This is a genomic window from Mycobacterium sp. Soil_C_30, from assembly GCF_057656995.1.
Genome location: NZ_JBDGJH010000011.1, coordinates 1 through 115,343, shown reverse-complemented (window position 1 = coordinate 115,343; position 115,343 = coordinate 1). Strand labels below are relative to the sequence as shown.

107 protein-coding genes and 1 pseudogene (1 of these 108 running past the window's edge) are annotated in these 115,343 nt (G+C 68.0%); 38 read left to right on the top strand and 70 right to left on the bottom strand.

Annotated features, from left to right (window positions below; genetic code table 11):
* The 8 genes from whiA to AC3A6P_RS20795 form a co-directional block, all read right to left on the bottom strand.
* On the bottom strand, positions 1–308 hold the start of the coding sequence (gene whiA / locus AC3A6P_RS20830; protein WP_487693719.1) for a DNA-binding protein WhiA. 670 nt of this gene lie to the left of the window's left edge; the window shows 308 of its 978 coding nt (coding positions 1–308); the start codon lies at positions 306–308; its stop codon lies off the left edge, out of view.
* Positions 305–1,348, bottom strand: coding sequence for a gluconeogenesis factor YvcK family protein (locus AC3A6P_RS20825; RefSeq protein WP_487693620.1), 1,044 nt, complete (start codon positions 1,346–1,348; stop codon positions 305–307). Before AC3A6P_RS20825 ends, whiA begins: the two co-directional genes overlap by 4 nt.
* A gap of 19 nt (positions 1,349–1,367) precedes the next feature.
* Entirely contained in the window at positions 1,368–2,276 is a 909-nt protein-coding gene (gene rapZ / locus AC3A6P_RS20820) for an RNase adapter RapZ (RefSeq protein WP_487693619.1), read from the bottom strand.
* The gene (gene uvrC, locus AC3A6P_RS20815) at positions 2,273–4,306 is read right to left on the bottom strand and encodes an excinuclease ABC subunit UvrC (RefSeq protein ID WP_487693618.1); all 2,034 of its coding nucleotides are present in this window, start codon (positions 4,304–4,306) and stop codon (positions 2,273–2,275) included. Before uvrC ends, rapZ begins: the two co-directional genes overlap by 4 nt.
* 63 nt (positions 4,307–4,369) lie before the next feature.
* Positions 4,370–4,834: a PH domain-containing protein gene (locus AC3A6P_RS20810; protein WP_487693617.1), complete on the bottom strand. Its 465-nt coding sequence runs from the start codon at positions 4,832–4,834 to the stop codon at positions 4,370–4,372.
* A complete protein-coding gene (gene ribH, locus AC3A6P_RS20805; RefSeq protein ID WP_487693718.1) occupies positions 4,831–5,286 on the bottom strand; it encodes a 6,7-dimethyl-8-ribityllumazine synthase in 456 nt (151 codons plus the stop codon). The genes AC3A6P_RS20810 and ribH overlap by 4 nt, the downstream gene beginning before the upstream one ends.
* Before the next feature lie 20 nt (positions 5,287–5,306).
* Entirely contained in the window at positions 5,307–6,593 is a 1,287-nt protein-coding gene (locus AC3A6P_RS20800; RefSeq protein WP_487693616.1) for a bifunctional 3,4-dihydroxy-2-butanone-4-phosphate synthase/GTP cyclohydrolase II, read from the bottom strand.
* A gap of 89 nt (positions 6,594–6,682) precedes the next feature.
* Complete coding sequence (locus AC3A6P_RS20795) at positions 6,683–7,294, bottom strand: riboflavin synthase (RefSeq protein ID WP_487693614.1); 612 nt, start codon at positions 7,292–7,294, stop codon at positions 6,683–6,685.
* A gap of 134 nt (positions 7,295–7,428) precedes the next feature.
* On the opposite strand from AC3A6P_RS20795, the gene AC3A6P_RS20790 reads away from it, so the two are divergent.
* The 8 genes from AC3A6P_RS20790 to AC3A6P_RS20755 all read left to right on the top strand — a co-directional run bounded on the left by AC3A6P_RS20790 (position 7,429) and on the right by AC3A6P_RS20755 (position 17,161).
* Positions 7,429–8,133 (top strand): LppX_LprAFG lipoprotein, encoded by a 705-nt coding sequence (locus AC3A6P_RS20790; RefSeq protein ID WP_487693612.1) that lies wholly within the window; start codon positions 7,429–7,431, stop codon positions 8,131–8,133.
* Positions 8,133–9,779, top strand: coding sequence for an MFS transporter (locus tag AC3A6P_RS20785; RefSeq protein ID WP_487693611.1), 1,647 nt, complete (start codon positions 8,133–8,135; stop codon positions 9,777–9,779). Before AC3A6P_RS20790 ends, AC3A6P_RS20785 begins: the two co-directional genes overlap by 1 nt.
* Positions 9,780–9,897: 118 nt before the next feature.
* Complete coding sequence (locus AC3A6P_RS20780; RefSeq protein ID WP_487693610.1) at positions 9,898–11,148, top strand: hypothetical protein; 1,251 nt, start codon at positions 9,898–9,900, stop codon at positions 11,146–11,148.
* Positions 11,149–11,324: 176 nt separating this feature from the next.
* The gene (locus AC3A6P_RS20775) at positions 11,325–12,188 is read left to right on the top strand and encodes a glycosyltransferase family 2 protein (RefSeq protein WP_487693609.1); all 864 of its coding nucleotides are present in this window, start codon (positions 11,325–11,327) and stop codon (positions 12,186–12,188) included.
* The gene (locus AC3A6P_RS20770) at positions 12,188–12,859 is read left to right on the top strand and encodes a hypothetical protein (RefSeq protein ID WP_487693608.1); all 672 of its coding nucleotides are present in this window, start codon (positions 12,188–12,190) and stop codon (positions 12,857–12,859) included. Before AC3A6P_RS20775 ends, AC3A6P_RS20770 begins: the two co-directional genes overlap by 1 nt.
* Complete coding sequence (locus AC3A6P_RS20765) at positions 12,859–13,686, top strand: glycoside hydrolase family 16 protein (protein ID WP_487693607.1); 828 nt, start codon at positions 12,859–12,861, stop codon at positions 13,684–13,686. Before AC3A6P_RS20770 ends, AC3A6P_RS20765 begins: the two co-directional genes overlap by 1 nt.
* Positions 13,683–14,945, top strand: a complete 1,263-nt coding sequence (locus tag AC3A6P_RS20760) for a glycosyltransferase family 2 protein (RefSeq protein ID WP_487693606.1) — start codon at positions 13,683–13,685, stop codon at positions 14,943–14,945. Before AC3A6P_RS20765 ends, AC3A6P_RS20760 begins: the two co-directional genes overlap by 4 nt.
* Positions 14,945–17,161 (top strand): hypothetical protein, encoded by a 2,217-nt coding sequence (locus AC3A6P_RS20755; protein ID WP_487693605.1) that lies wholly within the window; start codon positions 14,945–14,947, stop codon positions 17,159–17,161. The genes AC3A6P_RS20760 and AC3A6P_RS20755 overlap by 1 nt, the downstream gene beginning before the upstream one ends.
* Here the strand turns inward: AC3A6P_RS20755 and AC3A6P_RS20750 are convergent.
* Complete coding sequence (locus tag AC3A6P_RS20750) at positions 17,158–17,961, bottom strand: glycosyltransferase family 2 protein (protein ID WP_487693717.1); 804 nt, start codon at positions 17,959–17,961, stop codon at positions 17,158–17,160. The two genes, AC3A6P_RS20755 and AC3A6P_RS20750, sit on opposite strands and share 4 nt — an antisense overlap.
* 374 nt (positions 17,962–18,335) lie before the next feature.
* On the opposite strand from AC3A6P_RS20750, the gene AC3A6P_RS20745 reads away from it, so the two are divergent.
* On the top strand, positions 18,336–22,199 hold the full coding sequence (locus tag AC3A6P_RS20745) for a lipopolysaccharide biosynthesis protein (protein ID WP_487693604.1): 3,864 nt from the start codon (positions 18,336–18,338) through the stop codon (positions 22,197–22,199).
* Here AC3A6P_RS20745 and AC3A6P_RS20740 read toward each other — a convergent pair.
* From AC3A6P_RS20740 to AC3A6P_RS20710, 7 genes are read right to left on the bottom strand one after another with little or no spacing between them, the layout of a single operon-like run.
* Entirely contained in the window at positions 22,166–23,134 is a 969-nt protein-coding gene (locus tag AC3A6P_RS20740) for an endonuclease/exonuclease/phosphatase family protein (RefSeq protein WP_487693603.1), read from the bottom strand. The genes AC3A6P_RS20745 and AC3A6P_RS20740 overlap by 34 nt on opposite strands.
* Positions 23,135–23,166: 32 nt before the next feature.
* Positions 23,167–24,171, bottom strand: coding sequence for a bifunctional diaminohydroxyphosphoribosylaminopyrimidine deaminase/5-amino-6-(5-phosphoribosylamino)uracil reductase RibD (gene ribD / locus AC3A6P_RS20735; RefSeq protein WP_487693602.1), 1,005 nt, complete (start codon positions 24,169–24,171; stop codon positions 23,167–23,169).
* Complete coding sequence (gene rpe, locus AC3A6P_RS20730) at positions 24,168–24,848, bottom strand: ribulose-phosphate 3-epimerase (protein WP_487693600.1); 681 nt, start codon at positions 24,846–24,848, stop codon at positions 24,168–24,170. Before rpe ends, ribD begins: the two co-directional genes overlap by 4 nt.
* A gap of 10 nt (positions 24,849–24,858) precedes the next feature.
* Positions 24,859–26,259 (bottom strand): RsmB/NOP family class I SAM-dependent RNA methyltransferase, encoded by a 1,401-nt coding sequence (locus AC3A6P_RS20725; protein ID WP_487693599.1) that lies wholly within the window; start codon positions 26,257–26,259, stop codon positions 24,859–24,861.
* Positions 26,256–27,185 (bottom strand): methionyl-tRNA formyltransferase, encoded by a 930-nt coding sequence (gene fmt, locus AC3A6P_RS20720; RefSeq protein WP_487693598.1) that lies wholly within the window; start codon positions 27,183–27,185, stop codon positions 26,256–26,258. The genes AC3A6P_RS20725 and fmt overlap by 4 nt, the downstream gene beginning before the upstream one ends.
* 32 nt (positions 27,186–27,217) lie before the next feature.
* Positions 27,218–27,754, bottom strand: a complete 537-nt coding sequence (locus AC3A6P_RS20715; RefSeq protein WP_487693596.1) for a LemA family protein — start codon at positions 27,752–27,754, stop codon at positions 27,218–27,220.
* A complete protein-coding gene (locus tag AC3A6P_RS20710; protein WP_487693595.1) occupies positions 27,748–29,559 on the bottom strand; it encodes a DUF2207 domain-containing protein in 1,812 nt (603 codons plus the stop codon). Before AC3A6P_RS20710 ends, AC3A6P_RS20715 begins: the two co-directional genes overlap by 7 nt.
* Positions 29,560–29,745: 186 nt before the next feature.
* Here AC3A6P_RS20710 and AC3A6P_RS20705 point away from each other — a divergent pair, with 186 nt between their 5' ends.
* Entirely contained in the window at positions 29,746–32,412 is a 2,667-nt protein-coding gene (locus tag AC3A6P_RS20705) for an alpha/beta fold hydrolase (RefSeq protein WP_487693593.1), read from the top strand.
* Between the two features lie 10 nt (positions 32,413–32,422).
* Here AC3A6P_RS20705 and AC3A6P_RS20700 read toward each other — a convergent pair whose 3' ends face one another.
* Genes AC3A6P_RS20700 through AC3A6P_RS20690 form a run of 3 tightly spaced genes read right to left on the bottom strand, consistent with a single transcriptional unit; the run spans position 32,423 to position 36,089 of the window.
* Entirely contained in the window at positions 32,423–34,429 is a 2,007-nt protein-coding gene (locus AC3A6P_RS20700) for a primosomal protein N' (RefSeq protein WP_487693591.1), read from the bottom strand.
* Positions 34,426–35,187 (bottom strand): lysoplasmalogenase, encoded by a 762-nt coding sequence (locus AC3A6P_RS20695; protein WP_487693590.1) that lies wholly within the window; start codon positions 35,185–35,187, stop codon positions 34,426–34,428. The genes AC3A6P_RS20700 and AC3A6P_RS20695 overlap by 4 nt, the downstream gene beginning before the upstream one ends.
* Positions 35,188–35,246: 59 nt before the next feature.
* A complete protein-coding gene (locus AC3A6P_RS20690; RefSeq protein WP_487693589.1) occupies positions 35,247–36,089 on the bottom strand; it encodes a sugar phosphate isomerase/epimerase family protein in 843 nt (280 codons plus the stop codon).
* A 502-nt stretch (positions 36,090–36,591) separates the two neighbouring features.
* On the opposite strand from AC3A6P_RS20690, the gene AC3A6P_RS20685 reads away from it, so the two are divergent.
* The gene (locus tag AC3A6P_RS20685; protein ID WP_487693588.1) at positions 36,592–37,527 is read left to right on the top strand and encodes an alpha/beta hydrolase; all 936 of its coding nucleotides are present in this window, start codon (positions 36,592–36,594) and stop codon (positions 37,525–37,527) included.
* 9 nt (positions 37,528–37,536) lie between these two features.
* Positions 37,537–39,033, top strand: a complete 1,497-nt coding sequence (locus tag AC3A6P_RS20680; protein WP_487693587.1) for a flavin-containing monooxygenase — start codon at positions 37,537–37,539, stop codon at positions 39,031–39,033.
* On the opposite strand, the gene AC3A6P_RS20675 is transcribed toward AC3A6P_RS20680, so the two are convergent.
* From AC3A6P_RS20675 to mihF, 8 genes are all read right to left on the bottom strand, one after another.
* Positions 39,019–39,855, bottom strand: a complete 837-nt coding sequence (locus AC3A6P_RS20675) for a MetQ/NlpA family ABC transporter substrate-binding protein (RefSeq protein ID WP_487693586.1) — start codon at positions 39,853–39,855, stop codon at positions 39,019–39,021. The genes AC3A6P_RS20680 and AC3A6P_RS20675 overlap by 15 nt on opposite strands.
* A gap of 42 nt (positions 39,856–39,897) precedes the next feature.
* A complete protein-coding gene (locus AC3A6P_RS20670) occupies positions 39,898–40,638 on the bottom strand; it encodes a methionine ABC transporter permease (RefSeq protein ID WP_487693585.1) in 741 nt (246 codons plus the stop codon).
* Positions 40,635–41,612, bottom strand: a complete 978-nt coding sequence (locus AC3A6P_RS20665) for a methionine ABC transporter ATP-binding protein (RefSeq protein ID WP_487693584.1) — start codon at positions 41,610–41,612, stop codon at positions 40,635–40,637. The genes AC3A6P_RS20670 and AC3A6P_RS20665 overlap by 4 nt, the downstream gene beginning before the upstream one ends.
* 200 nt (positions 41,613–41,812) lie before the next feature.
* On the bottom strand, positions 41,813–43,012 hold the full coding sequence (gene metK, locus AC3A6P_RS20660) for a methionine adenosyltransferase (RefSeq protein ID WP_487693583.1): 1,200 nt from the start codon (positions 43,010–43,012) through the stop codon (positions 41,813–41,815).
* 128 nt (positions 43,013–43,140) lie between these two features.
* A complete protein-coding gene (coaBC, locus tag AC3A6P_RS20655) occupies positions 43,141–44,394 on the bottom strand; it encodes a bifunctional phosphopantothenoylcysteine decarboxylase/phosphopantothenate--cysteine ligase CoaBC (RefSeq protein ID WP_487693716.1) in 1,254 nt (417 codons plus the stop codon).
* Positions 44,395–44,463: 69 nt separating this feature from the next.
* Complete coding sequence (rpoZ, locus tag AC3A6P_RS20650; protein ID WP_487693715.1) at positions 44,464–44,766, bottom strand: DNA-directed RNA polymerase subunit omega; 303 nt, start codon at positions 44,764–44,766, stop codon at positions 44,464–44,466.
* A 62-nt stretch (positions 44,767–44,828) separates the two neighbouring features.
* Complete coding sequence (gene gmk / locus AC3A6P_RS20645) at positions 44,829–45,467, bottom strand: guanylate kinase (RefSeq protein WP_487693714.1); 639 nt, start codon at positions 45,465–45,467, stop codon at positions 44,829–44,831.
* A gap of 9 nt (positions 45,468–45,476) precedes the next feature.
* Positions 45,477–45,794: an integration host factor, actinobacterial type gene (gene mihF, locus AC3A6P_RS20640; RefSeq protein WP_068916654.1), complete on the bottom strand. Its 318-nt coding sequence runs from the start codon at positions 45,792–45,794 to the stop codon at positions 45,477–45,479.
* Positions 45,795–46,397: 603 nt separating this feature from the next.
* Between mihF and AC3A6P_RS20635 the strand changes: the two genes are divergently transcribed.
* On the top strand, positions 46,398–46,703 hold the full coding sequence (locus tag AC3A6P_RS20635; RefSeq protein WP_487693582.1) for a hypothetical protein: 306 nt from the start codon (positions 46,398–46,400) through the stop codon (positions 46,701–46,703).
* 30 nt (positions 46,704–46,733) lie between these two features.
* On the opposite strand, the gene AC3A6P_RS20630 is transcribed toward AC3A6P_RS20635, so the two are convergent.
* The 9 genes from AC3A6P_RS20630 to pyrR all read right to left on the bottom strand — a co-directional run bounded on the left by AC3A6P_RS20630 (position 46,734) and on the right by pyrR (position 56,496).
* Positions 46,734–47,222: a hypothetical protein gene (locus tag AC3A6P_RS20630; RefSeq protein WP_487693581.1), complete on the bottom strand. Its 489-nt coding sequence runs from the start codon at positions 47,220–47,222 to the stop codon at positions 46,734–46,736.
* Between the two features lie 60 nt (positions 47,223–47,282).
* The gene (locus AC3A6P_RS20625; RefSeq protein WP_487693580.1) at positions 47,283–47,612 is read right to left on the bottom strand and encodes a hypothetical protein; all 330 of its coding nucleotides are present in this window, start codon (positions 47,610–47,612) and stop codon (positions 47,283–47,285) included.
* Between the two features lie 153 nt (positions 47,613–47,765).
* Positions 47,766–48,587 carry an orotidine-5'-phosphate decarboxylase gene (gene pyrF, locus AC3A6P_RS20620; RefSeq protein WP_487693579.1) on the bottom strand — a complete coding sequence of 274 codons (822 nt, stop codon included), beginning with the start codon at positions 48,585–48,587 and terminating at the stop codon, positions 47,766–47,768.
* Between the two features lie 4 nt (positions 48,588–48,591).
* A complete protein-coding gene (gene carB / locus AC3A6P_RS20615; protein ID WP_487693578.1) occupies positions 48,592–51,933 on the bottom strand; it encodes a carbamoyl-phosphate synthase large subunit in 3,342 nt (1,113 codons plus the stop codon).
* A gap of 88 nt (positions 51,934–52,021) precedes the next feature.
* A complete protein-coding gene (gene carA, locus AC3A6P_RS20610) occupies positions 52,022–53,146 on the bottom strand; it encodes a glutamine-hydrolyzing carbamoyl-phosphate synthase small subunit (protein ID WP_487693577.1) in 1,125 nt (374 codons plus the stop codon).
* The gene (locus AC3A6P_RS20605) at positions 53,143–53,685 is read right to left on the bottom strand and encodes a PH-like domain-containing protein (protein WP_487693576.1); all 543 of its coding nucleotides are present in this window, start codon (positions 53,683–53,685) and stop codon (positions 53,143–53,145) included. The genes carA and AC3A6P_RS20605 overlap by 4 nt, the downstream gene beginning before the upstream one ends.
* Entirely contained in the window at positions 53,682–54,965 is a 1,284-nt protein-coding gene (locus tag AC3A6P_RS20600; RefSeq protein WP_487693575.1) for a dihydroorotase, read from the bottom strand. Before AC3A6P_RS20600 ends, AC3A6P_RS20605 begins: the two co-directional genes overlap by 4 nt.
* Positions 54,962–55,912: an aspartate carbamoyltransferase catalytic subunit gene (locus AC3A6P_RS20595; protein WP_487693574.1), complete on the bottom strand. Its 951-nt coding sequence runs from the start codon at positions 55,910–55,912 to the stop codon at positions 54,962–54,964. The genes AC3A6P_RS20600 and AC3A6P_RS20595 overlap by 4 nt, the downstream gene beginning before the upstream one ends.
* Positions 55,909–56,496 (bottom strand): bifunctional pyr operon transcriptional regulator/uracil phosphoribosyltransferase PyrR, encoded by a 588-nt coding sequence (gene pyrR, locus AC3A6P_RS20590; protein WP_487693573.1) that lies wholly within the window; start codon positions 56,494–56,496, stop codon positions 55,909–55,911. The genes AC3A6P_RS20595 and pyrR overlap by 4 nt, the downstream gene beginning before the upstream one ends.
* Before the next feature lie 98 nt (positions 56,497–56,594).
* Here pyrR and AC3A6P_RS20585 point away from each other — a divergent pair, with 98 nt between their 5' ends.
* The gene (locus AC3A6P_RS20585) at positions 56,595–57,797 is read left to right on the top strand and encodes a serine hydrolase domain-containing protein (protein ID WP_487693572.1); all 1,203 of its coding nucleotides are present in this window, start codon (positions 56,595–56,597) and stop codon (positions 57,795–57,797) included.
* 22 nt (positions 57,798–57,819) lie between these two features.
* Positions 57,820–58,008, top strand: a complete 189-nt coding sequence (locus tag AC3A6P_RS20580; protein WP_487693571.1) for a hypothetical protein — start codon at positions 57,820–57,822, stop codon at positions 58,006–58,008.
* Positions 58,009–58,104: 96 nt separating this feature from the next.
* Here AC3A6P_RS20580 and AC3A6P_RS20575 read toward each other — a convergent pair whose 3' ends face one another.
* The 3 genes from AC3A6P_RS20575 to AC3A6P_RS20565 all read right to left on the bottom strand — a co-directional run bounded on the left by AC3A6P_RS20575 (position 58,105) and on the right by AC3A6P_RS20565 (position 60,599).
* Positions 58,105–58,731, bottom strand: a complete 627-nt coding sequence (locus tag AC3A6P_RS20575) for a DUF3887 domain-containing protein (protein WP_487693570.1) — start codon at positions 58,729–58,731, stop codon at positions 58,105–58,107.
* 375 nt (positions 58,732–59,106) lie between these two features.
* Positions 59,107–59,844: an SDR family oxidoreductase gene (locus tag AC3A6P_RS20570; protein WP_487693569.1), complete on the bottom strand. Its 738-nt coding sequence runs from the start codon at positions 59,842–59,844 to the stop codon at positions 59,107–59,109.
* 14 nt (positions 59,845–59,858) lie between these two features.
* Entirely contained in the window at positions 59,859–60,599 is a 741-nt protein-coding gene (locus tag AC3A6P_RS20565; protein WP_487693568.1) for an SDR family oxidoreductase, read from the bottom strand.
* A 102-nt stretch (positions 60,600–60,701) separates the two neighbouring features.
* Here AC3A6P_RS20565 and AC3A6P_RS20560 point away from each other — a divergent pair, with 102 nt between their 5' ends.
* Together AC3A6P_RS20560 and AC3A6P_RS20555 are read left to right on the top strand one after the other, a co-directional pair.
* Positions 60,702–61,592, top strand: a complete 891-nt coding sequence (locus AC3A6P_RS20560) for a LysR family transcriptional regulator (protein ID WP_487693567.1) — start codon at positions 60,702–60,704, stop codon at positions 61,590–61,592.
* Between the two features lie 167 nt (positions 61,593–61,759).
* Positions 61,760–62,653 carry a hypothetical protein gene (locus AC3A6P_RS20555; protein ID WP_487693566.1) on the top strand — a complete coding sequence of 298 codons (894 nt, stop codon included), beginning with the start codon at positions 61,760–61,762 and terminating at the stop codon, positions 62,651–62,653.
* A 58-nt stretch (positions 62,654–62,711) separates the two neighbouring features.
* Here AC3A6P_RS20555 and AC3A6P_RS20550 read toward each other — a convergent pair whose 3' ends face one another.
* A complete protein-coding gene (locus AC3A6P_RS20550) occupies positions 62,712–64,139 on the bottom strand; it encodes a phytoene desaturase family protein (RefSeq protein WP_487693565.1) in 1,428 nt (475 codons plus the stop codon).
* Positions 64,136–65,230 (bottom strand): FAD-dependent monooxygenase, encoded by a 1,095-nt coding sequence (locus tag AC3A6P_RS20545; protein ID WP_487693564.1) that lies wholly within the window; start codon positions 65,228–65,230, stop codon positions 64,136–64,138. Before AC3A6P_RS20545 ends, AC3A6P_RS20550 begins: the two co-directional genes overlap by 4 nt.
* A 182-nt stretch (positions 65,231–65,412) precedes the next feature.
* On the opposite strand from AC3A6P_RS20545, the gene AC3A6P_RS20540 reads away from it, so the two are divergent.
* Positions 65,413–65,676: a nucleoside/nucleotide kinase family protein gene (locus AC3A6P_RS20540; RefSeq protein ID WP_487693563.1), complete on the top strand. Its 264-nt coding sequence runs from the start codon at positions 65,413–65,415 to the stop codon at positions 65,674–65,676.
* 268 nt (positions 65,677–65,944) lie between these two features.
* Here AC3A6P_RS20540 and AC3A6P_RS20535 read toward each other — a convergent pair whose 3' ends face one another.
* From AC3A6P_RS20535 to AC3A6P_RS20525, 3 genes are all read right to left on the bottom strand, one after another.
* Positions 65,945–67,177: an acyl-CoA dehydrogenase family protein gene (locus AC3A6P_RS20535; protein WP_487693562.1), complete on the bottom strand. Its 1,233-nt coding sequence runs from the start codon at positions 67,175–67,177 to the stop codon at positions 65,945–65,947.
* A 66-nt stretch (positions 67,178–67,243) separates the two neighbouring features.
* The gene (locus AC3A6P_RS20530) at positions 67,244–68,197 is read right to left on the bottom strand and encodes a LysR family transcriptional regulator (RefSeq protein WP_487693561.1); all 954 of its coding nucleotides are present in this window, start codon (positions 68,195–68,197) and stop codon (positions 67,244–67,246) included.
* Positions 68,198–68,258: 61 nt separating this feature from the next.
* On the bottom strand, positions 68,259–69,227 hold the full coding sequence (locus AC3A6P_RS20525; RefSeq protein WP_487693560.1) for an isopenicillin N synthase family dioxygenase: 969 nt from the start codon (positions 69,225–69,227) through the stop codon (positions 68,259–68,261).
* Positions 69,228–69,447: 220 nt separating this feature from the next.
* On the opposite strand from AC3A6P_RS20525, the gene AC3A6P_RS20520 reads away from it, so the two are divergent.
* Complete coding sequence (locus AC3A6P_RS20520) at positions 69,448–70,248, top strand: LysR family transcriptional regulator (RefSeq protein WP_487693713.1); 801 nt, start codon at positions 69,448–69,450, stop codon at positions 70,246–70,248.
* Here AC3A6P_RS20520 and nusB read toward each other — a convergent pair.
* From nusB to AC3A6P_RS20505, 3 genes are read right to left on the bottom strand one after another with little or no spacing between them, the layout of a single operon-like run.
* On the bottom strand, positions 70,245–70,718 hold the full coding sequence (gene nusB, locus AC3A6P_RS20515) for a transcription antitermination factor NusB (protein ID WP_487693559.1): 474 nt from the start codon (positions 70,716–70,718) through the stop codon (positions 70,245–70,247). The two genes, AC3A6P_RS20520 and nusB, sit on opposite strands and share 4 nt — an antisense overlap.
* Positions 70,711–71,274, bottom strand: a complete 564-nt coding sequence (gene efp, locus AC3A6P_RS20510; RefSeq protein ID WP_487693558.1) for an elongation factor P — start codon at positions 71,272–71,274, stop codon at positions 70,711–70,713. The genes nusB and efp overlap by 8 nt, the downstream gene beginning before the upstream one ends.
* Positions 71,275–71,311: 37 nt before the next feature.
* Positions 71,312–72,424, bottom strand: coding sequence for a M24 family metallopeptidase (locus tag AC3A6P_RS20505; RefSeq protein ID WP_487693557.1), 1,113 nt, complete (start codon positions 72,422–72,424; stop codon positions 71,312–71,314).
* A gap of 33 nt (positions 72,425–72,457) precedes the next feature.
* On the opposite strand from AC3A6P_RS20505, the gene AC3A6P_RS20500 reads away from it, so the two are divergent.
* Positions 72,458–73,087 (top strand): B-4DMT family transporter, encoded by a 630-nt coding sequence (locus tag AC3A6P_RS20500; protein ID WP_487693556.1) that lies wholly within the window; start codon positions 72,458–72,460, stop codon positions 73,085–73,087.
* 30 nt (positions 73,088–73,117) lie between these two features.
* Positions 73,118–73,996, top strand: coding sequence for a hypothetical protein (locus AC3A6P_RS20495; RefSeq protein ID WP_487693555.1), 879 nt, complete (start codon positions 73,118–73,120; stop codon positions 73,994–73,996).
* Here the strand turns inward: AC3A6P_RS20495 and aroB are convergent.
* Genes aroB through aroC form a run of 3 tightly spaced genes read right to left on the bottom strand, consistent with a single transcriptional unit; the run spans position 73,972 to position 76,952 of the window.
* Entirely contained in the window at positions 73,972–75,060 is a 1,089-nt protein-coding gene (gene aroB, locus AC3A6P_RS20490) for a 3-dehydroquinate synthase (protein WP_487693554.1), read from the bottom strand. The two genes, AC3A6P_RS20495 and aroB, sit on opposite strands and share 25 nt — an antisense overlap.
* Complete coding sequence (locus tag AC3A6P_RS20485; protein WP_487693552.1) at positions 75,053–75,736, bottom strand: shikimate kinase; 684 nt, start codon at positions 75,734–75,736, stop codon at positions 75,053–75,055. The genes aroB and AC3A6P_RS20485 overlap by 8 nt, the downstream gene beginning before the upstream one ends.
* A 19-nt stretch (positions 75,737–75,755) precedes the next feature.
* On the bottom strand, positions 75,756–76,952 hold the full coding sequence (aroC, locus tag AC3A6P_RS20480; RefSeq protein ID WP_487693551.1) for a chorismate synthase: 1,197 nt from the start codon (positions 76,950–76,952) through the stop codon (positions 75,756–75,758).
* Positions 76,953–77,035: 83 nt separating this feature from the next.
* Between aroC and AC3A6P_RS20475 the strand changes: the two genes are divergently transcribed.
* Positions 77,036–78,436 (top strand): MFS transporter, encoded by a 1,401-nt coding sequence (locus AC3A6P_RS20475; protein ID WP_487693550.1) that lies wholly within the window; start codon positions 77,036–77,038, stop codon positions 78,434–78,436.
* A gap of 11 nt (positions 78,437–78,447) precedes the next feature.
* Here AC3A6P_RS20475 and AC3A6P_RS20470 read toward each other — a convergent pair whose 3' ends face one another.
* The 6 genes from AC3A6P_RS20470 to AC3A6P_RS20445 all read right to left on the bottom strand — a co-directional run bounded on the left by AC3A6P_RS20470 (position 78,448) and on the right by AC3A6P_RS20445 (position 84,621).
* On the bottom strand, positions 78,448–78,849 hold the full coding sequence (locus AC3A6P_RS20470) for a prepilin peptidase (RefSeq protein WP_487693549.1): 402 nt from the start codon (positions 78,847–78,849) through the stop codon (positions 78,448–78,450).
* Positions 78,850–78,858: 9 nt separating this feature from the next.
* Positions 78,859–79,668, bottom strand: a complete 810-nt coding sequence (locus AC3A6P_RS20465; protein WP_487693548.1) for a shikimate dehydrogenase — start codon at positions 79,666–79,668, stop codon at positions 78,859–78,861.
* Positions 79,658–80,899 carry an endolytic transglycosylase MltG gene (locus tag AC3A6P_RS20460; RefSeq protein ID WP_487693547.1) on the bottom strand — a complete coding sequence of 414 codons (1,242 nt, stop codon included), beginning with the start codon at positions 80,897–80,899 and terminating at the stop codon, positions 79,658–79,660. Before AC3A6P_RS20460 ends, AC3A6P_RS20465 begins: the two co-directional genes overlap by 11 nt.
* Positions 80,892–81,413 carry a Holliday junction resolvase RuvX gene (ruvX, locus tag AC3A6P_RS20455; RefSeq protein WP_487693546.1) on the bottom strand — a complete coding sequence of 174 codons (522 nt, stop codon included), beginning with the start codon at positions 81,411–81,413 and terminating at the stop codon, positions 80,892–80,894. Before ruvX ends, AC3A6P_RS20460 begins: the two co-directional genes overlap by 8 nt.
* A 6-nt stretch (positions 81,414–81,419) precedes the next feature.
* Positions 81,420–84,110, bottom strand: a complete 2,691-nt coding sequence (gene alaS, locus AC3A6P_RS20450; RefSeq protein ID WP_487693544.1) for an alanine--tRNA ligase — start codon at positions 84,108–84,110, stop codon at positions 81,420–81,422.
* A 121-nt stretch (positions 84,111–84,231) separates the two neighbouring features.
* On the bottom strand, positions 84,232–84,621 hold the full coding sequence (locus AC3A6P_RS20445; RefSeq protein ID WP_487693711.1) for a secondary thiamine-phosphate synthase enzyme YjbQ: 390 nt from the start codon (positions 84,619–84,621) through the stop codon (positions 84,232–84,234).
* Positions 84,622–84,744: 123 nt separating this feature from the next.
* On the opposite strand from AC3A6P_RS20445, the gene AC3A6P_RS20440 reads away from it, so the two are divergent.
* Positions 84,745–85,032, top strand: coding sequence for a GlsB/YeaQ/YmgE family stress response membrane protein (locus AC3A6P_RS20440; protein ID WP_487693542.1), 288 nt, complete (start codon positions 84,745–84,747; stop codon positions 85,030–85,032).
* Between the two features lie 75 nt (positions 85,033–85,107).
* Here AC3A6P_RS20440 and AC3A6P_RS20435 read toward each other — a convergent pair whose 3' ends face one another.
* The 4 genes from AC3A6P_RS20435 to AC3A6P_RS20420 form a co-directional block, all read right to left on the bottom strand.
* Complete coding sequence (locus AC3A6P_RS20435; protein ID WP_487693541.1) at positions 85,108–85,581, bottom strand: SRPBCC family protein; 474 nt, start codon at positions 85,579–85,581, stop codon at positions 85,108–85,110.
* On the bottom strand, positions 85,578–85,883 hold the full coding sequence (locus AC3A6P_RS20430) for an ArsR/SmtB family transcription factor (RefSeq protein WP_487693710.1): 306 nt from the start codon (positions 85,881–85,883) through the stop codon (positions 85,578–85,580). The genes AC3A6P_RS20435 and AC3A6P_RS20430 overlap by 4 nt, the downstream gene beginning before the upstream one ends.
* Before the next feature lie 125 nt (positions 85,884–86,008).
* Positions 86,009–86,344: a hypothetical protein gene (locus tag AC3A6P_RS20425; RefSeq protein WP_487693540.1), complete on the bottom strand. Its 336-nt coding sequence runs from the start codon at positions 86,342–86,344 to the stop codon at positions 86,009–86,011.
* A gap of 2 nt (positions 86,345–86,346) precedes the next feature.
* Positions 86,347–87,687 (bottom strand): replication-associated recombination protein A, encoded by a 1,341-nt coding sequence (locus AC3A6P_RS20420; RefSeq protein WP_487693539.1) that lies wholly within the window; start codon positions 87,685–87,687, stop codon positions 86,347–86,349.
* A 60-nt stretch (positions 87,688–87,747) separates the two neighbouring features.
* Between AC3A6P_RS20420 and AC3A6P_RS20415 the strand changes: the two genes are divergently transcribed.
* Positions 87,748–88,344: a hypothetical protein gene (locus tag AC3A6P_RS20415; RefSeq protein ID WP_487693538.1), complete on the top strand. Its 597-nt coding sequence runs from the start codon at positions 87,748–87,750 to the stop codon at positions 88,342–88,344.
* Positions 88,344–88,949: a hypothetical protein gene (locus AC3A6P_RS20410; RefSeq protein ID WP_487693537.1), complete on the top strand. Its 606-nt coding sequence runs from the start codon at positions 88,344–88,346 to the stop codon at positions 88,947–88,949. The genes AC3A6P_RS20415 and AC3A6P_RS20410 overlap by 1 nt, the downstream gene beginning before the upstream one ends.
* Positions 88,950–88,959: 10 nt before the next feature.
* Here the strand turns inward: AC3A6P_RS20410 and AC3A6P_RS20405 are convergent, their stop codons facing one another.
* Positions 88,960–89,805 (bottom strand): DUF3097 domain-containing protein, encoded by an 846-nt coding sequence (locus tag AC3A6P_RS20405; protein ID WP_487693536.1) that lies wholly within the window; start codon positions 89,803–89,805, stop codon positions 88,960–88,962.
* Positions 89,806–89,925: 120 nt separating this feature from the next.
* Between AC3A6P_RS20405 and AC3A6P_RS20400 the strand changes: the two genes are divergently transcribed.
* From AC3A6P_RS20400 to AC3A6P_RS20380, 5 genes and pseudogenes are all read left to right on the top strand, one after another.
* Positions 89,926–90,390: a MerR family transcriptional regulator gene (locus AC3A6P_RS20400; RefSeq protein WP_487693535.1), complete on the top strand. Its 465-nt coding sequence runs from the start codon at positions 89,926–89,928 to the stop codon at positions 90,388–90,390.
* Positions 90,380–91,390, top strand: a complete 1,011-nt coding sequence (locus AC3A6P_RS20395; RefSeq protein WP_487693534.1) for an SDR family oxidoreductase — start codon at positions 90,380–90,382, stop codon at positions 91,388–91,390. Before AC3A6P_RS20400 ends, AC3A6P_RS20395 begins: the two co-directional genes overlap by 11 nt.
* Positions 91,391–91,403: 13 nt before the next feature.
* A pseudogene (locus AC3A6P_RS20390) lies at positions 91,404–91,791 on the top strand (hypothetical protein).
* Positions 91,775–93,184: a CYTH and CHAD domain-containing protein gene (locus tag AC3A6P_RS20385; protein ID WP_487693532.1), complete on the top strand. Its 1,410-nt coding sequence runs from the start codon at positions 91,775–91,777 to the stop codon at positions 93,182–93,184. Before AC3A6P_RS20390 ends, AC3A6P_RS20385 begins: the two are co-directional and overlap by 17 nt.
* 37 nt (positions 93,185–93,221) lie before the next feature.
* On the top strand, positions 93,222–94,403 hold the full coding sequence (locus tag AC3A6P_RS20380) for a zinc-dependent alcohol dehydrogenase (protein WP_487693531.1): 1,182 nt from the start codon (positions 93,222–93,224) through the stop codon (positions 94,401–94,403).
* Positions 94,404–94,462: 59 nt separating this feature from the next.
* On the opposite strand, the gene AC3A6P_RS20375 is transcribed toward AC3A6P_RS20380, so the two are convergent.
* From AC3A6P_RS20375 to AC3A6P_RS20355, 5 genes are all read right to left on the bottom strand, one after another.
* Positions 94,463–95,536, bottom strand: a complete 1,074-nt coding sequence (locus AC3A6P_RS20375) for a zinc-binding metallopeptidase family protein (RefSeq protein ID WP_487693530.1) — start codon at positions 95,534–95,536, stop codon at positions 94,463–94,465.
* On the bottom strand, positions 95,529–96,482 hold the full coding sequence (locus AC3A6P_RS20370; RefSeq protein WP_487693529.1) for a transglutaminase family protein: 954 nt from the start codon (positions 96,480–96,482) through the stop codon (positions 95,529–95,531). The genes AC3A6P_RS20375 and AC3A6P_RS20370 overlap by 8 nt, the downstream gene beginning before the upstream one ends.
* Complete coding sequence (locus tag AC3A6P_RS20365) at positions 96,479–99,151, bottom strand: circularly permuted type 2 ATP-grasp protein (protein WP_487693527.1); 2,673 nt, start codon at positions 99,149–99,151, stop codon at positions 96,479–96,481. Before AC3A6P_RS20365 ends, AC3A6P_RS20370 begins: the two co-directional genes overlap by 4 nt.
* A 25-nt stretch (positions 99,152–99,176) precedes the next feature.
* On the bottom strand, positions 99,177–102,509 hold the full coding sequence (locus AC3A6P_RS20360) for a transglutaminase family protein (RefSeq protein WP_487693526.1): 3,333 nt from the start codon (positions 102,507–102,509) through the stop codon (positions 99,177–99,179).
* Positions 102,510–102,600: 91 nt separating this feature from the next.
* Positions 102,601–103,530 (bottom strand): DUF389 domain-containing protein, encoded by a 930-nt coding sequence (locus tag AC3A6P_RS20355; RefSeq protein WP_487693525.1) that lies wholly within the window; start codon positions 103,528–103,530, stop codon positions 102,601–102,603.
* A 178-nt stretch (positions 103,531–103,708) separates the two neighbouring features.
* On the opposite strand from AC3A6P_RS20355, the gene AC3A6P_RS20350 reads away from it, so the two are divergent.
* The 8 genes from AC3A6P_RS20350 (at position 103,709) to AC3A6P_RS20315 (ending at position 111,856) form a co-directional block, all read left to right on the top strand.
* Positions 103,709–104,527: a DeoR/GlpR family DNA-binding transcription regulator gene (locus AC3A6P_RS20350; RefSeq protein WP_487693524.1), complete on the top strand. Its 819-nt coding sequence runs from the start codon at positions 103,709–103,711 to the stop codon at positions 104,525–104,527.
* Positions 104,524–106,023, top strand: coding sequence for an FGGY-family carbohydrate kinase (locus tag AC3A6P_RS20345; RefSeq protein ID WP_487693523.1), 1,500 nt, complete (start codon positions 104,524–104,526; stop codon positions 106,021–106,023). The genes AC3A6P_RS20350 and AC3A6P_RS20345 overlap by 4 nt, the downstream gene beginning before the upstream one ends.
* Before the next feature lie 26 nt (positions 106,024–106,049).
* Positions 106,050–107,384, top strand: a complete 1,335-nt coding sequence (locus AC3A6P_RS20340) for an ABC transporter substrate-binding protein (protein ID WP_487693522.1) — start codon at positions 106,050–106,052, stop codon at positions 107,382–107,384.
* A 62-nt stretch (positions 107,385–107,446) separates the two neighbouring features.
* Positions 107,447–108,298, top strand: a complete 852-nt coding sequence (locus tag AC3A6P_RS20335) for a carbohydrate ABC transporter permease (protein WP_487693708.1) — start codon at positions 107,447–107,449, stop codon at positions 108,296–108,298.
* On the top strand, positions 108,295–109,110 hold the full coding sequence (locus AC3A6P_RS20330; protein ID WP_487693521.1) for a carbohydrate ABC transporter permease: 816 nt from the start codon (positions 108,295–108,297) through the stop codon (positions 109,108–109,110). Before AC3A6P_RS20335 ends, AC3A6P_RS20330 begins: the two co-directional genes overlap by 4 nt.
* Positions 109,111–109,132: 22 nt before the next feature.
* The gene (locus AC3A6P_RS20325) at positions 109,133–110,194 is read left to right on the top strand and encodes an ABC transporter ATP-binding protein (RefSeq protein ID WP_487693520.1); all 1,062 of its coding nucleotides are present in this window, start codon (positions 109,133–109,135) and stop codon (positions 110,192–110,194) included.
* Positions 110,195–110,220: 26 nt separating this feature from the next.
* The gene (locus AC3A6P_RS20320; protein WP_487693518.1) at positions 110,221–110,991 is read left to right on the top strand and encodes an SDR family NAD(P)-dependent oxidoreductase; all 771 of its coding nucleotides are present in this window, start codon (positions 110,221–110,223) and stop codon (positions 110,989–110,991) included.
* A gap of 46 nt (positions 110,992–111,037) precedes the next feature.
* Complete coding sequence (locus AC3A6P_RS20315) at positions 111,038–111,856, top strand: BtpA/SgcQ family protein (protein ID WP_487693516.1); 819 nt, start codon at positions 111,038–111,040, stop codon at positions 111,854–111,856.
* Between the two features lie 127 nt (positions 111,857–111,983).
* On the opposite strand, the gene AC3A6P_RS20310 is transcribed toward AC3A6P_RS20315, so the two are convergent.
* The 4 genes from AC3A6P_RS20310 to AC3A6P_RS20295 all read right to left on the bottom strand — a co-directional run.
* Entirely contained in the window at positions 111,984–113,360 is a 1,377-nt protein-coding gene (locus AC3A6P_RS20310) for an HNH endonuclease signature motif containing protein (RefSeq protein ID WP_487693515.1), read from the bottom strand.
* A gap of 202 nt (positions 113,361–113,562) precedes the next feature.
* Positions 113,563–114,276 carry an Nramp family divalent metal transporter gene (locus AC3A6P_RS20305; RefSeq protein WP_487693514.1) on the bottom strand — a complete coding sequence of 238 codons (714 nt, stop codon included), beginning with the start codon at positions 114,274–114,276 and terminating at the stop codon, positions 113,563–113,565.
* Positions 114,179–115,015 carry a hypothetical protein gene (locus AC3A6P_RS20300; RefSeq protein WP_487693513.1) on the bottom strand — a complete coding sequence of 279 codons (837 nt, stop codon included), beginning with the start codon at positions 115,013–115,015 and terminating at the stop codon, positions 114,179–114,181. The genes AC3A6P_RS20305 and AC3A6P_RS20300 overlap by 98 nt, the downstream gene beginning before the upstream one ends.
* Before the next feature lie 38 nt (positions 115,016–115,053).
* Positions 115,054–115,343: M24 family metallopeptidase (locus tag AC3A6P_RS20295; RefSeq protein ID WP_487693512.1), on the bottom strand; the 290-nt coding region annotated here is incomplete at its 5' end.

Genomic DNA, 115,343 nt, shown 5'->3' with positions numbered 1-115,343 from the left:
TCCAGCAGTCCGGTCTGGCGAGCCAGCGCCTCCCCGTCTTTGGCGACGCGCACCACGTAGCGGGTGCTCTTGCGGATTCCGCTGGCCGACAACACGTGGACCACGGCGTTGTACCCGTAGAGATCGAAGATGTCCTTGCGGAGCCGGCGCGCGATGATGCCGAGGTCCACCTCGGCTTCGACGACCACCCGGCCGGAGACGATGTGCAGACCCCCGGCGAAACGCAGCAGCGATGCCACCTCGGCCCGCCGGGCGCTCACCGAATTGACCACGAGTCGGCTCAGCTCGTCTTTGACCTCGGCCGTCATCGCCACGGATCGTCACCTCTCGGTCCATTCAGGTTTGCTCCATCCACACCGGGAGCCGTCGTTGGCGTGGTCGGTGCCACCGGGTCGCCCCCTCGTACCGAGACGCCTTGCAGCGCCGCGGCGAGCTTCGCCGGATCATGTAAAGGTGTACCAGGTCGGGACACGTCAGCGAACTGAACTCGAGCATCAAGTGCGTTTGCGGTGCGCTGGAGTTGCTGGCGTTCGCGTTCGCCGCGGACATTGCCGGCGTCGACGATGATGTCGTGCACGGTGAAGTCGGGAGCATGCTGGCTCAGCACGTGCAGGTGCCGCTCGGCGGAGAAGCCGGCCGTCTCCCCCGGTTCGGCGGCCAGGTTCAGCACCAGTGCCCGACGTGCGGTGGTGGCACGCAGCGCCGCCGCCAGGTCCGGCACCAGCACGTGCGGGATGACGCTGGTGAACCAGGAACCCGGTCCCAGCACCACCAGGTCGGCGTTCATGATCGCGTCGATGGCCTGTCGCGTCGCGGGCGGATGACCCGGCAGCAGCCGCACCCGCCGGACTTTGCCGGGAGTGGTGGCGATGGCGACCTGGCCGCGGATCACCCGGCTCATCCGCGGATCCGACTCCAGCCCGGCGACATCGGCTTCGATCTGCAGCGCGATCGGGCACATCGGCAGCACCCGCCCCTTGACGCCCAGGATCCGGCCCACCTCGTCCAGGGCCGCCACCGGATCGGCCAGCACCTCGTTCAGGCCGGCCAACAGCAGGTTGCCGATGGGATGGCCGGCCAGCGCGCCGCTGCCGCTGAACCGGTGCTGGATGATGGTGGCCCACAGCCGACCGTGCGGACTGTCAGATGCCAACGCCGCCAAGGCCATTCGCAGGTCACCTGGCGGCACGATGTCGAGTTCGCTGCGCAACCGGCCCGACGAGCCGCCGTCGTCGGCCACCGTGACCACCGCGGTGACGTGGGCGGTCAGCCGCCGCGCCGCCGACAGCGTCGCGTACAGCCCGTGGCCGCCCCCCAGGGCGACGATGCGCGGGTTCGCCGAATTCATCGGCCGCTCGTCACGGATGTCATTCGCGCCCCAGGTCCCGGTGCAGCACCCGCACCGAAGTCTGCTCACCGCCGGACAGCCGGGCCGCCAGCGCCTCGGCAATGGCGACACTGCGGTGTTTGCCGCCGGTGCAGCCGATGGCGACGGTCATGTAGCGCTTTCCCTCCCGGCGATAGCCTTCGACTACCAGGCCCAGCAGCTCATGGTAGGTCTCCAGGAACTTCTCCGCGCCCGGCTGACCCAGCACGTAGTCGCGCACCTTGGGGTGCTGGCCCGAGTGCGGTCGAAGGTCGTCTACCCAATGCGGATTGGGCAGAAAACGCACATCCATCACCATGTCGGCGTCCATGGGCAACCCGTACTTGAAGCCGAACGATTCCACGGTGACCGCTGTCAGCGGGACGGTTTCCCCGCCGAAGGCCTGCTCGATGCTGGCGCGCAGGGCCGGCACCGGCAGGCTGGACGTGTCGATCACCAGGTCGGCGCCGGCCCGCACCGGTGCCAGCATCACCCGTTCGGCGGCGATCCCCTCGGCCAGCGTGAGCCCCGCCTGCAGCGGATGGCTTCGGCGGTTCTGCTCGTAACGGCGCACCAGGATGTCGTCGGAGGCCTCCAGGAACAGCACCTGCGGGGTGATACCGCGGGTGGCCAACTCGCTGCGCACCGCGTCGAGGTCACCGGTGAATCCCCTGGACCGGGCGTCCATGACCACCGCCAGTTGGGTGATCCGCGATCCCGCGGCCAGGCCGAAGTCGACCATGCGGGCGATCAACTCGGTCGGCAGGTTGTCCGCCACGTACCAGCCCAGGTCTTCGAGCACCTTGGCCGCTGTCCCCCGGCCGGCTCCGGAAAGCCCCGTCACCAGCACCACATCTATGCCGGGATCGATACCTCTACCCGGTTCTTGTTCGTCTGTGTTGTCCGTCATCCCCACACCCGTTGCCCGGTGTCATCATCGCTCACCTGCGCCTCCGGCGGGGCTGTCTCGGCGACAACGATTCCGGCGACCGGCTCATCAGCCTCCGGCACCACCCCCAGCGCCGCGAGCACAGCCGTCGCGGTGGTCACCCCGATCCCCGGGACGGCGGTGATCTCCTCCACCGATGCCTGCTTGAGTTTGGCCACCGAACCGAAATGCGTGACCAGCGCCTTGCGCCGATGCTCACCGAGCCCCGGGATGGCGTCGAGGGCGGAGGCGGTCATCCGCTTGGACCGTTTGCTGCGGTGGAAGGTGATGGCGAATCGGTGCGCCTCGTCACGGACCCGCTGCAGCAGGTACAGCCCTTCGCTGGTGCGCGGCATGATCAGCGGGTCGGGCTCGCCCGGCACCCAGACCTCCTCGAGCCGTTTCGCCAGACCGATCACCGCGACGTCGGTGACCCCGAGATCGTCGAGGACGGCTTGCGCGGCGTTCACCTGGGGCGCGCCCCCGTCGACCACGTAGAGGTTGGGCGGGTAGGCGAACTTGCGCGATTTGCCCTCGGGGGCGAGTTCCTGCGGTTCCTGGCTGTCCTTGAGATGACGCCAGAACCGGCGGCGGGTGACTTCCGCGATGGAGGCCACATCATCGGAGCGACCGTCGCCGGCGGCCTCTTTGATCGAGTAGTGCCGGTAGTCCGATTTACGCGGTAACCCGTCTTCGAAGACCACCAGTGAGGCCACCACATCGGTGCCCTGCACATGGCTGATGTCCACACACTCGATGCGCAGCGGCGCATCGGCCAGCCCGAGAGTGTCCTGAATGGCTTGCAGCGCAGCCGATCTGGCGTTGAAGTCACCGGCCCGCTTGAGCTTGTGCTGCTGCAGCGCCTCCTTGGCGTTGCGTTGCACGGTCTCGGCCAGGGCCTTCTTGTCGCCGCGTTGCGGCACCCGCAGAGTCACTCTGGACCCACGCAGCCCGGACAGCCAGCTCGACAGCTCGTCGTAGTTCGGCGGCAGGCACGGCACCAGTACCTCGCGCGGTACGGGGTTGGTGGCTTCGTCTGCGGCACTGCCCAATTCGGCTTGTTCGCCGTAGAACTGGGTGAGGAACTGTTCCACCAGCTGTGCGTGGGAGCCGCCGTCCGCATCGTCGGGTTCGCCGGCTTTCTCGACCACCCACCCGCGCTGGCCGCGGACCCGGCCACCGCGCACGTGGAACACCTGCACGGCGGCTTCCAGATCGTCATCGGCGAACGCCACCACGTCGGCGTCGGTGCCGTCACCGAAGACCACCGCCTGCTTCTCCATCGCCCGCCGCACCGCGCCCAGGTCGTCGCGCAACCGGGCGGCGCGCTCGAAGTCCAGCACCTCGGCGGCCTCGTTCATCTGGCTCTCGAGCTCCCGCGCGAAGCGGTCGGTCTTGCCGGACAGGAAATCGCAGAAGTCCTCGACGATGGTGCGGTGCTGCTCGGCGCTGACCCGGCCCACACACGGCGCCGAGCACTTGTCGATGTAGCCGAGCAGACACGGACGGTCGATCTGTTTGTGCCGCTTGAACACTCCGGCCGAGCAGGTGCGCGCCGGGAACACCCGGGTCAACAGGTCCAGAGTCTCGCGAATGGCCCAGGCGTGTGAGTAGGGGCCGAAGTAGCGCACCCCTTTGCGGCGGGGCCCGCGGTAGACGTACAGCCGGGGGTACTCCTCGCCCAGGCTGACCGCCAGCACCGGGTACGACTTGTCGTCGCGGTAGCGGACGTTGAACCGGGGATCGAACTCCTTGATCCAGTTGTATTCCAGCTGCAGCGCCTCGACCTCGGTGTTGACCACCGTCCACTCCACCTTGGCGGCCGTGGTGACCATCTGGCGGGTACGCGGATGCAGGCCGGAGACGTCGGCGAAGTACGAGTTCAGACGGCTGCGCAGGCTCTTGGCCTTGCCGACGTAGATGACGCGTCCGTGCGCGTCGCTGAACCGGTAGACCCCCGGTTCCACCGGGATGGATCCCGGGGCTGGCCGGTACGTCGATGGATCAGGCACTGCACCAGCCTAATACCGAGGGGTGACGTGACCGGCGTCGCTTCGGGGCCCGGGCGGCGGGGTTCAGTGGCGCGGACCGGCTTGGTGTTGATACTTGTCGAGCATCACACGTACGTCCTCCATGGCCGCCACCGCACGCTCCTTGTCGACCGCCTGGATGGCCATCAGCGGGATGTACTCGTCGTCGGGCAGGTCCACCCGGGCCCACCGGGCGCCCTGCGGAAACGACACCCCCACCACATCGGACCACGGAATCAGCTTGTCGTTCACCAGGTTTCGCACCGAGAGGCCGGCGGCACCGATCCGCAGGCGGGGCCGGGCGAACAGCAGCACGACGCCCGCGATCACCACCCCGACGAGCGCGATGCCCACCTGATCGGCGGTCTGGAAGATCACCCCGCTGGACCCCACCTTCAGCAGGAACCCCACCACGATGTGCGCGGCGGCGATGAGGAACGCCGCCGCGTAGGCGAAGTACGGCGTCAGGTGGGGACGGACCGTGAGCTCCCACTCGGAGGGACTGGTCACGACGCCGTTCGCAGATCGCGCAGCAGCAGCGCGGTGGCCAGTGCGGCGGCCGCGGCCTGGGCGCCCTTGTCCTCGGCCGAGCCCGGCAGCCCGGCCCGGTCGATCGCCTGCTCTTCGTTGTTCACCGTCAGCACGCCGTTGGCCACCGGGGTCGAGGCATCCAGCGAGACCCGCGTCAGGCCTTGGGTGACGGCATCACAGACGTACTCGAAATGCGGCGTGCCACCGCGGATCACGACGCCCAGCGCCACCACCGCGTCGTAGCGGCGGGCAAGTTCCTGCGCCACCACCGGAATCTCGATGGCACCGAGAACGCGGACCACCTTGGGGTTGTCGACACCACCGGCTCGGGCCACCCGCAGCGCGCCTTCCAGCAGCGCGTCACACACGGTGTCGTGCCACGTGCTGGCGACGATCGCCAGCGACAATCCCGAGGCGTCCAGCTCGGGCATGTCCGGGACGCCGGTACCACTCACAGGGCTCCCCCGAAATCGCCCGGCAGCGGCATGTCTTCGCTGAGCTCGGAGAAGTCGTCCAGGCCGGCCAGGTCGTGACCCATCCGGTCCCGCTTGGTCATCAGGTACCGGATGTTCTCGGCGTTGGCCCGCACCGGAAGCGGCACCCGTTCGATGATGTGCAGCCCGTACCCGTCCAGGCCCACCCGTTTGGCCGGGTTGTTGGTCAGCAGGCGCATCGACCGGATTCCCAGGTCCACCAGGATCTGCGCGCCGATGCCGTAGTCGCGGGCGTCGGCGGGCAGGCCCAGTTTGAGGTTGGCGTCCACGGTGTCGGCGCCCGCGTCCTGGAGCTGGTAGGCCTGCAGTTTGTGCATCAGGCCGATACCGCGGCCCTCGTGGCCGCGCATGTAGAGCACGACACCGCGGCCCTCGCGGGCCACCATCGCCATCGCCGCATCCAGCTGCGGGCCGCAGTCGCACCGGCGTGAGCCGAACACGTCACCGGTCAGGCATTCGGAGTGCACCCGGACCAGGACGTCGTGGCCGTCGCTGTGGGGGCCGGCGATCTCACCACGGACCAGCGCGACGTGCTCGACGTCTTCGTAGACACTCTTGTAGCCCACCGCCCGGAACTCGCCGTGCCGGGTGGGGATACGCGCTTCGGCGATCCGCTCGATGTGCTTTTCGTGTTTGCGCCGCCATTCGATGAGGTCGGCGATCGAGATCAGTGCCAGTTCGTGTTCGTCAGCGAAGACCCGCAGCTCGTCGGTCTGCGCCATGGCGCCTTCGTCTTTCTGGCTGACGATCTCGCAGATGGCGCCGGCGGGCTGCAACCCGGCCAGCCGCGCCAGATCCACGGCGGCTTCGGTGTGCCCGGGCCTGCGCAGGACGCCACCGTCCTTGGCGCGCAACGGCACCACGTGACCGGGCTTGGTGAATTCGTCGGCGGTACTGCCCGGGTCGGCCAGCAACCGCATCGTGGTGGCCCGGTCCGAGGCCGAAATGCCGGTTCCCACACCCTTTTTGGCGTCGACCGTGACGGTGTAGGCGGTCTGGTGCTTGTCCTGGTTGACCGCGTACATGGGCAGCAGGCCCAGCTTGTCGCAGATCTCGCCGTCCAGCGGCACACACAGGTAACCGGAGGTGTAGCGGACCATGAACGCCACCAACTCCGGGGTCGCTTTCTCGGCGGCGAAGATCAGGTCGCCTTCGTTCTCGCGGTCCTCATCGTCGATGACGACGACGGCCTTGCCTGCCGCGATGTCGGCGATCGCCCGTTCGACGGGATCGAGCCTCGTCATCTATGCCACCTTAGAAAAGAACTGGCGGTTCCCACCGGAACCACAGATTTCACTGCTGCCGATCAGTATGAACCACTATTCCCGGTCACTTATTGCCCGCTCCGGTCCATCAGTCGCTCGACATATTTGGCGATCACGTCGACCTCCAGGTTCACCGGCGTTCCGACAGGTGCCTCACCCAGTGTGGTGAGCTGGCGTGTCGTGGGGATGAGGGACACCTCGAACCAGTCCTGGTCGGAGTCCCGACCCAGGGCGGACACGGTCAGTGAGATGCCGTCGACGGTGATGGACCCCTTCTCCACCACATAACGCGCCAGGGTGTCCGGCAACCCGATCCGCACCACTTCCCAGTGCTCGGACGGGGATCGGGAGATCACCGAGCCGGTGCCGTCGACGTGGCCCTGGACGATGTGGCCGCCCAACCGGCTGTTGACGGCGGCGGCGCGTTCGAGGTTGACCCTGGACCCGACACCCACCTGCGCCAGGCTGGAGCGGTTGAGCGTCTCGGCCATCACGTCGGCGCTGAACTCACCGCCCGGCAGCACCTCGACGACGGTCAGACACACACCGTTGACGGCGATCGAATCCCCGTGGCCGGCGTCGGAGGTCACGACGGGCCCACGGATCACGAAGCGCGCCGCATCGGTCAGATCGTCTTTGCCGACGACCTCGCCCAGTTCTTCGACGATTCCGGTGAACACCGCACCAGGCTATCTCTGACGCAGGCGCGGGTCACACGCGCTTCCCCGCCGGAGAAGCTGGCGGCGGGGCCGCTCCACCGCAACGCGCGTTGTCAGAGAACAGCGAGAACAAGGGCACCCTTTACGATGCACCTATGCAGACCCCCCGCCTCAACAAGGCCACGAGAATGCTTGCCGCCCTGGGCGCAGCCGCGGTGCTGGTCGCCGGCTGCTCGTCCTCGGACACCTCCACCGAGAACCTCCCGGACGCCGCCGAGCTGCTGCAGCAGTCCAGCCAGACCACCAAGGGCCTGCAGAGCGCCCACCTCGACATCACCGTCACCGGCACCATCGAGGGCCTGCCGCTGAAGACGCTGACCGGAGATCTGACCAATGTGCCGGCCACGGCGGTGCAAGGTCAGGCGACCATCAGCATGGGGGGCTCGGACGTCGATGCCGGGTTGATCGTCATCGACAACATCCTCTACGCCTCGCTGACCCCGGACAGCTGGCTCGACCTCGGCCCCGCCGCCGACATCTACGATCCGTCCACGATCTTGAATCCCAACGGCGGCTTGTCGGCGATGCTGGACAGCTTCACCGAGCCCACCTCCGAGGCCGCCGAGAACGTCAACGGTGTCGACACCGTGAAGGTCTCCGGCAAGGTCAGCGCGGATTCGGTCAATGCGCTGATCCCGCAGCTGAAAGCCACGGAAGCCATCCCGGCCTCGGCATGGATCGAAAAGGACGGCGACCACAACCTGGTTCAGGCTCAGCTCGATCCGAGCGACGGCAACTCCATCCAGGTGAAGCTGTCTGAGTGGAACAAGCCGGTCACAGTCACCAAGCCGCAGGTCTGATGCGCGCGGGAATCCGGCCCGGACCCGCCGTAGGCACCAACCGCAGCATCGCCATCGGTGCCGGCGGGCTGGCCGTCCTGCTGGGTGCCCTCGACACCTATGTGGTGATCACCATCATCCGCGACATCATGACCGATGTCGGGATCCCGCTGAACCAGCTCCAGCGGGTGGCGCCGATCATCACCGGCTACCTGGTCGGGTACATCGCGGCGATGCCGCTGCTGGGCCGGGCGTCCGACCGGTTCGGGCGCAAACTGCTGATCCAGGTGGGTCTGGCCGGTTTCGCCGTCGGCTCGGTGGTCACCGCGCTGTCGACGGATCTGACGATGCTGGTGATCGGCCGCATCATCCAGGGCTCGGCCAGCGGTGCGCTGCTGCCGGTCACCCTGGCGCTGGCCGCCGACCTGTGGGCCGAACACAAGCGGGCCGCGGTACTCGGTGGTATCGGCGCCGCACAGGAACTCGGCAGCGTGCTGGGCCCGCTCTACGGCATCGGGCTGGTGGCGCTGTTCGCACACTGGCAGGCGGTGTTCTGGGTCAACGTCCCGCTGGCCCTGCTGGCCATGGTGATGATCCATTTCAGTGTTCCCGGGAAACAGGACAGCGAGGGTCCCCCGGTCAGAGTCGACGTCGTCGGCGGCGTGCTGCTGGCGGTCGTGCTGGTTCTCGTGGTGTTCGGCCTGTACAACCCCGAGCCCAGTGCCCGGGAGGTGGTCCCCACCTGGCGACTGTGGCTACTGGCCGGCGCGGTCGTCGTGGCCATCGCGTTCTTCGCCTGGGAGCGGTACGCACGTACCAAACTGATCGACCCGGCCGGGGTGCGGTTCACGCCGTTCCTGGCGGCCCTGGCCGCCTCGTTCGTCGCCGGCGCCGCCCTGATGGTCACGCTGGTCAACGTCGAACTCTTCGGCCAGGGCGTGCTGGCGCTCGACCAGAACGAAGCCGCGTTCCTGCTGATGCGGTTCCTCATCGCCCTGCCGATCGGCGCCCTGCTCGGCGGCTGGCTGGCCACCCGGTTCGGTGATCGGCTGGTCACCTTCCTCGGCCTCATCATCGCCGCCGGCGGCTACTGGCTGATCTCGCACTGGCCGGTCGATTTGATGGCCGCCCGGCACGATCTCGGCCTGTTCACCGTGCCGGTCCTGGACACCGACCTCGCGATCGCCGGGTTGGGTCTCGGCATGGTGATCGGACCGCTGACCTCGGCCGCACTGCGGGTGGTTCCGCCGGTCGAACACGGCATCGCATCGTCGCTCGTGGTGGTGGCCCGGATGACGGGCATGCTGGTGGGTGTCGCCGCCCTGTCGGCGTGGGGCTTCTACCGCTTCAACATCATCCTCGCCGAACTGCCCAAGCCGCCGTCCGGCAATCTCCTGGAGACGGCCGCCGCGGTCCAGGCCAACTACAAGCTGGCCTTCGCGATGCAGTACGGCGAGATCTTCGGCATCACCGCCATCGTCTGTGTGGTGGGCGCGTTCGTCGGCCTGCTGATCGCGGCGAAGAACGCCCATCCGAAGAGCGGGCCAGGCGACTCGACCGGCCAACCGGCGGCGGACGACACCGACACTCAGGTGTTCTCGGTGCCGGTCGATCCGCCGACGGTGCAGATTCCCCGGCAGAACCCGCGTGGCCGGCACGCCCGCTGACCAACAGGTTGGTTTGCCCGGCGGGGACCTTGAGTCGATGACCTCCGCCATGACCAGCACGCCCGCTGGGACAGGCCCGGCGGCGGCCACGAGCATCGTTTGCTAGTGTTGGCCGTCTATGGCCGGCTACGCACCCCGTCGCGGCGGGATCGAGACCGTACGGGTTGCAGCTCTGGACGTGGCGCACAGCCACCGCAGATCGACGGTGGTCGTCGGGCCGTTGCGGTTGCCCCCGCTGGACGAGCTGAACCACCGGTTCGACGCCATGGCCCGCCACGGCGCCGGCACCCGCCTGAGCCTCGATCCGTCCACCCGGTCGTCCCGGTGGCGGCTGGCTCCCGGTCCGGGTCCCGCGGTGGTCGAGACACCGCCGCTGCCGCCCGGCGGTGACCCCACCACGCTCGTCGCGCGAGTCCGTGCGGCGCACGACCAGCGCGGCGTCGCCGTCATCACCGCAGGTGACTACCTCGCCATCGATTTCAGCCACGGCCTCGGTGAGGTCTTCTTCATCCATTCGCTGCTGGATTCCATGCTCGGCGCCAACGACCCGGCGGACCCCGCCACGTGGTCCAGGTATCAGCACCGGCTCTCGCCGCTGCTCGTCGCGGCGTCACGCACCTTCGCGCGGAACCCGCGCAAGATCGCCGAACTGGCCGCGCTGCAGCGACGACGCCCCCGGCCGGCGGCTCCACCGGCGTCACCCGGCCCCCCGCACCCACCCACCCCCACCACACGGTCGGTCGGTCTTCCTGCAGATGTCGTGGCCGGGGTGCGCCGTCACCGTGATGCTGCCCTGCCCGGGATGAGCCTGGTCGCACTGTTCACGCACGCCCTGTGGACGGCATTGGGCCAAGCCGGGGTGGCGATGGACCCAATTGTGAAGGTGCCGTTCGACGCTCGCCGCTATCTGCCCCCCGACCGCGACACCCTGGCGACCTTCTCCGCCGGTCTCGACTTCGAAATCACCGGTGGCCCCGGACAATTGACGGCAGCGATGAAAGAGGCCGCGCGCAGCGGCCGACCCGTGGCCAATCTCGTGCTCGGCACTGTGGCCGCCCGCCGCAGACTGTGGAGACACGATGATGCACACCGCGTTCCCGGTCCGGCCCCAATTCAGTTGTTGCACTCCAATGTCGGCGATATCCCGAGGACCGACAGCTGGCCCTTCACCGACCGGTACCAGGCCCGACTTCTCGTCGCCAGTGACCCGGCCGACACCAATGCGGTCACGGTGACGTCGGCCACCACACTGGGCAACATGTGGTTCACGGCGGAGTTCCACAGCAGTGCCATGGACCCCGATCTGGTGGCCGCGGCCTTGCGCTCAGTGGCTGAGCGAGCCGCTTCTGATTCGCTTGCTGTAAATTAGGGTAGCTGTATTTAGATTCATCTGAATCGACGTGCCCAATCGCGCTTTACTTCGCGCCCTTGCCTCGGAGCCCTATTCCTGTGCCTGGATCCGCTACCGCCGGTGTCGACCGCACCAGCCTCGCCTCATTGACCGTGGTCATTTGCTGTTTTACCGACCAACGACTCCGCCAGACCGTGGCTGCCGCCCAATCAGCACTTGAGCAGCTTCTTCCGAATGAGGACCTGATTGTCGTCGTCGACAATAATCCTTCGCTGCATCACGACCTCAACGACACACTCGCTCGCCGCGTCACCGTCGTGCCCAATCAGTTCGAGCAGGGCCTGTCGGGCGCCCGCAACACCGGTCTGCACTTGGCCTCCGGGGACGTGGTGGTGTTTCTCGACGACGACGCCGTACTGCATGAAAATTCGCTGGAACGGGTACGAGAGGTGTTCGGCGGCGGCGGCGTGGTGGCAGTCGGGGGCGCCGTGGAGGCCCAGTGGCAGACAGGAGAGGCACCGAGTTGGTTCCCGCGCGAGTTCGGCTGGGTGGTGGGGTGCGACTACCGCGGCCTTCCCGGCCACGGTCAGGCCATCCGCAACCCGATCGGCGCCGCCATGGCGGTACGCCGCGATGCACTCACCGAGATCAACGGTTTCTCACCGGAACTGGGCCGGGTGGGCACCTTGCCGGTCGGTTGTGAGGAAACTCTCATGGGGGTGTCGCTGCGCCAGCGGTTCCCCCACCTCGAGATCGTGCGCGACACCACTTTTCGTGTCGCACATCACATTCCGGCGGCCCGGATGACATTCACCTACTTCGTCCGCCGCTGCTTCCACGAGGGCGCGTCCAAGGCGGTGCTGTCCCGGATCAGCGGCCATCAGCTCGCCCTGTCCAGTGAGCGTGACTACACCACCCGGATCCTGACATCGGGCCTGTGGCACTCGCGCACCAATCCTCTTCGCGCCCTTGCATTGATCGCGGGCTTCACCGTCACCGCCTTCGGCTTCACGTCCGGCACGGTGCGACAGCTCCGCAGCAGGAAGGTCACCGCCTGATGACGTCCACCACCTCGGGTCTGCAGCGCCCGCGCATCCCGCGGTACGCATCGCTGGTGATCCTGCTGTACTTCGCAGCCGAATGGGTGGTTGCCGCCACCTGGCGCGGGCTCTACAGCTACCGCGCCGACGGATTCGGGCTGCTGGGCCTACCCTTCTGCGGCCCGGGCGGCAACTGGCCGTGCAGCGCGCTGTACCCGGCCTTCAACGCCGGATGCGTCCTCAGTGGGCTCGCCATCGTGATCGTGGTGCTCTCCTGGCAGGTCAACCGCCTGATCGCCGCGCCCCAGGCGCTACTGCTGATCGGCGGCGGGGTCGGCCTCGCACTGTCCGGCGTGATCACCCAACGGGTTGACTACGACTGGCACGTCACCGCGGTCAACGTGTTTCTCGCGCTCGGCGCGGTGGGCGTGTTCCTCGCCGGGGTCAGCGCCTCGACGCATCTGGCTGCCGCGGCGAAGTGGTACGCGGTGGCAGCGGGTGTCGTGGCGATGGTCGGCTACTTCAGCTATCTCGGCAGCCTGACCACATTGCTGGGCCCCGGAGGCACGCAGCGTCTTGCGGTGTACGCAATCCTGTCAGCGATCGTCGTGCTCGGCCTGACCACACGCGCCCGTCCGGCGGCCGCCGACTCCCGCGATTCCGGCGCTCGCCACCGGGTGTCCGTGTGATGCGCCGCTGCGCTGCTCGTGCCGCGGCGATCACCCTCGCCGCCGTGACGGTGTTCGCCACGGGGTGCTCCGGGCCCGATTTCGTCAGCTACGCCGAACCACCCGCGCCGGATCCGGGCCTGATCCTGTCCAGTGAATTCGACGGTCCCGAAGGCGCTCCACCGGGCGGGCCCTGGCGCGCGGCCACGGGTGGCGGCGGCTGGGGCAACAACGAGGCGCAGATCTACACCGCGGACCCGGCCAGTGTCCGGCAGGACGGCCGCGGCAACCTGGTGCTGGCGGCGCACACCGCGCCGGACGGCACCATCACGTCGGCCCGGATCACCACGGCGGACTCGTTCTCGTTCACCTTCGGACGGGCCGAGGCCAGGATCGCGCTGCCCGCGGGCCGCGGCCTGCATCCGGCCTTCTGGCTGCTGGGCTCGAACATCGACACCGTCGGCTGGCCGGAGAGCGGCGAGATCGACGTGATCGAGACACTCAACGACGCCGCGGACTATCACACCGGTGTGCACGCACCCCGGGACGGCTCGGCGCGCGGGGCCGAAACTTCGGCCGCCGGGCCCGCGCCGTTCCCGCTGGCCGGAGAGTTCCACACCTACTGGGTGGAACGCACGCCCGGGCGGATCGTCACCGGTATCGACGGGCTCACGCTGTTGACCGTCACTCCCGCTGACCTCCGGGAGGGTGCGCGATGGGTGTTCGACCAGCCGTTCCATCTGCTGCTGAACCTGGCGGTCGGCGGGAACTGGCCGGGCCCGCCGGACGCGTCGACCCCGAATCCGTCCACGATGCTGATCGACTGGGTGAGAGTGCGCAGCCTATGACAACCACACGTGCGATCCCGCCCGCGATGCCGCTCATCGAACCACCCAACTGGGCTGGCGCTCAGTGGGTTTCGATGCTCGACATCGACGACTCGGCGGCCTCGGCGGGTACCATCACCATCACTGCGCTGGAGGCCGACGGTTATCACCGGGCCCGGGTGCTGGTGCGCAACGGTCTCGACCCGGTGCAGTTCATCGACACCGAGATCGTCGACGGCACAGTCACCCTGCCGCTGCCCGCCGCGGCCGGCGGCGCGGCGCCGGAGCGTGTTGTGCAGCAGCCCATCTCGATCGTGCTGTGCACCAGGGACCGGCCCGAGCACCTGGCCCGCGCGCTCGCCTCGATCCGGGAGCTCACCTATCAGCACTTCGAGGTGGTGGTCGTGGACAACGCCCCGGCAACCGATGCCACCGAGCGGGTGGTGGCCGCCATCGGCGACGACAGGATCCGCCGCGTCCTGGAACCCACTCCGGGTCTGTCGAATGCCCGGAACACCGGGCTGCGTGCGGCGCGCCACGAGATCGTCGCCTTCACCGACGACGACGTGGTGGTCGACCGCCGCTGGCTCGAAGGGCTGGCCCGTGGGTTCGCCCGGGGTGATGAGGTGACGTGCGTGTGCGGACTGGTGCCCAGCGGTGAATTGCGCACCGCGGCCCAGGGTTACTTCGATCAACGGGTCTCCTGGGCCGGCACGTTGCGGCCGCGGAGCTACTCGCTCACCGATCCACCCGACGACATGCCGTTGTTCCCGTTCCAGGTGGGCCGATTCGGCACCGGTGCGAACTTCGCGGTGAAACGCAGCCGCATCATCGAACTCGGCGGCTTCGACGAGGCACTCGGAGTCGGCACGCCGACCTGCGGGGGCGAGGACCTCGACCTGTTCTTCCGGGTGATCGCGGCCGGCGACACCCTGGTCAACGACCCGGCTGCCATCGTCTGGCACCGGCATCGCTGCGACAGCGCGGCACTGCTGGAGCAGGCTCGCGGGTACGGGCTCGGCCTGGGAGCATGGCTCACCAAGGTGTTCCTCACCCGGGAGCATCGCCGCAGGGCGGTGTCGGTCATCCGGCACCGGCTGCGCTCCGCGGTGAAGTTCGGCGCCGACTACGGTGCCATCGCGGCGCCGTCGCGCACGTTCGGTGACGAGATCCCCAAACACGTCGGCCGCAAAGAGGTGCTCAGTGTCCTCGGCGGGCCGCTGGCATTGTGGCGCGGGCGCCGTCAGGGGCGCAGGCCCGCACCGATGTTGGAGCCGTGATGGCGGCGCCGACGATGACCTCCGAGACCCCGGGCGGCGATTCCGTGCCGGCCCAACCGCAACCGCAGGTACCGCTACCGGTACCGCGGACGTTCCGCCGGACCACCCGCCCCGCCGATCTCGCCGCCATGGGCGCCCTGGCCGGCTACCTGGCACTGCTACCGCTGCCGTCGCCGGTGCGAGCTCTGTTCGTCATCGCCTTCATCGCCCTCGGTCCGGGTGCCGCGGTGCTCACCTGGGTCGACATCCCGGTGCGCGCCCGGCTGTCCACGCTGCCGGTGCTCGGTATGTCGATCATGACCATCGCCACCATCGGGGCGATGTGGTCGTATCGCTGGAATCCCTTCGGCATCCTGGTCATCGGAACTCTGGCCGTCACAGCCAGTTCCGTGCTGTGGTATACCAAGAACTCCTGGCCCACCACGAAATCCCTTCGTGCCCAGCGCACGACGCTCATGACGGCGCAGTGGCGCGCCGGGGTACGCGGGCCTGCGGTGCTCCTCACCGTTGCCGCGCTGGCCATCTGGGCGGTCAGCCTGCCCTGGCTACCGGGCGTGGATGCCAACAACATGGGACTGCTGTTCTCGGGCAGCGGTCCCGCGCTGGCGGTCGCGATCGCGGTGTGCACCGCGGCATTCCTGATCGCCATCCGGCGCCGGCAGCTGGTTGCCGCCGCGGGCGCTCTCGGTGCGGCCATCGTCATCTCGCGACTGACCACCGCGCTGGCCACCGAGATGCCGCTCTACGACTGGACCTACAAGCACATCGCAGTCGTCGACTACATCCTGGTCCATGGTCTGATTCAGCCCAACGGCACCGACATCTACGCCCAGTGGCCGGCGTTCTTCGTCTTCTCGGCGTGGTTCTGCGATGTCACCGGGCTGTCACCGATCACGATGGCGCACCTGTTCGCTCCGGTGGTCCACATCCTGATCGCATTGACGGTCTTCTCCGCCGCCCGGGTGCTCAAATACAGCCGGCGCAGCGCGCTGGTCGCCTGCTATGTGGTGGAAATCGTCAACTGGGTTGGCCAGGACTACTTTTCGCCCCAGGCGTGGACGCTGATCCTGGCCTACGGGCTGCTGGTGTTGCTCCTGGCCTCGACCGCCAGCCGTAGTGCCGGCATCCTGGCCATCGTTCCGTTCGCGGCAATGGTGCCCAGCCATCAGCTGACCCCGTTCTGGCTGCTCCTCACAGCGTCATTGTTGGTACTCACCAAGCGGGCCCGCCCGTGGTGGGCAGTCGGCGTCATGATCATCATCGCGGGAACGTACCTCGCGTTGAACTTCGCCGCGGTGGCACCGTACGGCATCCTGTCCGGCGGCAGCCCGGTGAGCAACGCGACCAGCAATTTCGAGGTCGCGGGCAGCAGCGTCGAGAAATTCCTCACCTCCGGTGTGTGCCGCGGCATCTCGGTACTGGTGCTGGCCTCGGCGTTGGCCAGCGCGTTGTGGCTACGCCGACGCAAACAACCGGCGCTCGCCGCGGCACTGCTGGCCTTCTCTCCGCTGGCCCTGCTGCTGGGCCAGAGTTACGGCGGCGAAGCGATCTTCCGGGTCTTCCTCTACGGGCTGCTCGGCTGCGGTCTGCTGATCGCCCCGGCACTGATGTCCGGCATCAGCGGGTTCGCCGCGGCGGCACGGCCACGGCTGCGCCGCGCCGCGGTGTGGTGCTGGATGACGATCTGCGCCGTCGCCGGTCTGCACGCCTATGTCGCCCTGTGGCCGATGATCATCGAGACCCGGGCCCAGGTCAGCTACATGGAGCAACTGACCACCGACATCGAGCCGGGTACGCGGGTGATCATGATGCATCCGGGCGGCATGCCGACCCGGGTCAACGACGATTACGCCATGTTGACCCTGGAGGATCCGTATTTCGACCAGCCGTTGAGCCATGACCTGACGGGGGAAAAGGCGACCTTTCCGACCCCTGATCAGCTGGGTGCTTTCCAGTGGGCCGTGGAGAACCACCAGTTCCCCACCTACGTGCTCTTCAGCGAGCAGTCGCGCAAGGCGGTCGAGTACTACAACGAGTACCCACAGGATGCGTTGCCGCGGTTCCAGCAGTTCCTGGCCGGCGGGCGGGACTGGGAGGAGATCCACCGCGACGGTGAAACCGTGGTGTTCTACCACCCGGGGTCGGGCGCGGCCGAGGAACGACGGGCGAAACCGGGTCACTCCGTCATCGCGGGATCGGAGTGGAACGGCAATTAACCGGCGCGCCGGGCGTTTTCGCGCTCAGCTGCGGTGGCCGGCCCGCAAGCCCTGTGCTGCATCCATTCGGTGCCGATGGTGCGCAGCACCCGCAGACCGTCGGTCACGGCATTGAGATTGCTGCTACCGAAGATCCGGTCCCGTTCGAAGCTGCCGACCTCGCTGATCGTCAGCCCCGCGCGAGCGATCCGCACGTTGATCAGCGTCTCGATTTCGAAGCCGTCACCCCACTGTGCGCCGCTCAACGAGGTCGACGGCAGGCGCAGACAAGGTACGGCGCTGCGCCAGAACGCGTTGTATCCGTAACACAGATCGGTGAAGCGGGTGCCGAACACCTTGTTCACCAACCAGTTCAGGCCCAGATTCCCCGCGCGGCGCACCCGGGTGAGGTCGGAACTCCCGCCGCCGTGAACGAATCGGCTTCCCTTCGCCAGGTCGGCTCCCTCCATCAAAGCCCGGACGAACAGCGGGATCTCGGCGGGATCAGTGGAGCCATCGGCATCGAGCATCACGATGACTTCACCGCTGGCGCGTTCGAAACCGCACGCCAGAGCATTACCTTTCCCGTGTCGGGTTTGTTCGAGGAGGATCGCCTCGGGCCACAGCGCCCGCGCCACTGCGAGCGTGTCGTCGTGGGAATGTCCGTCCACAACGATGATCTCGTCGACCGCCGGCATTCGGCTCGCCACGAACGGGAGATTGCGGGCTTCATTGCGGGTGGGGACGATGACGCTCACAGTGGGCCGGGGGCTCCGACCCGACCGATCGATCCGCCTCGGACCGGGAACAGCTTCGACCACGTGATCAGACACCTTCGGGTAACTCGCGCGCGGTTCGGGAGATTTTGCTGCCAGTAGCTCTGGCGATGACAGCGCTGATGTGCGCGATGTGGACTTCGCAGTTAGGATAGCCTCAGAAAAGCGCGCTGTCACATGATGCATGTCACAGGATGTAGCGCACCCCGCGGTCCACGCCTGTGGCAGGGTTTCATCCAAAGTTGTTGCTTTACCGGAAAGTCGAGGATATGCGCTGTCGGGTGGCCCACACCGGCGCCGGGCCCGCTCGCCGAAGCTCGGCGCGCCGACTGCGCGCCGCGGCGGTGCACCATGGCGCAGTGGGCGTCACAGCGCTCCGCGCCGCGCAACTCCGGCAAGACGCACCTACTTTGCTCACCATGGCTGACTCGGCACCCCGGCGGCAAGCCGCTCTGGGCATCGACATCATGGCCGTGATGACGTCCAGCATCGCCACCGGCGCCCTGGGCTTTGTGTTCTGGGCCTTGGCCGCCCGTGGCTACAGCGCCGCGGAAGTGGGCCGGGCATCGGCCATCATCTCGTCGGCCACGCTGGTGGCGATCCTGGCCAATCTGAGCCTGGGCAGCTTGTACGAACGGTTCCTTCCGGTCTCTGGTGCACACGGCCGCCGCTACGTGCGCTGGGGAATGCTGGTGGTGATCGGCGCGGCATTGACTTTCGGCGCGGTGTTCCTGGCGGTGGGACCGCGTGAACAGCTCTTCACCGGTTCGGCGGAAGCGGTGCTGTTCCCCGGCTTCGTCGCCGTGCTGGCCATCTACGCCATCCAGGATCAGGTGCTCATCGGGCTGGGCCGGGCCCGTTCCATCGCCGTCAAGAACGTCACACAATCGGTGTGCAAGCTCGTCGCGGTGGCCGCGTTGATACCGCTGGCCACGGGTTCGGCGATTGTCTGGGCCTGGGTGTGTCCTGCCGCGGTGATCTCGGCCTGGTTCGCCGTCGGGGTGATCAGGCCCGAAACCCTCAGGCGGACAGGGCCACCGGCACTGCCGCAACGACGCGAACTTCTCCAGTTCTTCGCCAGCTCGTACGCCATCAGCGCGGTCGGCATCGTGGTGCCCTTGCTTGTCCCCCTCATCATCGTCGGGATGCTCGGCACCGAGACCAATGCCTACTTCTCGATGTGCTGGCTCGTGGTGAACACCGTCGGTGTACTGATCGGTGCCACGGCGGCTCCGTTCATTGCCACCGCTTCGACGCCGGGAACCGATTTGCGTTCGGCCACCACACGATTCGCGCTGATGAGTGCAGGTGCGGCGGTCGCCGGTGCAGTGGTGCTGTTGGTCGGCGCGCCGCTGGTACTCGGCATCATGGGCCCCGACTATGCCGCCGAAGGCACCGACCTCATCCGGTTGATGGCGCTGACGCTGCCGTCGGTGGCACTGCTGACCATCTACACCGCGCTGGCCCGCCTGCAACGCCGCCTCCGCTTGGCCGTGGGCGTGCAGCTGATTGTCGGGACCGTCGTTGTCCTCGGGGTGTGGCTGACCACCCCCCGATTCGGCATCAACGGCGTCGGTTACACCTACTTGACCGCCGAACTGATCTCGACCCTGATCATCGCCGTTCCCGTCGCCCGGTTGTTGCGCCGCGTCCGGCGTCACAACAGCCTGTCCCCCGCCCCGTCCCCTCCTCCCGTGAGTGAAAAGCCGCCCATGTCCTCGTGTTCCGCGCAACCCGCTGCATCCTTCACCATCCCGGACGAATCGACGGTGCCCGCGGCGTTCGCCGACGTCGCCCGCGAACACGGCGAACGGGTGGCGCTGCACACGCTCGACGGACGGGTCACCTACCGCGAACTCGCCTCCGCCGCCGAAGAGTGGGCGCTAACGGCGCCGGCCGCCGAACGACTGCGCGACAGCCGCGCGGTGGTACTCATGCAGGCCGGTTTCACCCTCCGATCGGTGGCCGCGGTACTGGGAATGTTCAGCGCAGGCCGGGTTCTCGTGCCCCTGGACCCGGCGCTGCCGCCGGGCCGAACCGACCGCGTGATAGAAGCGCTGCAGGGCAATGGGTACCGCATCGCGGCCCTCATCACCGACGCGGCCGACCAGTCGAAAGCCGTTGCCCTGGACTCCGCCTGCGCGATCTGGCCCACGGCCGAGCCGGCAGCGCGGGTCCAGCCCTGCGACACATCGGGTAGAGGCGTCCACACCATCAGCAGTGTGCAGATCACCTCGGGATCGACCGGTGTCCCGAAGGCGGTGTTGCACACTCACGGAATGTGGTTGGCCGACGCCCAGTTGTTCGGCTCGGAATTCGGCATCGGTGTCGGCACCCGGGTGGCGGTCTGCATGCCGATCAGCTTCGCCGCCGGGCTCAACATCCTGCTCGGGTCACTGCTGTGCGGCGCTGAGGTGATCGCCTTCGACCCCCGCGACCTGACTGCCGGACAGGCATTCGATCACCTCGACGCCACCGGCGCCGACGTGGTGGTCTGCACCCCGACCTTCGTGCAGAGCGTCAGCGACGCGGCGCAGGGTCGCACACTGCCGCAGGTACGGCGGGTGGTGACCACCGGCGAAGCCGTCCAGGCCGGTGGCGTGCACGCCGCCCGCCGCATCGCGCCGGCCGCCACCTTCACCAACTGGGTCGGCTCTTCGGAGACCCTCGCGATCGCGACGTTCGACGTCCGCCCCGGCGACCCCGTTCCCGATGGACCGATCCCCGCCGGAAAACCGGCGCCGCACAAGCGAATCAGCCTGGACGCCGACGGCCTGGTCACCGTGACCTCACCGTACGTGGCATGGGGTTACCTCGACGCCGGATCCGCCACCACCCGATTCGAACACCACGGCCACGAGCGAAGTTTCGTCACGAACGACATCGGCAGGTGGGACGCGGAGGGAAACCTCGTCCTGCGCGGCCGGGCCGACACGGCCGTGAAGATCCGCGGGTACCTGGTGGAGCCCGCCGAGATCGAGAGCGCCCTGTCGCGTCACCCCGACATCCGGGAGACCGTGGTGGTCGCACGCGCAGCCGGGTCAGGTTCCGGCGATCAGGTGCTCAACGCCTACGTGGCGCCGGCCGTCGGAGCGCGTACACCGTCGGTGGCCGAGATCCGCACCCGGCTGCACCAGGATCTGCCGGCGTGGATGGTGCCGGCGCACATCGTCATCATGGCGGCGCTGCCGCGCACCGAACGAGGCAAGGTCGACAGGATGGCGCTGCCGAAACCCGTTCGAGCAGAGATTGTTCCGCCACTGCCCGGCCTCGAGAGCACCGTGGCCGCCATCTGGGCCCAGGCACTGGCCCTCGACGAGGTGGGTCGCACCGAGACCTTCTACGAACTCGGTGGAGACTCGCTGACGGTGGCGCAGATCCTGGTCCGGATCAAGGATCACCTCGGCGTCATGTTCACCCAGGCCGACCTCGCCGGCGCACCCACCGTCGCCGAGTTCACCGCCACCGTCTCGGCGCGGCTGCAATCGGATCGGCTGCCGGCGCGCAGCTTGGCGTCGACCACGGTCGCGCTACGGGTACCGGCGGTTTCGACCACCACCCCGCCCTGGTTCTGTTTCGCCGGCGCCGGCGCGTCGGCGCTGACGTTCACGTCCCTGGCCGGTCACACCGAACCGGACCGAGCCATCTATGCGTTCCAACCCCATGGCCTGGAAAACCGGGGCGTTCCGGACTGGACGATCGTCCGGGCCGCGCGTCGACACCTCAAGGATCTGCGCCGGCTCCAGCCACACGGCCCGTACACGCTGATCGGCCATTCCCTCGGCGGGTTCATCGCGCTGGAGGTGGCACGCCGGCTCGAAAGTGAGGGTGAGACCGTCGAACTCGTCGCGCTGCTCGATCCGTTCCTGCCCCCGGGCGCGGTACGCGAGGTGCGCCGCCGGCTGCCCGACGCCACCTTGACCCTCGATGCACCCCCGTTGCGTGGAGGTGAGCTCTGGGCGCGACGGCTGCGGGTGCCGTTGGCCGGCATCGTTCAGTTCGAGCGCGAGGCGCAGGCCAAGGCCCTCGAAGAAGTCGGTGTCCGGGTCGGGCTCATGCACCGCCCCGCACCGTGGGCGGGCCGGACCCTGCTGATGCTGAGCCATCTCAACCAGGACGACCCCCGGTTGTGGGCGCACATCCTGACCGGTGAACTGCAGGTGACGCGGGTGCCGGGTGATCACCACTCCCTGATCCGCGAACCCTTCGTCGCCGACGTGGCCCGGCTGATCCGCGACGCGGGCAGTGCTCAGGTGAAGCGGATGTCGCCGATCACGCCGTAGTGATCCGATCCCGGAATGTCGGTGCGGCGGAACGAGACCGGGGTGGCCCCGCGGGTCAGGATGCGATCGATGGCCAGCACCGCCGGAATGCGGCGATTCGCCGGATAAGTGGCGACGATCCCGGCCCCCACGTACTCGGCGGCATCCAGCAGGCCCGGCGTCCCCGCCGCGCCGGATCCGGCGAGAAGATCACGAAAACGCTTGTGATCGAACGTCGAGTTGAAATCCGCACCGATCACCAGTGTCCGCGGGTCGGCGGCCAGAAAGGTGCGCAACCGCTCGAGATCGGTGGCCCAGCGCCACGCGGGTTCCGGGTACGGGGGAACCGGGTGCAGCGCGTACATCGCGATGGGCTCGTGGCCCGGCATGCTGAGTTCGGCACGCACATTGTGCAATTCGAGACCCGGTAGCGATTCGGCATTGGCCAGTGGGTAGCGCGAGTAGATACCCGCTCCCCCACCACCGCCCCGGGGGAAGGTCACCGCGTACGGCAGTACGTCGCGCAGACCCGCGGCGTCCAGACGCGACAAAGCTCCGCGGGTGAGTTCGATCACGGTCAGTACATCCACGTGCTCGGTCCGGACCGTATCGACCAGAGCGTCCGGATCGGCCTGTCCCAGCATGATATTCGCCTGCATCACCCTCAGGTCATCGGCCGCGGAGTCGCCCGTGGCCGCCTCCGCGCGATACAGCGGCATCTGAGACCAGACACCCACCCCGGTGACCACCAGCGTCAGTGCGGCCGCGATCCAGCGGCGCGAGGCCGCGAACAGCACACCGGCGACCACCGCCGACACGACGGCCAACGGGGTGAACGAGGCGATGATCGTCGCTGTGGTGCTCACCGGATCGATGAAATGTGCTGTGATTCCGGCAATACCCACCACCAGGCACACTGCGCCGAGGACGGTCATCACCCGCCGGAACCACGTCACCCGTCCATAGTGTCACGCCCGGCGGGGCGCGATCAGGCCTCCGGCACCAGGGAGATCAACAGGTCGGCGCCCATCGCGCTCACCCCGTCGAACTGCCAGCGCCGGGCCCGCCCGATGGAGGGCACTCCGACATCACCGACGGCGGTGATCGGCCCGCCCAACAGGATCGGGGCGACATACGCCAGGATCCGATCCACCAGACCGGCCCGCAGGAACGCACCGGCCAGCGTGGGACCGCCTTCGAGCATGACGTCGGTCCGGTCCGACAGCGCCTTGAGCACCTCATTCGGGTCGTGGGTGCGGATGACCATGGTGTGCGAGTCGTCGTTGAGCACGTTGGCCTCCGACGAGATCTCCCGTTCACCGACCACCACCCGCAACGGCTGATGCCCGGCCAGCGATCCGTCGGGTAGCCGCGCCGTCAGCGTCGGATCGTCGGCCAGCACGGTTCCGGTGCCGACCACGATCGCGTCGGCGTGTGCCCGCCGCCGGTGCACATCGGCGCGCGCGGTCTCTCCGGTGATCCACTGGCTGGAGCCGTCGGCAGCCGCGCTGCGGCCGTCGATGCTCGCAGCGTATTTCCAGGTGAGGTGTGGTCGGCCGGTGCGTTGCCGGTGCAGCCACTCGCGCAGCGGGCCGCCCGACACCGCGTCGGCGTCCAGGCCCGTCTGCACGTCGACACCATGACTGCGCAATCGGTCGGCGCCCCCGGCGGCCACCGGGTTCGGATCGGACACGGCGTACACCACCGCCGAAACCTCCGCCGCCAGAAGCGCATCCACACAGGGCGGGGTCCGGCCGTGGTGATTGCAGGGCTCGAGGGTCACCACCGCGGTGCCTCCGGCGGCCCGCTGCCCGGCCGCCCGCAACGCCACCACCTCGGCATGAGCCCCGCCCACCGCTTCGGTGCCCCCGACCCCGGCCACTTCGCCGTCGCGGTCCAGGATCACCGCCCCCACCGGAGGGTTGGGGTAGGTCGTGCCTTTGACCAGCTCCGCCTGCTCGATGGCCAGGCGCATCGCGGCCTCCGGCGTCATCGCGCAGGCGAGGCGGCACCCGCGGAGCGACGCAGGGCTGCCACCGCCGCCGCGGGGTCCTCGGCACCGTAGACCGCCGATCCGGCGACAAAGCAGTCGACACCGGCCTCGGCGGCCATCTCGATGGTGTCGGCGTTGATACCGCCGTCGATCTCGACGAGCACCGTCAGCTCGCCGGAATCGACCAGCCGGCGTGCGGTGCGGACCTTGTCGAGCACGTCGGGGATGAAGCTCTGCCCGCCGAAGCCGGGTTCCACCGACATCACCAGCAGCGTGTCGAAGTCACGCAGGATCTCCAGGTACGGCTCCAGCGGGGTGTTCGGTTTCACCGACAGCCCGGCCTTGGCGCCGGCGGCGCGGATGTCCCGTGCCACAGCTACGGGATCATCGGTGGCCTCGGCGTGGAAGGTCACGTTGTAGGCCCCGGCTTCGGCGTACGGCGGCGCCCAGCGACCGGGATCGTCGATCATCAGATGACAGTCCATCGGGATGTCGGTGGCCTTGAGCAGGCTTTCCACCACCGGCAGTCCCAGGGTCAGGTTGGGCACGAAGTGACCGTCCATCACATCCACGTGCACCCAGTCGGCACCCTTGATGGCCGTCAGTTCATCGGCGAGGCGAGCGAAATCAGCGGACAGGATGGACGGCGCGATGAGCGGCTCCGAGGACGAACGCATGGAGCCCACCTTAAAGGCCCTTGCGCAGCGCAGCGGCGAACATTGCGTCGGTGCCCTGCCGGTGCGGCCACAGCTGCACGTGGGGGCCGTCACCGAGATCGTCGACGGGGGTGAACAGCGGCCGGGTGTCCAGCGCCGTCACCGGATGACGCCGCAGCGCGTCGGCCACCACCCCGGCCGTCTCGGCCAGGTGCGGTGAACAGGTGGCGTACAGGATCACTCCGCCCGGCCGGGTCAGTGCGATCGCGGCGGCCAGCAGTTCGCGTTGCAGCTTCGTCAACGCCGGCACGTCTGAAGGGGTGCGGCGCCACCGCGCTTCGGGACGGCGCCGCAGCGCCCCCAGGCCGGTACAGGGCGCGTCCACCAGAACCCGATCGAAGCCCGGCTCCAGCCCGCTGTCACGCCCGTCGCGGCGCACCACCTGCACCGGCAGCCCCGCCGTGTTCTGCTCCACCAGATCAGCACGGCGCTCGGCGGGTTCGACCGCGGTCACCACGGCACCCTCGGGTGCCAGCGACGCGATCATCGCGGTCTTGCCGCCGGGGCCCGAACACAGATCCAGCCACCGCCCCTGGTCCGGCCCCTCCAGCGGTGCCAACGTCAACGCCCGGGCCACCAGTTGGCTGCCCTCGTCCTGCACCAGGGCATGGCCGTCACGCACGGATGCGAGGCTGCCGGGATCACCCCCGGACAGATACACCGCATACGGCGAAAAGCGCCCGGCCTGACCGCCGGTCGCGTCCGCCAGTTCCGCTGCGGTCAGCTCTCCCGGTCGTGCGGCCAGATGCACCACCGGTCGTTCGTCGTCGCTGCGCAGCAGCTGCTCCAGTTCGCCTGCCCGTGTCCCGAGTGCGTCCACGAAAGCCTGCGCGATCCAGCGCGGGTGGGCGTGGGTGAAGGCCAGCCGCCCCACCGGATCCGTCGCGGCCGGCGGAGCCAGTTCGTTCACCCAGCCCTGCTCGTCACGGGTGGTCACGGTGCGCAACACACCGTTGACGAATCCGGCTCTGGCATTGTCGAATTCGATCCCCGCCTGATCCACCGTGGTGGCCACGGCCGCGTGTGGTTCGACCCGGGTGCGCAACAGCTGGTAGGTACCCAACCGCAACAGATCCAGCAGCACCGGATCGATCTGGGTGATCGGGCGGCCGGCGGCCGAACTGATCACGGCGTCCAGCAGTCCCCGGGTACGGCAGGTGCCGTAGGTCAGTTCGGTGGCGAAGGCCGCATCGCGGCCGGTGATCGACCGGTCCCGTAGAAGCGCGGGCAGCGCCAGGTTGGCGTAGGCATCGTTGTCCGACACCGCCCGCAGAACGTCGAAGGCGGCCCGGCGCGCCGGATCCAGCGGGGTGCGGTTCGGCCGTTTCGGCGGCCCGCTGCGTTTAGCGCGCTGCGGCGGTCGCGCGCTCATGATGCCCGGGCCGTCTCGTCGAGACGGGCGCCGCGCGCCCAGTCGGTGGCATTCATCGGTTTTTTGCCCGGCGGCTGGACGGTTCCGAGGGCCACGGGCCCCGATGCGGTACCCACCAGCACCTGACGTCGCTGCACCTGCAATTGACCGGGCGCCAGGCCCGGGTCGTCGTCGATCGGCGTGACGGGCCCGACGCGGATCCGGGTGTCGGCGATCATGGTCCAGGCACCGGGTTTGGGAGTCACCGCGCGGATCCTGCGGTCCACCACGTGTGCCGGCAGATCCCAACGCACCCGGGCACTTTCGACGGTGACCTTCGGGGCGAAGCTCACCCCTTCGGCGGGTTGAGGCACCGGTCGCAGGATTCCCTCGGCAATGCCGTCCAGCGTCGACTCCAACAGTGCGGCACCCGAAATGGCAAGGCGGGCAAGCAGATCGCCGGAGGTATCGGTGGGTTTGACGGGTTCGGTGACCGTCCCGTAGAGCGGGCCCGAGTCCAGGCTGGGCTCGATCTGGAAGGTGCTGGCCCCGGTCAGTTCGTCACCGGCGGCGATCGCGGCCTGTACCGGCGCGGCTCCACGCCAGGCGGGCAGCAAAGAGAAATGCAGGTTGACCCAGCCGCGCGCAGGTGTCGCCAGCAGATCGGCTCCCAGCAGCGCGCCGAAGGCCACCACCGGGCAGCATTCGGGTTCGAGCTCGGCCAGTTCGGCGACGAACTCCGGCGCGTTGGGTTTGGCCGGCCGCAGCACCGGGATGCCGTGGTCGGCGGCCAGCTGCGCCACCGGCGACGGCGTGGGCTTGCCGCGCCGCCCGGACACCGCGTCGGGACGGGTCAACACCGCCACCAGGTCGTGGCGCGGCGAGTCGATCAGCCGCTGCAGCGACGGCAGGGCGGGCTCCGGGGTACCGGCGAACACGAGACGCACCGAGCCAGTCTAGAGACGGTGACGGCCGTCCCCTACCGGGGCGTCTGGTAGTACTCGCGCTCGGAGACGCCCGCCCGGCCGGCGACGTACATCCACGGGATGGTGCTGACCAGCTTGTTCACCGTCGCCACCGCATCGTTGTAGTACTGCCGCGCGAAAGCCAGCTTGTTCTCGGTGTCGGTGAGGTTGCGTTGCAGGTCCAGGAAGTTGTTCGACGAGTTCAGCTGCGGATACGACTGCCCGAGCGCCAGCACCTGCCCCAGCGCGGCGTCCAACTGCTGTTCGGCAGCGCTGCGCTGGGCCACCGACGGTCCGTGCACCGACGAATCCAGCGCCGCCCGCGCCACCGTGACCCGCTCGAGGATCCCCTGCTCGTGTGCGGCGAACGACTGCACGGTGTGCACCAGACTCGGAATCAGCGAGGCCCGGCGGGTGAGTTCGACATCGATACCGCCCAGGGCCTCCGCGACGCGGACGTCGGCCGCGCGCAGTTTGTTGTAGCCGGTCACGAACACGACCAGCACCGCCACTGCTATCACCAGCACCAGGACCAGCACCAGCGTCACCATGAACCGCCTCCTCCTCCGCCGCCCCCACCACCGCCACCGCCACCACTGCTGCTGCCGCCGCCACTGCTGCTCGAGGACTGCGATGCGGTGTAGGCGCTGATCGAGGAGGACAGCGCTGATTCGAAACTGTCGAAATCCGGGCCCGAGCTGCCGACCAGTGTCTGATGCCCGCCGGCGGTGTAGTACCAGTTCGGTTGCGGCGCAGGCACTCCGGTGGTCGCCTGATACTTCTGCGCCCACAGCGCCGCGACACCCGCGGCCACCGCGTAGGGAACGTAGGCGGAGTAGAGATCCTGGCGAGCACCGAAGTCGAAACGCGCCTCGGCCGAATCGGTGGCCAGCATACGGTGGAATCCGCCTGCCCGCGACCACAGTTCGCGCCCCGCCGGGGTGCGCCGGCTCCCAACGCCGGCCCGCCACGATCGTGCGGTCAGCACGAAGACCACCGCGAACGGCACCACCCAGACCGTGCCGGCGAACCCCCAGCGCAGGCCTGCCATGACCGCTAGGAGCAGGGCCAGCGCGTTGGCGGCACGCACCCACAGCTCACCGCGGCGCTTCACCAGCAGCCCGTTCTCGAAGGCCCACTTCTCGACGGCATCGGCCATGTCCTTCTTGGCCTTCGAGAGTTTCTTTCCGGCGGTTTCGGTGCCGTTGGCGTGGAACTCGGTTCCGGGTCGCATCACCTTCAGCGCCGAACCGACAGCGACGCCGACCGGATCCACCGACCCCCAGGCCCCCGGTTCGGCCCGGCCGTGAACCGCCCATTTGGTCTCGCTGACCTGGTGCAGCTCGACCAGATCACGCTCGGCCAGATGGAACAGCGTCGCGGTGAGCCCGTTCTTGGGCACCGATTCGATGCGGATGTACTCGAACTGCACCGGCCCCAGCCCCTCCGGCGGTGCGTACTGCAGCGGGAAACCGGGGGGCTTCTCCACCGTCATGCGGAACAGGCCCACCGCGAGGGCGGCGCCGACAGCGGTGAACGCGGCCACCCACACCAGCGTCGCCTCGGAACGCCCGAGTACCCGGTCCCAGGCAAAGGACCACGGCACCTCGGCGCGCGGCGGAGTGGGCACCTCCACCCCGGCGCGCACGGTGATGGGGGTGCGCGGCGCCAGATCGCCGGCCCGGACGGACACCGTGTCGCCATCGACTTCCAGGAGATCGCACGCCTCGCCGGTGCCGTGTCCCACACTGCACTGCGCCCCGGGCACCGGTCCGGGCAGGCTCACCGAGATGCGCGCCCGTTCGATGACGTTGTTCCACCCCGGCGGGATGACATTCCAGTAGAAGATCGACGAAGCCACGTCCGGGATTCCGTTCCGGGTGGCGAATGTCTTACCGGCACCGGTGCGGGACGGGTCCAGCACACCGGCGATGGTGTAACGGACCTCGAACACGTGTGTTCCGGCGTCGAGGTACCGGTCGGGATCGCCGATCTTGGCCACCCGGAACCGCTCGCCGTCCTCCCACAGCATCTGGTAGCTGACCGGATCGCCGTCGAGGGTGATCGAGATGTTCTCCGGCTCCTGCCGAACCCGCGAATCGTTCTGGTTGGCCACATCCCAGTAGCGGAAGAGTCCGTGCCGGTCGTCGGGGAACTCGGCGACGATGGCCTCCGTCGCGTCGAGGTTGCCGTCCCGGTCGATGACGAACTCGGCCGAGTAGTCGGTGAACACCACCGGATCCTCGGCAAGGGTGCCCGGCGAGGAGGGGCCGGTGAACAGCAGTGGCCACAGTACGGCGAAAACCGTGAGCGCCAACAGGATCGACCACCTGGCGATCCGCCAGAACCACCCCATGCCGTGCCTCCGTCTGCAGCCCTGGGCCTCACCTTATGTGCAGCTGGTCCGTCGGCGTACCCGAGACGGCGTCCGAATCGGCAACGAGGTTGCTGGTAATCAATGGTTAGGTTACCCTTCCCAAAGTTCTCGCGAGCTCTTCACTGTCGCTGGGGTTCGCCACTATCGCGATGGGATGCCCGCATCATGACCCGGTCCGACTTCACCCGCGACGACGCATCGACGGGCTCGTCGCCCTGGGCGCGGGCGCAGGCGCTGTGGGTGGCGGCGTTGGTGGCGATCTGCGCCGCGCTCGCCCGGCTGTGGTCGCGGCTGCGTGCCCGGGACACGGCCACGCCGGCACCGGGCCCGGAGCCGGCCGTCGCCCACGACCGCTTCACCGTCCCACCCGAACTGCCCATCGAGTACCGCTCGGTGAACGCGCACCTGGCCGCGACGACCACGGCGCGCGCCGATCAGGTGGCGCTGCGCACGGCTGCACAGACCATCACCTACGGCGAGTTGCAGACCGCGGTGAATCGCTGGGCCGAGTCCCGACCACAGCACCTCACGTCCCCGGCAGCCTTGGTCAGGGCCTCACTCGACGGCGCGACCGTGTCGATGATTCTCGGCCTGTTCGCCGCGCGGACCACCGTGGTCACCGTGGACCCGGCCACACCGGCCAACCGGACCGAGACCATCGCCACGATTCTGCGCGAGCACGGTTACGACGTTTCGTGGGTCGATCAGGAAACCGATGCCCCGGGACGGGGCACGGTCTCGGGTGCGGCACCCCTCGAGGAACCCGGCATCGCGGACGTGACGAGTATCCAGTTCACCTCGGGTTCCACCGGCACTCCCAAGGCCGTGCGGCACACCCACGGTCTGTGGCTGGCCGACGCTCAGCTGCTGAACCACCGCTTCGGCCTCGCCGACGGCCGCAAGGTGGCGCTGTGCATGCCGATCAGTTTCGCCGGCGGACTCAACGTGCTGATCGGCTCGCTGCTCGGCGGGGCCGAGATCATCGGGGTCGACCCGCGCGAGCACACCGGCCGCGAGGCCTTCGCCCGCATCGACTCGTCCGGCGCCGAGATCATCACCTGCACACCGGCGTTCATCGACGTCCTGCACACCGCGGCCCAGGGCGTCACGCTGGCCGGGATCACCCGCATCGTGGCCACCGGGGAGCCCCTGCACGCCCGGCACATCCGGCTGGCGCGCGAGGTCGCACCCAATGCCGTGATGACCAACTGGGCCGGCTCCACCGAGACGCTCGCCATCGCCAGCCACGACATCCATCCGCGGTCGCCGCTGCCGCACGGCGTGATTCCCATCGGAATCCCGTCACCGCACAAGCAGATCGACGTCCGCGATGACGGCTCGGTCTCGATCAGCTCGCGGCATCTGGGTGGGGGCTACCTGGATCCGACGGCGGCGGCAGCGTCGTTCACCGCGAACCCGGATGGCACCACCACCTACGCCGGCGGCGATATCGGCCGCTGGGACGCCGACGGCAACCTGGTGTTGTCGGGCCGCGCCGACAGCACCGTCAAGATCCGCGGTTATCTCGTCGAGCCCGCCGAGATCGAAGTCACCCTGCTGTCCTATGACGACATCCGGGAGGCCGTGGTGGTCGCCGACCGCGGCCTACCCGCCGCCCTGACTGCCTATGTCGCACCCAGCACCACCAGCCGCACCCCGGCGGTGGCCGACCTGCGCACCCGCTTACACCGGGATCTGCCCCCCTGGATGGTGCCCGCGCACATCGTGACGCTGCCCGCCCTGCCCCGCGGCGATCGCGGCAAGATCGACCGCAGCGCCCTGCCGCGACCGTGCCGTCCCCTCTTCGATCCGCCACGCGGACACCTCGAGAAGCTGGTCAGCCGGATCTGGGCCGACGTGCTGCACATCGAGTCGGTGGGCCGGTCCGACAGCTTCTACGCCCTGGGCGGTGACTCGATGTCGGTGGCTCAGATGTTGGTGGCGCTCAAGGACTCTCACGGACTGGCGCTGCAACCCTCGGATCTGGCCGGCGCCCCCACTGTCGCGCAGTTCGCGGCGCGCATCGCCGTCGGTCGGCATCTGACGCCGGCACAGCAGGTGCTCAACCCGACCACCGTCGCCCTGCGGGCGGTGTCGGCGAGCACGCGGGGCACACCGTTGTTCTGCTTCACCGGCGCCGGCGCGTCGGCATTGTGCTTCGCACCGCTGGCCGAACACGTGGGCGACGACACCGCGGTCTACGCCTTCGAGCCACAAGGCTTGGGCCGGCGCGCGATTCCCGATTTCTCCGTCCGGCGGGCCGCCCGCCGCCACGTCGCCGATGTGCGCCGCATCCAACCGGAGGGGCCGTACACCCTGATCGGGCATTCGCTGGGGGCCCACGTCGCGCTGGAGGTGGCGCGGCTGCTCGAGGGTCAGGGCGCCGCCGTCGAGATGGTGGTCATGCTCGACCCGTGGGTGCCGCCGAAGGTGGCCCAGGACGCCAAGCGCGAGAGGCCGGACACCGAGGTGACGTTGCACTCCAACGTCGACGCCGACTGGCGCGTCTGGTGGGACCGGCAACGACGTTTCCCGTTGGCCGGCCTGTTCTTCGGCGGTTACGAGCGCCGCACGCTCGCCACCGAGGAAGTCGGGATGATGTCGGTGTTCTTCCACCGCCCACAACCGTGGGACGGGCGCGCGCTGTTGATCCTGAGCCATCTCAACCAGGACGACCCGAGCCTGTGGCCCCGCATCCTCACCGGAGACCTCGACATCCGGACTGTCGACTGCGATCACCATTCCATCGTGCGCGAACCACACATCGGCGCCGTCGTCGACATGCTCGCCGCGGCATCGAGGAAGCCGGCGCTGGACGCCTCGGCGGGCTGAGCCCGGCGGCTCAGCCGATGTGCAGCGGGTCGATCTGCACCCGGACCGGCTCGTTGTCCTTCTTCGCGCTGCGGGTCCCGGCGGCCCGGCGCAGCGCGGCGGCCAACGGCAGACCTTCGTTGCGGCCCACCCGCACCAGCATCCGGATCACGTCGTCGTCATCCTTGGCCCCGGCCGGGCGGCGCACCCCCGGGGGCAACTCCACCGGCCCCAGTACATCGGCGTCCTCGGGCAGGTGGGCGTCCTCCAGCAGCGCCGAGACCGCCGCGCCGGTGCCGTCCAGGGCAGCCATGTGCACACACGGCGGCAGGCCGACATCGCCACGCCCGTCCAGTTCGGAATCGGCGTGGCCCACCGGATCCCAGCGGATCAGCGCCTGTACGGCGGGGATCGCCGCCTCCGCCACCACCGCCACGGTGCCGCCGTCCCCGCGCGGACGCACCAGCGCCGCCGCCCCCATCCACCGGCGCAGGGTGTCCTCACCGGCGCGCAGGTCCTGCCTGCCCAACAACGCCCAGCTGTCGAGCAGCAGCGCCGCGCCGTAACCGCCCGTTGCGCTGGGTTCGGCGCCCGGGGTGGCGACCACCAGCGCAGGGCCGGCGTCGACGGTCGAGAGCATCGACTCCCCCGACGAGGTGAACACCGGCACCCCGGGAAACGTGCGGCCCAACTCCTCCGCGGTGCGGCGGGCACCGATCACTGCCGCCCGGACGGCATCGGAGCCGCACCGCGCACACCGCAGCGCGGCCTCGGCGCGACCGCACCAGCGGCACACCGCGATTCCGCGGTCACCGACCGGCCCGGTCAGCGACAGCGGGCCGGTGCAGTGTCGGCAACGGGCGATGGTGCGGCACCGCCCGCACGCCAGCGACGGCACGTAACCCCGGCGCGGCACCTGGATCAACACCGGGCGCTCGGCGGCCAGTGCGGAGCGCGCGGCCTGCAACGCCATCGAGGGCAGCCGCGCGGTCCGCGCTGCGGGGTCGCGCTCGTCGGCGTAGCCGCTGTCGTCGAGCGCGACCACCCGCGGCGCGTGAGCCCGTACCACCGGGCGCGGCGCCACCAGGTCGTGTGCCCATCCGCTGCGCACCAGCGCATGCACTTCCGCCGTACGGGAGAATCCACCGATCATCGCCGCGCAGCGCAACTGGTGGGCCCGCAACATGGCCACCTCCCTGGCGTGCGGATACGGTGATCGGGGTTCGGACAGCGTGTCGTCACCGTCGTCCCACAGCAGCACCAGGCCCAGCTCGTGCACGGGCGCGAAAACCGCGCTGCGCGTGCCGATCACCACCCGCGCGGACCCCCGCAGCACCGACAGCCACCGGCGATAGCGTGCCGAGGGCCCCAGGCCCGCGGCCAGAGCCACCACGCTGTCGGCGTCACAGTGCCGGATCATCGCCGCGTGCAGGGCATCGACATCGCGCTGGTCCGGCACGATGGCCAGTACGCTGCGATGCCCGAGCAGGGTGGTGGCGGCCGCCTCGGCGAACCGGTCCACCCAGTTCTCGCCGGGCAGGGCCTGCCAGGCCGCGCGGGCGGCACGGCCGTGGCGCAGCGCCTCGAGGAAGGTGTTGCTGCGGGCGTAGTTGCTCCAGCCCGTGACATCCGGGGCGATGACCGCGGAATGCACGGTGGCAGTGGGTGTTTCCTTCTCCACCTTGGCGTGCCGCGGCGGGATGGCCAGCCGCAGCACATCAGGGCGGGTGCCGGCATAGCGGGCGGCCACCGCCTCGGTGAGCCGGCGCACCTCCGGGGTGAGCACCGGTTCCGGCGACACCACACGGTCCAGCCAGCCGAGCTTGCCCTCGTGGTCGGTGTCGGATCGCCGTTCCAGGACGTACCCGTCGACCAGACGGCCGTGAAACCGGACCCGCACCCGCACCCCGGGCTGGGCATCGTCGGATTGCTCGGCCGAGACCAGATAGTCGAAATCGCGATCGAGGTGGGGCACCGTCAGCATCGGCAGCACCCGCGCGATGGGTTCGTGCTCGGCGGCCCGGCGCGGCGCACTCATATCGCGGGTGTGGCGGAGCCGTTCGACGCAGCGGCGGGTTCCCGCCCGAAGAGCAATCCCGCGGTGATCAACACGATGGCGGCGCCGTAGGCCCACCAGATCGGGACCGCCAGAAGCTGGTCACCCCGGACGAATTCGCTGACGCCGATCATCCCGTCGGAGATCGCGAAACACACCGCTCCCAGCGCGATCCACGGGGTGGGCAGCCGGGCCAGCAGGGCCGCGCACACCATCGCCGCGAGCACACCGATATAGGCCACCACCGGGATGGTCAGCCCCTGCGCCGCCAGGGCCGGCCAGAACCAGACCAGCAGTGCCACACAGGCCGCCACCACGAGCGCCGACGCGAGCACCCGCCCCCGGGCGGCCGAGCGCACCGGCCGGGCCAGGGGTACCAGGGCGGCCAGGAAGCACAGATGCGCCACCAGAAACGACGCCAGACCACCGACGAACGACGGCTCCCACCACGGCATCGCCAACAGGTAGTCACCGCAGGCCGAGAACACCAGCGCCGCACACAGCAGCCACCGCTCGCGCAGCCCAGGGCAGGCCAGCGCGGCCGCGGCCAGCAGAACCGCCATCACGGCCTTGAAGGCGGGCTGCCCGGCGAACTGTCCCGTCAGCTCCGACCCGGCCGGCAGCCGCAGCGCGACCAACACCAGGAACACGCCGTAGCACGCACCCACCACCGCGCCGGTGAGCCACAGTCTGGTGGACCACGCGGCGGAGGTTGTCCGGGTGTCAGCCGTCGACGCCATGCAGAGAAAGGTACTGGACGCGCTCCACTACGGATTCGGCGTTCCCACAGGGCCGGCGCTCAGGCGTAGCGCAGCCGTTGGTCGTCGCCGTCAATCAGCTCCAGCACGGCGCGCGAGGCGCGCTGCGCCGCCCGCGCCCGCACCCTCGGTGGCGCATTCCAGAGCACCGGCGCCTCCACACTGACCGGGATCTCGGCGGGCAGCGCCTCCAGCATCGAGATCAATTCGATGCAGCCCTCCCCCGGGAACAGTCGCGCATTACGACCCTGATACACCAGCTCCTCGACGCTCTGCGGCGGCTCGGCCACCGCGTCGCAGATCTGCGCGTATCGGATCCACTCCAGCGGCAGGGCGCCCAGATCGGCCGGAGTGTTCGACGCCCGGTGGTAGTGGATGGCATCGACGAGCAGACCCACGTTGTGGTGCCCGCTGCGGGTCAGCACCGCGGTGGCCTCGCCGAGGTCGCGCACATGGGTCCACGGCATGGGTTCGAGGTTCGGCGTGAGGCCGTATTCGGTTGCCAATTCTGCCAATTCGGCAAAGTTGTCAGCGGTCCGGCCATGGTCCGGGTCGTAACCGGTGACCAGTACCTGCTGCGCGCCGAGGTAGGCACCGGTCTCCAGGAACGCGCCGTAGTCGTCGCGGATCCGGGTCTCGGGTGTCAACCGGAGCACCTCGATGTCGATCAGTTGCACCCCGGAGTCGTCGAGACGCCGCTTGGTGTCGCGGACCAACGGCGTCATGCCGATGGTCGGCCGCAGCGGCTCCGCGGGCGTCGCACGGATCAGGCGCAGGCCCACCGCATCAAAACCCACCGCGGCCGCGACCTCGACCAGTTCGTCCGGCCCGAGTTCGAGGACCGTCAGCGGAGCCAGGGCCAGCAAGCGTCCCGATCTGGTCATGCTGTCTCCTGACGTCCGCACGGTTCCGGACGGGGAACCTCACAAAAAAATCCGACTGAGAATTCTCGCCGCTGGGGAACCGCTTCGGGGGGCTACCTTTTGGCCCCACCGGCTACAGCGAAGCGCCTCACGCCTTGCGCCGCTGTCCCCACCGGCCGGGAATGTGTGACAGGTCACCATGGATTTGCCGACAGCACGGTGACGGGTTCGTTGCTACCGGATATCGACCCGCCGGGCCGCCGCCGTTCGAGCCCTCCACGTGGCACCTGATCGCCCAAAGACCAGCGCGTACACCTCGGCCGGCTACCGGCTCGTGATCCGCCCACGGGCCAGCCGCGTTTGCCGGCGGTCAGGGTGCACCGCAGCGAGGCGACCCGGTGCCACCGACAGGGCAGAGTCGGTGGGCAAACAGAAAAGTTCCTGGCGCTCGGTCTGGGCTTGGCCATTTCGGTGGTACCACCTGGTGCCCGCAGCGTCCGGCGCGGCCCGTACGTTTGATCACGTGCCCGCTATCGACGCCCTCCTCCAGCAAGTTCTGGATGCTGTTCCCTTCCAACTGACCACAGACGGCGGAGTCGAGGCCGCCCGAGCGCGGTTCCGTGACCTGCCGCGGCAGCCGATCCTGCCGGAGGTCACCGCGCGCGACCTGGTGCTCGACGGGCCCGGTGGGGCGCTCCCGATAAGGGTCTACACGCCGCCGTCCTCGGGCGCAGCCCTGCCGGTGGTGCTCTACTTCCACGGCGGCGGATTCGCGGTCGGCGACCTGGACACCCACGACGGCACGGCCCGTCAACACGCGGTGGGCGCCGACGCCGTGGTGGTGTCGGTGGATTACCGGCTGGCCCCCGAGCATCCGCATCCGGCCGCGGTGGACGACGCCTGGGCGGCCACCGCCTGGGTGGCGAGCCACGCGCCGGAACTGGGGGCCGACGCGTCGCGGTTGGCCGTCGCCGGTGACTCGGCCGGTGGCAACCTGGCGGCGGTGATGGCGCAGCTGGCCCGCGACGACGCCGGCGTGGACATCGCCTTTCAGCTGCTGTGGTATCCGACTGTGTTGTGGGACAACACGTTACCGTCGTTCATCGAGAATGCTCAGGCGCCGATCCTGGACCTGCGGGCCGTCGAGGCGTTCTCGGCGTGGTACGCCGGGGCCCTGGATGTCACCGCCCCCGACGCCATCCCCACCACCCTGGCACCGGGGCGGGCGACGGACTTCACCGGGCTGCCACCTGCCTATATCGCCGTCGCCGGACACGACCCGTTGCGTGACGACGGTATCGGGTACGCCGAACGACTCTCGGCGGCAGGGGTTTCCGTGACGCTGGATCACGCCGAGACGCTGGTGCACGGCTATCTCGGTTACGCCGGGATCGTGCCCGCCACCACCGAGGCGATGAATCGTGGCCTAACCGCGCTGCGGGCGGCGCTGCACTCATAGAGTGGGGTGATGCCCGACCATCACTGCCTGATCATCGGCGCCGGATTCTCCGGTATCGGCGCCGCCATCAAGCTCGATGAGGCCGGGCTGCACGACTACCTGATCGTCGAGGCCGCCACCGAAGCCGGGGGCACCTGGTTCTGGAACACCTACCCCGGCATCGGCGTCGACATCCCGTCGTTCTCCTACCAGTTCTCCTTCGAGCAGAGCCCACACTGGTCACGCACGTACGCGCCGGGCCGCGAACTGAAGGCCTATGCCGACCACTGTGTCGACAAGTATCGCCTCCACGATCGAATCCGGTTCGCCACCACTGTCATCGCGGCCGAATTCGACGACGCCGACGACCTCTGGCGGCTACGCACCGCCGAGGGTGAGGAGATCACCGCGCGGTTCTTCATCAACGCTGCCGGTGTGCTGACGGTGCCCAAGCTGCCGGACATCCCCGGGGTGGACAGCTTCGCCGGCCTCACCATGCACACGGCGCGCTGGGACCACAGCCAGGATCTGAGCGGCAAGCGGGTCGGCGTCATCGGCACCGGCGCCTCCGCGGTACAACTGATCCCCGAGGTCGCCCCGATCAGTACACATCTGACGGTGTTCCAGCGCACCCCGATCTGGTGCTTTCCCAAAGCGGATCTGCCGTTGCCACGTCCGGTGCGCTGGGCGATGCGGGTGCCGGGGGCCAGGACCGTGCAGCGGCTGCTGAGCCAGGCCTTTGTGGAGGTGACGTTCCCGCTGACCGCGCACTACGCCACCGTGCTGCCGCTGGGGAAACGCGCCGAGGCCTTCGGCCACAGTTATCTGCGCAGCCAGGTGCACGACCCGGTGGTGCGGGACAAGCTGACCCCGCGCTACGCCGTCGGCTGCAAACGGCCGGGATTCCACAACACCTACCTGTCGACGTTCAACCGCGCCGACGTGCGGCTGGTCACCGCACCCATCGAAGCGGTGCACCCCGACGGCGTGGTGACCGCCGACGGCGAACTCCACGCGCTCGACGTACTGGTGCTGGCCACCGGCTTCAACGTCCTCGACGTCGACTCCACCAGCTTCACCGTCACCGGAAGCGGCGGCCGGTCACTGGCCGCCTTCTGGACCGAGAACCGGATGCAGGCCTACGAAGGTGTCAGCGTGCCCGGCTTCCCCAACTTCTTCTCCATCTGCGGCCCCTACGGATACGTCGGGTCGTCGTTCTTCGCGCTGATCGAGACCCAGACCCGCCACATCGTGCGGTGCCTGCGCGAAGCGCGCCGCCGCGACGAAACGCGGGTCGAGGTCAGCCCCGAGGCCAATGACCGCTATTTCGCCGAGATGATGCGTAAACGGCACCGGCAGATCTTCTGGCAGGACAGCTGCGCCGCCGCCAACAGTTACTACTTCGACAGCCACGGGGACGTACCACTGCGCCCCGCGACCACCTTCGCCGCGGATTGGCGCAGCCGGCACTTCGACCTCGACGACTACCGGTTCACGTCCGCTGCACCTGCCTCAGAACGCGGGTGAGACGTCCCCGCCGGGCCACTGCTCCTTGATGAAGTCGCGGGTGGCATCGCTGTGCAACAACTCGTTGAGTTTCACGATGTCGGGGTTGTCGGCGTTGTCCTGGCGACTGGCCAGGAAGTTGGCGTACGGGTTGTCCTCGATCGACTCGACGATCAGGGCGTCGTCGAGGGTGTAGCCGGCTTCCAGGAAGTAGTTGCCGTTGAGGATCGCCAGGTCGACATCCGGGACGGCCTTGGCCTGCAGATCCGGTGCGGCTTCGATGAATTGGAGATTCTTCGGGTTGCCTACGGTGTAGACGTTGACGTCTCCGCTCGCCGGCAGCGTCACCAGATTCTTCGACGCCAGCAGCGCCAGTGCCCTGGCCTGGTTGGAGCCGTCGTCGGTGATGCTGATGCGGGCGCCGTCCGGCAGGTCCTCGGCATTGGTGAACTTCTCCGAGAAGGCGGCATACGGTTCGATGTGCACACCCGGGAACTCGTGCAGCTGGTAACCGAAATCGGCCACCTGCTCCTCGAAGTACGGTTTGTGCTGGAAGTAGTTGGCGTCGATATCACCTTCGGAGAGCCAGCGGTTGCCCAGCGAGTAGTCGTCGAACACCCGGATGTCGAAGTCCAGGCCGGCATCCTTGGCCGGGCCGTTCTTGATGAACTCGAGGATCTCGGCGTGCGGGATCTGGGTGGCTGCCACGGTGAGGCGGTGCTTGTTCTCGTCACCGCGCAGCCAGAAGAACCCGGCGACGGCCAGAACGAGGACCACCACTGCACCGAGCGCGGCGTACAGCGGCCACTTGGGTTTCGGCGGGCCTGCGGGGGTTTCGGTCATGATGTGTGAATCCGTTCAGTCGATGGTGTGGAAGGACAACCGCTACAAGGACACTCGCTCGAGGCCAGCAGTCTCACCCCCTCCGCGTCGGGCCCGGTGGTCGGTCTTGCGGGCGAAATAGTCGCCCACCACCTGGAAGATGGTGGCCAGCACGATCAGCAGCAGCACCGTCGTCCAGAGCACCGGCCCGTCGTACGAGCGGGCGCCGTAGCGGATCGCCAGGTCACCGAGTCCCCCACCGCCGATCACGCCGGCCAGCGCGGAGTACCCCAGCAGGGCGATGATCGTGATCGTCAGCCCGGCGATGATGCTGCTGATGGCCTCCGGCAGAAGCGTTTTGGTGATGATCTGCCATCGGGTGGCGCCCACCACCCTGGCCGCGTCGATCTTGCCGGCGTTCACCTCGCGCAACGACGACTCCACCAGCCGCGCCAGGAACGGGATGGTGCCGATGGTCAGCGGCACCATGGCCGCGACGGTGCCCAGGCTCGACCCCACCAGCAGCCGGCCCAGCGGCCAGAGGGCGATCACCAGCACCAGGAACGGCAGCGAGCGCAGTACGTTGACGATGACTCCGAGGGTGCGGTTGAGCCAGCGGACCGGCGAAAGTCCGCCTGGCGCCGTGGTGTACAGCAGCACACCCAGCGGGATACCGAAGATGATCACCACGACGAACGGGATGAACACCAGCTGCAGGGTCTGGTTCAGCGCCACCGGTACCGCGTCGGTGTCGAGCAGGATCGAGTCGTGCAGCCAGGCGGTGAATCCGTCGAAGATGCTCACGCCGGTACCACCGCTGAGAGGCCCTGTGCCGCGAACCATTTCGTGTAGCGATCGGCGTGTTCCGGAGCCGAGTGCCCGATTCCGGTCAGGCTCAGCTGGAACTGTGACACCGACTGCCCGCCCAGATGCAGCACTTCGCCGTCGAGGATGCGCACCTCGGTGTCGAGGTCGCGGGCCAATGCGCCGATGAACGCCGCCGAGGCATCGGCGCCGGCGTGCACGTTGACGATGAGCTCGCCGGCGGCGGGGGCCGGTGGGGCCGCCAGCGGCGGCAGCAGACCCGAAGCCGGATCGCTGGCGACCTCAGCCAGCGAGCCGGCAGCGATGACCCGCCCCGAAGACAGCACCGCCACCCGATCGGCGATCTGCCGGACGATGCCCAGGTCATGGGTGATCAGCAGGATCGTCACATCCAGCTCGTCCCGCAACTGGGTCAACAGCGCCAGGATCTCCTGCGTGGTGGTGGGGTCCAGCGCGCTGGTCGGTTCGTCGGCCAGCAGCACCGACGGCTTGGCCGCCAGCGCCCGGGCGATGCCCACCCGCTGCTGCTGACCGCCGGACAGCTGCGCCGGGTAGTCCTCGCCGCGGCCGGCCAGGCCCACCAGCTCCAGCAGTTCCTGGGCCCGGTGCCAGCGTTTGGTCCGGTCCCATCCGGCGATCTCCAGCGGGTATTCGATATTGCGCCGCGCGGTGCGGTTGTCCAACAGGTTCGCCGACTGGAAGACATTGCCGAGACGCCGGCGCGCGGTCCGCAGTTCCCGCTCGGACAGTGCGGTGAGGTCCTGGCCGTCGAGCACCACCCGGCCTCTGGTGGGGCGTTCCAGCAGCGCGATGTTGCGGACCAGCGTGCTCTTGCCCGAGCCGCTGCTGCCCACGACGCCGAGGATCTCGCCTTGGCCGACGGAGATCGACACCCCGTCGAGCGCCCGCGTCTCGCCGTAGACCTTCGTCAGGTCTTCGGTGTGGATAGACATTCTGGGCCTGCCTCAACGGTCTGCACGGACAACGCGCTAGATACTAAGAAGCAGCGGCCACCGGTCCTGACCACCCGGCGATGAATTCACCCTTTCCGCAGGGGTTTTCGCTCAAATCAAGGTGAGTAAAACTCGGCGACCGAAAAAGCGACGAGGGTCGTGATCCCAGACGGATCACGACCCTCGAAGCAATCTGGAGACTAGACGGAAGCCTTCAGGTCGTCGACCTTGTTGACCTGCTCCCACGGCAGTTCGATATCGGTGCGGCCGAAGTGACCGTAGGCGGCGGTCTGCGCGTAGATCGGCCGCAGCAGATCCAGATCGCGCACGATCGCACCCGGACGCAGGTCGAAGACCGACGTGATGGCCTTCTCGATGCGGGCCGGGTCGACGGTCTCGGTGCCGAAGGTCTCCACGAACAGACCCACCGGAGCCGCCTTGCCGATGGCGTAGGCGACCTGGACCTCGACGCGCTCGGCCAGGCCGGCGGCGACGACGTTCTTGGCAACCCAGCGCATCGCATACGCGGCCGAGCGGTCCACCTTGGACGGATCCTTGCCGGAGAAGGCGCCGCCACCGTGGCGGGCCCAGCCGCCGTAGGTGTCGACGATGATCTTGCGACCGGTCAGTCCGGCGTCACCCATCGGACCGCCGAGCACGAACTTGCCGGTCGGGTTGACCAGCAGGCGGAAATCGGAGGTGTCCAGGGTCTCGTGCGCCAAGTCGTCGAGCACGGTGTTGACGACCTTTTCCCGGATGTCGGGCGACAGCATGGTGTCCAGGTCGATGTCGGCGGCGTGCTGCGTCGAGAGCACCACGGTGTCCAGCCGTACCGGGGTGGTGCCGTCGTACTGGATGGTCACCTGGGTCTTGCCGTCGGGACGCAGGTACGGCAGGACGCCGTTCTTGCGCACCTCGGTCAGGCGGCGCGACAGCCGGTGGGCCAGCGCGATCGGCAGCGGCATCAGCTCGGGGGTGTCCTTGATGGCGTAGCCGAACATCAGGCCCTGGTCGCCGGCGCCCTGCAGATCCAACGGATCCACGGCGCCTTCCACCCGGGTCTCATGAGCGGTGTCGACACCCTGGGCGATATCCGGCGACTGCGCGCCGATGGCGATGTTCACCCCGCACGAGGCGCCGTCGAAGCCCTTGGTCGACGAGTCATAGCCGATGTCGAGGATGCGGTCACGCACGATCTTCGGGATGTCGGCGTAAGCGCTGGTGGTCACCTCGCCCGCGACATGCACCTGACCCGTGGTCACCAGCGTCTCGACCGCCACCCGCGAACGAGGATCCTCAGCCAGGAGCGCGTCGAGCACCGAGTCACTGATGGCGTCACAGATCTTGTCGGGATGCCCCTCGGTCACCGACTCGCTCGTGAACAGCCGTGCTTTGCTCACGTCCCCATCCCTTCCGGCGCTAGGCCCTCATTCACAGTTCAGCCGGGCGAAGTTTATCGCCGTTGTCGTCGTCAGCCCCCGCAGCGTGCCCGTATGCAGCCGTCATGCGCAACTCGGGGTAGCGGGTGTCAGTTTCTCCCAGACTGAAGAATTTGTCCGATCGCGTCCACAATACGGCTCGCCATGAGTGTTTTGGACCCGTGCTCCAGCGCCGCTTCGGTGCCGTCGGCGGCCAGCAACCACCCGTCATTGCTGTCCACCTCGAATGCGCGCCCTTCGCCGACGGCGTTGACCACCAGCAGGTCGCAGCCCTTGCGCTTGAGCTTCGCGCGGGCGTGGAACAACACGTCACCCGAGGCGTCGCCGGTTTCTGCGGCGAAGCCGACGATCGCCTGCATGTTGGGCAGCTGACCGTCGGTGCGGGCGCGGACGGCGCCCGCGAGCACGTCGTCGTTGCGCACCAGCTCGATGGACGTCGGTTCCGAGTCGCCGCCCTTCTTCATCTTTGTCGCCGCGACCTGGGCGGGGCGGAAATCGGCCACCGCGGCCGCCATCACCAGAACGTTCACGTCCGGGGCGTGTTTGGACACCGCGTCGCGCAACTGCGCGGCCGATCCGATGTGCACGACGTCGACGCCGGCGGGGTCGGGCAGCGCGGCGGTGTTACCGGCGATCAGGGTGACCTCGGCGCCACGTTGAGCGGCCACCCGGGCCACGGCGTAGCCCTGCTTACCGGAGCTGCGGTTGCCGAGGAAGCGCACCGGGTCCAGCGCCTCGCGGGTGCCACCCGCGGTCACCAGCATCTTGACCCCGGTGAGGTCGAAGGGCAACGCATCGGCCCGGGCCAGCAGCAGTTCAGCGAATGTGGTGATCTCTTCGGGTTCCGGCAACCGGCCCGGTCCGGAGTCGCGACCGGTCAGTCGGCCGGAGGCGGGCTCGAGGACCACGGCGCCACGCTGTCGCAGCGTCGCCACGTTGTCGACGGTGGCCGGATGCAGCCACATCTCGGTGTGCATCGCCGGGGCGAACAGCACCGGACAGCGCGCGGTCAAGAGAGTGGCGGTCAGCAGGTCGTCCGCACGGCCGGCGACCGCACGGGCCAGCAGGTCGGCGGTGGCCGGGGCGATCACCACCAGATCGGCCTCCTGGCCGATGCGCACGTGCGGCACCTCGGAGACGTCCTCGAAGACGCCGGTGTGTACGGGGTGCCCGGAAAGGGCTTCGAAGGTGGCCGCGCCGACGAAACGCAGCGCGGACTCGGTGGGCACGACGCGCACGTCGTGCCCGGCTTCGGAAAGCTGACGGATCACCGAGCAGGCCTTGTAGGCGGCGATACCGCCTGCCACTCCGACGACGACCCGTTTGCGGCTCACGGGCGACAGCTCTGGTCGACGGGCGGACAGTGACGCCCCTGGTCTTGGCCCCCGAGCCTCATCCGCGCAGCGCCTGCCCTATTCGCCTTCGGTGTGCTCGAGGAGGTCGCCGTGGATCTCGCGCATGGCGATCGAGAGCGGCTTCTCCTGCAGACCCGGCTCGACGAGCGGACCCACGTATTCGAGGATGCCGTCGCCCAGCTGGTTGTAGTAGTCGTTGATTTGACGGGCGCGCTTGGCGGCGTAGATCACCAGCGCGTACTTGCTCGACGCACGGTCGAGCAGCTCGTCGATGGGCGGGTTGGTGATGCCCAGCGGCGTGTCGTAGGCACCCTGGAGCGCCGAGCCCGCAGCCGTGTCGAACTGGTCAACACCGGACAGCGTATCGGGATTGGTCACGTAGAAATCTCCTGGCGATTATCGGGTGGAGCTCAAAATGCGCGTCAAGACGACGTCGATGAAGCGTCCGGCGCAGTTCCTGCCAGCAAGGATACCAATTCCGCGCAGGCAGCCTCTAATTGCCTGTTCACGACAATGACATCGAAGTCATTCTGGGCGGCGATCTCGGCCCGCGCGGTGTCGAGACGGCGCCGCATCACCTCGGGTGACTCGGTGCCGCGGCCGACGAGCCGGCGCTCGAGATCTTCCCAGCTGGGCGGCGCCAGGAACACCGACACCGCCTCGGGCATGGCTTGCTTGACCGATCGGGCGCCGGCCAGGTCGACCTCGATGAGCACCGGATTCCCGGCCGCCACCGCCTCCAGGACCGGTTGCGCCGGGGTCCCGGAGCGGTGCAGGCCGCGGTGGATCTCCGCCCACTCGAGCAGCGCGCCCCGGTCGATCAACCGCTGGAACGCCTCGGTGGACACGAAGTGGTAATCCACTCCGTCGACCTCCCCAGGGCGCGGGGCCCTGGTGGTGGCCGACACACTGAAATGCAGCTGCGGAAGCCGTTCCCGCAGGCATCTGACCACGGTGGACTTACCGACCGCAGAGGGACCGGACAGCACGACCACACGGCCTCGGGAGCCTGGGCTCCCAGGGCCGCGGGGCGCGCCGCTATCCGGTCCCCCGACAGCGATCACCGACCTCTACGAGGGGTCGAACTTGTCCAGCAGCGCCTTGCGCTGCCGGTCGCCCAGGCCGCGCAGACGACGCGTCGGGGCGATCTCCAGCTCGGTCATGATCTCCTGCGCCTTGACCTTGCCGACCTTGGGCAGGGCTTCCAGCAGTGCGGAGACCTTCATCTTGCCCAAGACCTCATCGGTCTCGGCATCCTTGAGCACCTGGGAGAGGTTGGTGCCGCCACGCTTGAGCCGATCTTTGAGTTCGGCTCGTGCTCGACGAGCGGCAGCAGCCTTCTCCAACGCTGCCGCGCGCTGTTCGTCGGTCAACTGGGGAAGGGCCACGGTTCCTCCGTCTCATAACCATCTTGTCGATCGCGACCTGAACAGATCGCGATCATTGTTTTGTCTCGGCCGGGGTACGCCAGCCAGCGACGACGACCGTACCCACGCTGACTGACGAAATCTAACCCCACCCCCCTTCGGCTCCGACAAAGGCCCAGCGTGTAGGCCCCGACACGCCGTGATCCGGACCGGTGGGCGGGCACCGGCAGACGCGTCGGCGGCGGGTTGCCCGGAGCCGCGGACCGCCGGTGAATCCGCTGCGCAACACCGCTTTTCGCCATACCCGCCAGTTCTCTGCCACGTCCCGGCTGTCACTCGGGCGCCCGATCGGCCGACTCCAGCGGCTTCTCAGAAGACTTCCTGGCGTGTCGCGCGTGTCGGCAAAAGTCCGCTGACCACGGCAAGAGCACTTTCCATCGCATCTGTCACGCCAGTCACTCCGAACGCATAGGACGGCTAATGGTTCACCGCGACGGATCCGTTACCGGTTGCACAGGCTGGGCCCATCGGCGCCACATCCCGGCCACACGGTCGCTCCATAGCGTCAGCGGCGTTGGTCAACCGCCAACCACGAGATCCTCGACAGATTCGGAGTCGTTCCAGATGAAGTTCACCCGCATGATCGCCACCTCGACGCTCGCGGCCGGCGTCGCCGCCGCCGGCCTCTTCGGCCTCGGAACGGGCATTGCCGCCGCGAACCCGGGTCAGCCGTGCGGTGGGCCCGGGCAGGCGGTCTGCCAGCCGAACCCCGGGCCGAACGGCAACCTCCCGGTCAACCAGCGCGGAATCGACCAGGGCCGACAGGACCACAAGCCGTTCATGTACGAGGGCCATCAGGTGACCCCGTTGCCCGCGGGCAATGGGGCGGGCTGGGGTTTCTGGTTCCTGGGGCGCTGGATCGCGCTCTAGACCGGCCGGTCGAGAGACGGCCGGTCTTGGCTAGCGCTTGATCTCCACCAACAGCACCCACGCGTTGGCGGTGGCAGACAGAAAACCCGTGGCGACGGCGGCGGTCACCCAGTACAGACCGCCGCCGGCGCCGGCGGCCAACGAGACGCCGGCAAGAACGAACATCAGGGCCGGCCCCAGCAGCACCGACACCTGATACCAGGTGCGAGCCGGAGGGCGGCCCTGCCGGTGCCGCAGTCCGGCCACCAGCGCCGCCACCGACATCGCCACACCCAGGGCACCCAGTTCAGCGGCCACGACGCCGACCGGCTGCCCGGGCGTCACCAACAAGATCGAGGCCACCAGGATCGTCACGGTGAGACCCAACGTCGCGGCCGCACGCGCCGGGACACCGGGATAGGCGAGCACGTCGCTGAGATTCAGCGACAGCCCGACGAACAGCAGTCCTGCGAATGCGGCGGCACCTCCCCCGACCGCCTGCGCGAAATCCGACCAGGCAGCCACGTCATAGGCCGTCACCGTGCCCCCTACCCTCGCCCCCTACCCTCGCCGTGCTCCGAGAGTCTAGAGCGGACGGATTCAGCGGCGGGCGATTCCCGAGGTACGTGCGGAGGCCTTCTCCGCGGCCCTGGCCGCGTCTCTGGCCGAGGCATCGGCGATCCAGCGCTGCAACCTGCCCGCGGTGCGCCACAGCGCGGCCTGCAGCGCCTCCGACCCGGCCTCGGCCTGCGCGCCGCGGATGAGCTGGTCGGCGATCCGGGTGACGATGGCCACGGGGATCCGCACCGTCGTGTCACCGGAGGCCTGAACGCGCCCGGCCAGCGTCCTGCTGTCCTCGGCCAGCTCACCGACAGCCTGCGCCGCCCCGGAGTCCGGCTGCTGACGGTAGGCTTGCGCGAGCGCTCCCATGCACGTAATTGCCTGGTGTGCAGTACTTTTCGGTATCATCACGGTGGCACCCGGAGTCATACCCGGATACTGCCTCATCCGCCTTGCCGCCAGGCAACACCCGCGACAACACCGTCCGAACTCCCAGCGGGCGGTTGGTGATTCGGGCCAGCGTCAGGCCAGATGTGCCACGGCGTCGCGCAGCCGCTCGGCGGCGGCACGCACTGCCGCGACGTCGGGCCCGGCCCGCAACACCTCTCGTGACACCGCCGGCAGCAGCTGACCCGGTAGCGCACCTCCCAGGCCGGCCAACGCCTCCGGACGGCCACCCTGAGCGCCGACGCCGGGCACCAGCACGGGGCCGGACAGTGCGCTCACATCCGGTGGGTCGGGCAAGGTGGCGCCGACGACGACGCCCACCGACCCGGGCTCCGGTGCCCGGGTGCGGTTGACGGCTGCTGCGGCGTCCACCATCGACTGCGCGAGGGTGCGCCCGTCCGCCGTCACCGCCTGCTGCACGCCGGCGCCTTCCGGATTCGACGTGGCCGCCAGGACGAAGACACCGCGGTCGTGCGCCGCCGCGGTGTCCAGCAGGGGCGCAAGCGAGCCGAACCCCAGGTACGGCGAGGCCGTCACCGCGTCACATGCCAACGGTGAATCCCCGGCCCACGCCGCGGCGTAGGCCGCCATGGTGGTGCCGATGTCCCCGCGTTTGGCGTCGGCGAGCACCAGCACCCCGGCGCTGCGCAGTTCGGCGATGGTCCGTTCCAGCACGGCGTAGCCCGCCGAGCCGTAGGTCTCGAAGAACGCGACCTGTGGTTTGACGACGGCGAACCCGTCGAGGGCCGTCACGCACACCTCACAGAACGCGGCCAGCCCGTCGGCATCCGCCGTGAGCCCCCATGCGGTCAGCAACTCGGGATGCGGGTCGATGCCCACACACAGCGGTCCACGGGCTTGCACCGCGTCGCGCAACCGGGCACCGAAACCGGGCACCTGGCTAGTTCCCGTCCAGCGCGGCGTGCAACTCCTGCAGCGACCGCACCCCGATATCGCCCCGGATACCGGCCTCGATGCCCTGCACCGCCGCCGAGGCACCCTGCACGGTGGTCACACACGGGATGTTCATCTGCACCGCCGCGGCGCGGATCTCGTAGCCGTCGATACGCGGGCCGGAGTTGCCGTACGGGGTGTTGATCACCATGTTGACCTCGCCGGCGCGGATCACGTCGACCGCCGACCTCGCCGGCCGGTCGGGAGTGGCCTCCTCGAAGATCTTGCGCACCACGTCACAGGGAATCCCGTTGCGGCGCAGCATCTCCGCGGTGCCGTCGGTGGCCAGGACCTTGAAACCCAGATCGGCCAGGCGCTTCACCGGAAACACCAGCGAACGCTTGTCACGATTGGCCACCGATACGAACACCGTGCCCTGGGCCGGCAACGAGCCGTAGGCCGCGGTCTGGCTCTTGGCGAACGCACTGCCGAAGTTCTGGTCGATGCCCATCACCTCACCGGTGGACTTCATCTCCGGCCCCAGCAGCGATTCGACATTGGACCCGTCGGCCTTGCGGAACCGGTGGAACGGCAGCACGGCTTCCTTCACGGCGATCGGCGCGTTCGGCGCCGGGCTGGCCCCGTCACCCTCGGCGGCCAAGAGGCCCTCACTGCGCAGCTGCGCGATGGTGGCGCCCAACATGATTCGCGCGCAGGCCTTCGCCAGCGGCACCGCGGTGGCCTTCGACACGAACGGCACCGTGCGGCTGGCGCGCGGGTTGGCCTCCAGCACGTAGAGCACGTCGTCCTTGAGCGCGTACTGCACGTTGAGCAGGCCCACCACGCCGATACCGTGGGCGATCGCCTCGGTGGCCCGGCGCACCGAGTCGATGTCCTGGCGGCCCAGGGTCACCGGCGGCAGCGCGCATGCGGAGTCGCCGGAATGGATGCCGGCTTCCTCGATGTGTTCCATCACCCCGCCGATGTAGACGTCGGTGCCGTCGCACAGCGCGTCGACGTCGATCTCGATGGCGTCTTCGAGGAAGCGGTCCACCAGCACCGGATGCTCCGGGGACAGTTCGGTCGCGCGGGTGATGTAACCCTCGAGAGTCTGCTCGTCGTAGACGATCTCCATGCCGCGACCACCGAGCACATACGACGGGCGCACCAGCACCGGGTAGCCGATGTCGGCGGCGATCTTGCGGGCCTGCTCGAAGCTGGTGGCGGTGCCGAACCGGGGCGCGGGCAGTCCGGCACCTGCCAGCACCTCACCGAACCGGCCGCGGTCCTCGGCCAGGTCGATCGCCTCGGGCCTGGTGCCCACGATCGGCACGCCCGCCTTCTCCAGTCGCTCGGCCAGTCCCAGCGGCGTCTGCCCGCCGAGCTGGACGATCACCCCGACGACGCCCGGTCCGCCTTCACCGGAGGCCTGTTCGGCGTGGTAGACCTCGAGGACGTCCTCGAAGGTCAGGGGTTCGAAGTACAGCCGGTCGGCGGTGTCGTAGTCGGTGGACACCGTCTCCGGGTTGCAGTTCACCATCACCGTTTCGAACCCGGCCTGGCTCAGCGTGGTGGCCGCGTGCACACAGCTGTAGTCGAATTCGATGCCCTGGCCGATCCGGTTCGGGCCCGAACCCAGGATCAGCACCTTGGGCTTCTCGGTCTGCGGCGCCACCTCGGTCTCGGCGCCGGGATCGAGCTCATAGCTGCTGTAGTGATAGGGCGTGCGGGCCTCGAACTCGGCGGCACAGGTGTCGACGGTCTTGTACACCGGACGGATGCCCAGGCGCTGACGCAGCGAACGAACCCCGTTCTCACCGGCCAGTTCCGGCCGCAGCGCCGCGATCTGACCGTCCGAGAGGCCCTTGTGCTTGCTGCGCCGCAGCAGGTCCTGGTCGAGCACGGGAGCGTCGAGCAGTTCGGCGCGCAATTCGACCAGTCCGGCGATCTGGTCGACGAACCACGGGTCGACGCCGGAGGCCTGGGCCACCTGCTCGACGGTGCCACCCAGGCGCAGCGCGTATTCGATGTCGTAGAGGCGACCGTCGGTGGGGGTCTGCAGCCTGGTCAGCACCTCTTCCAGCGACCCCTCCGCGGCCGGGCCCGTCCAGAAGCCCGCCTTCTTGGTCTCCAGCGAGCGCATCACCTTGCCGAGGGCTTCGATGAAGTTGCGGCCCAACGACATCGCCTCGCCCACCGACTTCATGGTGGTGGTCAGGGTGGCATCGGCGCCGGGGAACTTCTCGAACGCGAACCGCGGCGCCTTGACCACCACGTAGTCCAGCGTCGGCTCGAAGCAGGCCGGGGTCTCCTTGGTGATGTCGTTGACGATCTCGTCGAGGGTGTAGCCGATGGCCAGCTTGGCGGCGATCTTGGCGATCGGGAAGCCGGTGGCCTTCGAGGCCAGCGCGCTGGAGCGGGACACCCGAGGGTTCATCTCGATGACGATCAACCGGCCGTCGTTCGGGTTCACCGCGAACTGGATGTTGCAGCCGCCGGTGTCGACGCCGACCTCACGCAGGATCGCGATACCCAGGTCACGCATCACCTGGTACTCACGGTCGGTCAGCGTCATCGCCGGGGCGACGGTCACCGAGTCGCCGGTGTGCACGCCCATGGGGTCGACGTTCTCGATGGAGCACACCACCACCACGTTGTCGCGGCCGTCGCGCATCAGCTCGAGTTCGTACTCTTTCCACCCGTAGATCGATTCCTCGATCAGCACGTTGGCACTCGGCGAGGCGGCCAGCCCGTCACCGGCCATCCGCTCCACGTCTTCGACCGTGGCGGCCATGCCCGAGCCCAGCCCACCCATGGTGAAGCTGGGCCGCACCACGACCGGCAACCCGAGCTCCTCGACGGTCTCGCGCACTTCCTCCATGGTGAAACAGACTCGGCTGCGGGCGGATTCACCGCCCACCTTCGCCACGATGTCCTTGAACTTCTGCCGGTCCTCACCACGCTGGATGGCGTCGAAGTCGGCGCCGATGAGTTCGACGCCGTACCTTTCCAGCGCTCCGTTCTCCGACAGCGCGACCGCGGTGTTGAGCGCGGTCTGCCCGCCCAGAGTGGCCAGCAGCGCGTCGATCTTGTTACCGCGCTCGGCCTGCTGGGCGATCACCCGCTCGACGAACGCCGGGGTGATCGGTTCGATGTACGTGTTGTCGGCGTACTCCGGGTCGGTCATGATCGTCGCCGGATTGGAGTTGATCAAGGTGACCTGCAGCCCCTCGGCACGCAGCACCCGGCAGGCCTGGGTTCCGGAGTAGTCGAACTCGGCGGCCTGGCCGATCAGGATCGGGCCGGAGCCGATGACCAGGACGTGGTTGAGGTCGGTACGACGCGGCATTACTTGCTTCTCTCCTCAGCGCGAGCGCGCGTGTTTGTACAGATTTCAGCGGCGTGTTGCGCACAGACACGCGCGCTCGCGGGGAAGGTCACTTGTCCCCCGCCATGAGCTCGATGAACTGGTCGAACAGATAGTTGGCGTCGTGCGGTCCGGCCGCGGCCTCCGGGTGGTACTGCACCGAGAAGGCCCGGCCGTTGGCGAGCTTGATCCCCTCCACCACACCGTCATTGGCGCAGGTGTGGCTGACCACGGCGCGGCCGAACTCGGTGTCGAACTCCTCACCGGCCTCACCTTCCAATGCGAACCCGTGGTTCTGCGCGGTGATCGCCACCCGGCCGGTGGTGTGATCGATCACCGGGACGTTGATACCGCGATGGCCGAACGTCATCTTGTAGGTGCCGCGGCCCAGCGCACGGCCCAGGATCTGGTTGCCGAAACAGATGCCGAACAGCGGAATCCCGGCGCCGAGCACCTCCCGGGTCACCGCCACCACATGGTCGGCGGTGGCCGGGTCACCCGGCCCGTTGGACAGGAACACCCCGTCCGGGTTGAGCGCGGTGATATCGCTGAAACTCGCCGACGACGGCAGCACATGGCTGCGGATACCGCGGTTGGCGAAGTTGCGCGGCGTGTTGGTCTTGATGCCCAGGTCCAGCGCGGCGACGGTGAACCGTTGCTCCCCAACCGGATCCACCACGTAACCGTTGTCCGTGGTGACCTCGCCGGCCAGGTCGGCGCCCAGCATCGCTTCCTGGCCGCGCACTCGCGCCACCAGCTCGTCGAGATCGGCCAGCGCGTCGCCGGAGAACACGCCCGCCTTCATCGAGCCGCGGCTGCGCAGGTGGCGCACCACCGCGCGGGTGTCGATGCCGGCGACACCCACGATCCGCTGCCGGATCAGTTCGTCTTCGAGAGTGCCGGTGGCGCGCCAGTTCGACGCGCGCGGCGACGGGTCACGCACCACGTAACCGGCCACCCAGATCTTGTCGCCGCGGCTCTCGCCGTCTTCGTCGTTCCAGCCGGTGTTACCGATCTGCGGTGCGGTCGCGACGACGATCTGGCGGTGATAGCTCGGATCGGTCAGCGTCTCCTGGTAGCCGGACATGCCGGTGGAGAACACCGCTTCCCCGAGCGTCTGCCCGACGGCACCGAATGCGGTGCCGGTGAAGGACCGGCCGTCCTCCAGAACCAAAATCGCTGTATTCGTGGTCATGCTGTGCTTCCTTCTCCGGGCGTTCCGGCTGGGCTCCCATCGGACCCCGGCGTCACCCACTTGCTGTAATCGGCGCGGTTCTCGCCGCGGAATCCGGTATCTATCTCGGTGCCCGACGGGAGTTTCCACCGGATCGCGAGAATGCCGTCGTGGGTCATCGCCTTGCCGGCGATACCGCGCTCGGCACGGATCGCGGTGATGGACTCGTCGGGAATCCAGATGGGCGTCGCCCCGCTGCGCTGCATCATGATGCCCTCGGGATAGCGGGTCAGCACCGCTTTGGTGCGGTACCCGAGATCGCCGACGGCGATGCGGTCCTGCCAGCTCGGTGCGAGTGTGCTGCCGACGTAGAGCCCTTTGGTGGGGGCGATCAACGCCGGGCCGACGGAATCAGGTAGCGCGGGCAGTCGTCCCACCAGCTCCACCTGCCGTAACGCACGACGTTTCCAGCCGCGCAGCATCAATGTGATCAGCACCGCGATCACGATCGCGATGACGGCCGCGAAGATCAGTGAACCGATGAGGGTCCCAGTGTTCACTGGCGCACTTTCCCGTCCCTGGCGGTGATCGTGCCGCGCAACAGAGTCGCTGTCACCGTGGCCGGCAGCGTCATCGCCTGGTACGGAGTGTTGGCCGACTTGCTGGCCAGATCGGTGCCCTCGACGGTCCAGGTGGCGTCCGGGTCGACGACGGTCAGGTTGGCCGGCTCACCCACCTCCAGGGGACGGCCCTGATCGGGCAGGCCGACGATGCGGGCCGGGTTCTCACTCATCACCGCTGCGACCCCGCGCCAGGTCAACAGCCCGGGGTTCACCATCGTTTCGACGACCACCGACAGGGCGGTCTGCAGACCCAGCATGCCCGGGCGCGCGTTGGCGAACTCCACACACTTCTCGTGCTCGGCGTGCGGGGCGTGATCGGTGGCCACGCAGTCGATCACACCCTCGGCCAAGGCCTGGCGCAGCGCCTGGGCATCGGAGGCCTCGCGCAGCGGCGGGTTCACCTTGTTCACCCCGTCATAGCTGTCCAACCGGCTGTCATCGAGCAGCAGGTGGTGCGGGGTCACCTCGGCGGTGATCGAAATACCTTGCGCCTTGGCCCATTTCAGCAACTCGACGGTGCCCGCGGTAGAGGCGTGACAGATGTGGACACGCGCGCCGGCGTCGCGGGCCAGCAGCGCGTCGCGGGCCACGATGGACTCTTCGGCCACCCGCGGCCAGCCGGCCAGCCCGAGGCGGGCAGCGTTGGGACCTTCATGGGCCACCGCGTTGACGGTCAGCCGAGGCTCTTCGGCGTGCTGGGCGATCAGCACCCCCAGGCCGGTGGCGTACTCCAGCGCGCGACGCATCACCAGGGGGTCCTGCACGCAAACCCCGTCGTCGGAGAACATCCGGACCTGGCCGGCGCTTGCCGCCATCAACGCCATCTCGGTGAGCTGTTTGCCCGCCAATCCGATGGTGATGGCCCCGACGGGATGCACGTCCACCAGTCCCACCTGCTGGCCGCGGTGCCACACATGGTCGGTCACCACCGAGGAGTCGGCGACCGGGCTGGTGTTGGCCATCGCGAACACCGCGGTGTAACCACCGAGAGCGGCTGCCGCAGAGCCGGTTTCGATGGTCTCGGTGTCCTCGCGGCCGGGTTCGCGCAGGTGCGTGTGCAGGTCGACGAACCCGGGCAACAGGATCTGTCCGGTGGCGTCGATCACGGTCTCGGCGTCCAGACCACTACCGATCTCGGCGATCTGCCCGTCGGCCACCAGCACGTCGACGGGATCACCTTCGCCGTAGAGTCGCACACCTTTGAGAACCAGGCTCACGCGCTGATCGCCTCCTGTTCAGCCCCGACCAGCAGATGGAAGAGCACCGCCATCCGCACATGTACACCGTTGGATACCTGTTGCAGCACCGCCGATTGCGGCGAGTCCGCCACCGACGAGGAGATCTCCATCCCGCGCAGCATCGGGCCGGGATGCAACACCACCGCATGCTCGGGCAGCAGCGCCTGGCGCTTGTCCGAGAGCCCGTAGAGCACCGAGTACTCGCGGGTGGAGGGGAAGAAACCGCCGTTCATCCGCTCGGCCTGGACCCGCAGCATCAGTACTGCGTCCGCGGCGGGCAGCTCGGCGTCCAGGTCGTGCGACACCGTGACCGGCCAGCCGGACACCCCGACCGGCAGCAGCGTCGGCGGCGCCACCAGCACCACCTCGGCGCCGAGGGTGGCCAGGAGCATGACGTTGGACCGCGCGACCCGGCTGTGCAGCACGTCGCCGACGATCACCACACGCTTGCCGTCGATCGAGCCGAGCCGCTGGCGGATGGTCAGTGCGTCCAGCAGGGCCTGCGTCGGATGTTCGTGTGTGCCGTCGCCGGCGTTGATGATGCTGGGCCCGGCTCCGTCGGCCTCGGCCGTCCACTCGGCCAACTGCTGCGGCGCACCCGAAGCGGGATGACGGATGATCAGTGCATCGGCGCCGGCCGCCCGCAAGGTGAGCGCGGTGTCGCGCAGCGACTCCCCTTTGGCCACCGACGATCCCGACGCGCTGACGTTGATCACGTCGGCGCTCATCCACTTGCCCGCCACCTCGAACGACACCCGGGTGCGGGTGGAGTTCTCGTAGAACATGGTGATCACCGTGCGCCCGCGCAGCGTCGGGAGTTTCTTCACTTCCCGGCCGAGCAGCGCCTGGCGGAACTTGTCGGCGTCGTCGAGGATGGCCACCGCATCATCGCGGGTCAGGTCAGCGGCCGTCAGCAGATGTTTCACCGGGGCGGTCCTCCATAGGGGGCGATGCGCACACCGTCGCGCCCATCGTGTTCGGTCAGCTGCACCTTGACGTTCTCGCTGCGCGAGGTCGGCACGTTCTTCCCTACATAATCGGCGCGGATGGGCAGTTCGCGATGGCCCCGGTCCACCAGGACGGCCAGCTGCACCACCCGCGGGCGACCGACATCGCGCAGCGCGTCCAGTGCCGCGCGCACCGAGCGGCCGGAATACAGCACGTCGTCGACCAGCACCACCAGCGCACCGTCGATGCCACCATCGGGGATGGAGGTGTCGGCCAGCGGTCGCGGCGGCTTGGACATCAGGTCGTCGCGGTACAAGGTGATGTCCAGGCCACCGTGCTCGACGGCGACGCCGGAGAACTCGCTGATCTGGCGGGCCAGCCGGGCAGCCAGATCGGTGCCTCGGGTGGGGATGCCCAGGAGGACGACGCGCGGGGCATCCGGTCCGTCCAGCGCCGTCTTCTCGATGATCTGGTGAGCCATCCGGGAGATGGTGCGGCTGACGTCAGCCGACGACAACAACTCCCGATCGACTTCTTGCCCAGTGTTGTCTGGTGCGCCCACGGTCTACCTTGACCTCCTTCTCCGCCTCACCGGACGGTTCTTTAAAGGATGTCGAACTGCCGGGCAGCTTAACACGGCGTCCGCGTAACCTCGGCGTGGTGAATCTGGACCCGAATCAGGCATCCATCCGTGAGGCGTGTGACAACGGACTGCTCGCCGGAGCAGTGACCCTGGTGTGGCAGCGCGGAAAGATACTGCAGGTCAACGAGATCGGCTATCGCGATGTCGAGGCGCGATTGCCGATGCAACGCGACACCATCTTCCGGATCGCATCCATGACCAAACCGGTGACCATTGCCGCCGCCATGACCCTGGTGGACGAGGGCAAGCTCACATTGGCCGAGCCGATCACCCGCTGGCTGCCGGAATTCGCGTCGGTGCGGGTGCTGGCGGAGCCCCGCGGCCCGCTCGAGGCGACGGTGCCCGCGTCGCGACCGATCACCGTGCTCGATCTGATGACCCACCAGAGCGGCCTGGCGTACCCGTTCTCGGTGTTGGGACCGTTGGCCAAGGCCTACGGCAAGCTGCCGCACCGGCAGGAACAGGACCGCTGGCTGGCCGAGCTGGTGGCGCTGCCGTTGGCGCATCAACCCGGCGAGCGGTTGACCTACAGTGTGGCCACCGATGTGCTGGGGATTCTGGTGTCGCGGGTGGTGGGCAAACCCCTCCACGAAGTGCTGCAGGAGCGGATCCTCGGCCCGCTGGGGATGACCGACACCGGGTTCTTCGTCACCCCGGCCGGGCGCCGCCGGGCCGCCACGATGTACAAGCTCGACGAGACCAACACGCTGACCCATGACGTGATGGGCCCGCCGCCGATCGCGCCGCCGCCGTTCTGCCAGGGCGGTGCCGGACTGTGGTCGACCGCCGACGACTACCTGCGATTCATCCGCATGTTGCTCGGTTTCGGGGAGGTCGACGGCGTCCGGGTGGTATCGGAGAAATCGGTCCGCCTGATGCGCACCGATCAGCTGACCGACGCCCAGAAAGCGGTGCCCTTCCTGGGCATGCCGTTCTGGGTGGGCCGCGGGTTCGGACTCAATCTGTCACTGGTCACCGACCCCGCTAAGGCCGGCCAGTTGTACGGGCCGGGCGGCCGCGGCACGTTCAGCTGGCCCGGCGCCTACGGCACCTGGTGGCAGGCCGACCCGGAGAACGACCTGATCCTGATGTATCTGATCCAGAACCTGCCGAACCTGACGGCCGACGCCGCCGCGATCGGCGGTAACACCTCGATCGCCAAACTGCAGTCGGCCCAGCCCCGCTTCGTTCGGCGCACCTATCAGGCCCTCGAACGCTGACTTGCCGAATCAGCAAGGCCGCTTGCGCATTTGGCCGCACCGGATCGTTCCCGGGTATCAGGCGCTGCACACCATGACCGCGATCCTGCTGGCCGAACGCGCACCGGCTCAAGCGCGGGTACTGATCCTCGGGGCGGGTGGCGGGCTGGAAACCAAAGCGCCGCCTGCGCGACGCGCACAGCCGGGACGAGTGCGGTCACGGTTCTCGTAGCAGCTACTGGATCTCTCGTCTAGGCCCATTGATCGTGGACTTCATGGCGAGGCATGTTGCGGTTGATTCGCAAAACCCGTTGGGGTTGTTAATGATTCATGTGCCACCATCGTCGTCGGCCGCATCAGGATTGAGGATGAACAGTCCGGCAATCGTTCGATCGTCGCGAAAAGTGATGCGAGCAACGAAATCACCGGCTTCAAAGGCCAGCGGTGTGTTGGTGATGGTGAAGTCGCCGGCGCGCACGGCGTCGGTGTCTCCGTGGCTCTCGTAGGCCCCAGCCAACCCAGCAAGGTAGGCCCACGCCTCGGCGAGCCCCTCCTCGGTCAGCCCCGCGCGCATCGTGTCATCGAACCGCTCGGTGACATCCGACCACCGGCCGTGAGCATGATCATCGATGACCGCCCGGGCCAACTCGATGGCCTCCGGAAGGGGGCTGGTTGTCATGACTTCTCCGTTTCGAGGATCGATGGGCTTGCCGTATCTCTGGAAAGCGGCCTGCCGTGAGACGCCGAGCACTTCGCCGATTTCCTGCCATGTTCGGCCGGCCTCTCGTGCCTGCTGTACCGCAGCAGCCATCAACGCCTCAGCCCCGTCTCGGATCTGGTGCGCTGCGCGCACCAGATCGAGTGGATCGTTGCCGCTATTGAGAACTGGAGCGGCGAGAATCTGAGCGAGCTGGCGATGAAGCTGTCGACCAGTCGACATGAACGAACCGGACATGCGTAAAGAGTACATTTACGTTTGGCCTTTTTGTCAACTAAACCTTGACACTACGTTGTCCCATGCCTAGCCGCGATACCCCGGCGCCACACAACTGAACGAGCGCTGCCTACGACTGCTCGTGTCGGTTCTCGCGATCGACTTCATCAGCGATGCCAGCTGGGCGTTCGGAGGCTGTCTCACGTCGCCCGCTCCGCCTTGTGCTTTTCGTTTTCTATGCGGCGAATTGCTTGGCCGCCGCACACATGCGGCCCAGGGTTGTGCCCCCGGACGGTGTAAGACAGAAATGAGACACCGCGAGCTGGTGCGTTGCGCTCACCCAAAGGCGTTCTCGCTGCTGTCTCGTTTTCTGGAACCGAGACAGGGTTTAGCTGGTCATAGATCGGACGCGCCGCCATCGACGAGTAGCTCCGTGCCGGTGGTGTAGGTGGCGTCGAACCCGAGGAAGAGGATCGCTTTTGCCACTTCTTCGGGTTCGCCGAAGCGTCGCATCGGGTTGTCGGCTTTGATCTGCTCGAGGAAAGCGCGGGCGGCCTCGACTGGCATGGTGCGCTCAAGGATGCCGGTGTCGATCGGCCCCGGGGAGACCGCGTTCACCCGGACGCCCCGGTCGAGAAGTTCGCGGGCGAAGGTTCGGGTCATAGATCGCAGTGCCGCTTTGGTTGCCGAATACACGCCTGTAGTCGCGATTCCCTTGGTATTGCTGACCGATGTCGTGAGCACCACGGCGCTGCCTGCGGCCAACAGCGGCAGAAATTTCTGCATCGTGAAGAACGGCGCTTTGGTGTTGAGTTCGAAAAGCCTGTTGTACATAGCTTCGTCGGTGTCCACGACCGTCGCGGCATCGGTGCCACCGGCGTTGAGCACCAGCAGGTCGACGCCACCGAACTCTGATGTCACCCGGTCCACGAGGGTGTCGATGCCGGACACGGCATCGATGTCGACGACGACGGCGCCGGGACCGAGTGTCGCGCGGGCCGATTGCAGCGAGGATGGGGTGCGACCAGTCACCAGCACGCGTGCGCCACGGTCGACCAACATCCTGGCGGTGGCCAGCCCGATTCCGCTCGTCCCTCCGGTGATGACGACGCGCTTGCCTTCGTATATCGTCACTGTCAGTTCGCCTCTCACAGTTGCGATTCGCCTCCGTCGACGACAAGTTCGATTCCGGCAACATAGGTGGCGTCGAAAGCCAGAAACGCCACGGCCGGGGCGAACTCGTCGGGGTGCCCCCACCGCTGCATCGGACTGCTCGCCTCGAACTGCGCCTCCAGTTGCGCGGCTTTCTCCGGTGCTTCCTTCTCCAACTTGCCGGTTTCGATCGACCCCGGGCTGATCGCGTTGACGCGAATTCCGTTGGGCAGCAACTCCTTACTCAGCGTCCGGGCCATCGACCGCAACGCCGCCTTGCTCGCCGAGTAGACGCTGAGCGCATCCCAACCGGTCTGGTTCGCAATCGAGGTCGTCAGCACCACGCCGCTGCCCTCGGCCAGCAGCGGGGCCAGCTTCTGCACCGTGAAGAAAGGGCCTTTGGTGTTGATCGCGAAGACGTCGTCGAAGGTCTGCTCGGTGACCGTGAAGAACGGGTCGAAACTCCCGATGCCCGCGTTGACGATCAACGCATCGACGGTACCGAAGTCGCGCCGGGCACGGTCGGCGAGTGCGTCGATCGCCGCGAGCGAGCTCGCGTCGCTCTGCACCGCGATCCCGCGATCACCTAGTTGGCGGGCGGCATCGTCGAGCGTGTCCGGATTGCGCCCGGTCACCATGACCCGGGCGCCGTGCTGGATTAGATAGCGGGCGGCGGCCAGTCCCAGGCCACTGCTTCCGCCGGTGATCACCACATTCTTGCCGTCGTATCTGCTCATACTGTCGAGTCTTCGGCCGCCGGGAGCATCTGTCCAAGACCTGATCGGTACCCCGCTATGCCAAAACGGAATACCTCTGAACGCAGCGAGGTTGAACGTCGAGTGAACGATCTTGGAATCGACCTGGAGCTGAGGCTGATCCGATATTTCACCGTGGTCGCCGAGCATCAGAGCTTCAGTCGCGCTGCGGCCAAACTCCATGTGGCACAGCCGTCGTTGAGCAGGCAGATCCAGCGTCTGGAGCATCGTCTGGGCGTCCGGCTGCTCGACCGCACCCCGCAAGGGGCGCTGCTCACCGAGGCCGGCAAGGCGTTTGTCCCTGAGGCACAGGCCCTTCTACGCGCGGCCCGCCAAGCGGCACTCACCGCCCGCGCTTACGCACCCGCAGGCAAAGTCGTGATCGGCTACGTCGAAGACCTCGTCATCACTCCCGCCGTCCGCGAATTGCGGCGCCGGCACCCCCACGCGGACATCGCGACCCGGCACCTGGAATGCCACGAAGAGGGGGTCTTCACCGACGGGCAGATCGACGTGCTGGTCGCCAGGACGCCGCTATTCATCCCGATCGACGACGTCCGCGTCGTTGCGCTGTACGACGAGCCGCGCATGCTCGTGATGCCCGCCGATCACTGGCTGGCTGACCGGCAGTCGGTGTCGCTGGACGACTTCGCCGAAGGCGAGTCGATCATCTGCTCACACGGCGGAACCCGCGCGATCTTCCCGACAGAGTCCTACCAGCCGAGCGACCCGGGCCCGCTGTCGGCCGGAGCCATCGTCGAAAGTTTCGAGGACAGAATGGAACTGGTCGCAAGCGGCCAGGCCGTTGCGGTCCTTCCGGTCGGCGACCACCGCAGCTCGGTACGCCCGGATCTGACCACGGTGCCACTGGACGGTTTCCCCGCCAGCAGCGTAGTCGTCGCCTCCCGGATCGGCGAAGCGAACCCACTAGTCACCGATTTCGTCTCAGCAGCAAAGATTGCACTCGTGGGTTGACAATGCACAGAGGTGGCCAATCCAAATGGCGGCCGTGGTGGTTGGACATGAGGTGAAGGCAACGACTGAGACAACATGCGAGCCGTCCAACTTCTCTAGATTCGAGACTGGAGCTCCGCCCAAAAGCCGTTGCATTCGGTCTGGGCGGTGAGTTTCAATGCCTGGACATGATTGCTCATGGTTGGTCATCGATTGCCGATGAGTTGGCGGTGGCCGCCACTCTCTTCGGCTCCGACGGCAGCGCGATTGTGGCCTCTTGGTTGGACGTCGAGGCGTCGCGAGTAAGCGACGACGACTTCGCCGCACAGTTCTACAAGCATCTGTCGCTGCCCGGGGTTTTGCCGAGCGACTACTTACACCGCATCATCCGCACCTCCGACGGTGGCCTGTTGGGCGGTATTCGTTTCCGCGGGCGAGACGTCAACCGCCCCTTCGTGGAGATCATCGCGCACGGATTCGACGACCTCCACCGACTGCGCGCATGCGTCCGTGACGAATGGTCGATGTTCAGACCAGAATACTTGAGAATATGCGCCCGCCCTGGCCGCATCTCAGAGCCAAATGCATTGCTAGACATGAGCATTTATGTCTCGCGGTACCGAGACATGCTCGCCCCGGAGCCGTCGGTGCGATTGATCCCGTTTCCGACTGCAGAACATGCGATCGAGATGGTGCGTCGCCGCTATGAACACATGGCAACCCATGATCCAACTGTGGCGCGCAACGTCTCCCCTGCGGCCCCTGACGACCTCCGTCGATGGCACCGTGCAGGCCAGTTGCAGGCAATCACGGTCGACGGCGTGTCGGTCGGAGCCATTGCGATTGCACCAGGTGCTGTTCGCTGGATTGAGGGTGACGAAATCCAGGAAGAGGTGACCGACACCGAGCACAGTGGACACGGCTACGCAGCGATGGCCCAAGCGGCGTGGGCCAGAAACATCACGGTTGATCCGGACCGGCTTCTGATCGGCACCATCGACGGTCTCAATATCGCGTCGCACAAGACAGCCACCCGCGCCCGTCGTCGCCGCGTGCTCGATCGAGTATTTGTCTCGGTGTGACCGCAGGTGCTCACCGTCTCAGGTGTGTATACCCGAGACAGGGATCGACCTCGGTTCTTCAGATTCGAGAAGGAGACGCCTCATGTTGTAGTGCGCTGCGGGCGGCGAGGTGTCCACACATGCCGTGGACGCCTCCTCCGGGCGGTGTTGATGACGAGCACAGGTAGTGCCCTCTGACCCCAAGCCAGTAGGGGTTTGCACTCAGGCGTGGTCGGGCGAAGAACGTCTGAAAGTCCATTGAGCCGCCGTTGATGTCGCCACCGACATTGTTGGGATTACTTCGCTCGAAGTCGGCGGGACGGCATACCGCCGTTGCGGCGATGCGGTCACGAAAGCCAGGGGCGAAACGCTCGATCTGGGTCACGATGGCCTCTTGGGCGTCGCCGGTGTATCCGTGTGGGACGTGCGCGTAGGTGTAGATCGGTTTCAGGTCACCAGTTGCTCGGCCAGGATCTATTTCTGCCTGCTGGGCGACGATGATGAATGGGCGTTCGGGCATCCGGTTGTTGTAGGTGTCGTGTTCGGCAGCGATCACCTCCTCGGCATTGCCGCAGACATGTACCGTCCCGGCCCGCTGCACGCGGTGGTGGGTCCAGGGAATGCCCTCGTGCACAGCAAAATCCATCTTGAAGGCAGCCGCGCCGTATCGGTATCTGGATAGTGCGCGGCGAATTCGAGAGGGAATCCGATCGCCGAGAAGTCGGGCGGGCAGACCAGGGTTGGTGTCGTAGAGAACGACATCGAAGTCACCGACGTCGCCGATCGACTTGATGGTGACCGCGGTTTCGATGTGACCACCGTGCGATCGCAGGATGCTGGCTAGGCCAGCGGCAAGTTTGGCTGTTCCTCCCTTCACTGCAGGCCAACCGTAACGGTGCCCGACAGCTCCGAACATCAATGCCACCGCGGCCGAGGGTGGGCGCGTCAGGGGTGTCCAGGCATGAGCGGCGTTGCCGGCGAACAGCGCTCGGCCTGCGGGAGTCCCGAAGATACGCATCATCACCGCGGCTGGCATCATCGCGGGCACACCAAATGTGCCGAGCCGCAACGGGTGCCGGGGAACCTTCACTATCGGGGCGAGCAAGTCCTGGGCAAGGGCGTCGTAGTTGCGTGACAGGGGGCCGAACAGATGTCGCCAGCGACGGCCATCACTGCCCAACCCGTCGGTGGTGCGTGCCAACGACCGATACAGAATGCCCGCCGAGCCGTTATCGAGGGGATGAGCCAAGTCGACGTCCGGCCAGGCCCAGTGGACGCCGTGAGACTCCAGATCCAGTGACTGCAGGAACGGTGAGGACACGGCGGTCGGCACGATGGCTGCGCAATGATCATGCAGTAATCCCGGCAAGGTCAGCTCGCTGCTGCGAAGTCCGCCTCCAATGGAGTCGGCAGCTTCTGCGACGGTGACCTCAACGCCCTCCTGAGCCAGCGTGATCGCGGCAGCGAGACCATTGGGGCCAGAACCGACGACCAGTGCCGACCTCACGGGCATTCGTTTCGAGTGTCGTGCTCTGCGGTGCTGGTGGGTGGTCGCCAGTGACTGACCGATCCCGCCATGAGTCCGAACAGGAGGCTAGGCGTGAGCCGTAAAGCCAGATTGCGGGCCTTCTCCGCAACGTCAAGGCGGGGAGTCGCGAAATATGATCCGGCTTTGGAGGCCGTGTACAGCGCGAGCACGCGTGACCGGCGTCTGTTCAGTCCCGCGAAGCCACAGCGGGCAAGGGTGATGGCGTCCTCCATGGCCAGCGCTGCGCCTTGGCCGAATGTCGGACGCATGGTGTGGGCGGCATCGCCGATCAGTGCGGCCTTGCCGCGCACGAGCTGGCGGGGTGGCCGAGCTTCGAAAATCTCCGGAGTGGCTATCCGCCCAGGATCGGCGGCGTCAATCAGCGTCGATAGGGGTGTTGGCCAATGCCGGTAGTCGTATAGTTCGGTTCCCCGGTCCTGGGTTCCGCCGTAAATGTAGGTACGGCCATCAGTAAGGGGCAAGATCCCGAAATCCGTGGTGCGTCCCCAGATAGGGCCGAACCCGGCGTCAAGCTCCCGGTCATCGATCCAGGCCCACCCCGTGATGCCGGTAGAGCGTGCCGATGGCGCCTCCGGCCACAGCAATCGTCTGGTGATGCCCCGTGTTCCGTCTGCGCCGATAATCAGATCGAACCGTTGCTCTGTTCCGCCCACAACGACAGCACCGTCGGGCTGCACTCCGGTGACGGTGCTGGAGTAGCGCAGGCACTCCGGGGGCAGCCTCTCAGTCAGCCAGGTGAGCAGCTGACCGCGTGGCACGGTTGCGTAGTGCTCTCCGCCGGTGAGCTGGGCGAGCGTTCGTCGGATGAGGACATCGCCATCTGAGTTTCGCACGGTGGCCGGCGTTTGCGACCATGGCTCCGTCACCACGCGCGCTCGAACACCGAGAATTGACAGACATGTGAGTGCATTCGAAGCCAGAGAGATAGCGCCACCAGCGGCCGACGGCCCAGAACATTTCTCGAAAACACTTACTTCGTGACCGCCTTGGCGGAAAGCAATAGCTGCCGCCAGTCCTGCGAAACCACCACCGACAATCCCCACCCTCATCACACCAAGCTATGACCGCTCGTAGTAGATGTCGAGAAGTTTCACGCAATAGGGCTGGCACGCTGCAGTCGTGCTCGCGACCGTTCGCGCCGGGAGGTTCACGGCGTTTTCGACACGCCAGCTACAGCCATGTCACCGATGAAGTCCTGAACCCGAGGTTCGAGACCGCCGACCCGGCAGCGGTGCTCATCGTTGACGGGATTTTCCTGCAGCGTGCCGAGCTCAGCGCCCACTGGGATCTCACCGTTTTCCTCGACGTGGGGTTCACCGAGACGGCCCGGCGCATGGCGCTACGAGACGGAACTTCGCCAGACCCCGAAGACCTGAGTATGCGTCGATACGTCGAGGGGCAACGCATCTACTTCCGCGACTGCCGCCCGCAGCAGCGGGCGAGCATCCTGATCGACAACAACGACCTCCACGACCCGACGATCCTGCGAGGCTGAAGGCGACAAGCCTGACACCCCGTTTTCAACACACGTGACAGCGGGCCCAGGGGGCGGGGTTGATCAACTCGTGGCGCGGGTGGTGCGCAGGTCGACGGTGGCGTGACCTCCGGATCGCTTCCAATATGGTGAACCCCAGCCAAACTTGTTGCACAGCAGCGGATTCACCGTCTCAAACCACCCACCCTGGCTTTTACACTCGTCATCGGCGAAACAGAAAGATCGATGCAATTCTGACTTACGTGACCCATTGGCCTATGTGTGAGGCTCAGAGCACCACGCCGAGCCGCGGCGGGTTGGTGCCGCGCAGGGTGTGATTACCGAGATGGACGTACTTCCAGCGGGCCGGGTCATGCAGCGAATGCACCCGGACGTTGCGCCAGTGCCGGTCCAGCGCGTACTGAGCGTCGGTTGCCGACGACCCGGCCAATTCCAGGACACCGCTGGCGATTTCGACGGCGAACTCCTGTGCCAGCGCTTTGGCGGCGGCGACCTTCAATGACGCCGCGGCGGCCGCCTCCCGCGTCAGCTCTGCCTCGGCCAGTGCGGCGTCCACCAGCTTCGCGCCCTGCTCCAACAGTGCCTCCAACGCGTACAGCCGCGCGGTGAGCTCCCCGAAGCGGCGCACCACGTGCGGCTCGTCGGCGGCGTTGTCGACACCGGCTTCGAACCACGGCCTGCTGCGGTTGACCACGAACTCGGCGCCGTCGGACAGCGCGGCCCGCGCGATCCCGATGTCGACGGCGGCGTGCAGCGCCTGGTCGAAGGCGCCCAGCACCGCAGGCGGCGCGGTCACCGGATCCAGGTCGGGGCCTTCGTCGATCACATAGGCGTCGTCCACCGCGACCTCGTCGAAGATCACCTCTCCGCTGGCGGTTCCCCGCTGCCCGAACGACGACCACCGGTCGAGGTTCAGCGTGACGCCGGCCTGGTCGGGACGGACGAACACGGTGGCCCCGTGGGTGGGCTCGGTGTCGGGCATCCGGGCGGCGACGGCGATCCAGGAGGCACCGAGCGTGCCGGTGGCGTAGTACTTCGTGCCGCGCAGTACCCAGCCGCCGTCGGCGCCGCGGGTCACCGTGGTCAACCGCTCGGTGGACAACCGGGTGCCGCGTTCGACGGTGGCGTTGCCCAGTTGCGCCCCGGCCAGGATGTCGGCGTAGATCCGCGGCGCGGGATCGTTGGGGCCCAGCTCACGAATGGCCGCCGACAGGACGAAATGGGCCAGCAGCAACTGCCCCACCGCGGAGTCGGCCTGCGACAGCACACGCAACACCTCCACCGCGGTGGACCTCGGCAGGTCCGGTCCCCCGTGTTCTGCGGGCACGATGATGCCCAGCAGACCCGCACGGGCAACCCAGCGAAGCTGCTCTTGCGGCCACACCCCGTCGAGTTCACGCTGCACTGCGCCTGCAGCGATCTCCCCGGCGACCGCGTGTGCGGCCGCCAGCGCGTCGGCAGTAGTGGTCAGCACGGGCACGGGGATATCGGTGATGGTCATACAGCTCCTCACTCAGGGCGACTTCTCGGACGGGAGGTCGCGTCGGCTTCTTTCGGTACAGCTGGCTCACACAACGCTGAAAGGGCTTGCAGGCACGCCCGACCCGCGGTTGTCGGTCGAGCGCTCGCCCACCGAACGGACCATGGCGACCAGCACCGCGAGGGCGGTGCCGCTGCGTGGCGGGTGCCTCAGCGCCAGTGCGACCCGCCGCACCGGCGGTCGCCCGGAAACCCTCCGCACCACCACGTCGTCGCGGTTTTGCCTGACCGCCAGCGACGGCACCAGCGAGACACCGAGGCCGGCGGCCACCAGCCCCTGGACGGCCAGGTGATCCTCCGGCGTGAACGTCACCGAGGGAATGAATCCGGCCCGCTCACAAGCTTTCCGGAAAACCCGGCTATCCGGGCACGTTCCGGTGGCCGAACTGACCACCCACTCGTCGCCCGCCAGGGCTGCGAGGTCCACCTCGGGCGCGCCGGCCAACCGGTGCGTACGCGGGAGCATCACGACGAACTCGTCCTCGTAGACCGGGATGGTGAGCAGCCCCGGGAAAGCTGGTGCGTCGCCGGGAACCTCGGTGACCACTGCTACGTCGGCGCCGCCGTGCCGCAGCAACACCACACCGTCCTCCGGGTCGGCAGGCACCAACCGCAGCCGCACCCCCGGGTAGGCGACCCGGAACCGCGCCAGCGCCGGCGCCAGGATCAGCGCGGCAGCACTGGCGAAGGAAGCCACCCGCAGCTGGTCCGGTGCCGCATTCGAGCCTTGTCGCAGATCCCGTTCGGCCGCGGCGACGGCACCGAGGATGGTCGCCGCATGCTCCAGCAGTCGCGTCCCAGCCGGGGTGGGCACCGCGCCGCCTGGCCCGCGCACCAGCACGGCGACGCCGAGTTCACGCTCCAACGCCGAAATCTGTTGCGACACCGCCGAGGTGGTGTAGTTCAGCGCTGTTGCCGCAGCGCTCAGCGAACCGCACCTGGCGACCTCCTGCAACACCAGGAGGCGACGGACGTCGAACACAGCGGCCACGGTAGGAGCCGCTGCCGGCGCAGCCCAGAGTTGCGATCAGCCGGAAGTAATCTCACCTGATGCCGTGATGCAGCGCCGCGACGTCGGGATGAGCCCGGGTGCGCGACTTCCAGGCGTTTTCCCCGTAGGTGGTGAAGATCGGGTTGTGCGGATCGGCCTCCACTCCGCGCGACTGCGCGGCCAATTCCGGCGGAAGCGCGATCAGCGGAACCTGTGCGTCCAGTGCCGGGTTGAGGAAGAACGGGATTGACACCCGGTCCGTGCCCGGCGCCGGCGCCAGCACCCGGTGCCGGGTGGCCCTGAGGTAGCCGCCGGTGGCCACCTCCAACAACTCGCCGGTGTTCACCACGAACGCACCGTCGACCGGCGGCACGTCGATCCACTGTCCGGGCGACAGTTCCACCTGCAGCCCCACCGAACCGGGCTCCAGCAGCAACAGGGTCAGCACACCCGAATCCTTGTGCGCGCCAACACCCTGAGCGGTCTTTACGGTGCCCGGATACCGGACCACCTTGATCAGGGTGGCCGGGGCCTCGGCGAACGCCGCGTCGAACAACTCCTCGGCAGCACCCAGCGATACCGCCCAGTGGCGCAGCAGGCGAAGGCCGACCTCGGCCAAGGCGGTGCTCCAGCCCTCGAACGCCGGCCTCAGCGCGGGCAGAGCGCTCGGCCACAGATTGGGGCCCTGCAGACGCCAGTACCCCTGCGCGCCGGCGATCACCTGGCGTTCCGGTCCGATGTCGATCTGCTCGCGCCAGTCGACCGTGCCGTTGGTCAGTTCACCGCCCAGCCGCGAATATCCGCGGAACTGGGGACTTTTGAGCTGGCTGATCTCGTCCTTGGCCTCCGGCGACAGGGCGAAGAACTGCCGCGCCAACTCCAGCACCTCGGCTACCTGAGCAGCCGGGATGCCGTGCCCGGTCAGGTAGAAGAAGCCGTACCGGTGCGCCGCCTCACGCAGCGCGGCGCGGAACAACACCGGGCCGGTGTCGGCTTCGCCGAGGTCCAGAACAGGGAGCATGTCCCCATCATGACGCGATGGCAGGTGGGCATCGGCGAAGGCTCAGCCGAACACGACATGGTGCACACCGTGTGGAAGGTCGATGCGCTGCACTTCGGTCAGGCCGGGCTCGTCGTCGGGGCCCAGCTCGTAGACCCGTCGCCACGTCGATCACCGAGAGGGTCGACGGCGCCGACGGAAGCCGGCCCGACAGGTCAGGGGCGGTCAGGTCGCGCCGCATCTGAGTCAGCCGGCGCTGAGCCAGCGGATCAGGACACTGGAACGCGATGTGGGTGCCACCCTGCTGGACCGCGACCGCCGCGGCGTGCAACTCACCCCGGCCGGACTCGCTTTCCTCCAACCCGCACAGGTCGCAATTGCCCACGGCGACAAGGCTGTTGACCTGGCACCCCGGGCGGCCGGTGGTTCCCTCGGGCGACTTCGACTGGGGTTCACCGTCATCGCGTCCTACACCTGGCTGCCGCGGGCCGTGCAACGGTTCCGCGGGGCGTATCCCGGCGTGACCGTCGACTTGACCGAAATGAACTCTCCCGCAACCGAAGCGGCCTTGGCCGGCGGTGACATCGACATCGGTGTGCTGCATCCGCCGCTGGCGCGCTCAGAGCTCACCGCGCGGTCGTTACCCGCCGAACCCCTGGTGCGGGCATTGCCCGCCGGGCATCGTCTGGCCGACACCGACTCGATCGCCTTCGCCGATCTGGCCGGCGAACCCCTGCTGGCGGCGCCGCGGTCGGTGGGCCCGGTGTTGTTCGACAACCTCGTCGGGTGCTACCGCGCCGCCGGTGTCGAACCACTCATCGCGCAGGAGGTCACCCCGGTCACCACGCTCGCCGGCCTGGTGGCCGCCGGCGCGGGCATCGGGTTCGTCACCGCCGGGGTGGCGCGGGCCACCCGGCCCGGTGTGGTGTTCCGCGACGTGGCGGGGGCCCCTGAAGTCCCGATGGCCGCCGCCTGGCTGGGCAGCGACCCCGGCCCCACGGCGAGCAGGTTCCTCGGCGTCGTCGAGACCGTACTGGCTTAGGTGTCCCCGCGCACGGCCTGCGCGGCCGCCCGGATCTGCGGGGTCACCAGCATGACCTGACCCAGTACGCCGTTGACGAAGCCCGGCGAGTCGTCGGTGGACAGTTCTTTGGCCAGTTCGACCGCCTCGTCGACGGCCACCGGTTCGGGCACATCCTCGGCGTGCAACAACTCCCACACCGCCACCCGCAGGATGGCCCGGTCCACCGCGGGCAGCCGTTCCAGCGTCCAGCCCTGCAGATGGCTGCTGATCAGATCGTCGAGGTGGGCGCGATGGTCGGTGACACCGCGCGCCACGGTGACCGTGTACGCATTCAGCGGCTCGATGTCGGCCTTCGAGTTGGCCAGCAGCGTGCGTGACTCGGCCACCTCCGACGGCGTGATGCCGCGGGCCTCCGCTTCGAACAGCAGGTCCACCGCGCGCTTGCGCGCGGCGTGCCTGCCGCGGGATTTCCCGACTTTGTCAGGCATTCACGCGGCCCAGGTAGCTTCCGTCGCGAGTATCGACCTTGAGCTTGTCGCCCTGGTTGATGAACAGCGGCACCTGGATCTCGGCACCGGTCTCCACGGTGGCCGGTTTGGTGCCCGCGCTGGAGCGGTCGCCCTGCAGGCCCGGCTCGGTGAAGGTGACGACGAGTTCCACCGACACCGGCAGCTCCAGGTACAGCGGCGAGCCCTCGTTGAAGGCGATCTGCACGGGCATGCCCTCGAGCAGGAAGTCCGCCAACCGGCCGACCAACTGTTCCGACAGCGGGTGCTGCTCGTAGTCCTCGGAATCCATGAACACGAAGTCGCTGCCGTCGCGGTACAGGTAGGTGGCGTCGCGGCGGTCGACGGTGGCCGTCTCCACCTTCACACCCGCGTTGTAGGTCTTGTCGACCACTTTGCCCGACAGCACGTTCTTCAGCTTGGTGCGGACGAACGCCGGGCCCTTACCGGGCTTGACGTGCTGGAATTCGATGATCTGCCACAGCTGACCCTCGATGTTGAGGACGAGCCCGTTCTTGAAATCGGCAGTCGATGCCACGGTGGGTACTTCTCCTTGTTTGACAGGCGACCCTCGATCAGAGGATCTGGAGTTCCTTGGGGAACCGGGTAAGCAGGTCGGGCGTCTCCGGGCCGACGACCAGGGTGTCCTCGATCCGGACACCGCCGCGATCGGGCAAGTAGACACCTGGCTCCACGGTGACCGCAGAACCAGCAAGAAGTGTACCGGCGGCGGAAGCGTTGATTCCCGGCGCTTCGTGGATCTGCAGCCCGACACCGTGGCCGAGGCCGTGGCTGAACGTCTCGCCGTAGCCGGCGTCGGCGATGACCTGCCGCGATGCCGCATCGACCTCCTTGAGCGAGACCCCGGGTGCCAGGGCCTCCCGGCCCGCCCGTTGTGAGGTGGCCACCAGGTCGTAGATCTCGCGTTGCCAATCGGCGGCGTTACCCAGGACGAAGGTGCGCGTCATATCGGAGTGGTAGCCGGCCACCAGCGCACCGAAGTCGATCTTCACGAAATCTCCCTCGGCCAGCACCGCGTCGGTGGGCCGGTGATGCGGGATCGCGGAGTTGGCGCCGGTGGCCACGATGGTCTCGAAGGAGGCGGCATCGGCGCCGTGATCGAGCATCAGGGCTTCCAGGTCGCGGCGAACTTCCCTCTCGGTCCGGCCGGGCCGCAGACCACCCCGTTCGATCAGGTCGGCCAGTGCGGCATCAGCGGCCTCGCAGGCCAGCCGCAGCAGCGCCACCTCACCGGCGTCCTTGATCTCGCGCAGCGCCTCCACCGTGCCGGATGCGCGCACCAGCGACGCCCCCGTGTCTCTCAGCGCACGTGCCAACGTGTCGCAGCCGTCGACGGTCACCACGTGGCTCTCGAACCCGATCCGCCGGGCGCCGTCGGCCGCCGCGCGACCAGCCAGGTAACGGGCACACGCCCGCTCGATGACCACCTCGAGATCGGGTGCCTGCTGAGCGGCCTGGGTGCGGTAGCGACCGTCGGTGCTCAACACCGCGGGGCGCCCGTCGGCGAACACCAGCAACGCCGCGTTGGATCCGGTGAATCCGGACAGGTAACGCACGTTGTTGAGGTCCGTGACCAGCATGGCGTCCAGCGTTGTGGCCCCGTCCTCACCGTCGGACGACCTTCCGATCCGGGCACTGAGGTTGTCGCGTCGCTGGGAATGTGTCACGCCCTGTCACGCTACTCGCTACGCTGCTACCCCATGGCGAAGTGGCTGCTGCGCGGACTGGTGTTCGCGGCGTTGATGGTCGTGGTCCGGCTCTTCCAAGGGGCGTTGATCAATCAGTTCGAGACGAAAGCTCTGATCATCAGCCTGGTGCTGCTGGCCGTGTTCGCCATCGTGGTGTTCACCTGGGGCCTGATCGACGGTCGCAGCGACGCGCGCGCCAACCCCGACCCGGACCGCCGCGGCGACCTCGCCATGACGTGGCTGCTCGCCGGTCTGCTCGCCGGGCTGCTGTCCGGTGCGGTTTCGTGGTTCATCTCGATGATCTACCCCGCGCTGTACGCCGGCGGGCTGGTCAACGAACTGACCACGTTCGCCGCGTTCACCGCGCTGCTGGTCTTCCTGCCGGCCATCCTGGCGGTCGCCATCGGGCGCTGGCTGCTCGATCGCAAGGCCCCGGCCTATGAACGCCGCCGCGAGGACGGCTACGACGACGATCGCGCCGATACCGACGTCTTCGCCGCGGTCCGCGACGATCGTTCCGCCACCGCCGAGGGCACCGAGCCGGTGGCGCAGCAGTCCTCGGTGGCCACCATCGAGCGGGACGAGGCCGCCACCACCGGCGACAAGAACGACGTCATCCCCCCGGCCGAACGCAAAGAGTAGCCAGGCCCGGCACCGGCTCGGGGGCTGGGTGTGACACCGGACCGGTTCTGCACGTCCGACCAGTGGAGCATCCTGGCGTCGGCGGCGTCGTACTCGAACCTCGCCGGTGTTCTCGGCGGCTTCCTGATCGCCGCGATCGCCCTGCTGTTCGACCGCAGCAGCCGGGAGGCCGTGCACACGCTGGCGTTGTTCGCGGGCGCGGTGTTGATCCTGATGCTGAGCAGTTTCGTGTTCAGCCTCATCACCGGCACGCAGGTCCCCGAAGGCCACGATGCCCGCGACGCCTGCGCCATCGCCTGGACCCAGGGCGCGGTGTCGACGGCCATGCTGGCGGCCGGCACCACTGCGCTGTTCGGTGGGCTGGGCTGGATGCTGGCCGCACACGCGATCAACAAGGCCACCCACGCCGGCCCGAAAGACCTGCAGGCCTTCTGTTTCCTGGCCGATTTCGGGGGCTGGCTGACCTTCGCGGCGTCGATGGCCACCACCGTGATCCTGAGCGAAGTCTTGATCGACTACCTGCGGTTCATGTACGGCCACCGCCCCCAGCTGTGGACGGTCGCGTTGATCGTGGTGGCCGGCGCCGTCGTCATCGTGGTCGATTTCGTGCTGATCCTGCGCCGCACCCGCGCGCTGCGCCGGTCCATGCGCAATCCCGACGACGACACCAAACTGGCGCTGCGCTCGGTGCAGGTGGCCACCGTCGGCGTCGGGGTGCTGGCGGTGGGCGCGTGCTGGCTGGCGGTCAGCCTGGCGCGGTTACCCCGGGAATGGCTGACAACGCCCAACGGGGTGTTCGTGGTGTTCGTGCTGGGGGTGACATTCGTATTGCCGACGGTCGTCTCGACGGCGATCTGCTACTCGGTGGCCAGCGCTGACGAAGATCAGGCGGTGGTCAGTTCGGAGTAGGCCGCGGCCAGCAGCGCCGGGTCGGGGCCTTCCAGGCGACCCGGTTTGGCCAGGCCGTCGAGCACCACGAAGCGCAGCACACCGGCGCGGCTCTTCTTGTCGCCGGCCATGTACTCCAGCAGCTGTGGCAGTGCGTAGGCGTCGTAGCTCACCGGCAGCCCCAGCAGTTGCAGCACACTGCGGTGGCGGTTGGCGGTCGCGTCGTCGAGGCGCCCGGCGAGCCGGCCCAGTTCGGCGGCGAACACCAGCCCCACCGACACCGCGGCGCCGTGGCGCCAGCGGTAGCGTTCGCGTCGCTCGATGGCGTGGGCCAGGGTGTGCCCGTAGTTGAGGATCTCGCGCAGCGCCGATTCCTTCTCGTCGGCGGCCACCACTTCGGCCTTGACGGCGATGGATCGCCGGATCAGTTCCGGCAGAACATCTTTCGACGGGTCTACCGCGGCTTCCGGGTCGGCTTCGATGAGGTCGAGGATCACCGGGTCGGCGATGAAACCGGCCTTGACGATTTCGGCCATCCCGGCCACCAGCTCATTGCGGGGCAACGTCTGCAGGGTCGCCAGGTCGACGAGCACCGCTTTGGGTTGATGGAACGAGCCGACGAGGTTCTTGCCCGCCTCGGTGTTGATTCCGGTCTTGCCGCCCACGGCGGCGTCGACCATGCCCAACAGGGTGGTGGGCACATGCACCACCGCGACACCGCGCAGCCAGGTGGCCGCCGCGAAACCGGCCACGTCGGTGGCCGCGCCGCCGCCCAGGCTGACGATGACGTCCTGGCGGCCCACGCCGATCCGGCCCAGCACGTCCCAGATGAAGCCGACGACGGGCAGATCCTTACCGGCCTCGGCATCCGGGATCTCGATGCGATGGGCGTCGATTCCCTTGTCCACCAAGTAGCTTCGAATGGACTCGGCGGTCTGGGTGAGCGTCGGCTGATGCAGGATGGCCACCTTGTGCGCGCCGCCCACCTGTTCGGCCAGTTCACCCAGCAGCCCGGTGCCGATCACGACGGGATACGGCGGGTCCACCGCCACGTCGACGACCACCGGGTGGGAATTGTCAGTCATTACGGGTCTCCGCGCGTCGCGCCGCGAGTGCGGCGGGGGTGGCTGGGGTCGGTGGTGTGCTGGGAGGTTTGTCGGCCGCGTTGTCCTCGGATGCCGAACGGTCACAGCGGGGCGGGTTCGGGGACAACCGCCACGGCGGGCGGCGACGGCGGCGCGCCGGCTTGGCGTTCGGGTTCTCCAACCTCGTCGCCAGGTAGCGCACCACCGCACCGGGGTTGCGTCGGTTGGTGTTGATGCGCATGGTGGCGACCCGCCGGTACAGCGGAACGCGCTCGCTCATGAGTGTGCGGTACTTCTCAGCGGCGTCTCCACCGGCCAGCAGTGGCCGCACCGCGCCGCTGGTGGTGCGCCGAATGCCTTCTGCGGCACCGATTTCCAGGAAGACCACGGTGTGTCCGGCCAGCGCCTCGCGGACACCGGGTGAGGTGACCGCGCCGCCACCGAGCGACACGATCCCGTCGTGCTCTGCCAGCGCGGTGCGGATGACGTCTTCTTCGATGCGCCGGAAGCCCGGTTCGCCGTCGGTCTCGAAGATCTCGGCGATGGTGCGGCCGGTCGTCTCGACGATCTGTGCGTCCGTGTCCAGCAGTGGAACACCCATCGCCTTGGCGAGGCGCCGACCGATGGTCGACTTGCCCGATCCGGGCATACCCACCAGAACAGCTTTGGGAGCCATGGTTCTAACCCTCCATGGCCTAACCCGAAGCCGTCACGGGTTCATGAGCGGCCACGGCGTTCAGGTAGGACTCGACATTGCGCCGGGTCTCGGCCAGCGAATCGCCACCGAACTTGGCCAGCACCGCGCGCGCCAGCACCAGCGCCACCATGGTCTCGACCACCACACCCGCGGCGGGTACGGCACACACGTCGGAGCGCTGGTGGATGGCCACGGCCTCGTCACCGGTGGCCATGTCGACGGTGGCCAGTGCGCGCGGCACCGTCGAGATCGGCTTCATCGCGGCGCGCACCCGCAGCGGCTGGCCATTGGTCATCCCGCCCTCGAGACCGCCGGCGCGGTTGGTGGAGCGGACCACACCGTCCGGGCCGGGGTACATCTCGTCGTGAGCCTGGCTGCCGCGCCGGCGGGCGGTTTCGAAGCCGTCGCCGATCTCGACGCCCTTGATGGCCTGGATGCCCATCACCGCGGCGGCCAGTTGGCCGTCGAGCCGGTTGTCGCCGCTGGTGAACGATCCCAGTCCGATGGGAAGGCCGCGCACCACCACCTCGACGATGCCGCCGAGGGTGTCACCGTCCTTCTTCGCGGCCTCGATCTCGTCGATCATCGACTGCTCGGCGGCCTTGTCGAAGGCGCGCACCGGGCTCTCGTCGATCCTCGGCAGATCGGTGGCCTCCGGCGGCGGGCCGGCATACGGCTCGGAAGCGCCGATGGAGATGACGTGCGAGACCACCTCGACACCGAGCGCCTGGCGCAGGAACTCGCGGGCGACCGTGCCGGCGGCCACGCGCGCGGCGGTCTCGCGGGCGCTGGCCCGCTCCAGCACCGGGCGGGCATCGTCGAAGCCGTATTTGAGCATGCCGGCGTAGTCGGCATGGCCGGGGCGGGGCCGGGTCAGCGGCGCGTTGCGCGCTACGTCGAGGTCCTCGTCGGGCACTGGGTCCGAGGCCATCACGGTTTCCCACTTGGGCCACTCGGTGTTGCCGATCTCGATGGCGATCGGGCCGCCCAGCGTGCTGCCGTGCCGTACGCCGGCCAGCACGGTCACCTGATCTTGTTCGAACTTCATCCGCGCGCCTCGGCCGTAACCGAGTCGACGACGGGCCAATTGGCCGGCGATGTCGTCCGACGTCACACGCACACCGGCGACCATGCCCTCGATGACAGCCACCAGTGCGCGACCATGAGATTCACCAGCAGTGGTCCAACGCAACACGGGTCCCATCCTCCCATGGCGGTTTCTGCAACTGGTAATTGGTGAATTCGGCGCACCCCCGGGTCCCATAGGATCTCTATCCGATGAGCGCCGCCGACGATCCTGCCGCGCGACTGCTCATACCGACGCTGGTGTTGCTCACCACCGTCACCGGGGTGGTCAGCAGCCTCGGCGCGCCGCTGGTGCCGACCATCGCCGTCGAGCTCGGGGTATCGCTGGGCGCAGCGCAATGGACGCTGACCGCGTCGATGCTGGCCGGTGCGGTCGCCACCCCGCTGATGGGCCGTTTCGCGGTGGGCCACCGCCGCCGGCCGGTGGTGCTCGGCGGTCTGATGCTCGTGGTGGCCGGCACCATCCTGGCCGCCGCGGCCCCGGCGCTGGCGGCGGTCTCCGACGATCTGGCGCTGGGAACCCTGATCGCGGGCCGGGTCGGGCAGGGTATGGCCCTCGGGCTGGCACCCCTGGCCATGGCCGTCGCCCGGGAGATCCTGCCGCCGGCACGAATCGGCCCGGTGATGGCGGCGCTGTCGGTGGGTACCGTCGCCGGGGCCGGGCTGGGCTACCCGCTGACGGCGGTGGTGGCCCAGGCCGGCGGTGTGGCGGCGGCGTTCTGGTTCGGCACCGTCCTCACCGCCGCGACCCTGGTACTGACCTGGCGCGAATTACCCGCCGCCGCACCGGTTCCGGCGCCGAAGGTGCGGACCTCGGAGGCGCTGATGCTGTCGGTGTCGACGCTGGCGCTGCTGCTCGGGATCAGCCAGACCACCACCTGGGGGTGGGCGGATGCGCGCACCCTCGGTCTGTTCGTGCTCGGCGGCACCGCGCTGGCGGTCTGGTTGCGGTTGACGCTGCGGCACACCGATCCGCTGGTCGACCTGCGGCTGGCGTTCGGCGGTGCCGCGGCCGCCCCGAACATCACCGGACTGCTGGCCGGCGCCGGCATGTACATGGGGCTCACGCTGTTGATGGTGCTGGTGCAGGTCGACACCCCGAGCGGCTGGGGTCTGGATCAGCCGGTGGCGATAGCCGGGCTGATGCTGGTGCCGTATTCGCTGATGAGTGTGCTGGGATCGCGCATCTCGCTGTGGGTGGGCCGGCGCGTGGACCCGAGCCGGGTTCTGCCGGTGGGCTGTGCCATCTACCTGGTGTCGACGATCCAGCTGATGCTCGCGCACGACCACGTGTGGCAGGCACTGCTGTCGATGGCGTTGGCCGGCCTCGGCAGCGGCAGCACCTTCGCCACCTTGCCGGTGCTGCTGGTACGGGCGGTGCCCGCCGCGGAGACCTCCAGCGCGCTGGCGTTCAACCAGGTGCTGCGCTACATCGGTTTCTCGGTGGGCAGCGCCGTCGGTGTGACCGTGCTGGCGCTGGTCAGCGGGCCGGTGCCCGACGAGCACGGTTTTGTGGCGGCCATGGCCGTCAACGCCGCGGTCTGGGTGCTCGCCATCCTCGTCGTCCTGCGTGCGATTTCGGCGCGCTCGTAACCGCTCAGCGGTTACCAGCGCGCCCAAATCACAAGGGACAGGGCCGTCGCCAGGCACATCGACGGGCCGTGCGGCACCACGCGGGCGCGGGTGACCAGCCCCAGCAGCGCCGTCAGGACCGGGGCTCCGACAGCGGCCAGCGCCCACGCCTCGGCCCCGGCCGCACCCGTCACCGCACCCAAGCCGAGGGCCAGCTTCACATCCCCGGCGCCCAGCCCGCCGAGCAGGAACCCCACCAGGTAGACCCCGGCCAACGCGGCGGCACCCACCGAAGCGGCAACAAAGCGACCGTCCAGGTGGGCGACCAGCAGGAGCACGGCCGCGCCCGGCAGTGTCAGTGCGTTCGGCAATCGGCGCTGCCGCAGGTCGTAGCAGCTCAGCACCACCAGCCACCCCATCAGCATCACGGCCATGGCGGCACGTTAAGCCAGCGCGGCCGCCATCTGTGTGCGCGGAGCCGGTTGCCCTGTGAATTGTTCGACCTGTGCGAAGGCCTGGTGCAGCAGCATCTGCAAGCCGCTGACCACGCGGCCGCCCCCCGCGGTGACGGCCACGGCCAGCGGCGTGGGCCACGGGTTGTAGATGGCGTCGAGCAGCAGCGGCGCGGCCGACAGCGTCGCGGCGAACCCGGCGGCCGCCTCGGCCGGCACCGTGCTGACCACGGCCGAGGCCGAGGCCACCTGCCCGGCCAGCGCATCGTGGTCCAGCGGGCAGAACTCGGCGTCCACCCCGACCGTCGCGGCGATGTCGAGCAGTCGGCCCGCCTTGTCCGGGTTCCGCGCGGCCACCGCGATGTGCGAGACCCCCAGCGACACCAGGCCCACCAGCGCCGCCGGCGCGGTCCCCCCGGCACCGAGCAGCAGCGCCCGCCCGGCGAGCGGACCACCCAGCGCCCCGGCCACCCCGTCGATATCGGTGTTGTCGGCTCGCCAGCCGGACTCGGTGCGCAGCAGCGTGTTCGCCGACCCGACCAGCTCGGCGCGCCGGGTGCGCTCCGTCGCGTAGGCCAGTGCCGCGAACTTGTCGGGCATGGTCACCGACAGCCCCACCCATTCCGGGCCGAGGGAGTCGACGAGACCCGGCAGCTGCTCGGCGGAGCATTCGATGCGTTCGTAGGTCCAGTCGTGCAGGCCGAGGGCGCGGTAGGCGGCCAGGTGCAGCTGCGGAGACCGGGAGTGTGCGATGGGCTGCCCGAGCACTGCAGCTTTGCGCGGCGTGGAGCTACCTGGCACTGTCCAGCACGCCGTTGCGCTGCGCGATCTCGATGTTGGCCAGGTGCTGCTCGTAGTCCCGGGTGAACAGCGTGGTGCCCTGCATGTCGATGGTCACGAAGAACAGCCAGTCCCCTGCCTCCGGCCGCTCGGCGGCGGCCAGCGCGGCTTCACTGGGCGAGCAGATCGGGGTGGCGGGCAGGCCCAGCGAGGCGTAGGTGTTCCACGGCGTCACCCGGGCGCGGTCGGCGTCGGTGGTCGCGACCTCCTGCCGGTCCAGCGAGTAGTTGACCGTCGAGTCGAACTCCAGCTTGCGGTTGGCGGCCAGCCGGTTGTAGATGACGCGCGCAACCTTCGGGAAGTCCTGCGGTAGTGACTCGCGCTGCACCAGTGACCCGACCACCAGCACGTCGTAGGGAGAGATGTTCATGGCGGCCGCGGTGTCGAGCAGGCCGCCGCTCTCGTAGCGGGTGGCACTGGCCGAGATCAGCGAACCCAGGATCTGATCCGGCGACGCCGACGGGTTCACGTTCCACGTCCCGGCGGCGATCAACCCTTCGAGCCGGCGATGGTCGGAACCCATCGCAGTGGCCGGTTCGACCGCCCACTGCGGCACCCGCAGCGCCTGCAGGCTGTCGGAGGAGGCGGCATTGCGCAACTCCTCGACCGGCACACAGGACCGCTCGCCGTCGAGGTCGGTGCAGGTGGCTTCAGAAATGAGAGTGATCAAGCCTTTGGTGACGGCGCCGGTGCGCACGTCGGTCATGTCGTCGAGCTGACGGCCCTCGGGGATGGTGAAGTTGCCGACCCGGTTGGCCGGGTCGACCAGCCTCTGCACGGCCGAGGACGCCGGGATCTCGGTGCGCACCTTGTAGAAGCCGGGCTGGATGGCCGCCATGGCCTGGTTGCCGCCGGCCGAATCGACGAAGCCCTGCACTCCTGCGATGACACCGGCGTCCAGCAGCGTCTGGCCGATCGCGGTGGTCGAATCTCCTTGGTGCACTTCGATCACCACGTCGCTGCCGCCGTCGCCGGTGTAATCCGACGGCGCGCCGAACATCGAGTGCCACAGTCGGGAGCCCAGGAAGACCGTCCCGATGACCACGGCGATGAGCACCGCGACCGAGAAACCGGCGACGATGCGCCGGCGGCGACGATTGCGTTCGGCGCGGATACGCGCCGCCCGGGTCATCCCGCGCCGGGGCGGGCCGACAGCCACGGGCTGTGCGCGATCGTCCCAGTCCTCAGCCATGATTCGCCTCCGGTGTGACTCCCCCCGGCTGTTCGGTCAATAACGTACGTCGCTGGTCGAGCCACCCCTGCAGGATCGCCACCGCTGCCGCCTGGTCGACGACGGACCGCTGACTCCTGGCCCGGACGCCGGCCTCACGCAGGGACCGTTGGGCCGTCACCGTGGTGAGGCGCTCGTCGGCCAAGCGCACTGGCACGGGGGCGATCCGTTCGGCCAGCAGGTCCGCGATCTCGATCGCATCCACCGCCGAGGTGCCGGCCCGGTCGGCCAGTGTGCGCGGTAACCCGACGATCACCTCGACGGCTTCGTACTCCTGGACCAACTGGCGCAGCCGGCGCAGATGCCGGCCCGAGCGTTCCCGGCGAACGGTTTCCACCGGGGTGGCCAGGATCCCGTCTGGATCGCAGGTGGCCACGCCGATGCGGACGGTGCCGACATCCACGCCGAGCCGGCGCCCACGGCCGGGGTCATCACCGCCGGGCCGGTCGGGCAGCCGGTGCTCGCTGGAAGTCACTGCGGATTAGCTCCGGGCGACTTCCGCGCGCAGCGCCTCGAGTGCGGCGTCGATCCCTGCGGCGTTCTTGCCGGACCCCTGGGCGAGATCAGGCTTCCCGCCGCCGCGGCCATCCACCGCCGACGAGATGACCTTGACCAGGTCGCCGCTCTTGAGGCCCAGATCCTGCGCGGCGTTGTTGGCCGCCACCACGTACGGCACGGCGCCACCTTCACCCTCGGCGATCAGCGCCACCACGGCTGCTTCGTTGCCCAGTTTGCCGCGGATGTCTCCGATCAGCGAGCGCAGATCGTTTGCGCTCATCTCCCCCGACATCCGCTGCGCCACGAGACGGACCTTACCGACGCGCTCGGCGCCCGCGGCGGCATTGACCGCCGCCGAGCGTGCCGTGGCCAGCCGGACCTTCTCCAGTTCCTTCTCCGCGACGCGCAGCCGCTCCACCAGGTTGGCCACCCGGGCGGGCACCTCTTCCGAGGGCACCTTGAGCGACGACGCCAGTCCGGCCATCAACGCACGTTCCTTGGCCAGGTGCTTGAACGAGTCCAGCCCGACGTAGGCCTCGACACGGCGCACGCCGGAGCCCACCGACGACTCGCCCAGCAGGGTCACCGGACCGATCTGTGCGGAGTTGTGCACGTGGGTGCCGCCGCACAGCTCCAGCGAGAAGGGCCCGCCGATCTCGACCACGCGCACTTCGTCGGGGTAGGCCTCGCCGAAGAGCGCCATGGCGCCCATCGCCTTGGCCTTGTCCAGTTGGGTGTTGAAGGTGTTGACCGCGAAATCTGCTTCGACCGCTTCGTTGGCGACGATCTCGATCTCGTTGCGCTGCTCCTCGGTGAGCCCGCCCTGCCAGTTGAAGTCGAACCGCAGGTACCCGGGCCGGTTCAGCGATCCAGCCTGAACCGCGTTGGGCCCCAACACCTGTCGCAATGCTGCATGCACCATGTGGGTGCCGGAGTGGCCCTGGGTGGCGCCGTGGCGCCACGTGGGGTCGACGTCGGCGGTCACGGTGTCGCCCTCGACGAACTCACCGGACTCGACGTTGACGCGGTGCACGAACAGCGTCTTGGCGATCTTCTGGACGTCGGTCACCTGGGCGCGAGCGGCACCGCCAGCTCCGGAGAGGGCGCCGATGTCGGCGATCTGGCCGCCGGATTCGGCATACAGCGGGGTGCGGTCCAGGACGATCTCCACGCGGTCGGGGGCTCCGTCCGGGCCACCGTGGGCGACGACGGGCACCCGCTTGCCGTCCACGAAGATGCCCAGAATCGTTGCCTGCGAGGACAATTCGTCGAAACCGGTGAACTCGGTGGGGCCGGCGTCCACCAGTTCGCGGTAGGCGGACAGGTCAGCGTGGGCGTGCTTGCGGGCGGCGGCGTCGGCCTTGGCGCGCTGCCGCTGCTCGTTCATCAACTCCCGGAAACCGGCCTCGTCCACGGAGAGTCCCGCTTCGGCGGCCATCTCGAGGGTGAGATCGATCGGGAAGCCGTAGGTGTCGTGCAGCGTGAAGGCGTTGGATCCCGACAGCACCGTGGCGCCGGCGGCCTTGGTGGACTGCGCGGCGTCGTCGAACAGCTTGGACCCGGCAGCCAGCGTGCGGTTGAATGCCGTCTCCTCGGCCACCGCGATGCGGTTGATCCGGTCGAAGTCGGTGACCAGTTCCGGGTACGACGGGCCCATCTCGTCGCGCACCGTGGTCATCAGCTGGCTCATGATGGGCTGCTCGACGCCCAGCAGCTTGGCGGCGCGGATGATCCGGCGCAGCAGGCGGCGCAACACGTAGCCGCGGCCCTCGTTACCGGGGCTCACGCCGTCGCCGATGATGATCGCCGCGGTGCGGCTGTGATCACCGATGATGCGGTAGCGGACGTCGTCGTCGTGGTTGCCTGCGCCGTAGCCGCGCGGCGCGATCGAGGCCACCAGGTCGATGACCGGGCGCACCAGGTCGGTCTCGTAGACGTTGTCGACGCCCTGCAGCAGGCAGGCGATGCGCTCCACGCCCATGCCGGTGTCGATGTTCTTGCGCGGCAGCGGGCCCAGGATCTCGAAGTCGTCCTTGCTGGTGCCTTCTCCGCGCTCGTTCTGCATGAACACGAGATTCCAGATCTCGATGTAGCGGTCTTCGTTGGCCTCGGGACCGCCGCCGACGCCGTACTCGGGACCGCGGTCGTAGTAGATCTCCGAGCACGGACCGCACGGCCCGGGGATGCCCATGGACCAGTAGTTGTCCGCCATGCCACGACGCTGGATCCGCTCCAGCGGCAGGCCCGCCACTTCCTGCCAGATGCCGATGGCCTCGTCGTCATCGAGATAGACCGTGGCCCAGAGCTTTTCCGGATCGAACCCGTATCCGCCCTCGGACACCGGGTTGGTCAGCAGACTCCAGGCCAGCTCGATGGCGCCCTTCTTGAAGTAGTCACCGAAGCTGAAGTTGCCGGCCATCTGGAAGAAGGTGTTGTGCCGGGTGGTGATGCCCACCTCGTCGATGTCGGGGGTGCGGATGCACTTCTGCACACTGGTCGCCCGGTCGTACGGGGGCGTGCGCTGGCCCAGGAAATAAGGCACGAACTGCACCATGCCGGCATTGACGAACAGCAGGTTGGGATCGTCGAGGATCACCGAGGCGCTGGGCACCTCGGTATGGCCTGCCTTCACGAAGTGATCGAGGAACCGCTTCCTGATCTCGTGTGTCTGCACGTCGTCACTTCCTGTTCGCGCACCGACCGAGGTGCGCACTCGTCACGGGCGGTTCACCCGCCCTGTTCAAACGCCTAACAGTACCGGTCAGGCCTCGTGCCGCGAAAAGGCGCGGCGCACGTCACCCGCCGAGAAAGCTCAACCGCACCGACCGTCGCGGGTTGTCTCGGTTGAGGTCCACGAGCACCACACTCTGCCATGTGCCCAGCAGGGGCGTGCCGCCCTGCACCGGCAGCGTCACCGACGGCGAGACGAGGCCCGGCAACACATGGTCGGCGCCGTGACCGGGCGACCCGTGTGAGTGCCGGTACCGGTCGTCGCGGGGCAGCAACCGTTCGAGGGCATCCACCAGGTCGTCATCCGACCCGGCCCCGGTTTCGATGATGGCCACCCCCGCGGTGGCGTGGGGCACGAACACATTGCACAACCCGTCGGCGTGCCGGCCGCAGAACCGCCGCACCTCGTCGGTGAGGTCGACGAGGCGGCTGCGACTGGTGTCGATCTCGAGCAGGTCGGTGTTCACCCCACCAGCCTACGAAGCAGCGCCGAGCGTTAATTTTCGGACGCGTTTATTCGACCGGGGCCCAGGGTATGCGGGCTTCACCGCAACTCAGCGCGTCTCCCTGGAGGAAACATGACAGTCACCGGCATCATCACCGCCATCATCATCGGCGCAGTCGTCGGCCTCCTCGGCCGCCTGCTGCTGCCCGGAAAACAGCCCATCGGCGTGCTGCTGACGATCGTCGTCGGCATTGTCGCCGCACTGCTGGGTACCGCGCTGGCGCGGGCCATGGGAATCGCCACCGCCACCAGCGGTGTCGACTGGATGGAGCTCCTGGTCCAGGTCGTCCTCGCCGTGGTCGGCGTGGCACTGGTGAGTGCACTGAGCGCCCGTCGCCGAGGCGGAGTGGCCCGGCGCTAGACACAGCCCCGCATTCCATCCCGGCTGACGTTCCCTCCCCGGAGCGTCAGCCGGGATTTATGTTTTTCCGGTGGCTCACAGCTGGGTCAGGAGCGCGTCCAGCTTCTCGTAGCCCTCTGTCATGCCGCCTTCCATCCCGGAGTTCAGCAGACCGTCGCGCGCCTCCAGCGTCGGGCAGATCGAGCGGCCCCGCAGCCGGCTGCGGCCGTCGCCGAGGTCGTCGAACCACAGGTATTCGATGTTCACGCTGTCGGGCGCACCCTCGAATTCGAAGGTCTGGATGATGAGTTCGCCGGTGCGCACCTTGTGGAACGTGCCGTTGAAGGCATACGCACCCGACTCGTCGGAGTGCACGTACCGGTAGCCGCCGCCGGTGCGGAAGTCCCAGTGCTCCAAGGACATCACCAAGCCCCGGGGTCCTATCCACTGTGTGAACAGGTCCGCCTCGGCGTGGGTCCGGAACAGGGCGGTCACGGGTGCGTCGAACTCCCGGGTGAACTCCATCGCCAGTGTGTCCACCGGTGCGGTGAGGTTGAGCGCGTTCGTCATCGGTTTTCCTCCTCGGTCATCGCCGCCAGCAGTGCGTCGAGCCGGCGGTAGTTGCGTTCGGCGTCGAGCCGGTATCTGTCCAGCCATCCGGTGAGTCGCTCGAGCGCCGCGGCGTCCAGATGCACAGGACGCCGTTGCGCGTCACGGCTCCGGGTCACCAGACCCGCCTGTTCGAGGACCTGGATGTGTTTGGACACCGCCTGTTTGGTGATGGAGAACGGCTCGGCCAGCTCGTTGACGGTGGCCGGACCGCGGGACAGCCGTGCCACCAGGGCACGACGCACCGGGTCCGCCAGCGCCATGAACGCCCGGTCCAGCCGCTCGTCGGACTCGCCTTCGACTTCTACCAATTATCAACCTTCTCATTGATCAACGAATTGGTTGATTACAAAGGTATGGGGCATCACCAGGCCTGTCAAGGGTGGTTCTAGGACAACGCGTCGCCGGGAAAACCGACGCAAGCGTGGATCTCGTAGACGAAGGTGCCCGCCTGCACCCCCGGATCGGCGTCCATCACGGTCTTCGTCTCCTCGACCGTGCCGGTGAAGACCGCGACACCGCAGAATGCGGAATCATCGGGGCAGGGCAACACGATGGCCAACGCGCCGGAGTCGCGGAGCCCGAAGTTGCGCCTGCCGTGTTCCCAGATCAGCGCACCGGCCTCGTCGTCGCGGAAATGCGGGCCGGCACGGAGTATCACGACGCTGTAGGGCCGCGCGGTGGCCAGCTGCTGCTGCATCTCGTCATCGGTGAATCGCCGCATGGTCACGATTTTCGCCTGCGGATGATCGCGCGCAGCCGTTCGACGCGCCCACCGATCTCCCGCTCCGCACCCCGCCCGACCGGGTGGTAGTAGTCCACACCGACCAGTTCATTGGGTGGATACTGTTGCGGCACAACACCATCGGGGTGATCGTGCGCGTACTTGTACCCCTGGGCGTTGCCCAGGGCCGCGGCGCCCGAATAGTGCCCGTCACGCAGGTGCGGCGGCACCAGCCCGGCCTTGCCCGCCTTCACATCGGCCATCGCGGCCCCCAGCGCCATGGTCACCGCGTTGGACTTCGGCGACGTCGCCAGATGCACGGTCGCGTGCGCCAGCGTCAGCTGCGCTTCCGGCATGCCGATCAACTGCACCGTCTGTGCGGCCGCCACCGCTGTCAGCAGCGCGGTGGGGTCGGCCATGCCGATGTCCTCGCTGGCCAGGATCATCAGCCGCCGCGCCACGAAACGTGGATCCTCACCCGCGGTCAACATCCGCGCCAGGTAATGCAGCGCGGCGTCGACATCGGACCCGCGCACCGACTTGATGAAGGCACTGATGACGTCATAGTGCTGGTCACCGTCGCGGTCGTAGCGCACCGCCGCCTTGTCCAGTGATTGCTCGATGACCTCGACGGTCACCCGCTCCCCCGTCTCGGCGGCCACTTCGAGCGCGGTCAGCGCGCGCCGGGCGTCCCCGGCCGACAGCGCCACGATGAGTTCGACGGCCTCGTCGTCCACCGCAACGGCGCCACCGAGCCCTCGGGGGTCCTCGATCGCCCGCCGCAGCACGGTGCCGATATCGGCCGGGGTCAGCGGCTGCAGTTGCAGGATCAGCGACCGTGACAGCAGCGGCGCCACCACCGAGAACGACGGATTCTCCGTGGTGGCGGCGACCAGCAGCACGATGCGGTTCTCGACGGCCGCCAGCAGGGCGTCCTGCTGGGTCTTGGAGAACCGGTGGACCTCGTCGATGAACAGCACGGTCTGCTCGCCGCGCATCGCCGAACGCCGCGCCACATCGATGACGGCCCGCACCTCTTTGACGCCGGCCGACAACGCCGACAGCGCCTCGAAGCGCCTGCCGGTGGCGTGCGAGATCAGCGACGCCAGCGTGGTCTTGCCGGTGCCGGGCGGGCCGTACAGGATCAGGGAAGCCGCCCCGGAGCCGTCGACCAGGCGCCGCAGCGGCGAACCCTGCTGCAGCAGATGCTGTTGGCCCACCACCTCCTCCAGCGACCGGGGACGCATGCGGACCGCCAGTGGCGCATTCGGGGGCGGCTCAACCGGCCCCGCACCGGCATGCGGGGGCTCAGGACCTCCCAGGTCGAACAAGCCGTCGGACACTGTTCAGGATTATCACGCTTTCCGGACAGACTGCGACGCGCGGCTGCCTAGGCTTTTCTGGTGCTGCTCGACCGCGCCACCGCCCAGGGCATCGCCGACGGCCGCATCACCACGGTGCTGCGCAGCTGGGATGCCCCGCGAGCCAAGGCCGGTGGCACCCAACGCACTGCGGTGGGCACCATCCGCATCGACGGCGTGACCGAATATCCCGGCCACTACCGCGTCACCGACACGCAGGCACGCTCCGCGGGCTACTCGGACCGCTCCGCCGCCCAGGCCGCACTGGGTCAGCGGGCCGCCGCGCACATCTACGTCATCACGGTGTCCTTCCTGCACGCCGACGAACGGGTGGCGCTGGCCGCCGACGCCGACCTGAGCGCCGACGACGTCGACGAGATCGCCCGTCGGTTGAACCGGTGGGATTCGGCGAGCACCACCGGTCCGTGGACACGGGCCTATCTGGCGCTGATCGCGGCCAACGAAGCAGTGCGGGCTCCGGATCTGGCCGCGCGCAGCGGTATCGACACCCCGCGATTCAAACGGCGCGTCCGGCAACTCAAAGGGCTCGGGCTGACCCTGAGCCTCGATATCGGCTACCGGCTGTCTGCGCGCGGTAAAGCTTTCCTGCTCGCTGAACAAAGTGATACACCTGTCTAGTGCCTTCACACGCGATCGCCATCACAGTCCCGGGCCGGCTCGTCGCGATCACCGTCGCGGTGGTGACGGCACTGATCGGGTTTGCCGTCCCGGCGGCGGCGATCGTCCCGCCCGCGGACGGCTACTACACCTTCAGCCAGCCGGGGAAACCGAACTCCACCTGGACCATGCAGAGTGTCTGCAGCCAGGCCAGCGGCACCCGAGCGCAGCAGGACTACACCGACCAGACCACACAAACGCTGGGGTGCAGCCTCATCATCGGGAGCCTGGTGACTCCCAGCGGGCTGAACCGCGAGCAGAATGCGGTGAGCTTCAACGGCACGGCCAAACTGGTCAGTGGCCTGTGGACGGTCACTGTCGCGGAGTCCGAGGGCGTCACCTGCCCGGACGGCAGCGCGGCAGCCTCCACCGAGACCTACGCCTTCAGTGAGGCCACCCTGACCGGCACCCACACCTCGATCCATGACGCGGTGTGCGGCCTGCCGCCGGCGATGACCAAAGAGCCCTTCACCCTTGCCTTCGTCGGGCCGCTGGATCCGCCGGTGGTCGAGCGCTTCCCGATGGAATGCAACTATCTGGTGGGCCGCCCGAGCATCTGCTCGTAGTCACTCGTAGTCACTCAGGCATCGGCGCCGTGACGAAATCGATCAGCTCTTCGACCCGCCCGATCAGCGCCGGCTCCAGGTCGTTCCAGTCACGCACCGTCGAGCGGATCCGCTGCCAGGCTCGCGCGATATCGGCCTGGTCGGCGTGCGGCCAGCCCAGTGCCTGACAGATACCGTGCTTCCACTCCATGGACCGCGGGATCGTCGGCCAGGCCTTCAGCCCCAGCCGCGCGGGTTTGACGGCCTGCCAGATGTCGACGTAGGGGTGCCCGACCACCAGGGCGTGCTCTCCGTACGGTCCGCTGCGCACCGCATCGGCGATGCGTGACTCCTTGGATCCCGCCACCAGATGGTCGACGAGCACACCGAGGCGCCGGCCCGAGCCAGGTGCGAAATCGGCCACCAGTGCCGGCAGATCGTCGACGCCACCGAGGTACTCGACCACCACACCCTCGACGCGCAGGTCGTCACCCCAGACCTGTTCCACCAGTTCCGCGTCGTGACGGCCTTCCACATAGATCCGGCCACCGATAGCGGTACGCGCCCGCATCCCTTGCACCGCAACAGAACCCGAGGCGGTGCGGATGGGCGCGCTGGGCGCGGCCTGGCGCGGCGGGGTCAGGATCACCGGTTTGCCGTCCACCAGATAACCGGGTCCCACCGGGAATCCGCGCCTGCGGCCGTGCCGGTCCTCGAGGTCCATCCGGCCGTACTCCACGCGCACCACCGCGCCGACGAAACCGGACGTGACGTCCTCGAGCACCATCCCGATCTCCACTGGCATCTCCGTCGCCCGCACCTTGCGGCGCTCGTGCGGGTTGTTGGCAAGCACATCGATTCCGTAGCGGTCCGTCACGGCGGTAGATGCTACGAATGCCCCGCCGCGCGGCGCGTGATGCCACACCGCGGTGCCGTCGATCGTGATCTGCGTGAGACCTCTTGACTTGAAGCGCTTCAACCTCGGCATAGTGACCCCATGGCCGCCACCACCGCACCGGATGCCGCTGACCTGACCATTGCGCAACTCTCCCGGCGCACCGGGCTGGCCGAATCGGCGCTGCGCTATTACGAACGGATCGGGCTCATCGACCCGGTGCCCCGGGACGAGAGCAGCGGCCACCGCCGGTATCCGGCCGATCTGGTGAACGCCGTCGAGGCCCTGGCCTGCCTGCGCGACACCGGAATGAGCGTCGCCGATATGCGGACCTACGTCCAGAACATGCGGACCGGCGCCGCCGCCACCGATCAGCACCGCTTGTTCAGTCGGCACGCACAACGGCTGCAGGACGAGATCAGCCGCCTGGTGCTGCGCCACCGCTACGTGGCGGCCAAGGCCGAGCTGTGGGGCGCCCGGGAACGCGCTGACCATGCGGCCGAGCAGGCCGTGATCCCGGAACTCATCGAACTCGCCGAGAGGATGTTGCACCCCGATGAAGCCTGACACCATCCTGGTGACCGGCGGGTCCGGTTTCCTTGCCGGGCACACCATCGCCGCCCTGCTCGACCGCGGTCACCCGGTACGCACCACCGCGCGGTCCGACCGAGGCGAACAGCAGATCCGTCAGTCCGTGCGCAGCGACCGGCTGGAGATCGCGCGCGCCGATCTCACCGGCGACGACGGTTGGGCCGAAGCAGCGGCCGGGTGCTCGTACGTCCTGCACGTCGCCTCCCCGTTCCCGCCGGCCCAACCCGAGAACGAGAACGACGTCATCACCCCCGCCGTCGAAGGCACCTTGCGGGTGCTGACCGCGGCCCACCACGCCGGGGTCCGTCGGGTGGTGCTCACCTCGTCGTTCGCGGCGATCGGCTACAGCCCGAAACCGGCCGGCGAACCATTCGACGAAACCGACTGGACCGACCCGGCAGGCCAGTCACCGTATGTGAAATCCAAGACGCTGGCCGAGCGGGCGGCCTGGGAGTACGCGGCCGCGCATCGCGGTGCACCTGAGCTCACGGTGATCAACCCCGTCGGGATCTTCGGCCCGGTAAGGGGCACCGATTACGCGAGCTCGGTCGCCATCGTGGCCAACCTGCTACGCGGTAGGCCGCCCTACCTCCCGCGCGCGTCGTTCGCGGTGGTCGACGTCCGCGACGTCGCCGACCTTCACATCACCGCGATGACGCACCCGGATGCCGCCGGACACCGTTTCCTGGCCGCAGCCGGGCAGCCCGTGTCGTTGCCGGAGATCGCGGCCATCCTGCGCCACCGGCTGGGCAGCGCCGCCGTGGATGTGCCGACGCGGCAGCTCCCGGACTGGCTGGCACGGCTGATCGCCACCAGGGTGCCGGCACTGCGCGAACTGACCGGACTGCTGGGCACCCCGAAGTCGATCAGCACCGCCAAGGCCGCGAAAATGCTTGGCTGGCAAGGCCGCAACCCCGCCGACACCATCGCTGACACCGGCCGCAGCCTGCTGGCCGGAACCGTGACCGAGGCCTGAACCGAACAGCGCCCTGACTGCCCTGGCCCTGCTGTGCAGCCTGAAGCCGAGCCCGGCGGAGTCCAGCAGTGAACTGATCGCCGACCACGTCTTCGCCACCCTGGCCGACCAGGGTGTCTCGACGGAGACGCTGCGCTGCGTCGATTTCGGCCGCCCCATGGCGGCGGGCAAGGTGACGATCGTCAGCGTGGTGGGCACCGAGGACGGCGCCGTACACCGTCCCGTCGCAAGGCTGCATGTACTGGAACGACCAGGCCATGGGCGGAGGCGACTACAAAGACCTCGACGAGGTGCCCGAGGCTGTTGCGTCCGCAACGGCGACCGCGGCCCGCAACGCCGCGCATCAGTGTTTGATCCCCCGCGAGGCCGGGGAATGCACGGTGCATGCTGAAATTGACTGAGCGGGAAACGAAGTGGGATGTCAGCCGGGAGTTCGTGCTGCCCGATCTCAGTGAAGTCGTCTCCGGTGGTCACGTGCAGCGCGACACATTCGACACGGTGAGCGCATACTTCGACACCGACGACGGCGCGCTACAGGCGCACAGCATCGTCCTGCTCCGCCGCGACGGCGACCTGGACAACGGCTGGCACCTGATGTTCGGCGACTCCGACCTGTTCTGGCCGTTATCGGACACTCCCCCGGCCGAGGCGGTGACGTTGCTCACCGGGGTCAGCGGTGGCCGCCAACTGCACAACATCGGCACCATCCACACTGTGCGGCACCGCCATCGCATCAACGAGTCCCGATCCGAGAAGGTGATCGCCGAGATCGCCGAGGACGAGGTGCGCGCGTCCAACAGCGATCGGTTGTTGGCGTGGAAGGAAATCGGCGTCGAACTGGGTCCCGCCGCAGACCGTCAGCCCAAGCAGCTGCGCCGGCTGCTGGAGAAGGCCGGCGCCACCCCGGCCCGGTATCCGACGAAGCTCGCCCACCTCACCGGTACCACCCGGGTGTCGAAGCCCGCCGGTACCGCAACAGCGGCGGTGACGGCCTACCTGAACGCTCAGATCGACGCCGTGATCGCCGGTGACATCGGATTGCGCCGGGGCGTGGACCCGATTCACGACACGCGGGTGGCGTTGCGCCGGCTGCGCAGCACACTGCGGGTGTTCGCCCCGCTGTTCACCCCCGAAGCTCTGGCACTGGAGGACGAGCTCAAGTGGTTTGCGGGGCTGCTCGGCGAGGTGCGCGACTGCCAGGTGCAGTACCGCCGGTTCACCGCCGCGGTGGACGAACTGCCCGACGAGCTGGTGCTCGGCCCGGTGCGGGCCCGCCTGCGCACCGATCTGGCGGCCATCGAACTGCCCGCGCGGGCCCAGGTGCGCGACCAGATGGACTCCTCGCGGTACCTGGCACTGCTGACAGCGCTGACCCAATGGCGCAGCGCGCCGCCGCTGCGGCCCGGCCTGACCAGCAAAGCGCTGCACCGGCGGGCCGACAAGGCGGCGCACAAGGCGGACCGCCGGCTGGCCGCGGCGCTGGCTGCCGACGCCGCCCAGCACGGCGAACTGCTGCACCGGGCCCGCAAGGCCGCCAAGCGGGCCCGCTATGCCGCCGAACTGCTCGAAGAACTCCCGGGCTCGAAGGTCAAGCCGAACATCAAGCGATACAAGCAAATTCAAAGCGTGCTGGGCGATCATCAGGACACCGTGGTGGCACGGGACATGCTGCGCCGGATCGGTGCGGCAGCCGGCAGCACCGAAAGCGAGAACGGTTTCACCTTCGGCATGCTGTTTGCCCGCGAGCAGGCCGTCGCCGACGATTGTTTCGCTGCAGTGCAACACCTCCGGTGAGGCGTTTTGGCGGCATCGCTCCGGGTAGACAGTGCCCATGAAAGCTGTCACCTGGCACGGTAAGCGGGATGTTCGCGTCGACTCGGTTCCTGACCCCAAGATAGAAAAGGGCACCGATGCCATCATCGAGATCACGTCCACCAACATCTGCGGATCGGATCTGCACTTGTATGAAGTGCTCGGGGCCTTCATGAAACCGGGCGACATCCTGGGCCATGAGCCGATGGGTGTCGTCACCGAGGTGGGGCCGGAGGTCACCGGGCTCAATGTCGGGGACCGGGTGGTCATCCCGTTCCAGATCTCGTGCGGCAGTTGCTTCATGTGCGACAAACAGCTGTACACACAGTGCGAGACCACCCAGGTTCGTGACCAGGGCATGGGTGCCGCGCTGTTCGGTTATTCCGAGCTCTACGGCGAGGTCCCTGGTGGTCAGGCCGAATACCTCCGGGTGCCCCAGGCGCAGTTCACCCACATCAAAGTGCCGGACGGGCCACCGGATTCACGGTTTGTGTACCTCTCCGATGTGCTTCCCACGGCATGGCAGGCGGTGGCGTACGCCGACGTGCCCGACGGCGGATCGGTGACGGTGCTCGGGGCAGGCCCGATCGGTGACATGGCCGCACGGATCGCCCAGCACCTCGGCTACGACGTGATCGCCGTGGACCTGGTGCCGGAACGGCTGGACCGCCTCGCCGCCCGTGGGATACGCACCATCAACTCGGCCAGCATCGACGGTTCCGTCGGCGATGCGATCCGCGGGCTCACCAACGGTCGCGGCACCGACTCGGTGATCGACGCGGTGGGGATGGAAGCACACGGCTCGCCGGTGGCCAAGGCCGCGCAGCAGTTGACCGCCCTGCTACCCGACGCACTCGCCAAACCGATGATGCAGAAAGCGGGGATCGATCGCCTCGATGCGCTCTACACGGCCATCGACGCGGTGCGCCGCGGCGGCACCATCTCACTCATCGGGGTGTACGGCGGCATGGCGGATCCGATGCCGATGTTGACCTTGTTCGACAAGCAGATCCAACTGCGGATGGGCCAAGCCAACGTGAAGAGGTGGGTGGACGACATCATGCCGTTGCTCACCGATGACGACCCGCTGGGTGTCGACACGTTCGCCAGCCATGTGCTGCCACTCGAGGAGGCACCCCATGCCTATGAGATTTTCCAGAAGAAGCAGGACGGCGCCATCAAGATGATGCTCAAGCCCTGACCGACACGACACTGTGCCCCAGTGCGGCCATCCGCACTGGGGCACAGTGTTTTCGGGAGCTAGCCGGCGCTGCCCGCGGCCGCCAGTTTGGCGGGGTCGGAGGTCACCTCGTCGATCACCGTGTGGACGAAGCGCATCTTCTCCAGGACCGTCGGCGGCAACACGAACGGGTACAGGTCGTCGCGCCCCATCGAGCGGTTCACCATGTTGAGCCCCCACGCCAGCGGCAACCACATGTCGATCAGGTTGTCGAAGCCGCTGGGGCCGAGCGCTTTCCGCTCGAAGGTGGCGCCCGCCGGGGCGAAGCTGAACGCCGCGGACGTGTCCATGGTGTCGCGGATGTGCAGGTAATGGGCAAAAGTCTCGGCCCAGTCCTCGGCCGGGTGCATGGTCGCGTACGAGGAGACGAAATTCTCCTCCCACCCCGACGGTGCGCCTTCGCTGTAGTGGCGGTCCAGCGCCGCCTGGTAGTCGGCCTCGGAATCCCCGAACAGCTCGTGTGCGCGGTCCTTGTACTGCGGTGAGGTGCCGATCAGCCGGTAGTAGTAGTAATGCCCGATCTCGTGCCGGAAGTGACCGAGCAGGGTGCGGTACGGCTCGTCCATCGAGATGCGCAACTGCTCGCGGTGCACATCGTCACCCTCAGCGAGATCGAGTGTGATGACCCCGTTTTCGTGCCCGGTGAACACCTTCTCGAATTCGCTGCTCAACAGGTCGAACGCCAGCCCGAAATCCGGGTCCTCGTCGCGTCCCACGATGGGCAGCTTGAGCTCGTGCAGTTCGGCGATGAGCCGGCGCTTGGCGCCTTCGGCCACCGCGAAAGCCGCCAGCGCTTTGGTGTCACCGTCGTTGGGCCGGGTGCGGGTCAGCTTGCACGACGCACACAGCTCGCCCTGCACGGTGCTCGCGGGGTTCAGCCGCACCAACCAGTTGCACTGCGCCACATGAAGATTCGCGCACAGTCGGTACTGCCGGGCGTCCACCGCCCCGCTCTGTTGCGCGTCCTCACCGGAAGCGATCACCAGCATCGCCATATCGTCGAGCGAGAATCCCACCGGACTGCCGCACGCCAGGCAGACCGAGTTCTCGAAGGTCAGGTGCTGTCCGCAATTGGGACACAGGAAGTCACGCATCGAGGACTCCCCCTGCCCATCCTTCTGAAGGCGCCACATCCACGGCCACGTCGATCACACTGCTTTCGGAGTCGGTGTAGATGATGCCCCGCAAGGGCGGGACATCCGCGTAGTCTCTACCCCAACCGACGACGATGTAACGCTCGTCGACCATCTGATCGTTCGTCGGGTCCAGCCCCAGCCAGTCCCCCGCCGGTGTCCACACGGCCGCCCAGGCGTGGGTGGCGTCGACGCCGACCATCCGCTCCTTGCCCGGTGGCGGGTCGGTGGCCAGATAACCGGAGACGTAGGTGGCGGCCAGACCGTTGGCGCGCAGACACGCGATGGCCAGCCGGGCGAAGTCCTGGCATACCCCTTCGCGGGCGTCGAGCACCTCCGCGACCTGCGTCGACACCGTGGTGGAGCCCGAGCGGTACGTGAAGTCGGCGAAGATGCGGGCGTTCAGGTCGGTGAGCACCTCGATCAGCGGCCGGCCCGGGGTGAAGCTCGGCGCGGCGTACTCCCGCACCGCGTCGGTGATCTCGGGAGGTCGCAGATCGAGGGTGAATTCGGTGGCCAGAGCACCGATGGGACCCGCGGGGCGGGCCGCCTCCCACGGCGCGGCCGCGGCACCGGAGGTGTACAGCGACGGCGGCGGGGCGTCGACCTCCACCACCGACCGCGCCGTCACCTCCAAGGTGCGGTGGCGAGCGGTCACATGGAAGTACGAGCTGATGTTGCCGTAGGCGTCCCGGCTCACCGAGCTGTCGGCGGCACCGGGCTCGATGTCGAGGGAGTACGACAGGCACCGCTGGCGTGCGGAGTCGCGCGGAGTCAGGAAACCCCGGCCGTAGGAGCTGGTCACCACATCGGAGTACCGGTACACGGTCTGGTGGGTCACCCGGTAGCCCCGGCTGGCCCCCGGACCGGCCGGGCGCGGCAACGGACCGTCGGGGAACACGCTCATGGCATCACCCGTCGCTCGTCGGGACCCCACAGCGGCTGCATCCCGCCGGGCAGCGACAACTGCGTCGCCGTGATGACGTTGGACAGCTCCCGCAACCCGCCGTGCACGCCGTCGAGCAGACCGGCGAGTTCGCTGCGCTGCCCGTCGGGGGTCACGTCCTCGAGCTCACCGGGGTCGAGGCGGCGCAACCGGGTGCTGATCTCGTCGACCAGCCGCTCGGCCCGCGAGGAGCTCGACGCCCCGGGCACCGCACGAAGATTCGTCCGGAGCCGCTCGAGTTGGTACGCCAACGACCGCGGGTTCTCCGCGTCGAACAACAGCAGTTCGGCCACCGCGGCCACACTCACCTTGCCGAGATTGCGGCGCCGGTAGATCACCGCGGACTCGCACGCGACCAGCGTGGCCTCGGTGATGGTCTGTTCGGCGTCGGGACTGCGCACTGTGGTCATGGTGCTGCGCAGCAACGCCGTCAGCAACATGGCGCGTTCGATCCGTTTGCCGATGTCCATCATCGTCCAGCCGACGTCGTGCACCATCGACTCGGCGGCCACCCCGGACAGTGCGAGCATGCCCGCCAGTGTCTTGGCATGCGCCGACGCCATCTCGGCGTCACCGCGCAGCCGCGAATCCGGCGGCGAATCCGAGGACTGCAACACCGCGCGGTCGACGGTGGCCAGGACCATCCAGGTGTCGTTGGACATCTGGTCGCGCACCGCGCGGGCGGCCAGGCCGAGCCGCTCGACGGACTGCGCCAGAGATCCCGGACGCCGGCGATCCGAGGTGAGCAGCCACATGGTGGTGGGAGCGACGGCGATCATCTCGGCGCGGTCACCGTCGCTGCCGGTGTCGGTTCCGGTGATGTGACCCAGCGCTGTCAGCAGCACCGGCACACACTCGCTGGCGTCGAGGTCCTGGCGGTGCCGGTATTCGTGGTAACGCTCCCGGGTGACGTTGAGCAGCCGCGCCATCTGTTCGGCCCGCTCGGCGTACCGTCCGGTCCAGAACAGGTCCGACAGCACACGCGGGGAACTGACCGCCCTGGTGCCCGCCGGGGTGACCGTGGACAGCCCGGGGGGCAGGGTCACCGTGCGTTCGGCCCCCACCCGCGCCGACGGCAGCACCCAGATATCTTTGGCCGCAACGCTGTTCAGCTTGAACGCGGAGTTTCCCGGCGCCAGCACGTAACCGAGGCCGCCGATCATCGGCGCATAGCCGCCGCGCTGGGACACCGCGAACAGCCGCATCCCCACCCCCGCGGCCGACAGGCCGCCGGGATAGTGGTCGGTGGGCGCCGACGAGAACTGCGGCAGCTCCTGGCCCACCCACTGCCACGGCGTGGCAGTGATCCTCTCGGCCAGCCGGGTCCGCTGGGCCGCCGACAGCGCCGGCCCGACGATCGGCGCGCCGCCGGTGGCCGGTTTGATCAGCAGGGAATCGAGATTGGCCAGCAGGTGGGAGCGTTCGGCGTCGATACCTCCCCAGTACAGCGGCGCGGTGGGCAACAGCGGGGTCTCGCCGACCAGCAGTCGGGACAACTCCGGCAGGAACCGCAGGATGCCCGGGCTCTCCAGGATGCCGCTGCCCAGACTGTTGACCACGGTCACCGCGCCACGACGCTGCGCTTCGACCAGGCCCACCACACCGAGGCGCGAATCGGCCCGCAGATCCAGTGGATCGGCATACTCGGCGTCCACACGGCGCAGCACCACGTCGACTCGTTTCAGGGTGCCCAGCGATCGCATCCACAGTTTGCCGTCACGCACCACCAGATCGGCGCTCTCCACCAGGGGAAAACCCAGCAGCGACGCCAGATACGCCTGATCGAAGGCCGTCTCGGAATGGATGCCGGGGCTGAGCACCACCACCACCGGGTCTTCGGCGGCCTCGGGTGCGGCTTCGATCAGCGACAGCCGCAGCGCCTGCGCGAACGGCGAGGTGGGGCGGGGCGCGGTGCGCTCGTACAGGTCGGGGATGGTGTGCGCGACGACCCTGCGATCGGCCAGCGCGTAGCCGGCGCCGGACGGGGCCTGGGTCCAGTCCGCGTTCACCGCGAAGCCGTCGGCGCCCGCGCGGCTGATGTCACATCCGTGCAGGAACAGCTGATGCCCACCGGGCGCCTCGATACCCCGGGCGGCCCGCAGATAGCCCGGATGGGCGAACAGCAGCTCCGGCGGGAACACCCCACTGGTGATCGACCGGCGTTCGCCGTACAGATCCACCAGCACGGCATCCAGTAGCCGGGAGCGCTGGACCAGACCCGTCTGCAGCACCTCCCAGTCCGACGAGGAGATCAGCAGTGGGATGGCGTCCAGGCGCCACGGGCCGGGTTCGGCGGTGCCGTTCTCGTCGACCGCCAGCGCCTCGCCTTCGGCGTCGAGCTGGATGTAGGTGATGCCGTCGTTGTCGACCAACCCGCGAACCTCGGTGCGCAGCCGGTCCAGCCCGACGCGTCCCCGTTCGCCCAGGATCTCGGCGACGTCCTTCCAGGTGTCACGCACGTTGCCCGCGGCGTCGACGAACTCGTCGTAGCCGGGTCTGGTCCTGCCACGGACCTCGAACAACGCCTGTTGAGCGCGGGCGTCGCGGTATCCGGCGAGCAGTCGGTCGGGGTCCTGCCCCCCGGTTTCCCGGCCACCGAGCGACCCGGAGGCGGGCAGCGGTGATGACAACTCTGTCCTTTCCCTGCCGGTCCGGTCATTGCAGCACGGTGCGCACCCGACGCAAGTCGAGAATGCCCGGCGCGCCCACATCGGTGGACTGTCGGGCCTGCTTCTCGCGGATGTCGGAGAGGTCGACCTTACCGGGGGTGAAGCCGGACGCCTCGAAACGCCTGCCGCGCCGCGATTCCGCTTCCACGGCGTTGACCGGCGGGGTGTCGTAGGAGCGGCCGCCCGGATGGGACACGTGGTAGGTGCAGCCGCCGCGCGACATCGCGGCGGCGACGTCCACCAGCTCGAACCGCAGCGGCCCGTCCACGGTGATGGTGGGGTGCAGCGCACTCGGTGGCTGCCAGGCGCGGTAGCGCACCCCACCCACCTGGATGTCGGGGTTGTCGGTGGCCAGCATCGGGATGGGGAAGCCGTTGCAGGTGACGATGTAGCGGTGCCGATCGGCGCCGATCAGGCGGACCTGCAGACGTTCCACCGACGAGTCGACGTAGCGGGCGGTGCCGCCGGCGGTGGACTCCTCCCCCAGCGTGTTCCACGGTTCGATGGCGCCGCGCAGTTCGATCTCCACCCCGTCGAACACCGCGGTCCCGATGCGGGGGAAGCGGAATTCGGTGAACGGGTCCAGCCAGCTGGTGTCGAAGTTGATGCCCTGGGCGCGCAGATCGGCGGCCACCGTGGCGATATCGTGAATAACGAAGTGCGGCAACAGGTATCGCCCGTGCAGGTTGGCCCCGTGGCGGATCAGCGGCGCGCGCAGCGGCTCATTCCAGAACCAGGACACCAGCGCGCGCACCAGCAGCGACTGCACCATCGCCATCTGATGGTGCGGCGGCATCTCGAACCCGCGCAGCTCCAGCAGGCCCAGCCGGCCACGGGCGCTGTCCGGGCTGTAGAGCTTGTCGATGCAGAACTCGGCGCGGTGGGTGTTGCCGGTGATATCGGTGAGAAGATGCCGCAGAGCCCGGTCGGTGACCCACGGCTGCGGGCCACCCTTCCCGGAACTGAGCCGCGCGATCTCGGCGAACGCGATCTCCAGCTCGTAGAGCGCCTCGGAGCGCCCTTCGTCCACCCGCGGCGCCTGCGAGGTGGTGCCGATGAACCGCCCGGAGAAGAGGTAGGACAGCGAGGGATGGCGCTGCCAGTAGGTCAGCAGCGACACCAACAGATCGGGCCGGCGCAGCAGGGGTGACTCCGCAGGGGTGATGCCGCCGAGCGTGATGTGGTTGCCGCCGCCGGTGCCGCTGTGGGTGCCGTCATTGTCGAACTGTTCGGTGGAGAGCCGGGCTTGTCGGGCCTCCGCGTAGAGCGTTTCGAGTTGGGCGCGTTGCTCGGCGAAGCTGCGGGTGGGCGCGACGTTGACCTCGATGACACCCGGGTCGGGCGTGATGCTCATCGACTCCAGGCGCGGATCCGACGGCGGACCGTACCCTTCGACGACGATCGGGCAGTCCAGTTCGGCGGCGGCGGCTTCCAGTCGCGCCACCAGGTCGACGAAATCGTCGAGCGCCTCGGTGGGCGGTAAAAACACGTAGAGCAGGCCGCCCCGGATTTCGGCCACCATGGCGGTGGTGGGGGCGTCGTCGGAGTCGTCCACCGAGGCGGAGACGTCCGCCGTCTCCGGTGCTGCGGCCCGGCCACCCAGCGATCCCCGTTCGATCAGCGGGTCCTGAGTGTGGGTGGGCCGCGGCGGCTTCCAGTTGATGGAGTTCAGCGGCAACCGCAGACCCGCCGGTGAATCGCCCTCCAGCAGCACGATCCGGCCGCGCCGCAGTCGCCAGTCGGCGCTGGCCCAGCCGAGGTCGTCGTCGCGGCGGTGCAACGGCAACACGTACGCGGCGGGTTCGGTCACCGACTCCTCGAGCCGGGCCAGCAGCCGGCTGCGGTTCTCGGCGTCGTCGGCTTCGAGATCGTCCTCGGGTGCCACCGGTTTTCCGAGCGGCTGGCGGACCGCGGCGGACAGCCGGCTCAGCGCATCCTCGAAGGCGGGCCGGACCTGGGTGGCGGGCAGGCCGAGGCCGTCGGCGATCGCACCCAACAGCTGAGCCCCGGCGTCGGGGGCGATGGACTGGGGGGCTCTCTCGGCATCCCACGGGTCGGCCAGCAACGCCTCGTCGTTCCACAGCGGGGTGCCGTCCTTACGCCAGAACAGGCCGATCTGCCAGCGCGGCAAGGGTTCTCCCGGATACCACTTGCCCTGGCTGCGCTGCACCAGCCCCTGGGGCGCCCAGACCTTCTTCAGCCGGGCGGCCAGCGCGGAGGCGCGTTCGCGTTTGTGCGGTCCGTCGGCAGCGGTGGTCCACTCCGGGTCGACCTGGTTGTCGATCGACACGAACGTCGGCTCGCCGCCCATGGTCAGGCGCACGTCCCCGTCGGTCAGCCGTTTGTCGACCCGGGCCCCCAGGTCGACGATCGAACTCCACGCCGCCTCGGTGTAGGGCAGCGTGACACGGGGGTCTTCGTGCACTCGGGTGACGGTGTTGGAGAAATCCAGCACCGTCTCGGCGGTTCCGGTGGCGCCGGTGATCGGCGCCGACGACGCCGGATGCGGGGTCGCCGACAGTGGGATGTGGCCCTCTCCGGCGAAGAGTCCCGACGTCGGATCGAGGCCGATCCAGCCGGCGCCGGGGATGTAGACCTCGGTCCAGGCGTGCAGGTCGGTGAAATCGGCTGCGGGACCGGACGGTCCGTCCAGCGCCTCCACATCGGAGGCCAGCTGCACCAGATAGCCGGAGACGAACCGGGCGGCCAGACCGAGCTGACGCAGGATCGACACCAGCAGCCACGCCGAGTCGCGGCAGGAGCCGATTCCGGTGCGCAGCGTGAAATCCGGGGTCTGCACGCCGGGTTCCATCCGGACGCTGTAACCGACATCGGCGTTGACGGCCCGGTTCAGCGCGACCAGGAAGTCGATGGTGCGGATGCCGGAGCCGACGTGGAAATTACGCACCCACTCGGTGACCAGATCTCCCGGGCCGGCACCTTCGTCCGCTTCGTCGACCGGACGCAGATACGGCTTGAGATCGTCGGCCAGACCCTTGGGGTAGGTGAAGGGGACGGTCTCGGCCCACTCCTCGATGAAGAAGTCGAACGGGTTGATGACCTTGAGGTCGGCGATCAGGCCGACGTTGATGGTGAGTTGCCGGGTGCGGGTGGGAAACACCAGCCGGGCCAGGAAATTACCGAACGCGTCCTGCTGCCAGTTGACGAAGTGGTCGGCCGGCTGGACCTCCAGCGAGTACGCCTCGATCGGGGTGCGGGAGTGAGGGGCCGGACGCAGCCGCACGACGTGCGGGTAGACCTCGACCAACCGGTCGAAGGTGTAGGTGGTGCGGTGCTCCAGCGCCACTTTGATTCCCATAGCGGTTGATCCCATCACAACCGGAACAGGCTCGCATTGCGCGAGGTCCGCGGGTCCGGACCGGCGCGACACGTAAACGGTGGCGAGGGGCTCAGCTGCGGCTCGAGTGCGGCAGCGGCATCGACCGCGGCCGCAAGACCAGCACCAGCACACCCGCCACCACGATGCCCACCAGGTTGACCACCAACTGCAACGCCGATTTGGCCGCCAGGTCCCAGTCACCGAGCGTGGCGGCCACCGCCGCGAAACCCGCCGCAGTGACGGTGTAGACCGAGATGAACACCCCCACCAGCCCGGCGGCCTTGGCAGAGACCAGCGACAGCATGCCCGCCGCACCGGCCAGCAGCGCCACCACGAACGACATCGGGCCCACCTGGAAGATGAAGTCGACCTCGTCGAGATTGTGCACGCTGTCCACCGTCAGCCAGCCGAACGCCTCGGCGCCCATGGTGGCCAGCGCGGTGATGCCCATCGCGACGGGAAATCCGACCAGCAGGGCAAGTGCCGCCCGCTTGGTCAGGTCGCGGCGGCGGCGCACCAGCGCCACCGACAATGCCGCCAACGGGCCGAACTCGGGGCCGAGCACCATGGCTCCCACCACGGTGACCGTGGAGTCGGTGACCACCCCGATGGCGGTGAGCAGGCAGGCCAGCGTCAGGAACAACACGAACGTGACGCTCAGCGACGACTCTTCGCGCGTGCGGGCGATCAGCTCGTCCCAGACCAGGGCGTCGGCGGGATCGCCCTCGGCGGCGTCCTCGGCCTTGTGCGCCTTGCTCGACAGCACCGTGTCGAGGACCTCCAGCGTGATCGCCCCGCGATGCTGGATGTCGAGCGCCTTGAGTTCTTTGATGACGTGGTTGGCGCACTCACGGGCGATGTCGGCGGTGATCTCGTCGCCGGCGGGCTCGATGGCCGCACCGGGATACAGCAACAAATTTGCGACTCCGACCTCGCGGCGCAGCACGTCGAGAACGGGCTCGCGCAGCTCCTCGGGTGCGATCACCCGTAAATGCAGCACCGCCGCAACTTAACCAAACGTCGTGGCCGAACGGCGCCGGACAGACCAAAAGTTCGCTAAATGTGGGCACTCCACACAAACGTGTTATAGATTCACACCAGAGCACCACGGAAGTAGCGGAATCCCTGATACTCGGAGACATTTCTGTGAATTTTCAACAGCAGGTCAGGCCCTGACCATGGATGTGAAAACTCGCCGGGACCGGATCGAACAGCGCGTCCGCGCGGCGCGGGAGGTCGGTTACGCCGACCTGGCTGCGGAGTTCGACGTCTCCGAGATGACGATCCGACGTGACGTCGAAGCGCTCGAGGCCCTCGGCGTGGTACGCCGCGTGGTGGGCGGGGCTATTGCGGTGCAGGGCAAGGACACTGAGCCGTCCTTCGCCACGAGGATGGCAGATGCCGCGCAGGAGAAGAACCACATCGCCGACCAGGTCGCCGACCTGATCGGCCCCAGCGAGACGCTGATCCTGGACTCCGGCAGCACCGCGCTGGCCGTCGCCCACTCGCTGAAAAATCGCGGTCTGGGACTGACGGTGGTGACCCCCAGCGTGCTGGCCGCGCTGGCCCTGATCGACGAGCCCGACACCACCGTCGTGCTCACCGGCGGCGAATTACGCGCCGGCGAACTGAGTTTGATCGGCCCCAGCGCCGAAGACACCCTGGCCAACTACAACTGCGACACCTATGTGATGGGGGTGGCCGGCATCGACGGTGACCGCGGGATCTCCGACTATCACCAGGCTGAGAGCCGGGTGAAACGTGCCGCCAGCAGCCGCGCCGACCGCGTGATCGTCGCCGCCGACAGGCGCAAGCTGGGCCGGGTCACCTTCGTCAGCATCGCCGCGCTCGCCGAGATCCACACCATCGTCACCGACGGACCGCCCGACCATCCCACCCTGGTCGCAGCACGCAGCGTCGGCGTCGAGGTCATCTGCGTTGCGGGACAGAACTACTCGATCGCCCGCGACGGCCAGTCCGAGACCGGAACACGATGACGAACCAAGCAGGGACGAGCCGCTACACCGTCGGGATCGACATCGGCACCACCGGCACCAAGACGGTGCTGTTGGACAGCCAGAGCGGCATCGTGGCGACCGCCACCCGCGAGACGGCGCTGCACTCCCCCTCGCCCGGTTTCGCCGAAGCCGACACCGGCCAGTGGTACGGCAATGTCATCGAGTCGATCCGGGAGGTGCTCACCACCAGCGGTGTGGCCCCGGATTCCGTCGGCGCGGTCGCGACCTCGGGCATGGTGCCTGCGGTGATCCCGGTGGACGGGACGGGAAAACCCCTGCGCCACGCCATCCTCCAGAACGACGCGCGGGCCCACCGCGAGGTCACCACCCTCGCCGAGGCGCTCGACGGCGTCGATCTGGTGACGTTGACCGGATCGGCGCTCACCCAGCAGTCGGTCGCCCCGACGGTGGTCTGGCTGCGCGAGCACGAACCCGACGTCTACGCCCGCGCCGTGCACTGGGTCGGTTCCTATGACTGGGTGCTGTCGGCGTTGGGCGCCCCGGTGCACGTCGAACAGAACTGGGCCCTGGAGTCGGGATTGTTCACCGTCGACGGCGACACCGCCGACGTCGTGCTCGACGCCGCGGGAATCGACCCCGCCACGCTGGCCCCGGTACACCGCCCAGGCACCCGAGTCGGTGAACTCAGCCGCGAGGCCGCCGAGCAGACCGGTCTGGTGGCGGGCACCGCACTGGTGGTCGGCGGCGCCGACCACGTGCTGTCGGCCTTCGCCGCCGGCGTCAACAACCCTGGTGACGCATTGGTGAAACTCGGTGGTGCAGGGGACATCCTGGTCGCCAGCGACACCAAGGTGGTCGATGAACGGCTGTATCTGGATGCCCACCCGGTACCCGGCCACTGGCTGCCCAACGGGTGCATGGCCACCAGCGGCAGCCTGATCCGGTGGTTCCAGAGCCTGATCGGCGGCACCTCTTTGACCGACCTCGACGACGAGGCCGCCAGCCGCGCCCCCGCCGAAGTGCTGTGCCTGCCCTACTTCCTGGGCGAGAAGAGCCCGATCCATGACCCCGATCTGCGCGGCGTCTTCGCCGGGATGCATCTGGGCCACACCCGGGCCGACCTGTACCGCTCGGTGCTGGAGGGCATCGCGTTCGGCTTCCGGCACCACGTGGATGTGTTCGGGGACATCGGGATTCCGTTCACACGCGTGATGATCACCAACGGCGGTTCGAAATCCAGGCTGTGGAAGCAGATCCACGCCGACGTCCTCGGTCACGAGATGATGCCGGTGTGGGGGCACCCCGGCGCCTCACTGGGCGCCGCGGTGATCGCCGCGATCGGCATCGGTGCCCTCGATGACTGGTCCGACGCCGCCCGGTTCATCACCCTCGAAGCTCCCTTCGTGCCGGACCCGGCCCGCCGCGACACCTATGACGCGGCGTATGCGACCTGGCGGGAACTGAGCACCGCCATGACCCCGATTTCCCACGCCATCGCGCGCACCACCCGTTGAGAACAACTGAAAGGAACTGTGCTCACATGAGATTCGCCCAAAATCCCACTCCGCGGCGGAAGTCGGAAGGCTTCCGCCGGAAGAAAACAGCCCTGATCGCCCTCGGAGCCGCCTTCGCGCTCACCCTGTCCGCCTGCGCCGGCTCGGGTGGACCCGAACAGGCCGAATCCACCGGATCCGGCGAGGTTTCCGCCGATGTCTCGGGCACCGTGCGCATCCTGATGGAGAATGTGCCCGACACCGACATCGTGCAGTCGATGGTGGCCGACTTCAACGCCGACTACCCCGACGTCGAGGTCAACATCGAGACGCTGACCTACGACCAGATGCGCGACAAGCTGGTGTCGTCGTTCCAGTCGTCGTCACCGACGTATGACCTGATCGTCGTGGACAACCCGTGGATGGTGGACTTCGCCAACGCGAACTTCCTGCAGCCGCTCGATTCCCGCATCGACAGCACACCGGACTACGACGCGGCAGATTTCTTCACACCGCTGACCGACATCACCGAAGTCGACGGCAGCCACTACGCCGTGCCGTTCTACAACTACGCGCTCGGATACCTGTACAACACCGACGATCTCGCGGCCGCCAATCAGCAGGTGCCGACCAATCTCGACGAGCTAGTCGCCGTCAGCAAGGCGCTCAAGACCCCCGAGCGCGCCGGTATCGCCATGCAGCCGCAGCGCGGTTACAAGATCTTCGAGGAGTGGGGCAACTGGCTGTTCGCGGCCGGCGGCTCGATCTACGACGCCGACGGCAAGGTCACGCTGAACACCCCGGAGGCCAAGCGGGCCCTCGAGGCGTACATCGACACCTACAACAACGCCGCGCCTGCCAACAGCCTGAACTGGAGCATGGACGAGGCCCAGCGTTCGGTGTCGGCCAACCAGTCGGCGTCGATGATCAACTACAACTGGCAGCTGCCCGCAATCAACGAGCCCGGCTCGGGTCCGGCGGCCGGTAAGGTCAAGCTGGCGCCCATCCCCGGCGGCAAGCAGGTGCTGGGATCGTGGAGCTGGGCCATCCCCACCAACTCGGCCACTCCGGACGCCGCATGGGCCTTCGTCTCGTGGATCACCAGCAAGCCCAACGATGTTGCGCGCACCGAGAAGGGCGGCGCGGCCATCCGGCAGAGCACCCTGAAGGACCCGGCCGTGTTGGAGGGCCGGTTCGGCGCCGAGTACTACCAGACCGTCGAGAAGTTGCTGGCCAACTCCGCGCCCCTGAGCCAGGGGCCCAGCGGTGAAGAGATGATCCAGGCCGTGGGCACCGAACTCAACGAAGCGGTGGCAGGCACCAAGAGCGTCGACGACGCGCTGGCCGCCGCGCAAGCCGAGGCCGAGCGGATCCAGGGCTGACCCACCCCCAGCCGGAAACCGACCACCCCACGAAAGGAGCGAAGACTACCGTGTTATCCCCCCTGAAGTTCCAACACGGCATGGTCGCACCCCTCGTCGCACTCTTCGTCGGGGTGGTCGGTTTCCCCCTCGGTTACGCGGCCTACTTGAGCGTCACCGACTACAAGCTCACCGACCGCGGCGCGCCCGCGCTGGTGGGCGCCGACAACTTCGTCGCGACCTTCGGTGACAGCGGGTTCTGGAATGCCTTCGGCACCACGGCGCTGTACGTGCTGGTGGCCGTCGGCCTCGAGCTCATCATCGGGCTGGCCATCGCGCTGGCCCTCCAAAAGCAGCGCTGGGCCCGCGATCTCACCCGGTCGATGTTGCTGGCGCCGATGTTCATCACCCCGATCGCGGTGGGCCTGACGTTCCGGTTCCTGCTCAACGACCAGCTGGGTGCCATCCCGGCGATGCTGCACGCGGTCGGCCTCGACTACGACTTCTTCGGGCCGGGGCGGGCGTTGTTCACCCTGGCGGTGATCGACGTGTGGCAGTGGACGCCGTTCATGGTGCTGCTGATTCTGGCTGGGCTGGAATCGATCCCGAAGGAACCCTTGGATGCGGCCCGGGTGGACGGGGCCAGCGGCCTCTACGTGCTGCGGCGGGTGACACTGCCGCTGCTGGCCCCGGTACTGGTGGTGGCGATCCTGCTGCGCAGCCTCGATGCGATGAAGGTGTTCGAGTACGTGTTCGCCACCACGCGCGGTGGCCCCGGTACCGAAACCGAGACGCTGCAGTACTTCATCTACCAGACCGGCATCCAGTTCTTCCGGCTGGGATCCGCCTCGTCCATGGCGTTCGTGGTGCTGATCCTGGTGCTGGCGGTCATCGTGTTCGCGTTCCGCCGGATGGAAAGGGCCAAAAGCCGATGACCCGCTCGAGCATGGTCACGGTGCTGCGGGTCGCGCTGCTGTGGGCAGCGGGTATCACGGTGCTGTTCCCCATCGTCTGGATCGCCCTGGCGAGTGTGAAAACGCCTGAGCAGCTCAATGATCCGTTCCTGTTCGCCTTCACCCCCGATTTCGCGAGCTGGCAGAACGTCCTGACCTCGGGCATTCTGGGCGCCGCCGGCCGCAGCGCACTGGTGGCGCTGGTGACCGTCGGCATCAGCGTCGTGGTGGGCAGCATGGGCGCCTACGCCATCGCCCGCTACCGGGCCGGCGGCACCCTGACCCGATTCGGCATGCTGGCCGCCCAGGTGCTGCCACCTGCGGTGCTGGTCTTCCCGTTCCTGACGATGGCGTATGCGCTGCGGCTCACCGACACCCTGGTTCCGGTGATCTTCGCGCACCTGAGTTTTGTTCTGCCCGTGGTGACCTGGTTCCTCATCGGCTTCTTCGAGGCCGTCCCCCGGTCGCTGGAGGAACAGGCCCAGGTCGACGGGTTCACCCGCTTCGCCGCGTTCCGGTTGGTGGTGCTGCCCCAGGTGCTGCCCGGCATCGGCGCCGCGGCGATCTTCGGTTTCACCCTGTCCTGGAACGACCTGTTCTACGGACTCATCCTGGCGCCGGGCAAGGCAGCGATCCTGCCGGTGGCCATCGCAGGCTTCAACACATTCCGCGGGGTGCAGATCGGCTCGATGAGCGCGGCGATCCTCATCGCGGTGGTACCCGTCGTCATCGCGAGCTTCTTCATCCAGCGCAAGCTGGTGCAGGGCATCAGCGGCGGCGCGGTCAAGTTCTAGACAGTGAGGAATTGCGCGCTCCATGGCAACCGTCAGATTCTCCGGCGTCACCAAGTCGTACGGACCCACCACCGTCGTCAGTGACCTGGACCTGGAACTGCCCGATGGCTCCTTCACCGTGCTGGTCGGTCCGTCCGGCTGCGGCAAGTCCACCTCGTTGAGGATGCTGGCCGGCCTGGAGACGGTGACCTCGGGCACCATCAGCATCGGCGACCGCGACGTCACGCACCTGCAACCGCGTGACCGCGACATCGCGATGGTGTTCCAGAATTACGCCCTGTACCCACACCTGAGCGTCGCCGAGAACATCGCTTTTCCGTTGCGGGCCACCAAGACACCACGACGCGAAGCGCTGGCACGCGCGGCCACCATCGCCGAGTCATTGGGGCTGGGCAAGCTGGTGGACCGCAAGCCCAAGGACCTCAGCGGCGGCCAGCAGCAGCGGGTGGCGATCGGTCGGGCCATCATCCGCGAACCCGCGGTGTTCCTGTTCGACGAACCGCTGTCGAACCTCGACGCCAAGCTACGGGTCGAGACCAGGACCGAGCTGCTGCAGATCCAGCGCCGCCTGGGCATCACGTCGGTCTACGTCACCCACGACCAGGAAGAGGCGATGACGCTCTCGGACCGGATGGTCGTGATGCGAGACGGCAAGATCGCCCAGCAGGGCGCCCCGCAGGAGGTGTACGCGCGGCCCGCGGATACCTTCGTCGCGACGTTCGTCGGCAGTCCCAAGATGAACCTGCTCGAGGGTGAAGTCACTGACGGGACATTCACGCTCCCAACGGGATTCACGTTGACCACCGAGACCCTCGGTACCCGCGGGGCCCTCACGCTCGGAATCCGGCCCGACGATCTGCTGCCCAGCCCGTCCGACGCCGACGATGCCGCCCGCGTGGTCCTGATCGAGGACCTCGGCCCCCGCGCGATCGTCACCATCGACGCCCGGGGTACCGAGTTGACCAGCGTGGTGGAGACCGCACGCCTCAGCGGCATCAGTGAGGGCGCCGCCGTCGACCTCGCAGCGCGCCCCGGCGCCACCCATCTCTTCGACACCCACACCGGCCAGCGTCTGGCCGGCTGACACAACAGATAGGAATCCAGCACCTGATGACCAACACAGTCGTAGTCACCGGCGCAGGCTCGGGCATCGGCCGTGCCATCGCGAACACACTGGCCCAACGGGATTGGCGGGTCATCGTCACCGATCTCGACGCTGACGCCGCCCGCGAGGTGGCGGCCGCGCTGCCCAACCCCGAGGCGGGCCACGAATCGGCCCAACTGGATGTCACCTCACCGGAGGCCGCGGCAGCGGTGGCCGCCGACGTGGCCGGCCGGTTCGGGCTGGACGCCTGGGTGAGCAACGCCGGAATCTCGTTCATGCACCGGTTCCTCGACGCGTCGGTGGAACGCTACGAGCAGACCATGGACGTCAACCTCAAGGGCGTCTTCGTCTGCGGTCAGGCCGCCGCCCGTGAGATGGTGCGCGCACGCACCGCCGGCGCCATCGTCAACACCGCTTCGATGGCGGGCAAGCAGGGCCGGGTGCCCTTCCTCGCCGACTACGTCGCGTCCAAGTTCGGCGTTGTCGGTCTCACCCAGGCCATGGCCTACGAACTCGGCGAGCACCGCATCACCGTCAACTGCGTGTGTCCCGGTTTTGTCGAAACGCCAATGCAGTCACGGGAATTGGAGTGGGAGGCCGAACTCCGCGGCACCACCCCCGACGGGGTCCGCACCATGATGATCGACGACACGCCGCTGGGCCGCCTCGAGCAACCCGAGGACGTGGCACGCGCCGTGGCCTTCCTGCTGTCCGAGGATGCCCGGTTCATCACCGGAGAAGCGCTCGCCGTCAACGGCGGCGCATACATGGACTGACTCCCGCAGCCCCCAGCCCAGTTTCAAAGTAGAGAAAGGCACTCAAGTGACCACCACCTGGCTCGACGAGGTATTCGGTGTCCGAAAACCCGTCATCGCCATGCTTCACCTCAGCGCGCTTCCGGGCGACCCGGGCTACGACAGCACGAACGGCATCGCCGCCGTCGTCAACCGGGCCCGCACCGAACTCGACGCACTGCAGAGTGGCGGGGTTGATGGCGTCATGATCTCCAACGAGTTCAGCCTGCCGTACCTGACCAAGACCGAGCCCATCACCGCGATCACCATGGCCCGGATCATCGGCGAACTGCTGCCCGACATCTCGGTGCCCTACGGCGTCAACGTGTTGTGGGACGGCCGCGCCTCGATCGACCTGGCCGTCGCCACCGGCGCGAAGTTCGTCCGGGAGATCTTCACCGGCGTCTACGCGAGTGACTTCGGGTTGTGGGACACCAACGTCGGTGAGGTGGCCCGCCACCGCGCCCGGGTCGGCGGATCCGATGTGAAGTTGCTGTTCAACATCGTCCCCGAGTCGGCCAAGTACCTGGCGGACCGTGACCTCGAATCCATCACCAGGACCACAGTTTTCGCCACCCTGCCCGACGCCATCTGCGTCTCCGGGGCCACCGCGGGCTCCCCCACCGATTTGGAGTCGCTCAAGGTGGTCAAGGCCGCGGCGGGCAAGGTGCCGGTGTTCGTCAACACCGGGGTGCGTGCCGAGAACGTGGCGCTGCAACTCGGCATCGCCGACGGCGCCGTCGTCGGTACCTACTTCAAAGAGGATGGTGTGTTCGAGAACCCCGCCCAGAAGTCGCGGGTCGAGGAACTGATGGGCGCCGCCAAGGAGTTCCGCGCCACGCTGTAATCAGCACCTTCAGTTGAGGCAGAACTCAGACAACGATTTCGGTGATTTCTGTTGCCTGAGTTCTGCATCAAACCGCATGCACGCCGAGATCTCTGGAGTCGGCGGCCGTCCTGACCGCCCGCTCGACTCACGGATCGTCGGGGGCGAGGATCCGGTCGGGGTGGTGATAGACGTTGATGCGGGTTTGCCCGCAGTCCAGTTCCGGGGGCGGAATCCATTCGGTGACACCGTCCTCAGGCCGGTTTCTGGTGGTCCAACCGGTGGTCTCCACCATCCGGTTGTCCGGCCCACACGCCAGGGTGAGGTCTTCGATATTGGTGTCGCCGCCGTCTTTCCAATCGCGGTTGGCGTGATGGACCTGGCAGCGGTACCCGCAAGCGGTGCATCCGGGCATGGTGCAGCCACCGTGTTGGGCCAACAGCATGATCCGCTGCCCCCGGGAAGCGGTCCGGCGGGCCCGACCCAGGTGCAACGGCACCCCCTTCCCGTCGAACAGGGCGAGGTAGTGGAAGGCGTGGGAGGCCATCCGGATCACGTCAGGCATCGGGATCAAGGTGCCGTCGGCGGTCAGGCCGTGCCCGACGCCTTTTTCCAGGTCGGTGAGGTTGGCTTTGACGATGATGGTGACGGGCAGCCCGTTGTGGTAGCCGAGGTCACCGGAGGCCAACAACGCCCGACCCATCGCCAGCAGCGCATCATGATTGCGTTGCCCTTGAGTGCGGGCATCGGTGCGGGCGCGCTCCGGATCCGGTTCCCCGTCGACCTGCGGGGCCTCATCGGCGGGGTTGCACATACCCGGGGCGGCCAGTTTGGCGTGCGCGGCGTGCAGGGTGGCCGCGCATTCCGGGGTGAGCCTGCCGTGCACCGGCACGTTACCGTCGGCGTCCTGCTTGCCGATGGTGAAGTACCGGCCGGCCTGGCGGTCGACATCGCTGTACTCACCGTCCTGGTTGAGGAGATACTTCAACCGGTCGGCCACCTCGGTGAAGCCGTCGACATCCAGGGTTGAGGCGTGGCGGGCCAGGTCGGCTTCGGCGGCTTCACGGGCGGAGAAGTCCACCGATGCCGGGAGTTTCTTGAAGAACGTTTTGACCTTCGCCACATGCTCCGGACCGATCAGGCCGTGGGCCTGGGCGGCGGCGATGTTCGGCAACGCCGGCTCCAACGGTTCCCCGGTCAGCGCGGTCCGCGGGCCCAAAAGTGAGGCCGACGTGAGGCGGCGGGCGGCCTCGGCGTCACTGATCCGCAACCGGGCCGCCAAGACCTTTTTGAAGCTGGTGGAGCCCAACTGTTTCGGCGTGCTTTCAGCGGTTAGGCGTTGGTACACCTTGTGATCCAGCGTCGGTTGCATCCAGGTGACGGTTTCGCGGCGCTGCTGCAGCGCCAACAACTCCAGCGGGGTGAACGCGTCGATCGACAACGAGTTCATCTGCGCGGTCAAGACTTCGATCTGCGCTTGGGCAGCCAGCATCGAATCCTTGTCGGCGATCGCTGAAGTACCCATGCCACGAAGCTAGACCCAGGGTCCGACAAAACAGCCCGCGGAGTGACACCTGATAGTCAAGGGAAACAGGAGTTTTGGTTGAAGTCGAGGCGGAACTCAGACCGGCGATGCCCGCGCCGATTTCTCTCGTCTGAGTTCTGACTCGAACCGCATGCACGCACCTTCAGCCGGCGGATCCACTGGGTCGTCGGCTGTCGGTATTTCAAAACACCAGCAAGGGTGCCCCGGTGAGCATCTCGGCCAGGAAGTTCACGAAGAAGAACCCGAAGAACGGGACACACAGCAACACCGCCCCGTTCGCAAAGATCGTCGGTCGTGCCGGTTGCGGTAGACGCCGGTTCAGGTAGACCACCAGGAGCGGGAAGATCAGCATTCCCAGGGTTGCCATGTTGCCCGAAATCTGCAGCAGGGTCGCCGGGACGGCCAGGTGGAGCATCACTGCCATCACCGCCGCGAAGCCGATCATGGAGATGAAGTAGAACCGGCGGGGGTCTTTCCGCACCCGGCTGCCCAGGCCCGACGCACTGCCATTGATGGCATCGACGAGCACCCGAACCAGACCTTCGAACACGTTGATCGAGGTCTTGACGAGCAGCAGGGCACCCAGGATCAGTATGAGCCAAAACAACATCCGGCCGTGCTGAGCGCCGAGAATGTCGGCAACGTAGGTCGGCATGGTGCCGGCGGTCGGCTGGTTGTCGGTACTGCGGGCCAGGTGTGATACCAGCACCGCGGGCAGCAGCATCCCCAACAGGGCTGCGGGGAAGAACACCACCCACATGTCGATCCGCAGCAACCGCATCCACCGTTTCCACTGCTCACGGTTGTACTCGGTGTCCGCGAACGTCACACCGATGGCGTGAATCTCTCGTTGTTCCCCGCGTCCACCGGCGATGAAGCCCACTCGATGACCCATGCCGTATCCCTTGTCGCGAGTGGCCCATGATGTACCAGTTGAGTCCCGATACCAAGGCGGTGTAGCCGACAAGTGCGCCGACCGCAGTGGCAGTGGTGCCGGACTGCGGCAACGTAGGTGTGACGAACGCGCTGAGCGCCTCTCGCCAGATGCCTGCGGGCACCAGCGCAAGGTCCAGAATGACCAGCCCCGCCAGTGAGGCGGTGACGATGACGACGTTGAGGCGTTCGAGTGCCGCGGAGACCTTTTTGGCGACCAGCACCAACACCATGGCAGCGGCCAGCACTGCCAGCGCGAGGAGGCGGGTGATCTGAATATCACCTGGAAGCGCAACATGTCCGAACAACAAGGGATACAGCGCCTGTCCGGCGACGGCAAAGGTGCCCCCGAAGATGTAGCTCAGATACAGGACACCGAGACTGATCGGTACCCAGAACAGGAAGCCCGGCGGTACCCGGCCGAATCCGACGATCGGGACTTCGCCGGTGGCAAGAACGTAACGGGCGATTTCGATGTTGTAGATGGTCTGCAGCAGGGCGGAAAGGAACACGGCGAAGAACACTCCGGTGAGCGGACCGTCTCCGATAGCGAGTGGGCCCAGGATCCATTCCCCACCACCGATGGATACTCCCAGCGCGATCAGGCTCGGGCCGATGGCGCAGGTGAGGATTTGCTTGCGGCCGAGCCGTGGGATGTCGACCAGCGGGGCGCGACGGCCCAAATGGAAGCTGTGTGTCATATTGTGCTTCATCAGTATTCGGTGACAGTGCGCGTTGGCTAGTACTCGTTGGCGACGAACAACTCCTGGGCCGGGAACTTCGTGAGGATCACCGGGCCGTCGTCGGTGACCACCACTTCCTCCTCGATCCGCGCGGCGGAGGTCCCATCAGAGGCCGGACAGTAGGTCTCCATCGCGAACACCATGCCCGCCTGCAACTCGATCGGATTCTCCAGCGAGTTCAGGCGCGAGATGATCGGCCGCTCATGCAAACCCAAACCCAACCCGTGGGCGAACTGCAGCCCGAACGCGGCCATCTCGTTCTCGAACCCGAAATCCTCGGCCTTGG

What these genes read in the sequence shown, in the direction of transcription:
- AC3A6P_RS20825 (WP_487693620.1), bottom strand. Translation starts at nt 1,348, where the DNA reads ATGAATTCGGCGAACCCGCGCATCGTCGCCCTGGGGGGCGGCCACGGG.
- rapZ (WP_487693619.1), bottom strand. Translation starts at nt 2,276, where the DNA reads ATGACGGACAACACAGACGAACAAGAACCGGGTAGAGGTATCGATCCC.
- ribH (WP_487693718.1), bottom strand. Translation starts at nt 5,286, where the DNA reads ATGCCCGAGCTGGACGCCTCGGGATTGTCGCTGGCGATCGTCGCCAGC.
- AC3A6P_RS20800 (WP_487693616.1), bottom strand. Translation starts at nt 6,593, where the DNA reads ATGACGAGGCTCGATCCCGTCGAACGGGCGATCGCCGACATCGCGGCA.
- AC3A6P_RS20790 (WP_487693612.1), top strand. Translation starts at nt 7,429, where the DNA reads ATGCAGACCCCCCGCCTCAACAAGGCCACGAGAATGCTTGCCGCCCTG.
- AC3A6P_RS20785 (WP_487693611.1), top strand. Translation starts at nt 8,133, where the DNA reads ATGCGCGCGGGAATCCGGCCCGGACCCGCCGTAGGCACCAACCGCAGC.
- AC3A6P_RS20780 (WP_487693610.1), top strand. Translation starts at nt 9,898, where the DNA reads ATGGCCGGCTACGCACCCCGTCGCGGCGGGATCGAGACCGTACGGGTT.
- AC3A6P_RS20770 (WP_487693608.1), top strand. Translation starts at nt 12,188, where the DNA reads ATGACGTCCACCACCTCGGGTCTGCAGCGCCCGCGCATCCCGCGGTAC.
- AC3A6P_RS20765 (WP_487693607.1), top strand. Translation starts at nt 12,859, where the DNA reads ATGCGCCGCTGCGCTGCTCGTGCCGCGGCGATCACCCTCGCCGCCGTG.
- AC3A6P_RS20760 (WP_487693606.1), top strand. Translation starts at nt 13,683, where the DNA reads ATGACAACCACACGTGCGATCCCGCCCGCGATGCCGCTCATCGAACCA.
- AC3A6P_RS20755 (WP_487693605.1), top strand. Translation starts at nt 14,945, where the DNA reads ATGGCGGCGCCGACGATGACCTCCGAGACCCCGGGCGGCGATTCCGTG.
- AC3A6P_RS20745 (WP_487693604.1), top strand. Translation starts at nt 18,336, where the DNA reads ATGGCTGACTCGGCACCCCGGCGGCAAGCCGCTCTGGGCATCGACATC.
- ribD (WP_487693602.1), bottom strand. Translation starts at nt 24,171, where the DNA reads ATGACGCCGGAGGCCGCGATGCGCCTGGCCATCGAGCAGGCGGAGCTG.
- rpe (WP_487693600.1), bottom strand. Translation starts at nt 24,848, where the DNA reads ATGCGTTCGTCCTCGGAGCCGCTCATCGCGCCGTCCATCCTGTCCGCT.
- AC3A6P_RS20725 (WP_487693599.1), bottom strand. Translation starts at nt 26,259, where the DNA reads ATGAGCGCGCGACCGCCGCAGCGCGCTAAACGCAGCGGGCCGCCGAAA.
- AC3A6P_RS20715 (WP_487693596.1), bottom strand. Translation starts at nt 27,754, where the DNA reads ATGGTGACGCTGGTGCTGGTCCTGGTGCTGGTGATAGCAGTGGCGGTG.
- AC3A6P_RS20710 (WP_487693595.1), bottom strand. Translation starts at nt 29,559, where the DNA reads ATGGGGTGGTTCTGGCGGATCGCCAGGTGGTCGATCCTGTTGGCGCTC.
- AC3A6P_RS20705 (WP_487693593.1), top strand. Translation starts at nt 29,746, where the DNA reads ATGACCCGGTCCGACTTCACCCGCGACGACGCATCGACGGGCTCGTCG.
- AC3A6P_RS20700 (WP_487693591.1), bottom strand. Translation starts at nt 34,429, where the DNA reads ATGAGTGCGCCGCGCCGGGCCGCCGAGCACGAACCCATCGCGCGGGTG.
- AC3A6P_RS20695 (WP_487693590.1), bottom strand. Translation starts at nt 35,187, where the DNA reads ATGGCGTCGACGGCTGACACCCGGACAACCTCCGCCGCGTGGTCCACC.
- AC3A6P_RS20690 (WP_487693589.1), bottom strand. Translation starts at nt 36,089, where the DNA reads ATGACCAGATCGGGACGCTTGCTGGCCCTGGCTCCGCTGACGGTCCTC.
- AC3A6P_RS20680 (WP_487693587.1), top strand. Translation starts at nt 37,537, where the DNA reads ATGCCCGACCATCACTGCCTGATCATCGGCGCCGGATTCTCCGGTATC.
- AC3A6P_RS20675 (WP_487693586.1), bottom strand. Translation starts at nt 39,855, where the DNA reads ATGACCGAAACCCCCGCAGGCCCGCCGAAACCCAAGTGGCCGCTGTAC.
- AC3A6P_RS20665 (WP_487693584.1), bottom strand. Translation starts at nt 41,612, where the DNA reads ATGTCTATCCACACCGAAGACCTGACGAAGGTCTACGGCGAGACGCGG.
- AC3A6P_RS20635 (WP_487693582.1), top strand. Translation starts at nt 46,398, where the DNA reads ATGAAGTTCACCCGCATGATCGCCACCTCGACGCTCGCGGCCGGCGTC.
- AC3A6P_RS20625 (WP_487693580.1), bottom strand. Translation starts at nt 47,612, where the DNA reads ATGGGAGCGCTCGCGCAAGCCTACCGTCAGCAGCCGGACTCCGGGGCG.
- carB (WP_487693578.1), bottom strand. Translation starts at nt 51,933, where the DNA reads ATGCCGCGTCGTACCGACCTCAACCACGTCCTGGTCATCGGCTCCGGC.
- carA (WP_487693577.1), bottom strand. Translation starts at nt 53,146, where the DNA reads ATGACCACGAATACAGCGATTTTGGTTCTGGAGGACGGCCGGTCCTTC.
- AC3A6P_RS20575 (WP_487693570.1), bottom strand. Translation starts at nt 58,731, where the DNA reads ATGTCCGGTTCGTTCATGTCGACTGGTCGACAGCTTCATCGCCAGCTC.
- AC3A6P_RS20565 (WP_487693568.1), bottom strand. Translation starts at nt 60,599, where the DNA reads ATGAGCAGATACGACGGCAAGAATGTGGTGATCACCGGCGGAAGCAGT.
- AC3A6P_RS20555 (WP_487693566.1), top strand. Translation starts at nt 61,760, where the DNA reads ATGATTGCTCATGGTTGGTCATCGATTGCCGATGAGTTGGCGGTGGCC.
- AC3A6P_RS20545 (WP_487693564.1), bottom strand. Translation starts at nt 65,230, where the DNA reads ATGAGGGTGGGGATTGTCGGTGGTGGTTTCGCAGGACTGGCGGCAGCT.
- AC3A6P_RS20535 (WP_487693562.1), bottom strand. Translation starts at nt 67,177, where the DNA reads ATGACCATCACCGATATCCCCGTGCCCGTGCTGACCACTACTGCCGAC.
- AC3A6P_RS20525 (WP_487693560.1), bottom strand. Translation starts at nt 69,227, where the DNA reads ATGCTCCCTGTTCTGGACCTCGGCGAAGCCGACACCGGCCCGGTGTTG.
- nusB (WP_487693559.1), bottom strand. Translation starts at nt 70,718, where the DNA reads ATGCCTGACAAAGTCGGGAAATCCCGCGGCAGGCACGCCGCGCGCAAG.
- AC3A6P_RS20500 (WP_487693556.1), top strand. Translation starts at nt 72,458, where the DNA reads ATGGCGAAGTGGCTGCTGCGCGGACTGGTGTTCGCGGCGTTGATGGTC.
- aroB (WP_487693554.1), bottom strand. Translation starts at nt 75,060, where the DNA reads ATGACTGACAATTCCCACCCGGTGGTCGTCGACGTGGCGGTGGACCCG.
- AC3A6P_RS20485 (WP_487693552.1), bottom strand. Translation starts at nt 75,736, where the DNA reads ATGGCTCCCAAAGCTGTTCTGGTGGGTATGCCCGGATCGGGCAAGTCG.
- AC3A6P_RS20475 (WP_487693550.1), top strand. Translation starts at nt 77,036, where the DNA reads ATGAGCGCCGCCGACGATCCTGCCGCGCGACTGCTCATACCGACGCTG.
- AC3A6P_RS20470 (WP_487693549.1), bottom strand. Translation starts at nt 78,849, where the DNA reads ATGGCCGTGATGCTGATGGGGTGGCTGGTGGTGCTGAGCTGCTACGAC.
- AC3A6P_RS20460 (WP_487693547.1), bottom strand. Translation starts at nt 80,899, where the DNA reads ATGGCTGAGGACTGGGACGATCGCGCACAGCCCGTGGCTGTCGGCCCG.
- AC3A6P_RS20440 (WP_487693542.1), top strand. Translation starts at nt 84,745, where the DNA reads ATGACAGTCACCGGCATCATCACCGCCATCATCATCGGCGCAGTCGTC.
- AC3A6P_RS20435 (WP_487693541.1), bottom strand. Translation starts at nt 85,581, where the DNA reads ATGACGAACGCGCTCAACCTCACCGCACCGGTGGACACACTGGCGATG.
- AC3A6P_RS20430 (WP_487693710.1), bottom strand. Translation starts at nt 85,883, where the DNA reads ATGGCGCTGGCGGACCCGGTGCGTCGTGCCCTGGTGGCACGGCTGTCC.
- AC3A6P_RS20425 (WP_487693540.1), bottom strand. Translation starts at nt 86,344, where the DNA reads ATGCGGCGATTCACCGATGACGAGATGCAGCAGCAGCTGGCCACCGCG.
- AC3A6P_RS20400 (WP_487693535.1), top strand. Translation starts at nt 89,926, where the DNA reads ATGGCCGCCACCACCGCACCGGATGCCGCTGACCTGACCATTGCGCAA.
- AC3A6P_RS20395 (WP_487693534.1), top strand. Translation starts at nt 90,380, where the DNA reads ATGAAGCCTGACACCATCCTGGTGACCGGCGGGTCCGGTTTCCTTGCC.
- AC3A6P_RS20385 (WP_487693532.1), top strand. Translation starts at nt 91,775, where the DNA reads ATGCTGAAATTGACTGAGCGGGAAACGAAGTGGGATGTCAGCCGGGAG.
- AC3A6P_RS20380 (WP_487693531.1), top strand. Translation starts at nt 93,222, where the DNA reads ATGAAAGCTGTCACCTGGCACGGTAAGCGGGATGTTCGCGTCGACTCG.
- AC3A6P_RS20375 (WP_487693530.1), bottom strand. Translation starts at nt 95,536, where the DNA reads ATGCGTGACTTCCTGTGTCCCAATTGCGGACAGCACCTGACCTTCGAG.
- AC3A6P_RS20370 (WP_487693529.1), bottom strand. Translation starts at nt 96,482, where the DNA reads ATGAGCGTGTTCCCCGACGGTCCGTTGCCGCGCCCGGCCGGTCCGGGG.
- AC3A6P_RS20360 (WP_487693526.1), bottom strand. Translation starts at nt 102,509, where the DNA reads ATGGGAATCAAAGTGGCGCTGGAGCACCGCACCACCTACACCTTCGAC.
- AC3A6P_RS20350 (WP_487693524.1), top strand. Translation starts at nt 103,709, where the DNA reads ATGGATGTGAAAACTCGCCGGGACCGGATCGAACAGCGCGTCCGCGCG.
- AC3A6P_RS20345 (WP_487693523.1), top strand. Translation starts at nt 104,524, where the DNA reads ATGACGAACCAAGCAGGGACGAGCCGCTACACCGTCGGGATCGACATC.
- AC3A6P_RS20340 (WP_487693522.1), top strand. Translation starts at nt 106,050, where the DNA reads ATGAGATTCGCCCAAAATCCCACTCCGCGGCGGAAGTCGGAAGGCTTC.
- AC3A6P_RS20330 (WP_487693521.1), top strand. Translation starts at nt 108,295, where the DNA reads ATGACCCGCTCGAGCATGGTCACGGTGCTGCGGGTCGCGCTGCTGTGG.
- AC3A6P_RS20325 (WP_487693520.1), top strand. Translation starts at nt 109,133, where the DNA reads ATGGCAACCGTCAGATTCTCCGGCGTCACCAAGTCGTACGGACCCACC.
- AC3A6P_RS20320 (WP_487693518.1), top strand. Translation starts at nt 110,221, where the DNA reads ATGACCAACACAGTCGTAGTCACCGGCGCAGGCTCGGGCATCGGCCGT.
- AC3A6P_RS20310 (WP_487693515.1), bottom strand. Translation starts at nt 113,360, where the DNA reads ATGGGTACTTCAGCGATCGCCGACAAGGATTCGATGCTGGCTGCCCAA.
- AC3A6P_RS20305 (WP_487693514.1), bottom strand. Translation starts at nt 114,276, where the DNA reads ATGGGTCATCGAGTGGGCTTCATCGCCGGTGGACGCGGGGAACAACGA.
- AC3A6P_RS20300 (WP_487693513.1), bottom strand. Translation starts at nt 115,015, where the DNA reads ATGACACACAGCTTCCATTTGGGCCGTCGCGCCCCGCTGGTCGACATC.